The organism is Pseudomonas sp. GW821-FHT02C04, assembly GCF_059421845.1.
In genome coordinates this window covers 197,082-310,739 of record NZ_JBWKVT010000008.1, presented here as the reverse complement: position 1 = coordinate 310,739, position 113,658 = coordinate 197,082, and the positions used below count along the sequence as shown (strand labels likewise).

General features: G+C 59.8%; 105 protein-coding genes, 8 tRNA genes and 3 pseudogenes (1 of these 116 cut by a window edge). 32 read left to right on the top strand and 84 right to left on the bottom strand.

Annotated elements, in window-relative coordinates:
- Positions 1–5,816 carry the 5' portion of a manganese-oxidizing multicopper oxidase MnxG gene (mnxG, locus tag AC07VV_RS25685; RefSeq protein WP_495037839.1) on the bottom strand. It extends 4 nt beyond the left edge of the window, so 5,816 of the gene's 5,820 nt are visible here — the first part of the coding sequence; it begins with the start codon at positions 5,814–5,816; the stop codon falls past the left edge of the window.
- Between the two features lie 202 nt (positions 5,817–6,018).
- The gene (locus tag AC07VV_RS25680) at positions 6,019–6,630 is read right to left on the bottom strand and encodes a lytic transglycosylase domain-containing protein (RefSeq protein WP_495037838.1); all 612 of its coding nucleotides are present in this window, start codon (positions 6,628–6,630) and stop codon (positions 6,019–6,021) included.
- Positions 6,631–6,832: 202 nt separating this feature from the next.
- Between AC07VV_RS25680 and gspG the strand changes: the two genes are divergently transcribed.
- The 3 genes from gspG to AC07VV_RS25665 all read left to right on the top strand — a co-directional run bounded on the left by gspG (position 6,833) and on the right by AC07VV_RS25665 (position 9,169).
- Complete coding sequence (gspG, locus tag AC07VV_RS25675) at positions 6,833–7,261, top strand: type II secretion system major pseudopilin GspG (RefSeq protein ID WP_207868228.1); 429 nt, start codon at positions 6,833–6,835, stop codon at positions 7,259–7,261.
- A 14-nt stretch (positions 7,262–7,275) separates the two neighbouring features.
- Positions 7,276–8,463 carry a type II secretion system F family protein gene (locus AC07VV_RS25670; protein WP_495037837.1) on the top strand — a complete coding sequence of 396 codons (1,188 nt, stop codon included), beginning with the start codon at positions 7,276–7,278 and terminating at the stop codon, positions 8,461–8,463.
- Positions 8,464–8,539: 76 nt separating this feature from the next.
- Positions 8,540–9,169 carry a hypothetical protein gene (locus AC07VV_RS25665; RefSeq protein ID WP_495037836.1) on the top strand — a complete coding sequence of 210 codons (630 nt, stop codon included), beginning with the start codon at positions 8,540–8,542 and terminating at the stop codon, positions 9,167–9,169.
- A 31-nt stretch (positions 9,170–9,200) separates the two neighbouring features.
- Here AC07VV_RS25665 and AC07VV_RS25660 read toward each other — a convergent pair whose 3' ends face one another.
- Positions 9,201–10,100 carry a LysR family transcriptional regulator gene (locus AC07VV_RS25660; protein ID WP_102621583.1) on the bottom strand — a complete coding sequence of 300 codons (900 nt, stop codon included), beginning with the start codon at positions 10,098–10,100 and terminating at the stop codon, positions 9,201–9,203.
- 162 nt (positions 10,101–10,262) lie between these two features.
- Here AC07VV_RS25660 and AC07VV_RS25655 point away from each other — a divergent pair, with 162 nt between their 5' ends.
- Together AC07VV_RS25655 and AC07VV_RS25650 are read left to right on the top strand one after the other, a co-directional pair.
- Positions 10,263–11,279 carry an alpha/beta hydrolase gene (locus AC07VV_RS25655; protein ID WP_495037835.1) on the top strand — a complete coding sequence of 339 codons (1,017 nt, stop codon included), beginning with the start codon at positions 10,263–10,265 and terminating at the stop codon, positions 11,277–11,279.
- A 63-nt stretch (positions 11,280–11,342) separates the two neighbouring features.
- Complete coding sequence (locus tag AC07VV_RS25650) at positions 11,343–12,770, top strand: mechanosensitive ion channel domain-containing protein (protein ID WP_495037834.1); 1,428 nt, start codon at positions 11,343–11,345, stop codon at positions 12,768–12,770.
- 57 nt (positions 12,771–12,827) lie between these two features.
- On the opposite strand, the gene ycaC is transcribed toward AC07VV_RS25650, so the two are convergent.
- From ycaC to AC07VV_RS25620, 6 genes are all read right to left on the bottom strand, one after another.
- Positions 12,828–13,454 carry an isochorismate family cysteine hydrolase YcaC gene (gene ycaC, locus AC07VV_RS25645; RefSeq protein ID WP_096821302.1) on the bottom strand — a complete coding sequence of 209 codons (627 nt, stop codon included), beginning with the start codon at positions 13,452–13,454 and terminating at the stop codon, positions 12,828–12,830.
- 66 nt (positions 13,455–13,520) lie between these two features.
- Entirely contained in the window at positions 13,521–15,365 is a 1,845-nt protein-coding gene (locus tag AC07VV_RS25640; protein WP_495037833.1) for an amidohydrolase, read from the bottom strand.
- A gap of 45 nt (positions 15,366–15,410) precedes the next feature.
- Positions 15,411–16,037, bottom strand: coding sequence for an antibiotic biosynthesis monooxygenase (locus AC07VV_RS25635; protein ID WP_495037832.1), 627 nt, complete (start codon positions 16,035–16,037; stop codon positions 15,411–15,413).
- A complete protein-coding gene (locus AC07VV_RS25630) occupies positions 16,030–16,446 on the bottom strand; it encodes a DoxX family protein (protein WP_085698570.1) in 417 nt (138 codons plus the stop codon). The genes AC07VV_RS25635 and AC07VV_RS25630 overlap by 8 nt, the downstream gene beginning before the upstream one ends.
- A 185-nt stretch (positions 16,447–16,631) precedes the next feature.
- Positions 16,632–18,380 carry a hypothetical protein gene (locus AC07VV_RS25625; RefSeq protein ID WP_495037831.1) on the bottom strand — a complete coding sequence of 583 codons (1,749 nt, stop codon included), beginning with the start codon at positions 18,378–18,380 and terminating at the stop codon, positions 16,632–16,634.
- Positions 18,381–18,505: 125 nt separating this feature from the next.
- Positions 18,506–19,429 carry a LysR family transcriptional regulator gene (locus AC07VV_RS25620; RefSeq protein WP_102621576.1) on the bottom strand — a complete coding sequence of 308 codons (924 nt, stop codon included), beginning with the start codon at positions 19,427–19,429 and terminating at the stop codon, positions 18,506–18,508.
- Positions 19,430–19,638: 209 nt separating this feature from the next.
- On the opposite strand from AC07VV_RS25620, the gene AC07VV_RS25615 reads away from it, so the two are divergent.
- Positions 19,639–20,040 (top strand): helix-turn-helix domain-containing protein, encoded by a 402-nt coding sequence (locus AC07VV_RS25615; RefSeq protein WP_457379325.1) that lies wholly within the window; start codon positions 19,639–19,641, stop codon positions 20,038–20,040.
- A gap of 7 nt (positions 20,041–20,047) precedes the next feature.
- Here AC07VV_RS25615 and AC07VV_RS25610 read toward each other — a convergent pair whose 3' ends face one another.
- The gene (locus AC07VV_RS25610) at positions 20,048–20,617 is read right to left on the bottom strand and encodes a flavodoxin family protein (RefSeq protein WP_495037830.1); all 570 of its coding nucleotides are present in this window, start codon (positions 20,615–20,617) and stop codon (positions 20,048–20,050) included.
- 333 nt (positions 20,618–20,950) lie between these two features.
- Between AC07VV_RS25610 and AC07VV_RS25605 the strand changes: the two genes are divergently transcribed.
- On the top strand, positions 20,951–23,737 hold the full coding sequence (locus AC07VV_RS25605; protein WP_495037829.1) for an ATP-binding protein: 2,787 nt from the start codon (positions 20,951–20,953) through the stop codon (positions 23,735–23,737).
- Here AC07VV_RS25605 and AC07VV_RS25600 read toward each other — a convergent pair.
- Positions 23,699–25,171: an ATP-binding protein gene (locus AC07VV_RS25600; RefSeq protein ID WP_495037828.1), complete on the bottom strand. Its 1,473-nt coding sequence runs from the start codon at positions 25,169–25,171 to the stop codon at positions 23,699–23,701. The genes AC07VV_RS25605 and AC07VV_RS25600 overlap by 39 nt on opposite strands.
- A 90-nt stretch (positions 25,172–25,261) precedes the next feature.
- A complete protein-coding gene (locus tag AC07VV_RS25595) occupies positions 25,262–26,212 on the bottom strand; it encodes a GlxA family transcriptional regulator (RefSeq protein WP_495037827.1) in 951 nt (316 codons plus the stop codon).
- A gap of 213 nt (positions 26,213–26,425) precedes the next feature.
- Here AC07VV_RS25595 and AC07VV_RS25590 point away from each other — a divergent pair, with 213 nt between their 5' ends.
- Positions 26,426–27,148, top strand: a complete 723-nt coding sequence (locus AC07VV_RS25590) for a pirin family protein (RefSeq protein WP_192560325.1) — start codon at positions 26,426–26,428, stop codon at positions 27,146–27,148.
- Between the two features lie 49 nt (positions 27,149–27,197).
- Here the strand turns inward: AC07VV_RS25590 and AC07VV_RS25585 are convergent, their stop codons facing one another.
- Both AC07VV_RS25585 and AC07VV_RS25580 read right to left on the bottom strand, forming a co-directional pair.
- A complete protein-coding gene (locus tag AC07VV_RS25585; RefSeq protein WP_495037826.1) occupies positions 27,198–28,091 on the bottom strand; it encodes a hypothetical protein in 894 nt (297 codons plus the stop codon).
- 328 nt (positions 28,092–28,419) lie between these two features.
- Positions 28,420–29,295: a LysR family transcriptional regulator gene (locus AC07VV_RS25580; protein ID WP_495037825.1), complete on the bottom strand. Its 876-nt coding sequence runs from the start codon at positions 29,293–29,295 to the stop codon at positions 28,420–28,422.
- Between the two features lie 111 nt (positions 29,296–29,406).
- On the opposite strand from AC07VV_RS25580, the gene AC07VV_RS25575 reads away from it, so the two are divergent.
- The 4 genes from AC07VV_RS25575 (at position 29,407) to AC07VV_RS25560 (ending at position 33,312) form a co-directional block, all read left to right on the top strand.
- Positions 29,407–30,627, top strand: a complete 1,221-nt coding sequence (locus tag AC07VV_RS25575; protein WP_495037824.1) for a YbfB/YjiJ family MFS transporter — start codon at positions 29,407–29,409, stop codon at positions 30,625–30,627.
- 64 nt (positions 30,628–30,691) lie between these two features.
- Positions 30,692–31,690 (top strand): NAD(P)H-quinone oxidoreductase, encoded by a 999-nt coding sequence (locus tag AC07VV_RS25570; RefSeq protein WP_495037823.1) that lies wholly within the window; start codon positions 30,692–30,694, stop codon positions 31,688–31,690.
- A 112-nt stretch (positions 31,691–31,802) separates the two neighbouring features.
- Complete coding sequence (locus AC07VV_RS25565; protein ID WP_495037822.1) at positions 31,803–32,747, top strand: alpha/beta hydrolase; 945 nt, start codon at positions 31,803–31,805, stop codon at positions 32,745–32,747.
- Between the two features lie 151 nt (positions 32,748–32,898).
- A complete protein-coding gene (locus tag AC07VV_RS25560; RefSeq protein WP_495037821.1) occupies positions 32,899–33,312 on the top strand; it encodes a VOC family protein in 414 nt (137 codons plus the stop codon).
- A gap of 56 nt (positions 33,313–33,368) precedes the next feature.
- Here the strand turns inward: AC07VV_RS25560 and AC07VV_RS25555 are convergent, their stop codons facing one another.
- The 5 genes from AC07VV_RS25555 to AC07VV_RS25535 form a co-directional block, all read right to left on the bottom strand.
- Complete coding sequence (locus AC07VV_RS25555) at positions 33,369–33,698, bottom strand: hypothetical protein (RefSeq protein ID WP_096821286.1); 330 nt, start codon at positions 33,696–33,698, stop codon at positions 33,369–33,371.
- 74 nt (positions 33,699–33,772) lie between these two features.
- A complete protein-coding gene (rtcA, locus tag AC07VV_RS25550) occupies positions 33,773–34,804 on the bottom strand; it encodes an RNA 3'-terminal phosphate cyclase (protein WP_495037820.1) in 1,032 nt (343 codons plus the stop codon).
- Between the two features lie 8 nt (positions 34,805–34,812).
- A complete protein-coding gene (locus AC07VV_RS25545) occupies positions 34,813–35,601 on the bottom strand; it encodes a nucleotidyltransferase domain-containing protein (protein ID WP_495037819.1) in 789 nt (262 codons plus the stop codon).
- 37 nt (positions 35,602–35,638) lie between these two features.
- Positions 35,639–36,865 (bottom strand): RtcB family protein, encoded by a 1,227-nt coding sequence (locus AC07VV_RS25540; protein ID WP_495037818.1) that lies wholly within the window; start codon positions 36,863–36,865, stop codon positions 35,639–35,641.
- A 358-nt stretch (positions 36,866–37,223) separates the two neighbouring features.
- Positions 37,224–38,771 (bottom strand): vWA domain-containing protein, encoded by a 1,548-nt coding sequence (locus tag AC07VV_RS25535; RefSeq protein ID WP_495037817.1) that lies wholly within the window; start codon positions 38,769–38,771, stop codon positions 37,224–37,226.
- A 205-nt stretch (positions 38,772–38,976) separates the two neighbouring features.
- Here AC07VV_RS25535 and rtcR point away from each other — a divergent pair, with 205 nt between their 5' ends.
- Positions 38,977–40,596 carry an RNA repair transcriptional activator RtcR gene (rtcR, locus tag AC07VV_RS25530; RefSeq protein WP_495037816.1) on the top strand — a complete coding sequence of 540 codons (1,620 nt, stop codon included), beginning with the start codon at positions 38,977–38,979 and terminating at the stop codon, positions 40,594–40,596.
- Positions 40,571–40,780 (top strand): hypothetical protein, encoded by a 210-nt coding sequence (locus AC07VV_RS25525; RefSeq protein WP_096821281.1) that lies wholly within the window; start codon positions 40,571–40,573, stop codon positions 40,778–40,780. The genes rtcR and AC07VV_RS25525 overlap by 26 nt, the downstream gene beginning before the upstream one ends.
- Before the next feature lie 52 nt (positions 40,781–40,832).
- On the opposite strand, the gene AC07VV_RS25520 is transcribed toward AC07VV_RS25525, so the two are convergent.
- Positions 40,833–41,222: a hypothetical protein gene (locus AC07VV_RS25520; protein WP_495037815.1), complete on the bottom strand. Its 390-nt coding sequence runs from the start codon at positions 41,220–41,222 to the stop codon at positions 40,833–40,835.
- A gap of 337 nt (positions 41,223–41,559) precedes the next feature.
- Between AC07VV_RS25520 and AC07VV_RS25515 the strand changes: the two genes are divergently transcribed.
- Positions 41,560–41,889 (top strand): hypothetical protein, encoded by a 330-nt coding sequence (locus AC07VV_RS25515; RefSeq protein ID WP_495037814.1) that lies wholly within the window; start codon positions 41,560–41,562, stop codon positions 41,887–41,889.
- Between the two features lie 87 nt (positions 41,890–41,976).
- Here AC07VV_RS25515 and AC07VV_RS25510 read toward each other — a convergent pair.
- Positions 41,977–42,274, bottom strand: a pseudogene (locus tag AC07VV_RS25510) (phage tail protein); the annotation flags it as partial.
- Here AC07VV_RS25510 and AC07VV_RS25505 point away from each other — a divergent pair.
- Entirely contained in the window at positions 42,212–42,700 is a 489-nt protein-coding gene (locus AC07VV_RS25505; protein WP_495037813.1) for a hypothetical protein, read from the top strand. The pseudogene AC07VV_RS25510 and the gene AC07VV_RS25505 overlap by 63 nt on opposite strands.
- Positions 42,697–43,314, top strand: coding sequence for a siphovirus Gp157 family protein (locus AC07VV_RS25500; protein WP_495037812.1), 618 nt, complete (start codon positions 42,697–42,699; stop codon positions 43,312–43,314). The genes AC07VV_RS25505 and AC07VV_RS25500 overlap by 4 nt, the downstream gene beginning before the upstream one ends.
- A gap of 46 nt (positions 43,315–43,360) precedes the next feature.
- Here the strand turns inward: AC07VV_RS25500 and AC07VV_RS25495 are convergent, their stop codons facing one another.
- Positions 43,361–44,224, bottom strand: coding sequence for a hypothetical protein (locus AC07VV_RS25495; protein ID WP_495037811.1), 864 nt, complete (start codon positions 44,222–44,224; stop codon positions 43,361–43,363).
- Between the two features lie 146 nt (positions 44,225–44,370).
- On the opposite strand from AC07VV_RS25495, the pseudogene AC07VV_RS25490 reads away from it, so the two are divergent.
- Positions 44,371–44,675, top strand: a pseudogene (locus AC07VV_RS25490) (hypothetical protein).
- Here the strand turns inward: AC07VV_RS25490 and AC07VV_RS25485 are convergent.
- Both AC07VV_RS25485 and AC07VV_RS25480 read right to left on the bottom strand, forming a co-directional pair.
- The gene (locus tag AC07VV_RS25485) at positions 44,672–44,932 is read right to left on the bottom strand and encodes a hypothetical protein (RefSeq protein ID WP_495037810.1); all 261 of its coding nucleotides are present in this window, start codon (positions 44,930–44,932) and stop codon (positions 44,672–44,674) included. The pseudogene AC07VV_RS25490 and the gene AC07VV_RS25485 overlap by 4 nt on opposite strands.
- Positions 44,933–45,123: 191 nt before the next feature.
- Positions 45,124–45,576, bottom strand: a complete 453-nt coding sequence (locus AC07VV_RS25480; RefSeq protein ID WP_495037809.1) for a hypothetical protein — start codon at positions 45,574–45,576, stop codon at positions 45,124–45,126.
- A gap of 61 nt (positions 45,577–45,637) precedes the next feature.
- Between AC07VV_RS25480 and AC07VV_RS25475 the strand changes: the two are divergent.
- Positions 45,638–47,678 (top strand): annotated as a pseudogene (locus AC07VV_RS25475) (DNA cytosine methyltransferase).
- A gap of 51 nt (positions 47,679–47,729) precedes the next feature.
- Here the strand turns inward: AC07VV_RS25475 and AC07VV_RS25470 are convergent.
- The 3 genes from AC07VV_RS25470 to AC07VV_RS25460 all read right to left on the bottom strand — a co-directional run bounded on the left by AC07VV_RS25470 (position 47,730) and on the right by AC07VV_RS25460 (position 49,045).
- Positions 47,730–47,969: a hypothetical protein gene (locus AC07VV_RS25470; protein ID WP_495037808.1), complete on the bottom strand. Its 240-nt coding sequence runs from the start codon at positions 47,967–47,969 to the stop codon at positions 47,730–47,732.
- A gap of 126 nt (positions 47,970–48,095) precedes the next feature.
- The gene (locus tag AC07VV_RS25465; protein ID WP_495037807.1) at positions 48,096–48,365 is read right to left on the bottom strand and encodes a hypothetical protein; all 270 of its coding nucleotides are present in this window, start codon (positions 48,363–48,365) and stop codon (positions 48,096–48,098) included.
- 539 nt (positions 48,366–48,904) lie between these two features.
- Complete coding sequence (locus tag AC07VV_RS25460; protein WP_495037806.1) at positions 48,905–49,045, bottom strand: hypothetical protein; 141 nt, start codon at positions 49,043–49,045, stop codon at positions 48,905–48,907.
- 110 nt (positions 49,046–49,155) lie between these two features.
- Between AC07VV_RS25460 and AC07VV_RS25455 the strand changes: the two genes are divergently transcribed.
- Positions 49,156–49,368 (top strand): hypothetical protein, encoded by a 213-nt coding sequence (locus AC07VV_RS25455; RefSeq protein ID WP_495037805.1) that lies wholly within the window; start codon positions 49,156–49,158, stop codon positions 49,366–49,368.
- Here AC07VV_RS25455 and AC07VV_RS25450 read toward each other — a convergent pair.
- From AC07VV_RS25450 to thrS, 9 genes are all read right to left on the bottom strand, one after another.
- Positions 49,332–49,408, bottom strand: a tRNA-Pro gene (locus AC07VV_RS25450). The genes AC07VV_RS25455 and AC07VV_RS25450 overlap by 37 nt on opposite strands.
- A gap of 89 nt (positions 49,409–49,497) precedes the next feature.
- Positions 49,498–49,854, bottom strand: a complete 357-nt coding sequence (locus AC07VV_RS25445; protein ID WP_003179985.1) for a MerR family transcriptional regulator — start codon at positions 49,852–49,854, stop codon at positions 49,498–49,500.
- Positions 49,835–50,137, bottom strand: a complete 303-nt coding sequence (gene ihfA / locus AC07VV_RS25440) for an integration host factor subunit alpha (protein ID WP_002553164.1) — start codon at positions 50,135–50,137, stop codon at positions 49,835–49,837. The genes AC07VV_RS25445 and ihfA overlap by 20 nt, the downstream gene beginning before the upstream one ends.
- 3 nt (positions 50,138–50,140) lie before the next feature.
- Positions 50,141–52,519 (bottom strand): phenylalanine--tRNA ligase subunit beta, encoded by a 2,379-nt coding sequence (gene pheT, locus AC07VV_RS25435; RefSeq protein ID WP_495037804.1) that lies wholly within the window; start codon positions 52,517–52,519, stop codon positions 50,141–50,143.
- A 26-nt stretch (positions 52,520–52,545) separates the two neighbouring features.
- Entirely contained in the window at positions 52,546–53,562 is a 1,017-nt protein-coding gene (gene pheS, locus AC07VV_RS25430; RefSeq protein WP_085732504.1) for a phenylalanine--tRNA ligase subunit alpha, read from the bottom strand.
- A gap of 109 nt (positions 53,563–53,671) precedes the next feature.
- Entirely contained in the window at positions 53,672–54,028 is a 357-nt protein-coding gene (gene rplT, locus AC07VV_RS25425; protein ID WP_007913489.1) for a 50S ribosomal protein L20, read from the bottom strand.
- Positions 54,029–54,056: 28 nt separating this feature from the next.
- Positions 54,057–54,251, bottom strand: a complete 195-nt coding sequence (gene rpmI / locus AC07VV_RS25420; protein ID WP_002553160.1) for a 50S ribosomal protein L35 — start codon at positions 54,249–54,251, stop codon at positions 54,057–54,059.
- A gap of 60 nt (positions 54,252–54,311) precedes the next feature.
- The gene (gene infC, locus AC07VV_RS25415) at positions 54,312–54,863 is read right to left on the bottom strand and encodes a translation initiation factor IF-3 (protein WP_170929410.1); all 552 of its coding nucleotides are present in this window, start codon (positions 54,861–54,863) and stop codon (positions 54,312–54,314) included.
- Positions 54,863–56,785 carry a threonine--tRNA ligase gene (thrS, locus tag AC07VV_RS25410; protein WP_096821278.1) on the bottom strand — a complete coding sequence of 641 codons (1,923 nt, stop codon included), beginning with the start codon at positions 56,783–56,785 and terminating at the stop codon, positions 54,863–54,865. The genes infC and thrS overlap by 1 nt, the downstream gene beginning before the upstream one ends.
- A gap of 382 nt (positions 56,786–57,167) precedes the next feature.
- On the opposite strand from thrS, the gene AC07VV_RS25405 reads away from it, so the two are divergent.
- Together AC07VV_RS25405 and AC07VV_RS25400 are read left to right on the top strand one after the other, a co-directional pair.
- Entirely contained in the window at positions 57,168–57,467 is a 300-nt protein-coding gene (locus tag AC07VV_RS25405; protein WP_096821277.1) for a hypothetical protein, read from the top strand.
- 292 nt (positions 57,468–57,759) lie between these two features.
- The gene (locus AC07VV_RS25400; RefSeq protein WP_003179963.1) at positions 57,760–57,972 is read left to right on the top strand and encodes a cold-shock protein; all 213 of its coding nucleotides are present in this window, start codon (positions 57,760–57,762) and stop codon (positions 57,970–57,972) included.
- Positions 57,973–58,044: 72 nt separating this feature from the next.
- Here AC07VV_RS25400 and AC07VV_RS25395 read toward each other — a convergent pair whose 3' ends face one another.
- The gene (locus AC07VV_RS25395) at positions 58,045–58,362 is read right to left on the bottom strand and encodes an I78 family peptidase inhibitor (RefSeq protein WP_096821276.1); all 318 of its coding nucleotides are present in this window, start codon (positions 58,360–58,362) and stop codon (positions 58,045–58,047) included.
- 166 nt (positions 58,363–58,528) lie between these two features.
- Positions 58,529–58,834 (bottom strand): hypothetical protein, encoded by a 306-nt coding sequence (locus AC07VV_RS25390; protein ID WP_192560243.1) that lies wholly within the window; start codon positions 58,832–58,834, stop codon positions 58,529–58,531.
- Between the two features lie 131 nt (positions 58,835–58,965).
- Here AC07VV_RS25390 and AC07VV_RS25385 point away from each other — a divergent pair, with 131 nt between their 5' ends.
- Positions 58,966–59,178, top strand: coding sequence for a hypothetical protein (locus AC07VV_RS25385; RefSeq protein WP_495037803.1), 213 nt, complete (start codon positions 58,966–58,968; stop codon positions 59,176–59,178).
- Positions 59,179–59,211: 33 nt separating this feature from the next.
- On the opposite strand, the gene AC07VV_RS25380 is transcribed toward AC07VV_RS25385, so the two are convergent.
- The 8 genes from AC07VV_RS25380 to AC07VV_RS25345 all read right to left on the bottom strand — a co-directional run bounded on the left by AC07VV_RS25380 (position 59,212) and on the right by AC07VV_RS25345 (position 66,844).
- On the bottom strand, positions 59,212–60,240 hold the full coding sequence (locus AC07VV_RS25380; protein WP_096821274.1) for a nucleoside hydrolase: 1,029 nt from the start codon (positions 60,238–60,240) through the stop codon (positions 59,212–59,214).
- Between the two features lie 43 nt (positions 60,241–60,283).
- Entirely contained in the window at positions 60,284–60,688 is a 405-nt protein-coding gene (rbsD, locus tag AC07VV_RS25375; RefSeq protein WP_495037802.1) for a D-ribose pyranase, read from the bottom strand.
- Complete coding sequence (rbsK, locus tag AC07VV_RS25370; protein WP_495037801.1) at positions 60,685–61,602, bottom strand: ribokinase; 918 nt, start codon at positions 61,600–61,602, stop codon at positions 60,685–60,687. The genes rbsD and rbsK overlap by 4 nt, the downstream gene beginning before the upstream one ends.
- Positions 61,603–61,626: 24 nt before the next feature.
- Positions 61,627–62,646 carry a LacI family DNA-binding transcriptional regulator gene (locus AC07VV_RS25365; RefSeq protein WP_495037800.1) on the bottom strand — a complete coding sequence of 340 codons (1,020 nt, stop codon included), beginning with the start codon at positions 62,644–62,646 and terminating at the stop codon, positions 61,627–61,629.
- Positions 62,647–62,649: 3 nt separating this feature from the next.
- Complete coding sequence (locus AC07VV_RS25360; protein WP_025111208.1) at positions 62,650–63,627, bottom strand: ABC transporter permease; 978 nt, start codon at positions 63,625–63,627, stop codon at positions 62,650–62,652.
- Entirely contained in the window at positions 63,624–65,177 is a 1,554-nt protein-coding gene (locus AC07VV_RS25355) for a sugar ABC transporter ATP-binding protein (protein ID WP_495037799.1), read from the bottom strand. Before AC07VV_RS25355 ends, AC07VV_RS25360 begins: the two co-directional genes overlap by 4 nt.
- A 55-nt stretch (positions 65,178–65,232) precedes the next feature.
- On the bottom strand, positions 65,233–66,192 hold the full coding sequence (locus AC07VV_RS25350) for a sugar ABC transporter substrate-binding protein (RefSeq protein WP_495037798.1): 960 nt from the start codon (positions 66,190–66,192) through the stop codon (positions 65,233–65,235).
- A 202-nt stretch (positions 66,193–66,394) separates the two neighbouring features.
- The gene (locus AC07VV_RS25345; protein ID WP_495037797.1) at positions 66,395–66,844 is read right to left on the bottom strand and encodes a hypothetical protein; all 450 of its coding nucleotides are present in this window, start codon (positions 66,842–66,844) and stop codon (positions 66,395–66,397) included.
- A gap of 348 nt (positions 66,845–67,192) precedes the next feature.
- Here AC07VV_RS25345 and AC07VV_RS25340 point away from each other — a divergent pair, with 348 nt between their 5' ends.
- From AC07VV_RS25340 to AC07VV_RS25330, 3 genes are all read left to right on the top strand, one after another.
- Entirely contained in the window at positions 67,193–68,281 is a 1,089-nt protein-coding gene (locus tag AC07VV_RS25340) for an asparaginase (RefSeq protein ID WP_096821269.1), read from the top strand.
- 200 nt (positions 68,282–68,481) lie between these two features.
- Positions 68,482–68,751, top strand: coding sequence for a DUF1654 domain-containing protein (locus tag AC07VV_RS25335; protein ID WP_166219800.1), 270 nt, complete (start codon positions 68,482–68,484; stop codon positions 68,749–68,751).
- Positions 68,752–68,755: 4 nt separating this feature from the next.
- Entirely contained in the window at positions 68,756–69,445 is a 690-nt protein-coding gene (locus tag AC07VV_RS25330; protein ID WP_495037796.1) for an endonuclease, read from the top strand.
- Positions 69,446–69,499: 54 nt separating this feature from the next.
- Here AC07VV_RS25330 and AC07VV_RS25325 read toward each other — a convergent pair whose 3' ends face one another.
- Both AC07VV_RS25325 and AC07VV_RS25320 read right to left on the bottom strand, forming a co-directional pair.
- Positions 69,500–70,411 (bottom strand): siderophore-interacting protein, encoded by a 912-nt coding sequence (locus AC07VV_RS25325; protein ID WP_495037795.1) that lies wholly within the window; start codon positions 70,409–70,411, stop codon positions 69,500–69,502.
- A gap of 87 nt (positions 70,412–70,498) precedes the next feature.
- Positions 70,499–70,867, bottom strand: coding sequence for an SPOR domain-containing protein (locus AC07VV_RS25320; RefSeq protein ID WP_495037794.1), 369 nt, complete (start codon positions 70,865–70,867; stop codon positions 70,499–70,501).
- Positions 70,868–71,117: 250 nt separating this feature from the next.
- Here AC07VV_RS25320 and csrA point away from each other — a divergent pair, with 250 nt between their 5' ends.
- Positions 71,118–71,312 carry a carbon storage regulator CsrA gene (gene csrA / locus AC07VV_RS25315; protein ID WP_003179932.1) on the top strand — a complete coding sequence of 65 codons (195 nt, stop codon included), beginning with the start codon at positions 71,118–71,120 and terminating at the stop codon, positions 71,310–71,312.
- A gap of 216 nt (positions 71,313–71,528) precedes the next feature.
- Here csrA and AC07VV_RS25310 read toward each other — a convergent pair whose 3' ends face one another.
- Entirely contained in the window at positions 71,529–71,984 is a 456-nt protein-coding gene (locus AC07VV_RS25310; RefSeq protein WP_495037793.1) for a DUF2214 family protein, read from the bottom strand.
- Entirely contained in the window at positions 71,915–72,352 is a 438-nt protein-coding gene (locus AC07VV_RS25305) for a hypothetical protein (RefSeq protein WP_495037792.1), read from the bottom strand. The genes AC07VV_RS25310 and AC07VV_RS25305 overlap by 70 nt, the downstream gene beginning before the upstream one ends.
- Before the next feature lie 90 nt (positions 72,353–72,442).
- Here AC07VV_RS25305 and AC07VV_RS25300 point away from each other — a divergent pair, with 90 nt between their 5' ends.
- The gene (locus AC07VV_RS25300) at positions 72,443–72,700 is read left to right on the top strand and encodes a hypothetical protein (protein ID WP_096821263.1); all 258 of its coding nucleotides are present in this window, start codon (positions 72,443–72,445) and stop codon (positions 72,698–72,700) included.
- Between the two features lie 799 nt (positions 72,701–73,499).
- Here AC07VV_RS25300 and AC07VV_RS25295 read toward each other — a convergent pair.
- Positions 73,500–73,576, bottom strand: a tRNA-Val gene (locus AC07VV_RS25295).
- 184 nt (positions 73,577–73,760) lie between these two features.
- Between AC07VV_RS25295 and AC07VV_RS25290 the strand changes: the two genes are divergently transcribed.
- Positions 73,761–75,044: an NAD(P)/FAD-dependent oxidoreductase gene (locus AC07VV_RS25290; RefSeq protein ID WP_273539243.1), complete on the top strand. Its 1,284-nt coding sequence runs from the start codon at positions 73,761–73,763 to the stop codon at positions 75,042–75,044.
- A gap of 51 nt (positions 75,045–75,095) precedes the next feature.
- Here AC07VV_RS25290 and AC07VV_RS25285 read toward each other — a convergent pair whose 3' ends face one another.
- The 23 genes from AC07VV_RS25285 to leuC all read right to left on the bottom strand — a co-directional run bounded on the left by AC07VV_RS25285 (position 75,096) and on the right by leuC (position 99,758).
- The gene (locus AC07VV_RS25285; protein WP_495037791.1) at positions 75,096–76,067 is read right to left on the bottom strand and encodes an XdhC family protein; all 972 of its coding nucleotides are present in this window, start codon (positions 76,065–76,067) and stop codon (positions 75,096–75,098) included.
- Positions 76,068–76,069: 2 nt separating this feature from the next.
- Positions 76,070–77,305 carry a c-type cytochrome gene (locus AC07VV_RS25280; protein WP_495037790.1) on the bottom strand — a complete coding sequence of 412 codons (1,236 nt, stop codon included), beginning with the start codon at positions 77,303–77,305 and terminating at the stop codon, positions 76,070–76,072.
- A 2-nt stretch (positions 77,306–77,307) separates the two neighbouring features.
- Positions 77,308–77,847, bottom strand: coding sequence for a (2Fe-2S)-binding protein (locus tag AC07VV_RS25275; RefSeq protein ID WP_007956473.1), 540 nt, complete (start codon positions 77,845–77,847; stop codon positions 77,308–77,310).
- Positions 77,840–80,671, bottom strand: coding sequence for a xanthine dehydrogenase family protein molybdopterin-binding subunit (locus AC07VV_RS25270; RefSeq protein ID WP_495037789.1), 2,832 nt, complete (start codon positions 80,669–80,671; stop codon positions 77,840–77,842). Before AC07VV_RS25270 ends, AC07VV_RS25275 begins: the two co-directional genes overlap by 8 nt.
- A gap of 422 nt (positions 80,672–81,093) precedes the next feature.
- A tRNA-Asp gene (locus tag AC07VV_RS25265) sits at positions 81,094–81,170 on the bottom strand.
- A gap of 93 nt (positions 81,171–81,263) precedes the next feature.
- A tRNA-Asp gene (locus tag AC07VV_RS25260) sits at positions 81,264–81,340 on the bottom strand.
- 55 nt (positions 81,341–81,395) lie between these two features.
- Positions 81,396–81,471 (bottom strand) — tRNA-Val (locus tag AC07VV_RS25255).
- A gap of 90 nt (positions 81,472–81,561) precedes the next feature.
- On the bottom strand, positions 81,562–82,338 hold the full coding sequence (locus tag AC07VV_RS25250) for an SDR family oxidoreductase (RefSeq protein WP_096821206.1): 777 nt from the start codon (positions 82,336–82,338) through the stop codon (positions 81,562–81,564).
- Positions 82,335–83,546, bottom strand: coding sequence for an O-succinylhomoserine sulfhydrylase (locus AC07VV_RS25245; protein WP_102621535.1), 1,212 nt, complete (start codon positions 83,544–83,546; stop codon positions 82,335–82,337). The genes AC07VV_RS25250 and AC07VV_RS25245 overlap by 4 nt, the downstream gene beginning before the upstream one ends.
- 80 nt (positions 83,547–83,626) lie before the next feature.
- Positions 83,627–85,132 (bottom strand): amidophosphoribosyltransferase, encoded by a 1,506-nt coding sequence (purF, locus tag AC07VV_RS25240; RefSeq protein ID WP_007956466.1) that lies wholly within the window; start codon positions 85,130–85,132, stop codon positions 83,627–83,629.
- A 41-nt stretch (positions 85,133–85,173) separates the two neighbouring features.
- Positions 85,174–85,734: a CvpA family protein gene (locus AC07VV_RS25235; RefSeq protein ID WP_007956464.1), complete on the bottom strand. Its 561-nt coding sequence runs from the start codon at positions 85,732–85,734 to the stop codon at positions 85,174–85,176.
- 98 nt (positions 85,735–85,832) lie between these two features.
- The gene (locus AC07VV_RS25230; protein ID WP_495037788.1) at positions 85,833–86,501 is read right to left on the bottom strand and encodes an SPOR domain-containing protein; all 669 of its coding nucleotides are present in this window, start codon (positions 86,499–86,501) and stop codon (positions 85,833–85,835) included.
- Positions 86,485–87,792, bottom strand: coding sequence for a bifunctional tetrahydrofolate synthase/dihydrofolate synthase (gene folC, locus AC07VV_RS25225; protein WP_495037787.1), 1,308 nt, complete (start codon positions 87,790–87,792; stop codon positions 86,485–86,487). Before folC ends, AC07VV_RS25230 begins: the two co-directional genes overlap by 17 nt.
- Positions 87,789–88,709, bottom strand: coding sequence for an acetyl-CoA carboxylase, carboxyltransferase subunit beta (accD, locus tag AC07VV_RS25220; protein ID WP_495037786.1), 921 nt, complete (start codon positions 88,707–88,709; stop codon positions 87,789–87,791). The genes folC and accD overlap by 4 nt, the downstream gene beginning before the upstream one ends.
- A gap of 192 nt (positions 88,710–88,901) precedes the next feature.
- Complete coding sequence (locus AC07VV_RS25215) at positions 88,902–89,516, bottom strand: phosphoribosylanthranilate isomerase (RefSeq protein ID WP_495037785.1); 615 nt, start codon at positions 89,514–89,516, stop codon at positions 88,902–88,904.
- 64 nt (positions 89,517–89,580) lie between these two features.
- A complete protein-coding gene (gene truA, locus AC07VV_RS25210) occupies positions 89,581–90,405 on the bottom strand; it encodes a tRNA pseudouridine(38-40) synthase TruA (protein ID WP_173861340.1) in 825 nt (274 codons plus the stop codon).
- Between the two features lie 151 nt (positions 90,406–90,556).
- A complete protein-coding gene (locus tag AC07VV_RS25205; protein WP_495037784.1) occupies positions 90,557–93,217 on the bottom strand; it encodes a motility hub landmark protein FimV in 2,661 nt (886 codons plus the stop codon).
- A gap of 209 nt (positions 93,218–93,426) precedes the next feature.
- Positions 93,427–94,437 carry an aspartate-semialdehyde dehydrogenase gene (locus AC07VV_RS25200; protein WP_495037783.1) on the bottom strand — a complete coding sequence of 337 codons (1,011 nt, stop codon included), beginning with the start codon at positions 94,435–94,437 and terminating at the stop codon, positions 93,427–93,429.
- 112 nt (positions 94,438–94,549) lie between these two features.
- Complete coding sequence (asd, locus tag AC07VV_RS25195; RefSeq protein WP_064363920.1) at positions 94,550–95,662, bottom strand: aspartate-semialdehyde dehydrogenase; 1,113 nt, start codon at positions 95,660–95,662, stop codon at positions 94,550–94,552.
- A 66-nt stretch (positions 95,663–95,728) separates the two neighbouring features.
- Positions 95,729–96,811 (bottom strand): 3-isopropylmalate dehydrogenase, encoded by a 1,083-nt coding sequence (gene leuB / locus AC07VV_RS25190; protein ID WP_096821197.1) that lies wholly within the window; start codon positions 96,809–96,811, stop codon positions 95,729–95,731.
- Between the two features lie 69 nt (positions 96,812–96,880).
- The gene (locus AC07VV_RS25185) at positions 96,881–97,648 is read right to left on the bottom strand and encodes a class I SAM-dependent methyltransferase (protein WP_495037782.1); all 768 of its coding nucleotides are present in this window, start codon (positions 97,646–97,648) and stop codon (positions 96,881–96,883) included.
- Between the two features lie 36 nt (positions 97,649–97,684).
- Positions 97,685–98,329: a 3-isopropylmalate dehydratase small subunit gene (gene leuD / locus AC07VV_RS25180; RefSeq protein WP_495037781.1), complete on the bottom strand. Its 645-nt coding sequence runs from the start codon at positions 98,327–98,329 to the stop codon at positions 97,685–97,687.
- A gap of 10 nt (positions 98,330–98,339) precedes the next feature.
- Positions 98,340–99,758, bottom strand: coding sequence for a 3-isopropylmalate dehydratase large subunit (leuC, locus tag AC07VV_RS25175; protein ID WP_096821194.1), 1,419 nt, complete (start codon positions 99,756–99,758; stop codon positions 98,340–98,342).
- Positions 99,759–99,898: 140 nt separating this feature from the next.
- Here leuC and AC07VV_RS25170 point away from each other — a divergent pair, with 140 nt between their 5' ends.
- The 3 genes from AC07VV_RS25170 to AC07VV_RS25160 all read left to right on the top strand — a co-directional run bounded on the left by AC07VV_RS25170 (position 99,899) and on the right by AC07VV_RS25160 (position 105,937).
- On the top strand, positions 99,899–100,789 hold the full coding sequence (locus AC07VV_RS25170; RefSeq protein WP_493066262.1) for a LysR family transcriptional regulator: 891 nt from the start codon (positions 99,899–99,901) through the stop codon (positions 100,787–100,789).
- A gap of 68 nt (positions 100,790–100,857) precedes the next feature.
- On the top strand, positions 100,858–104,136 hold the full coding sequence (locus AC07VV_RS25165) for a PAS domain S-box protein (protein ID WP_495037780.1): 3,279 nt from the start codon (positions 100,858–100,860) through the stop codon (positions 104,134–104,136).
- A 109-nt stretch (positions 104,137–104,245) separates the two neighbouring features.
- Positions 104,246–105,937, top strand: coding sequence for a molecular chaperone HscC (locus tag AC07VV_RS25160; RefSeq protein WP_495037779.1), 1,692 nt, complete (start codon positions 104,246–104,248; stop codon positions 105,935–105,937).
- Here the strand turns inward: AC07VV_RS25160 and AC07VV_RS25155 are convergent.
- From AC07VV_RS25155 to AC07VV_RS25110, 10 genes are all read right to left on the bottom strand, one after another.
- On the bottom strand, positions 105,934–108,612 hold the full coding sequence (locus AC07VV_RS25155; RefSeq protein ID WP_495037778.1) for a DUF805 domain-containing protein: 2,679 nt from the start codon (positions 108,610–108,612) through the stop codon (positions 105,934–105,936). The two genes, AC07VV_RS25160 and AC07VV_RS25155, sit on opposite strands and share 4 nt — an antisense overlap.
- Positions 108,609–109,307 carry a DUF1266 domain-containing protein gene (locus AC07VV_RS25150; protein ID WP_495037777.1) on the bottom strand — a complete coding sequence of 233 codons (699 nt, stop codon included), beginning with the start codon at positions 109,305–109,307 and terminating at the stop codon, positions 108,609–108,611. Before AC07VV_RS25150 ends, AC07VV_RS25155 begins: the two co-directional genes overlap by 4 nt.
- Positions 109,308–109,492: 185 nt before the next feature.
- The gene (locus tag AC07VV_RS25145; protein WP_102621524.1) at positions 109,493–109,939 is read right to left on the bottom strand and encodes an Hsp20 family protein; all 447 of its coding nucleotides are present in this window, start codon (positions 109,937–109,939) and stop codon (positions 109,493–109,495) included.
- Between the two features lie 120 nt (positions 109,940–110,059).
- Positions 110,060–111,019 carry a tRNA dihydrouridine synthase gene (locus AC07VV_RS25140; RefSeq protein ID WP_495037776.1) on the bottom strand — a complete coding sequence of 320 codons (960 nt, stop codon included), beginning with the start codon at positions 111,017–111,019 and terminating at the stop codon, positions 110,060–110,062.
- A gap of 35 nt (positions 111,020–111,054) precedes the next feature.
- Positions 111,055–111,516, bottom strand: coding sequence for an acyl-CoA thioesterase (locus AC07VV_RS25135; RefSeq protein ID WP_495037775.1), 462 nt, complete (start codon positions 111,514–111,516; stop codon positions 111,055–111,057).
- A 47-nt stretch (positions 111,517–111,563) separates the two neighbouring features.
- Entirely contained in the window at positions 111,564–112,397 is an 834-nt protein-coding gene (locus tag AC07VV_RS25130; RefSeq protein WP_495037774.1) for an alpha/beta fold hydrolase, read from the bottom strand.
- A gap of 30 nt (positions 112,398–112,427) precedes the next feature.
- Positions 112,428–112,967, bottom strand: a complete 540-nt coding sequence (locus AC07VV_RS25125; RefSeq protein ID WP_096821186.1) for a TetR/AcrR family transcriptional regulator — start codon at positions 112,965–112,967, stop codon at positions 112,428–112,430.
- Positions 112,968–113,148: 181 nt separating this feature from the next.
- Positions 113,149–113,224 (bottom strand) — tRNA-Glu (locus AC07VV_RS25120).
- Positions 113,225–113,302: 78 nt separating this feature from the next.
- Positions 113,303–113,378: transfer RNA gene (locus AC07VV_RS25115), tRNA-Ala, on the bottom strand.
- Positions 113,379–113,431: 53 nt separating this feature from the next.
- Positions 113,432–113,507, bottom strand: a tRNA-Glu gene (locus tag AC07VV_RS25110).
- Between the last annotated feature and the right edge of the window lie 151 nt (positions 113,508–113,658).

The window sequence follows — 113,658 nt, the reverse complement described above, 5'->3', positions numbered from 1 at the left end:
TGGCCCTGAGGTGCCGGCTCGGGCTCATTGGTCACCCTCAGCAAACCCCACAACCCCGCCGTGTTGCCGAACGAGGCGTTGTCGCGGAACAGGTAATCCCCCGCTATCGCGTTGGCGCCGCCGGCGCTCGGCAACATGAAGCTGAAGTGCGCCGCCGGCAGCACGCTTTCGCGGGCGCCGATGTACATCGACATCGGGTTGTAGCCGAACTTCACCGAGCCCACGCCGGGGGTGTTCATCGGGTAGCCGCCGACATCGCTCTTCTCCGACTGGAACGGGTTGACCGACCACAGATGCCCGTCGAGCTGGAAGGTCGAGCCACGGCTGCCACCGGTCGGCATCAGAATGTGGGTGCGGAACGGCTGACCCGGTCTGGCGTAGAACACCGGGGTCTGCGGATCACCGCCGACCAGCGCGTTGCTGTAGGCCATGTGCGCGTTGGGCACGTCGCCGTAACCGTGGCCGTCGGCGCGGCCGAACGGTGCATCCGGCGCCAGGCCGAAGCGGTACCACATTGGTTCGGCCTTGTAGTTGATGGCCATGCCGGCGTTGTCCTTCGGATCGTTCGGCACGCCCATGCCTTCGGAGGCGATGCCTTCCACTGGCCGGCCATTGGCCCAGCGCAGGTTCAACGCACGTTGCCAGACCATCGCAAAGTCGCGATAGGCCGTCTGCCCCGCCGCCGTCACTGTGGCGCTGACTTTACGTGCATCGTCGACCCAGGTGGCGCCCGCCGGCAGGATGCTCATTGCCCCGCCCAGGCCTTTTTGCGGTTGCTTGATCACGTCCGCCGGGGTGAAGTTGAGGCCGCCGAACTCCACGGCTGTGGCGTTGATGTTGTCGACGCTGCGCCCCAGTTGGGTGATCGGTTTGCCTTCGCGCTCCAGGTGCCCGGCGTAGTACTGATAGGTACGGGTCGGGTACGCCCCGGTGCTGCCGACACGCGGCGGCACGGTCTGGATCGGGTTGGCGCCGACGTTCACACCGTCGGATTTGGTGATGTCGTAGGCCAGCAACTGCGCGTGCAGTCCAACGTGGCTGGACGGCCGCAGCAGGTTGTTGTTGAAGGTGGTCGAACCGTCGCCACCGTTGCGGTCGCGTTTGACCAGGCCTTGCAGGATCGCGGTCTGCGCCAGGTCCGGCATCACGCTTGGCAGGCGGTTTTCCAGGGTGATGTTGATGCAGTCGCCGGCAGCGGCGCGCAGCACCAGCGGCTCCACCGGGATGCCGGGTTTGAGCTTGCCAGTGGCCGGATCGAGATCCGCCTTGCGCACATAAAGGATCGCCGTCGGGTCATGGATCGGCCCGCTCTGGCCGCCAATGGTGAGGGTCTCGCCATCCTCAGGGTCGGTCACCGTCACCTGCGGAATGCTCACTGGCCGCGAGTTGAACACTAGCGTGCCGCCCGCCGGATTCAACGGCCCGCCAACATGCTGGCCGAGCCCGGCCGAGTCGCCGATGGTCAGCCCCAGCGGGTTGCGCAGGATGTCGTTGGCCAGCGCCGCGACCACTTCATAATTGCGCTGCACCGTCGGCCGGGTGCCGATGCCGTTGGGGTTGGCGCTGATCCGTGGGCAGGTGCCTTCGAATGCCACGGTGTTGCGCATGCCGGTGGGTTTCGGGTTGTTCGGCAGCGCGAACAGGTCGTTGCGTTGCGCGGTGTAGTTGCGCATCACGCCCCAGATGCCGTTCCAGTAGCCTTCGATCGAGGCGTCCATCGAGTACAGATAATCCCCGGTGGTCGCCGCCGAACTCGACAGCATCGACACCGGCGCGATGAAGCCCATCTGCTCGGAGATCCCGACCATCTGCGAGGCGCGCCACCCGGAGTTCGAGCTGTTGCCGAACCCGGAACCGCTTTGCAGCCACTTCACGCCGTGCAGGGTGACGTTGTGCTCTTCCTCGTGGCCGCCGGCATGCACCCGCAGCCGCACGTTGTCGCCGGTGTAAGTGCGCAGCATCGGCGTGAACGGATCACCCGGTTCGGCGCCGCCCTTGTTGATGTGCGGCGGAAACTGCGTGGTGCCGCCGGTAGGCCCGGTGGCCGAGCTGATCTGGTTCGGCGCCAGGTTCAGCGCCGGGATCGCCCGATCGATGCGGCTCTGCATGGCGTACGCCAGGTCACCGCCGAGGCCATCGGCCTGCATGCCGCGCTTGCCGTCCGGGCCGACCTTGTTCGGGTCGAACACCCGCAGGCCCAGCGGTTCGTTACGGTAGTTGACGACGAACATGCCGGGGTCATCCACGGAAATCGCCTGTGGGCATGGCCGGCTCGGGCAGCCCGGTTTGATCCCGCCACGCGCCTCGACCACCGCTTCGAGCAGGTTGCCGGCGTTGTTGCGCACCGGCGGGTTGATCGCAAAGCGGAAGCTGTCGGCCGTGGCCGGGAACGCTTGCGCATTCGGGATGCCATTCGGGCCGGCGCCCACATACACCCCGGCTTCATAGGCGTGCTGGAAGTCGCTGTACTCCAGGAAGAACTCGCGGAAGCTGTCGTTCAAGCCGTCGCCGTCGAGGTCACCGGTATTGATCACCGCTTGCCACGACGTCGGCCCGCCGTCCTGCCGCGCGCCGCTATACAGAGGCTCGCCGGTTTCGGCGTGGAACCAGGTGGAGCCGGCCGGTTCAGCCAGCACGGTGGCGTAGAGGCCGATCTGTTGGTGCGTCGATGGGCCGAGGTGGTCGTGGGTGAAGATCGTGCCAAGGCCGCGATCCACGCCTTTGCTGTTGATCACCGGATCGACGAACCAGCGCTGCATCGCCGTGCGCGCGCCCAGCCAGTCGCTGCGTCCGTACTGGCCGAAGAATGGATGCGCCTTGGCTTTCGGGCAGGCCGGGGTGCCGTCGCGTGGATCGGTGCCGGCGCACTGGTTGAATTCGCGGATCGCGTGCACACGCTCTTGCACAGCGCCGGGGGAAAGCACGCCGTCCTCGTAGTTCCAGCCGTTGGAGGAACCGTCCGCAGCGGTCAGATCCCACTTCGGCAGGTGAATGTGCTGGCCGATCACGTCGGTCGGGGTGCGTACCTGATAGTCGTCCATCTCGTAGACGGCCGGCACCAGGTTGGTTTGCTGGTATTGCACGCAGTCGAAGGTGTTCATGCGCATCACCAGCGGCTCTGGCGGACGCTGCTTGGTGATCACCGGCCAGGCGTCTTCCCACAACGCGAGGATGCGCGCTTGCGGGAAGTGATAACCGACCTTGTTGTACACCGCGTCGAACTGGATGTTGGCGGCCTTGTAGACCCGTGGCCGGTCGGCGGTGAACGCCGAGGCGCCGACGAAGGACATGCCATCGAGACGCTCGCCGCTGTTGAATTCACCTGTACCGGCGCTGCTGGTCAGACGTTTCTGACGGTCGTCCATGCACGGTTCGTAGTACGGCGCGCCGGCAATCGGCAGAGCGCCGTTGGTGCGAAAAGCCTTGGCCACGATCTGATTGCCGGGCAGCAAGGCAAAGCTTGGGTGATCCTTTTTCGCGTGGAAAGCCATGGCGGCCTGTTCGACTTCGGTGCCTTCTTCCGGCAGGTAAATCGGCTTGGCGCGGGTGACTTCCTTGGAGAAATCCAGCGACGTGGTCACGGTGAGCGCTTCGCCGCCAGCAGACTTTCCGTCCAGTGCATGACGCGGCAAACCACCGTCCCAACCGCCGGATTGCAACGGATCAAGGTTGGCCCACAGCGCCTTGCCGCTGGCTTTGAGCGATTGCGCGGTGGCGGCGTCGAGCATGTCCAGCGGCGGCGTCGGTGGACGTTGCCCGACCGAACTTTCCATGCCGCCGATCCAGAACGGATAGCCGGGATTTTTCAGGCTGCCGTCAGCGTTGCGGTTGGCTTCGCTGCGATCCACCAGGGCCAGCGAACCCACGGCTTGACCGCCAGCGTTGCCGCCATGGTGATCATCGTCGCCCTCTTCTTCCTCATCGTCGTCATCGTTGCCGGCGACCAGGGTTTCACCGATTTTCGGCACGACAACAACCTTGCCCGGCATCGGCGCCATGGCTTTGCCCGGCAGCGGCACGATGGCGGGGATTGGCGTGCCGGCAATGATTTCGCCATCGGGCAAGGCGCGAGCACCCGCGGCCGGTTTACCGCTGCGCAGTGCATACGGTTCGCTGTGGTAACCATCGGCACCCTGCTGGGAAACCTCCAGTTGGGTGCCCTCTTCAAACACATCGTGCACCCGCCACATGGCCCACATGCCCTGGGCAAAGTGCGGATAGAAGTGGCAATGGTAAATCGCATCGCCCGCCACGCGGTTGCGGTTGCCCGAGCCGCCATTGGCGATTTCATAGGTGTAGCCGGCGCCCGGGCCGATGCCCTGAGCGTCGACATAATCGGAGTTGTCGTCGTTGGGGTTGAACAGCCACTGGTGGCCGTGCAAATGGAAGATGTGGTGCTCGTAACCGTTATGGGTGTTGCGGAATTTGACGAAGTCACCGATGTAGCTGTGGGCGACGTTCGATGGCTCAGACGGATACAGGGCCATGGTGGCTTTCACGCCGACCTGATCGGCACGTGGCGTCTGGCCGGGGGCGATGTTCTCAAGCCCGGTGTTGGCCGGCACGTCCACCAGCATCGCCACGTCGCCGACGGTGTGCGAGCTGAGGAAGAATTCTTCGTAGGCGCAGGACAGGCAATCGTGCATCGGCCCCACGCCTAAACGGTTGGCGATCACTTCGGCGCCCATGCCGCCGGCACCGTAGTTGATCATGAACGAGTCGCGGGTCGGCTCCAGCACATGGCCCATCACCGGGTCGGCAAAGTACGCCGGGAACGCCTGGGTGACGGCGGTTTCGTCCTGGAACTGCGCGGCGAAATCGCGGAACGGCTCCAGTCGGTTGGGCAGCGCAGGGTTGCGTTTGCCTACCGATTCCAGCGGATAAGTGATCGGCGGAAAGCTGCCGTCGGGGTTGCTGCCCATGACGATGGCATCGCTTTCGCTGGAGATGATTTCGCTGCCGTCGACCATGCTGATGATTGGCATGCCGGCCTTGCCTTCGCGCAGCCACGGCTCGCGCTGCGGGTAACGAGCCTGATAATCGACGATCGGATGTCCGGCGGGAGTACGGCCAGTGCTGGCCAGGCGCATTTCTTCTTCGGTGAGGGTGTTGCGGTAAGTGCGGCCGCCCTTGGGCACGACCACCACTTGGGCAAACAGACCATTGGCATTGTTGCCGGCCGCGCCCTCCCCGCCGAACGTCGCGCCACGACTGCTGACATCGAACGCCCCTTCGCGCTCGGCGTACAACAGATAGGAACGGCTGGCACCGGGGGCGACCAGACTGTTGGCATTGCGTCCGGTGAACGAGGCGATGTCATCGATGCTGTCCACCGCTTGCAGGCCATTGACCTGGAAGCCGACGTGCCGATCGGCGACTTGCTCGTCGGCCTTGAAGGCTTCGCCGACGTTGGCGTTTTCCTCTTCGCCCTCAGGCTCGGAGTGATGATTGGGGTTGGCCTGATACGCCAGCAGGTTCTGCAGGTTGATGGTCAGGCAATCCCCCGCCGCCACGCGCAGCACCAGCGGCCGTGGACGCTTGTCCGGGCGCAGCGACACTTTGCCCGGCACCGCCGAACCGCCCTGTGCCAGTGACCGGTCGTGGTCATCGACCACGTCGCGGCGCAAGGCGAACATCATGCCGTTGACGTTCTGCGCACCGAGGCGGTTGAACATCAGCGGCTGATCGAAGGCCACGACGTTGGCCACCAGATTGCGTTCGCAGCGCACAGCGGCGCTGGCCAGTTCGACGCTGAGCATCGAGGCCAGCAACAGCAGCCAGTTCAACAGGGACGGTGCGTGGTGAATGCCAACCATGATCGGAAACCTCGTAGTGGGTGCTCACAGGGAATGATTCTCGACAAACCCGCTGGAGCAATCCGCATGCCACAAAAAATCGTGTTGCTGTTCAGTCAGTTACAGAAGCCACTTGAGAATCCGGGGGATATTCCCCACCCGTTTCCCCGTTTTTCCGACCCGGCGGATTTGCCCCGAAAGTGGGGAAAACCGGGTTGAAGCTTTACAACGGCGCATCCGCCGCCAGCCCTTGCAAACGCCGGTACTGGCGCAGGACGCTGGGCACATAACGCTGGGTTTCGGCGAACGGCGGGATCACCCGGCCACGGCTCAACACCGCGTCGGGGCCAGCGTTGTAGGCCGCCACGGCCAGGGCGATATCGTTGTCGAAGAGGGTCATAAGGCGCTTGAGATAACGGGCCCCGCCCTGGATGTTGGCCTTGGGGTCATAGACGTCGGTCACCCCCAGTTCCCGGGCGGTGTCGGGCATCAGTTGCATCAGCCCGCCGGCGCCTTTGGCCGAGGTGGCGCCGGGGTTGTAGTTCGACTCGGCGTTGATCACCGCGTGCAGCAGTGCCTCCGGCAAGTGATTGGCCGTGGCCGCCGCCGACACCAGTTCCGCGTAGGGCTGGTTGGCGATCAGTTGCGGTTGCCGGTCAAGGCTGACCACGGGCATTTGCGCCTCGTGGATCACCCGTTCGTAGGTGCGTCCGGGGCGGTGGACGTTGGACAGCACGTAGCTGCCCTTGGCGTCCACGGAGACAAACACATCGGCCTCGGCGATGCCGGTCAACAGCATGCAGCCAAGCAGTCCTGCGCAGATTGGATTGAGCATTGGGCCTCCCCTGACAGGCCCCGAAAAATTGGGGGAAATGCCCCACTGACCTGTCGTGAATCAGCCGTACGCAAGCACTGTGCCGACTCTCGAGAAGCCCGTATTTCAAGGGCTTCAGCCCGCACGCAGGATTTATCGGGGGCTGAGCATGGCAATTGCATAAGCCCTCAGGCGACTCGGCTGCCACTCACCGGAGGTCATCATGAAGCTGCATGTTCGTCCGCGCGCCCAACGGGGTTTCACCCTGCTCGAATTGCTCGTGGTGCTGGTGGTGCTCGGCCTGTTGGCCGGGATCGTCGCGCCCAAATATTTCGCCCAGCTGGGGCGCTCCGAAGTGAAAGTCGCCAAGGCGCAGATCGAAGGCCTGGGCAAGGCACTGGACTTGTATCGGCTGGAGGTCGGCCACTACCCGTCCACCGAACAGGGCTTGCAGGCACTGGTGACGGCACCGAGCGACGAGGCGAAATGGACCGGCCCGTACTTGCAGAAAAAACTCCCGCAGGACCCATGGGGCCGTAACTACACCTACCGCTACCCCGGTGAAAACGCCGAATACGACCTGCTGTCGATGGGCAAGGACGGCCAGCCCGGCGGCGAAGGCGAAAACGCCGAAGTCACCAACTGGCAATGAGCGGAGCACACGGCATGCGTTTTCATCTGAAGGCAGTGGGCAAGACCGGCGTGGTGACGCTGAACATCGAGGCGCCCGGTCACAGCGAAGCACGGCGCATCGCCGAGGATCAGGGCTTGCGCGTGGTCAGCCTGCACGCCGAGCGTCACTGGCGTTCGTTGCGCCTGAGCCAACGTGAGACCTTCAACCTGGTGTTGTTCAGCCAGGAGCTGACCACGTTGCTCAATGCCGGCCTGCCGTTGATCGATGCACTGGAAAGCCTGGCGGAAAAAGAAACCGCGCCTGCCGCCCGTAAAACCTTGAGCGAGCTGGTGCGACTGCTGTACGAGGGGAAATCGTTTTCCCAGGCGTTGGCCCAGTTGTCGGCGGTTTTCCCGCCGCTGTACGTGGCGCTGGTACAGTCCAGCGAGAAGACCGGCGCGGTCGGCGATGCGCTGGGTCGTTATGTCTGCTATCGCCAGCGCATGGACGAGGTGCGGCAGAAGATCGTCAGCGCCTCGATCTACCCCTTGCTGTTGCTGGTGGTCGGCGGTGGCGTGGTGCTGTTTTTGATGGGCTACGTGGTGCCGCGCTTCAGCCTGGTGTTCGAAGGACTGGGCTCGAACCTGCCGTGGCTGTCGCAGATTCTGATGAGCAGCGGCATGTTCCTGCACGCGCATCAGGGTGAGTTTTTCGGGATTCTGGCGGCGATCATCACCGCCCTCGCCGTGTTGCAGAAACAACCGGCGTTTCGCCGTGGGCTGGATCGGCTGGTGGAAAAACTCCCCGCCGTGCACCAGCGGATATTCATGTATGAGCTGGCGCGGTTTTACCGATCACTGGGGATTCTGCTGCAAGGCGGGATTCCGCTGGTGACCGCCATGGGCATGGTGCGCGGCCTGCTCACCGTAGCCTCGCGGGCGCGACTCGACCAGGCCTGCGAGCGGGTGCGCGAGGGGCAATCGCTGTCCACCGCGCTGGAACTCAATCGGCTGGTGACGCCCGTGTCCCTGCGCCTGCTGCGCGCTGGCGAGCAGTCCGGCAACCTCGGGCAAATGATGGAACGCAGCGCCGATTTCTACGACGAGGAAATCAGCCGCTGGATCGAGTGGTTCGTGCGGTTGTTCGAACCGCTGCTCATGACCTTCATCGGCCTGTTGATCGGGGTGATCGTGATCCTGATGTACATCCCGATCTTCGAACTCGCTTCAAGCATTCACTGACCCCGGGAACGGGTCGACTCAAGCGCAACACTGCACATCCAGGTTCCCAATCAAGACAACAAAGACGGAGAACGATATGCACATTCAAAAGCTCATGCTCGCAATGGCCATCGGCGCAGTCCTGTCGGCGTCTACCGTATTGATCCCGGACAACCTGTCCGGGGTGTCCAGCGTTCAGGCCAAGGAAGGTGGAAGTGGGGGTGGCGGAGGTAGTGGCGGTGGTGGAGGCGGCAATGGCGGGGGTGGCGGCGGAAATGGCGGGGGTGGCGGCGGAAATGGGGGCGGCGGTGGAGGCAACGGAGGGGGTGGTAACGGCGGAGGGGGCGGCGGCAACGGTGGCAGTGGCGGTGGCGGCAATGGCGGTAGCCACGGCGGCAGCGGCAGTGGTGGCAACAGTGGCAGTGACGGCGGTGGAAACAGTGGCCACAGCGGCAGCGACCATGGTTCGGGCCATACCGGTGACAGCGCCTCTTCAGGACGCAACGGCACCCACGCCGAAGCGGGCGACGATCATGGCGTTCATCGGGCCGGAGAAATCGGCGATGACCATGGGGTTCATCGTGCAGGCGAAATCGGTGATGACCACGGCGTACACCGCGCGGGCGAAATCGGTGACGACCATGGCGTACATGCCGCAGGCGAACCCGGCGATGATCGCGGGGTTCACGTTGGCGGCGAGCCAGGCGATGACAAGCGCGCCAACTGAGCAACGCTGAAGATTGTGCGAGCGGCTGGGGCTACAACACCCCCTGACGCTGATCCAGCCGCTCGCGCAAAAACTCGATCAACGCCTGCACTGGCCGCGATGCCTGACGATGCTGCGGATACACCGCCGACAGGATCAACGGCTCCGGACGCAAATCATCCAGCACCGGCACCAGTCGTCCATCCTTCAGCGCGGCCCCGACAATGAACGTCGGCAGGTAGGTAATCCCCATCCCCGCCACCGCTGCATCCCGCAGCAACTCGCCGTTGTTGACCCGCATCCGCCCGGTGACATTCACCAACTGCGGCTTGCCCTGCCCCGCGTTGAACCGCCACTGCACCGAACGCCCGTGGCCGTAAGGCAGGCAGTCATGGCTGAGCAGATCCTCCGGTTTGACCGGCGTGCCGCGCTCGGCCAGATACGCGGGACTGGCGCAGTACACCCGCTCGATGGCAGCGATGCGTCGGGCGATCAGGGTCGAGTCTTCCAGCACGCCGATGCGCAACGCCAGGTCGTAGCCCTCGCCGAGCAAGTCCACCGGCCGGTCACTCAGATCGACCTCCACCGTCACCTCGCGATAACGCTGCAAGAACAGCGGCAGCAGACACCCCAGATGCGCCACCGCAAACGACAGCGGCGCGCTGACACGAATCGTCCCGCGCGGTTCGGCGGTCTGCCCGGCGATGCCCTGCTCCACCTGTTCGACTTCGCTTAACAGCCGCAGCGCCGATTCGTAATAGCTCTGGCCCAGCGGCGTCACGTCCAGGCGCCGGGTCGAGCGGTTGAGCAGACGCACGCCGAGGCGTTCCTCCAGTTGCATCAACCGACGGCTGACGAACTGCTTGGACAGGCCCAACTGATCGGCCGCCGCTGTGAAGCTGCCGGAGTCCATCACCTGGCAAAAAATACGCATGTCTTCGAACGGGTTCATTGTCACTCTCTGGTTGACAGTTAAACGCTTTATAGCCGCTTTTTCACTTTCCGGCACCTCATTAATCTGTGCTCACGGTGTTGCTGAGGCCTGAAGCCCAGCGCCACAGCAGCCCGATCCCAAGGCATACAAAAACTCGAACGACTTAAAAAGGAATTGCACATGAACATCAAGAAAACCCTCGCCGCTTCCCTCCTCGCCCTGTCCATCGGCAACGCGTTCGCTGCCGAAAGCACTGGCGTCGAACACACCACCCAGGCCTTCCTTGACGCCCTCGCCGCTGGCGGTGGCAAACCGCTTGAGCAACTGAGCCCGAAAGACGCCCGTGCGGTGCTGACCGGTGCCCAGGCTTCGGTGAAGGTTGACCTGTCCGGTGTTGACGTCAGCGACAAGGCAATCAAGGTCGATGGCCAGACGATCAACCTGAAAGTGGTGCGCCCGGCCAAGGTCAAGGGCGAACTGCCGGTGTTCATGTTCTTCCACGGTGGCGGCTGGGTGCTGGGCGACTTCCCGACGCACCAACGCTTGATTCGTGATCTGGTGGTGGGTTCTGGCGCGGTCGCGGTGTATGTCGATTACACGCCGTCGCCGGAAGCGCAGTACCCGACCGCGATCAATCAGGCCTACGCCGCAACGAAATGGGTGGCCGAGCACGGCAAGGACATCGGTGTCGACGGCAAGCGTCTGGCGGTGGCCGGCAACAGCGTCGGCGGCAACATGGCGGCGGTCGTGGCGCTGATGGCCAAGGAGCAGAAAACCCCGGCCCTGCGCTTCCAGTTGCTGATGTGGCCGGTGACCAACGCCGGGTTCGATAACGGCTCGTACCAGCAATTCGCTGAGGGCCACTTCCTCACCAAGGGCATGATGCAGTGGTTCTGGGACAACTACACCACCAACCCGGCCGAGCGTGCGCAGATCCATGCCTCGCCGCTCAATGCCAGCAGCGAACAGCTCAAGGGCCTGCCCGCCGCGCTGGTGCAAACCGCCGAGTTCGACGTGCTGCGTGACGAAGGCGAAGGCTACGCCCGCCACCTCGATGCGGCCGGCGTGCCGGTGACCTCGGTGCGCTACAACGGGATGATTCATGACTTCGGCCTGCTCAATCCACTGAACGGGATACCTGAAGTGAAGGCCGCCGTGCGCCAGGCAGCGGCAGAACTCAAGACTCACCTGAACTGAGTGCAACCCCTCGCCACACCTTCGGGTGTGGCGTTTTCTTTTGTGCCCGCCGGAGTTCACCTCATGAGCCTTTTTTCTGCCCACCTGCTGTCCTGGAGTGCCCTGCTGCTGGTGCTCGACACCCTGCTCTGGCATCTCGCGCCGTTCAAACATCGTGCGCAACGGGTCGCTGTGCGACTGGTGCTGTTTCTGGGCTTCAACGCACTGGTCATCAACGCCGGTGTCAGCCCGTTGCAGGCGCCGTTGTTTGCCGATGACCCGGTGGCGCAACTCGGGGCGACGGCACTGGGGATTCTCTGGTGGCTGTACGCCGCGCGGGTGCTGACCGAAGTCATCGGCCTGATCCTGATGCGCCGCATCGGCCACAGCGGCCGGCTGTTGCAGGACGTGATCGGGGCGCTGGTGTTTCTCGCGGCCATCGTCGCGGCGGCCGGTTATGTGCTGGATCTGCCGGTCAAAGGCCTGCTGGCGACCTCCGGCGTGGTGGCGATCGTCATCGGTCTGGCGCTGCAAAGCACCTTGGCCGACGTGTTTTCCGGCATCGTGCTCAACACCACCAAGCCGTATCAGGTGGATGATCTGGTGGTCATCGACGGCGTCGAAGGCAAGGTGCTCGACATCAACTGGCGCGCCACGCACCTGCTGACCAGCACCGGCACCCTGGCCGTGGTACCGAACTCGGTGGCGGCCAAGGCCAAAATCGTCAACCTCAGCCGGCCGAACAACCTGCACGGCGTGTCGATCAGCATCAAGGTGCCGAACCACATCCGCCCGCGCCGGGTACTCGACGCCCTTGACCGCACGCTGCAAGGCAGCAGCAGTCTGTTGCTGTCGCCTGCACCGAAAGCCGTGTTGAAAGAGGCCGGCGAAGAGATGTCGGAATACGTGGCCAGCGGTTTCATCGCCGAACTGGGCAAAAAAGCTGAAGTGCGCAATCAACTGTTCGACCTCGCCCATCGCCATCTCGAAGCCGCCGGTATTTCGCGGCATCCAGACGGCGTGATCGAACCGTCGACCCGCGCCCGCGCCCTGCTCGATGAAGTGAAAATCTTCCGCTCGCTGAGCCATGAAGAACGCGATCGTCTCGCCGAATCGATGGTCGCCCAGCAGTACAGCGCCGGGCAGGTGGTACTCAATCTGGAGGAAGTGCCGGACAGCCTGTTCGTGATCGCTACCGGCGTGGTCAGCGCCAGTGTGCCGGACGGCAATGGTTTCACCGAAGCCGGGCGCATGGGCCCAAGCGAAGTCATGGGCGAGCAGAGCATTCTGGCCGATACACCTTCGCAGGCGACGTTTACCGCGCTGACGTCTTCGATCATTTATCGCCTCGACAAGAACCTCACTCGCCAGTGCATGGAACAGCGCGGCGAAGTCGGCCAGGCGTTGAACAAGTTGCAGGCAGTGCGGCAGCAGAACAGTCGGCTGGCGTTGATGACCAATCCTGTGCCGGTGCGCAAGGGTGGTTTTTTGGGGTGGTTGCAGAAGCGTTGAGCCCTTTCCAACAGACAAAAAAATGCCCGCTCTTCAGCGGGCATTTTTTTCAGCCAATTACTTGGCAGTGAACTTGGTGTAGCTGTTGATCAGGTTGCGATAGTTCGGCAGGCGATTCGACAGCAGATTCGCCAAACCTTCCATGTCGTTGCGCCAGTCGCCCTGCAGCTCGCAAGCCACGGAGAACCAGTTCAACAGCTGAGCACCGGCCGCCGACATGCGCGCCCACGCCGCTTGCTGCACGGTTTCGTTGAAGGTGCCGGACGAGTCGGTCACCACAAACACTTCAAAACCTTCAGCCAGTGCCGACAGGGTCGGGAACGCCACGCAAACGTCAGTCACCACACCGGCGATGATCAGTTGCTTGCGGCCGGTGGCCTTGATGGCCTTGACGAAGTCTTCGTTGTCCCAGGCGTTGATCTGGCCTGGACGCTGAATGAACGGCGCGTCCGGGAATTGTTCGCGCAGTTCAGGCACGATCGGGCCGTTAGGGCCGGCGTCGAAACTGGTGGTGAGGATGGTTGGCAGTTTGAAGAACTTGGCGATGTCGCCCAGGGCCAGCACGTTGTTCTTGAATTCGTTCGGCGAGAAATCCTGCACCAGCGAGATCAGGCCGGTCTGGTGGTCGACCAGCAGGACCACGGCGTCGTCTTTGTTCAGGCGCTTGTAAGGAACGTTGCTCATGTGAAACTCCTCGGGGATGGGTGATGCGGCAAGCGCCGGCCATGCAGACCGGCGCCGTTTACGGGATCAGAAAGCGAAGCAGGAGCAGCCGAACGCGCCCCAGAAACCGGCGAAATCGCTGACCGGCGCATTCGACATACGGGCTTTTTCATGGCTGTGGGTATGCACCGCACACGGGCCGCTGCACTGATGCACCTGGGCCTGCAATGGCGAATTCGGGCGCCAGTGGCCCGGGACTTTCACCACTGGCGACCAGTCCGGCAGCACCGGCAATGCACGTGGGCCGAGGTCTTCGAAGTCGCCGGCGGAATAAACGATCTTGCCGCCGACCACCGTCAGCACCGACTCGATCCACTTGATCGCTTCTTCCTCGACGTGGAAGAAGTCCGCGCTCAGCGCCGCCAGATCCGCCAGTTGACCGACCTTGATCTGGCCCTTGTTGCCCTGCTCGGACGAGAACCAGGCGCTGCCGTGGGTAAACAGTTCCAGCGCGGTGGCGCGCGGCAAACCCTCTTCATACAGCGCCAGACCGCCAACGGTGCGACCGCTGACCATCCAGTACAGCGAAGTCCACGGGTTGTAACTGGACACCCGCGTGGCGTCGGTACCCGCGCCGACCGGTACGCCTTCGGCGAGCATGCGTTTGATCGGTGGCGTGGCTTCGGCGGCCTGCTTGCCGTAACGGTCGACGAAGTACTCACCCTGGAACGCCATGCGATCCTGGATCGCAATACCGCCGCCCAGCGCCTTCACCCGCTCGATGTTTTGCGGAGTGATGGTTTCGGCGTGGTCGAAGAACCACGGCAAACCGTTGAACGGAATGTCACGGTTGACCTTCTCGAACACATCCAGCATGCGGCTGATGGATTCGTTATAGGTGGCATGCAGACGGAACGGCCAGCGCTGCTCGACCAGGTGGCGCACCACCGGCTCCAGTTCCTGTTCCATGGTCTGCGGCAGGTCCGGGCGCGGTTCGAGGAAGTCTTCGAAGTCAGCCGCCGAGAACACCAGCATTTCCCCGGCGCCGTTGTGACGCAGGAAGTCATCGCCCTGATGCAACTTGACGCTGCCGGTCCAGTTCTGGAAATCGGTCAGCTCTTCTTTCGGCTTCTGGGTGAACAGGTTGTAAGCGATGCGCACGGTCAACTGGTCGTCTTTGGCCAGTTGTTCGATCACCTGGTAATCGTCCGGGTAGTTCTGGAAACCACCGCCGGCATCGATGGCGCTGGTCAGGCCGAGGCGATTGAGTTCGCGCATGAACTGGCGGGTCGAGTTGACCTGATATTCCAGCGGCAGCTTCGGCCCCTTGGCCAGCGTCGAGTACAGAATCATCGCGTTCGGCCGCGCCACCAGCATGCCGGTCGGGTTGCCGTTGGCATCACGCACGATCTCGCCGCCCGGCGGGTTTGGCGTGTCGCGGGTGTAACCGGCCACGCGCAACGCGGCGCGGTTGAGCAACGCACGGTCGTACAGGTGCAGGATGAACACCGGGGTGTCCGGCGCTGCCTGGTTGATTTCTTCGAGGGTCGGCATGCGCTTTTCAGCGAACTGGAATTCGTTCCAGCCACCGACCACGCGCACCCATTGCGGGGTCGGCGTGCGGTCGGCCTGATCCTTGAGCATGCGCAGCGCATCGGCCAGCGACGGTACACCTTCCCAGCGCAGTTCGAGGTTGTAGTTCAAGCCGCCACGGATCAGGTGCAAGTGCGAGTCGTTGAGGCCGGGAATCACGCAGCGGCCCTTGAGGTCGACCACTTGGGTGCCGGCGCCGCGCAGGGCCATGGCTTGCGCATCATTGCCGACGACGGCGAAGCGGCCGTCCTTGATCGCCACGGCACTGGCGAGGGGTTTTGTGCGGTCTACGGTATGAAATTGGCCATTGAACAGAATCAGATCAGCGTTGGCGTTCATCGCAGTTCCTTCGATATTAGTGAAACGAAGCCCAGACCTGCCGGCTCAGCGCGGCGGGTTGGTGTTGGAATCCAGGTGTTGATGGGGCTGACTGGCTGTCAGCCACGGTGCGAACAGGCGGGTCGCGGCCGGCATGCAGACGTACACCACCGACAGCACGATGGTCAGGGTGATCAGGAACGTGGCGACCACGTAGTTGGACAGGAAGGCATTGAGTTGCAGCAGCGGCCCCCAGATCAGCGGCACCAGCAAGGTATGCGGCAGAATCACGAACAGCGTCACCACAGCCTGCTTCCAGCGCGGTGGCGGCGAGGCGGCATCGGCCAGTGGCGTGAACCAGAACTCGTTGGCCGCATTGACCTCGGTCTGGTCACCGTCGGCGAGCATCGGCGCCGCTTCATCGATCAGTTTTTGACGCTGCGGCGAATCGAGCCAGCGCTGCATCGCCTCGGTCGAGCAATAACGCAGCACGCAAGTGAACAGAGCGAGGCCGCCCTGCTTGCTGCGCATCACGTCCACGCCCAGGTGCCCTTCTTCGCGCCCCGCCACGCTGACGATATTGCGCAGCCAGGCTTCGTACGGTTGTTCGAAACCGGCCTTGACCCGATGCTTGACGATCAACGTCACAGTTTCTTCGGGTCCCGGGGTTTTCAGGGTCTGGGAATCAGGCATAACGGAGCACTCCGGGCAAACGAACATTGAGCGCCAGCCGTCCCGGCCCGGCGATCAGAACAGTGGTGAAGAGGATCAACAGCAACCAGCCGAACTGCCCTTCGGCCACACTCCATTGCGGATGCACGAGCAGCAGCGCCACCAGCAGCACAAAGAGAATAGGCAAGCACGCCAGACGCGCCAGCACCCCGGCGACGATCAGCAGCGGGCAGAGGACTTCGGCGAAGATCGCCAGTATCAAAGTGAGGTGGGCACCGAGGTGAAACGGGTCTTCGATCAATTGCAGCTGCGCGGTGAAGTCCAGCAGCTTGGGCAAGCCGTGGACGAACAGCAGAAACAACCCGCCGGTGACCCGCAGGAACAGCAGGCCGAGGTTTTGCGCCTGGTCATTGCGTTGTACAGCGTTCATGGGCCCACCCTTGATCAATCATTGCAGGCAATGGTGCAACGATTGATCGGGGGGAAATTGGATGGGTGTGCTCTCTTGGTCTAGAAACTCATTCCGTGATCGTTCCCACGCTCTGCGTGGGAATGCAGCCCGTGACGCTCCGCGTCCCAACCGTCCAAAGCCGAAAACCTTATTCCCTCCTCCGGTCACCGCGTATCCACGATGGTGTACCGACGCGGTTCGAAAACCGTGGCTGCCGTCGAGTCCGGCACTTGGTCCGTTCTCACTGAGAACATGATGCTCAATACAGTCCCTACTTCCAGCGATAGCAAATAGTCGGACGGGAGTCTCACGGTGTAGCCTCGATTCGTGACCCAGGCCTGATGAACCGCATTGCGATCGCTTGTCCAGATACTTCGATTGTTCACGGCGCCATTGGCCGCGAAGCCCATCAGGGTGAGTTCCAGCCGTTGGCTTCTCGCCATGTGTATCCAGCCGCCGAACGTCAGGTTCGCTACGAACACGATGTCTTTTTTATCCAGTTCGAGAGAGCCTTTCGCCTCGTCGATCACGGGGGATATGAGCAAGTTGCTCGGGATCGGCAGCACGGATAGCGCCAAGGGTTGCAATTGCACCGCGGGAGCACCGCCGCGTACGTAGGAGGCGGTGGCTTCAACGGATTTACCGATGCTGAAGGCCACCAGTGAGACAGGCGCCGATAGTTCTCTGGGCGTGATACCGACATCGACAGGAAGCGATTTGTAAGAACCCGCCAGCGGTGTGCCTGGCTCGGCGTTCCATTCCACAGTGACCTTGTCACTAGGCTGGCTCAGATAATCGAGCACAAACGTCAGCGTATTAATGGCTGCAGAAGGATTCAAATGAGTGTTGCCGGTTGATTCCTTGATCCGCACTTCGCGGTTTTCCAGAACGTTGATCGTCCAGGATCTGGATACCCCTCCAGCGGCGTACCGACCTGTGAAGACGTGAAGGCCCGTGGTCAATCCGCGGGCCGAATATTCCCACGCCCCCGCAATCACCGGAGCCGTGCCAAGCCGTGTTTCCCCATCAAAAACAATCACTGGCTCTGTGGCTGCGCCGGACAAGGTGACGCGGGTGAACAACGTTTCACCGTGATCGTCTACTTGCCGGCCGTCCGGATCAACGATCCGTTCGATCCTTGGCGCGCTCGTGGGATCCGTCAGGACGATGTAGTTTCGGTGGGCAAAGGGTTGGGCAAGAGCGGGATCCTGACTGCCTTGCAAACCGACCATCAATATCAGGCTCAATACGCTGCCGTGCTTGAGGCTCCGCAGATCCGTGGTGGGATGAATCGTCTCGTAGTAGCCGAAACGATTGAACTCATCCGCGATCACATTGCCTGGCGGACGCCAGTAGGGTCGGTCAAAAATGCTGTTGTCGGCATTGACGCCAAGTAGACGCAACCAGAGAAATTGCCCCCTGGTACTTAGCGTCCACGCGTTGATTCGCAGTGTGAAGCTGCCCAAACCATCAAGATTCAGAAACCGACCCTCGCCAAGCTGATCGGCCTCGGTGATCAAAGCCCTGGGCAGATCGCGTTGCGCCAGCGTCAAGACATACAGCACCAGCGGATCGGAAGTCACCGGGGCAGCGTTGCCGCGGGTGATCGTGTAAGTCACGGTCACCGTCTGGCCCAGATTGAAGGTTGTCAGCGTGAACGGCAGTCGAATCAGCATTGGCCGAACGGTGCCGACGCCGACGGCAGAGGTGGTATGCGAGCCATTGCTTCCGGTGGCCGGGTCGCCGGTAAACGTCACACTCACGCTGTCGCCGGATTGCAGCGTTGGGTCCGTCACCTCGACCGTCAGTGTGTTGCGCACGTTCTGCGGGTCCAGCAGGAATGTACTCGGGTTTTCCTGAAGGGTCGGAGGCGGTGGAGCGGCGACGTTTGCGTTGGGGCTGTTGGCAGTCATCGTTCTGTCCCGGTGCGCGTGTGATATGGCCCTCGAAAGGCATTGGATCAATCACACACCCACACACGGGCCAGCGCTACTGTCAGAACTTACAGGTGGAGCGATATTCCGGACAAACGGCGCGATTACACCGCCGGAATATCCAGCGTCACCGACATGAACTGACTGATCCGCGACCGCAGCCATTTCTCCGCCGGGTCGTTGTCATGCACCCCGCTCCACGCCATCGACAGTTGCGCCGCATCGATGGGAAACGGCGGATCTTCAGCTCGCAACGCACAGCCTTCGACCAACGCGCACGCGGCATAATCCGGCACGGTCGCGATCATCTCGGTGCCCGCCAGCAGCGCGCGCAAGCCACTGAACTGTGGCACCCCGAGCACCACCCGGCGACTGCGGCCGACCTTGGCCAGGTCCACGTCGATGTTGCCGCTCAAATCCCCCGAGAACGACACCATCGCATGAGGCCGCTCGCAGTATTCGTCGAGGGTCAGCGGACCCGGGCGGTTATCGCCGCGCAATACCTTGCAGGGAATGTCGCGCAGCTTCTTGCGCTTGGCGTTGGCCGGCAGATCGGTGGTGTAGCTCACGCCAACTGAGATTTCCCCGGACGCCAGCAACGTCGGCATCAACAGGTAGTTGGCGCGGCGCACCACGACCACGATCCCCGGTGCCTCTTCCTGCAACTGGCGTAGCAATGGCGGGAACAGCCCGAACTCGGCGTCATCCGACAGGCCGATGCGGAACACGTCGCAACTGGTCGCCGGATCGAATTCCTTGGCCCGGCTGACCGCGCCGGAAATCACGTCCATTGCCGGTTGCAGCTCCTGAAGAATCGCCAGTGCCCGCGCTGTCGGTTCCATGCCGCGACCGTTGCGCAGCAGCAGCGGATCGTCGAACAGATCACGCAACCGGCCCAGCGCCGCACTCACCGCTGGTTGGCCCATGAACAGTTTTTCGGCGACGCGGGTCAGGTTCTTTTCGAACATCAATGCTTCGAAAATCACCAGCAGGTTCATGTCGACGCGGCGCAGATCGTTTCGGTTCATGGGCGTGTTTTCCTTTTTGGCCAGGCGCAAGTGCTACGCACTTTACTTGATCGGCGGCCATTCGAAATCAGCTTTGGTGGCGGAATTAACAACGTTTAACTCGTCAGCTTTCGCCCCTCGCCAAACAATGAATCCCTCTGCGCAGCGTTGTTTTATTGACCTGAGGGAAAGTGCTGACCGTGCTTCCCCTCCCGACACGGACCTTGGCCATGGCTCATTCACAGCAAACCGTCGCCCTCGCCCCTGCCAGCGAACCCCGCAAGATCAACACCGGTGGCCTCAGCCCGCAGCGCGAACGCTTGGTGAAACAACTGATCCTCGAACGCCTCGGCGACAGCCTTGAAGTCACCGAACTGGCCAACGCCTGCGCACTGTCGCGCAGTCACTTTTCCCGGGCGTTCAAGTGCAGCACCGGGTATTCGCCGCAAGACTGGATCCGCACCCAGCGCATTGCCCGGGCCAAACTGTTGATCCAGCACACCAACCACAGCCTCACGCAAATCAGCCTGGAATGTGGCTTCTGCGATCAGGCGCACTTCTGCCACATCTTCACTCGCAGCGAAGGGATCAATCCGTTTGCCTGGCGTTGTCAGGTCATGAAAAACCGCTGAGGCGGTGTTATTCCCGAGCCATCCGCTGAGCCAGCCGCGCCACCCGTTCGCCCAGGTGCGCGGCGGTTTGTTGGTCTTCCAGCGGCGGTGCCTGTTCGGGCGGCTGCTCGACGCAGGATTGAGACATGGCGCCGAGGGAACTGCCGAGACGATTCAATTGACCGTCGAAAACGCCTGCGCATGCACGCGCCGGCAGCAGATCGAGCCCGACCCAGATCATCGAATGCTGGGCCGCGAACACCGCCAGTTGCAGCAGGGTATTGAGTTTGTCGCCACACAGGCTGCCGGAGTTGGTGAAGCCCGCTGCGAGTTTGTTGCGCCACGGCCGGGCGAGGTAGAACGAGGCCGTAGCCTCCATGAATTGCTTGAACGCCGCCGAGGCGCTGCCCATGTAGGTCGGCGCGCCGAAGATGATGGCGTCGGCGCGGTGCAAGTCATCCCAGTGGTTTTCCACGTCTTCCACCGCCAGCAACAGGCAGGTGCTGCCCACGTGGCGCTCCACACCCTGGGCCACAGCCTGGGCCATGACGCGGGTGTGCCCGTAGCCACTGTGATAGACCACCACTACCTTGCTCATCGCAGCGTCCTCCGGACGTATGCACTCCATTGCCTTGGAGTTTTGGCTCTAGCGCGGGCGCGGACGAGTTAATCGTTGTTAATTTTTCCCGGCCGTCGGGCGAACCGGCACAGGTTCCAGCCTTTAAATACAGTGGTAATGGCACTGGATGCCGACCGTTGTACAACCGGCAGGACTTCACGCCCGTTGCGCTGGCATCAAATCCTGAGGAATATGCTCGGATACCGCGGATTAGACAGCTTGTGTGACCCTCAAGTCCCCATCCGCCCTGCCCGTCACAGGTTCTTCACCACGACAACGCAGGATTACAAAAAACATCGCAGGAGTGAGCGGTTGAGTCTTTCCCCGAATCAGGCCATCGGATTTGGCCCCTATCGGATTCACCCCGGCCAGCGGCTGGTGCTTGAAGGCGACCAGCCTTTGCGCCTGGGCCGCCGTGCCATGGACATTCTGCTGATCCTGCTGGCCAACGCCGGCGAGGTGGTGAGCAAGCAGCAGTTGATCGCCGAAATCTGGCCGGACAGCGTGGTGGAAGACATCAATCTGCGGGTGCACATGGCGGCATTGCGCAAGGCACTCGGCGACGGTCAGGCCGGGCAGCGCTACATCGTCACGGTGGCGCAGCGCGGTTACAGTTTCGTCGCGCCGATCCTGCTGCAATCCATCGAACAACGCCCCGCAACCGACCCCATAGGCCGGCACAACCTGCCATTGCGTCGCACGCGGATGATCGGTCGCCAGCCGGTGGTCGACAGCCTGATGACGCAACTGCCGCGCCAGCGCTGCATCACCCTCGTCGGCCCCGGTGGCATTGGCAAGACCACGGTGGCCTTGCGCGTCGCCGAGCAGTTGATCGGCCGCTATCGCGACGGTATTCGTCTGCTGGATCTGGCACCGCTCAACGATCCCGGCTCGATCTGCTCGCACCTCGCCGCCCTGCTGGACCTTTCGCTGCATGACAGTGAACCGATGGCGTGCCTGATCAACAGCCTGCGCGAGCGCCAGATGCTGCTGGTGATCGATAACTGCGAGCACTTGATCGACGCCGTGGCGCTGCTCAGCGAAAGCATTCTGCGCGGCGCGCCGCAGGTGCACATTCTGGCCACCAGCCGCGAAAGCCTGCGCGCCGAGGGCGAGTACGTGCAGCGCCTGGAATCCCTCGACTGCCCGCCGCCGATTGCGGTGCTGGACCGCGATCAGGCGATGGGGTTTTCTGCGCTGCAACTGTTCGTCGAACGGGCAATGGCCGCCCACGAACATTTCGAGCCAGGCAATGCCGACCTGCCCTCGATCGTCGAAATCTGTCGGCGGCTGGATGGCATCCCGCTGGCACTGGAACTGGCGGCCGCGCAGGTGGCGAGCCTTGGGCTGGACGGCGTGCTGAGTCAGCTTCAGGGAAGCTTGCCGGCGGGCAACCAGACTCACCTCGGCCGACATGAAACCCTACGCGCCACGTTGGACTGGAGCTTCAACCTGCTCAACAACTGCGAACAGACCGGCCTGCGGCGACTGGGCGTGTTTCGAGGTGCATTTACTCTGGAGTCTGCGGCGGCGGTCATCGTTGGCCAGCACATCGAGCCGAACGAAGTCTTCGCCTCGATCACGCAACTGGTCGCCAAGTCATTGCTCAACGTCGAGGTCGGCGACGAAGAGGTGTTCTATCGCCTGCTCGACACCACCCGCCGCTATGCGCTGGAAAAACTCGACCAGGCCGCCGAGCTCGGCGAAACCCGTGAACGTCATGCCGAACGCTGCCTGGCGCTGATGCATCAGGCCCAGGCCGATTGGGAGAACACGCCGACCGGGTTATGGATCGAGCGCTATGCCCGAGGCCTCGAAGACCTGCGGGCCGCACTGGACTGGACGCTGAACGATGAAGGCTCGCGCCCGCTCGGCGTGCGCCTGACGGCGACTTCGGCGCCGTTGTGGCAAGAGTTGTCCCTGCTCAAAGAGTACGGCGTTCATGTGCGCCGGGCACTCGCGTTGCTGGCGTCATCCTACGAGCCCTGCCCGCGACTGGAAATCGCCTTGAAACTGGCCCTCGGCAGTGCCTGCTACCACACCTGGGGCGGCACACCGGAAACCATCGAAGCCTTCGTCAGCGCCCGCCTGCTGGCGCAACAGCACGACGACAAGGCCGGGCAATTGCGTGCGGTGTCCGGGCACATGGCGGTCAATCTCAGTTGCGGGCATTACCGGATGGCGCTGGATCAGAGCGAGCAATTCGAAAGCCTCGGCCTGCACGGCGATGCGCAGTTGTCCCTGAGCACCCACCGTTTACGAGTGCTCGCGCTGCATTACGCCGGCGATCAGCACCAGGCGCGGATCCATGCCGAGCAAGTCATTCAGCGCATGGCCCACAGCGGCCACCTCAACCGCTTCACCCACGGTTTCGGCGTGCAATACGATCAGAGCGTTGCTTCGCTGACCGTTCTCGCCCGGGTATTGTGGCTGCAAGGATTTCCCGAGCAGGCCTGGCGCACGGCACGGCAGGCGCTGGACATCGCGGTACAAATCAACCACGGCACCTCGATCTGCTACACCCTGGCACTCGCTTCGTGCCTGATCGCCCATTACAACGGCGACGGGCAAAACGCCCGCGCCTTGCTGCAACTGCTGCTCGAACAGGCGCAGAAGCATTCGGTGCTGCTGTTCTACACGTGGGCGCGGCACTATGCGCAGGTGATCGACGCCGACAAGGCGCCTGCAATACCACCCGCCGATAGCGGCCTGGTCAGAGAAATCATGGTCACACTGGACACCGGTTTTGTTGATGACGCCTTGCTTGAACGAGCACAAAGCGGCGCGGCTGGCTGGAGCACCGCAGAAATCCTGCGAGCTCGGGCCGAGCGATTGCTGGCCGCTGAATCGCCCTGCCATCACACCGTCGAAAGCGCCTTGCAGCAATCGCTTGTGATTGCGAAGACGCAAGGCGCCCTGGCGTGGGAACTGCGCAGTGCGACATCGCTGGCTCAGTTGTGGCAGCGCCAGTCGCGCTACCGCGAAGCATTGGAGTTACTGACACCGGTCTACCAGCGCTTCACCGAAGGTTACGCCACCCCGGACTTGCGCAAGGTGCGCTTATTGCTCGACGAATTGCGCAGTCAGTTGCAGGCGTGAGTTCGATCGCGTGCGTCCCAGGTAACGCGCATGCCGACGCTCGACATCACCCAGTTCGCCGCCCTGCTCCAGTTGATCACGGGCGTAGCGGCGAGTGGTATTGAGCATTCGATAACGCAGCGTCCCGCTGGATCGATCCACCGTCAGCAACGACTTGGCCGCCAACTGTTCAACGACAGCCACCATCGTCGAGGGTGGCAGTTGCACGCAACTGATCACGCCGATGGCGGCATCCAGGGTGAACGCCATTTTGAACACCGACAAGCGTTGCAGCGCGCGTTGTTCGTGCTCGCTCAGGCGCTGATAACTCCAGTCCAGCGCGGCCATCATCGACTGATGACGTGGCACGGCGGTCCGGCGACCGTGACTCAAGACTTGCAGGCCGTGGTCCAGTTGCGCTTGCAACCCGACCAGCGCCAGCGCGTCGATCTGCGCCGCCGCGAGTTCGATCGCCAGCGGCAGACCGTCGAGTCGCCGACAGATATCGCGCACGGTTTCCAGATCCTGCTCACGCAGACAGAAACCGTGTTGACGGGCACGGGCACGACTGACAAACAACTGCACTGCCGAATAGCCCATGACCTCATCGACGCTGTTGAGCGCCGAAGTTTTAGGCGTGGTAAGAGGCGGCAATGGCTGGAGGACCTCCAGGGCGAGACGCAACGGCTCGCGGCTGGTGGCCAGGATCGACAGACGGGGCGCTGCGTCGAGCAAGGTCTGCAGCAAGCCCCGGCAGGCTTCGTGCAGAAGGTCGCAGTTATCCAGCACCAGCAACGCATGGCGCGTTGCCAGGGTGGGGAAATCGATATCGAGGGTATGCAAAAGATGATCGACGAGTGAGGTTTGCTCGTCGACCTGGGATAAATCCACCTGCCATACGCCATCGCGAAAATGCTGCAGCAACAACTCCGCAGCTCTCAGCGCCACCGTGCTTTTGCCGACACCGGCAGGTCCCGTCACCGTTATCAGTCGGGACAGCGGCAATTGCCGCACCAGACCACCGACCAATGAATCGCGGCCGGTGACAGGCGTCAGCCGTGCGGGCAGATTGTGCTGCGGAGCTTGCAGGCTTTCGAACACCACCTGGGCGACGCTGTCGCCGTGCACCGGGGCAACGAAGCTGTACCCGCATTGCGGCACGTTGACGATGTAGCGCTGTCCGTTCTCGCCATCACCGAGGGCTCGACGCAATGCCGCGATGTGCACCCGCAGGTTGATCTCCTCGACAACCGACGTAGGCCATACCAGCGAGATCAATTGCTCCTTGCTGACCACCCGGCCGGCGCGCTCGACCAGCACTTGCAGAATGTCCAGCGCACGACCGCCCATGCGCAGTTGCCGATCCCCTTCGAGGATCAGCCGTTGGCGCAAATGGAACGCGTACGGCCCGAAATGCAGGACCGACGCCGAGTTCAATTCGTTGAGGCTGTTCATGTCCGTTATCTTGGCAGGCCACGATGACGGTACAACCGTCACACGGGGCGCAGCACGGACATCCGGGTGCGTGTAACGGACAGAATCGCTCTAGCTGAACTGTTCGCGATACTGGGCCGGGGTCAGCCCGAGCTTTTCGCCGAACAGAAAGCGCATGTGGCGCACACTGCCGAAACCACTTTTGTAGGCCACCGTCTTCAACGGCAAATCGCTGGTCTCCAGCAGATTACGTGCGCAATCGATGCGTGCACTTTGCAGGAACTCCATGGGCGTCATGTTGACCTCGCGAGCGAACACCCGGGCGAAATGACGAGCGCTCATGTTCGCAAGGCTTGCCATGCGTTCGATGGTGAAGCTTTCTTCAAGGTGTTCCAGAACGTGATTCTGTACCCGGGTGATGGGCGTTTCCTGGGGCGAAACCGCCGCCATCAATGGACTGAATTGCGCCTGTCCGCCCTGGCGCTTCATGACCACCAACAGCACTTTGGCCACGTCCTGGGCGAGTTTCTTGCCGTGATCGCGGGCCACCACTGCCAGTGCCAGATCGATGCCGGCCGTGACGCCGCCGGACGTGATCAGGTTTCGGTCCTCGACAAAGATCTGGTCGGTGGCGACATCCGCGTTCGGAAAACCCTTGATCAAGCGTTCGGTGTAATTCCAGTGGGTGGTCACGCGATAACCGTCGAGCAATCCGGCGTAACCCAACACAAAAGCCCCCGTGCAGATCGAACCGTAGCGTTCAGCACGTCCCACTGCGCCTTGCAGCCAGGCCAGCAACGGTGGGCATTTTTCGTTGTAGGCCCCGGGACCGCCCGGCACCAACAGCAGGTCATACCGATCTCCGGCTTCATCGATGTGCCGGTCTGTGTGCACCAGCACGCCGTTGGAGGCACGCAGCGGCCCGCGCTCAGTGCCCAGGAGCGTGAGTTGATAATGCGCGTCCGGCTTCAAGTATCGGTTGGCAACCGAAAACACTTCCAGCGGCCCGGCCATATCGAGCAGAAGAAACTCGGGAAACAACACCATTGCCACGGTTTTCATGAGCAGACATCACTGAAATCAATGAACGATTATAAGTTTCCGCATTATGACCAAGTACAGCGCAAACGTTGGAGAAGAATGCGTGAGCTGACGCACATAACTGTCAACCCTGAGGGGACAGTATTTCAATTTTCATCTACTTATTGCACCCAAGAGTAACCAGTAACCTTCTCCTCACTCGGACGAATCAACGTCCTGAAAGGAGATTTCATCATGCTGACCCTTCGCAAAGCTTCCGACCGTGGTCTGGCCAATCATGGCTGGTTGAAGTCATTCCACACCTTTTCTTTCGCCAGTTATCGCGACCCGCGTGAACAGGGTTTCTCCGACCTGCTGGTGATCAACGATGACCGCGTCGCCGCCGGCAAAGGTTTCGGCCAGCACCCGCACCGCGACATGGAGATTTTCTCCTATGTGCTCGAAGGTGCACTGGAACACAAGGACACCCTGGGCACCGGCTCAGTCATCCGCCCGGGCGATGTGCAACTGATGAGCGCCGGCAGTGGCGTGGCTCACAGCGAGTTCAACCACTCGGCGAGCAAGCCTGTGCACTTCCTGCAGATCTGGATCGTGCCGGACGTCAGTGGTGCCAAACCGCGCTATCAACAGGAGCACTTCAGCGAGCAGAAAAAACGCGGTCGCCTGCAACTGATCATCTCGCCCGAAGGCACCCACGGCTCGCTCAAAGTGCGCCAGGATGCACGCGTGTATGCCGGGCTGTTCGATGGCCAGGAAAGCGCCACACTCGAGCTGCCTGCAAACCGCTACGCCTATGTGCATGTTGCTCGCGGCAGCGTTGAACTGAACGGCGTGCAGTTGAAGGAAGGCGACGGTGTGCGGGTTCGTGAAGAACAGGCGCTGACCCTGAGCAATGGCCAGGATGCCGAAGTACTGGTGTTTGATCTGCGGCCGCAGGAGCTGCCGGAAATGCCATGAATCAGTGGTTTCATCGTTCAAAAAAACGGCCTTCCTTGAAGGCCGTTTTTCATTCTGAAGGTAAGGTCATCAGCACTGCCGGTGCCGAACCTCCAGCCTCTTTCACAGACTGAATCATTGCCAGAGTGGTCTGCATCGTTACAAGCACATTTGCCTGATTCGCGTAGTAAGAACCCGCGAGTATGGCAACCATCCCGAGAAAATGTACGGCAGTTGCCGCCCAGTAATTCGCCTTGATCGTCGAGACCTGCCTGATTGCTTCGTCAATTCGCTCCAGAGACCTGTCCATGCGAGCCGAGACGATCGCGTAACGCTGGTCACGTTCAAGGTGAGCCTTTTCTTGCTCCAGTCTGACTTTTTCGTAGGCTTTCTCTCGCTCGACCCGAGCGGTTTCCCGCTCCTGTCGCGCCGTCTCCAAGACCTTTTCATACCCCAGCCGAGCCTTCAAGCGCTCCTGCCGCAGGTTTTCCAGATTCTTCTCATGCGCCAACTGAATTTTTTCCAGAGCCAGCTCCCGCTCCTGATGCACCTTCTCCTGAGCCTGCTCGCGTTCAAGGCGCACGTTCTTCTGAGCCTCCTCCCGCTCAAGGCGCGACTTTTCCTGAGACTTCTCCCACGCCTGCCGTGCAGTTTCCTGCTCTCGTTTCTGCTCCAGCCGCGCTACCGCCTGAGCCTTCTCCCATCCCTGCCGTGCAGCCTCCTGCTCTCGCTTCTGCTCCAGCCGCGCCACCTCTTGAGACCGCTCCCGCTCCAGCCGCGCCGCCTCCCGAGCCTGCTCTCGCTCCACCCGCGCCGCCTCCTGAGATCGCTCCCACTCGAATCGGGCTTCCTCCATAGAGCGTTTTTGCTCCAGCCGGGCCTGCTCCTGACTTTTTTCGACTTCCAGCCTTGCCTGGTCCCGCTCGGCCTGTTGTGTCAGAAAGCCGTCGATCTTGGCGGACATGGACTCGATCCGTGCATCGATTCTTGTCTCGATGACTTCGATCCTGGCGCTGAATTCGTCTCGCGTTATGTAGGTCATAGACTCAGTTCTATCCGTTTGCCCGGCCATGTCGCTTGCTTGAAATTGGCTGACTTCCCTTGCAATCAATTCCGCACCCCTGACGTTTATCAATACTTCCCTGGATTGATCACCTCGGAGCGTTTCACCTGTTCACTCCGGGTGTGAGAAACGATAGGACCCGGCCAAAAAACTCACAAGCCAGCGAATTCTGGCGCTGTTGTAGGCAAGATCGTCAGCTGATGTAGCCGTCCTACACAACATCAATGAACTACTCATTCTCCAGCACGAATGCTTCGACAATGTGTTCGATCACCGCCCTGACCCGCGCGGTATGGCGCAAATCCGCGTGGGTCACCAGCCACACTTCATAAGGCAACGGACGCGTGCGCTCCGGCCACAGCCTGACCAGACCGTCGCGTTCGCCCATGTAGACCGGGATTTCTCCTACACCCAGTCCGGCGGCAATCGAGCGTCGTACCAGCAGACTGGAGCTCAGACCGGCGACGATACGCCCGCGAGTCACGGGTTCGGTCACCAGGGTCAAGTCTTTGTTGCCTTGCAGATACGGCTGGTACACCACCAGATCATGGCCCTCGAACGCACTGCCTGGCGCCGGCACGCCATGGCTGTCGACATAGCTCTGCGAGGCAAACAGCCCCACCGGCCAGCGCGCGATGCGCCGGGCGATCAGGTCCGGATTGTCCGGGCGGGTATTGCGCACCGCGATGTCCGCTTCACGTTTGGCCAGGCTGAGGATCTGCGTGGAGGCGTCCAGGTGCACGCGCACGTCCGGATGCTGTTCGTGCAACTGCGCAATGGCCGGAATCAGGAAATCGATGGCCAGCGAATCGGTGGTGCTGATTCGCACACTGCCGGTCAGGCGATCGTCCAGGCCCTGGATACGCCGCTCCAGCTCCAGCGCCGAATGCTCCATTTTTTCCACCGACTTGAGCGCGGCTTCACCGACGGCCGTCAGTGCATAGCCCTCGGAAGTGCGCAGGAACAAGGTCGCGCCCAGCGACTTTTCCAGTGCTGTGATGCGTCGCCCGACCGTCGCCTGATCCACGCCCAGTACACGCGCGGCGCCACGCAATGTCGACTCGCGGCAGACCGCAAGAAACACCCGAGCATCATCCCAGTTCATACCGTTCTCCATTGATGCATAAACGCATCACAATCACGCAAACTCGCTGCATTAACGCAGCAAAGATAGCCGATATGCTGGACGCCATAAACCTTTCACAGGATTGCCGTCATGCACACTTCAACTGCTTTGCCCGAGCGTCCGGACACGAGTGTCTGGCTGGCGATCTTCGCCGGACTCTGCGCCAGCCTGGTCAGCATCGGTCTGGCGCGTTTCGCCTACACGCCGCTGATCCCTTCGCTGATTCAAGCGCAGTGGTTTTCCGCCCATGATGTGGTCTATCTCGGCGCGGCCAACCTGGTCGGTTACCTGATCGGCGCCCTCCTCGGCCGCCCGCTGGCACGCAGGTTTACCCAGAGAAACGCTCTGCGTCTGATGATGCTGGCGGTGACCGTGGCGTTTTTCGCCTGTGCGTACCCCGTGTCGGTGAGCTGGTATTTCGGCTGGCGCCTGCTGTCCGGAATCGCGGGCGGCGCGATCATGGTGCTGGTTGCCTCGACCGTATTGCCCCATGTACCGGCCGCACGCAAGGGCCTGGCCAGTGGGGCGATTTTCCTCGGCATCGGTCTGGGCATCGCCGGCTCGGGTACGATCGTTCCGCTGCTGTTGAGTCTGGGCCTGCAAGCGACCTGGCTTGGATTGGGCGCGCTGTCGCTGGCGCTGACGGCATTAAGCTGGTTCGGCTGGCCCTCGGAGCTGCCCCATGTAACCACCGCAACGACTCAGGTGAAACCGGTCGAGCCGACACCGCCTGCTGTTTATCTGCTGTTTGCCCAGTACGCATTCATGGCCGCCGGGCTGGTGCCGGCCATGGTCTTTCTGGTGGATTACGTCGCCCGTGGACTGGGCGCCGGGGCGCACGTCGGCGCGCTGATCTGGGTCATGTACGGTCTGGGCGCCATCGTCGGCCCGGTGAGTTATGGCTTTCTCGCCGATCATCTCGGCGCACGAACCGGCATTCGTCTGGTGCTGGTGGTGCAGGCGATCACCCTTGGTTTGCTGGCAATTTCGCATTCGTTCCTGGCGTTGGCGCTGCTGGCGGTAGTGCTCGGTTCGTTTCCACCGGGCATCGTTCCGCTGGCGTTGGCCCGGGTGCATGAGCTGGTGCCGGATCATCATCGCCAACAGGTGGCGTGGAGCCGCGCCACGGTGTCGTTCGCCACGTTTCAGGCGCTGGCCGGATTCGTCTATTCGGCGCTGTTCAACGCCATGGGCGGACAGCACGTGCTGCTCTTCGTGATTGCCGGCGGTGCCATTGTGATCGCTCTGATACTTGAGCACGCCATGAAACTGCTGCCCTCCTCCGTCGAGCAACGCTGCTGCGCCCAATGACGGGAATCATTGCGCCCTGAGTGCGCTCCCATCTACTGATCACTTGTATCAAGAGGAATCGAAAATGACGTTGCCCACTGAAATGACCCGCATCGAAATCACTGAACCGGGCGGGCCCGAGGTTCTGCAATCCAGACGAGTCCCGCTGCCGGTCGTCGCGCAGGGCGAACTGCTGATCCGCGTGCACGCCGCCGGCATCAATCGGCCGGACGCCTTGCAACGTGCCGGCAAGTACCCGATGAGACCCGGGATGAACCCGATCCCCGGTCTGGAAGTGGCCGGTGAAGTCGTGGCGCTGGGTGCAGGTGTCAGCACTTTTGCCGTGGGCGACAGGGTTTGCGCGCTGACCAATGGCGGCGGTTATGCCGAATACTGCACGGTTCCCGCGGGCCAGGCCCTGCCTATCCCCGACGGGATGGACTGGATTCAGGCCGCGGCAATCCCCGAAACCTTTTTCACGGTATGGGCCAATCTGTTCGGTCTCGGTGGTGCGATTCGAGGACAGCGTGCGTTGATTCACGGTGGCACCAGTGGCATCGGCACTACCGCGTTGATGCTGTGCCGCGAGTTCGGCATCGAAGCCTTCGCCACCGCCGGCAGCGCCGATAAGTGTGAGGCCATCCATGGATTGGGCGGTGAGCCGATCAACTATCGCGAGCAGGATTTCGCTGCCGTGATCGCCGAGAAAACCAACGGCCAGGGCGTCAATGTGATTCTCGACATCATGGGCGGCTCGTATCTGAACGCCAACCTCGGTGCACTGGCCATGGATGGACACGTGGTGATGCTCGGTTTTCTCGGCGGCGCCCGTGCCAACGATGTCGATCTGTTGACCATTCTCGGCAAACGAGCCGTGGTCACCGGCTCCTTGTTGCGCGCACGCACTTCTGCGGAAAAGGCTGCCATCGCCGATCACTTGCGCGAGCACGTCTGGCCGGTACTGGCCGCCGGGCGCTGCCTGCCGATCATCGACAAGGTCTACCCGCTCACCGACGCAGCCCAGGCCCATGCGCACATGGAAGCCGGTGATCACATCGGCAAGATCGTGTTGAAAGTGGCGTGAGCCACAGCATCGTTTTGTAATGATTGCAGGCGGACGACGGTCGAAAATGTCACGCGCGGACCAAGGCATCTGGTAAAAAGCCTTCTTTGTCCGCGCACTGGTGAAACGTTCAATGTTCCTTGCCTTCATGACCCGACTTCGCCGCCGTCGCCTGGCGTTTGCGTGCATGGCCGCCCTGATCATCGGTCTGCCGGCGAGTTGCGCCGTACTGGAACACACCGAACGCAAGCTGCTGTTTCGCATCGAACCGGGCACGGCCGGCTGGTACCACGGCTTGCCCGGCAGCGTTCAGGAACTCGACCTGCAACCCAGAAGCTTCAAGGCCGGGCAGAACATTCATGCGTGGTGGTGGCCGGCGGAACGGGCCAATGCCCCGGCCATCCTTTATCTGCATGGCGTGCGCTGGAACCTGACCGGGCAGTTGTTTCGCATTGAACAGCTGCGCGCGGCGGGGTATTCGGTATTGGCCATCGATTACCGAGGCTTTGGCCAGAGTCATGGTGACTTGCCGTCAGAAAGCACCGTTTATGAGGATGCACGGGTGGCCTGGGAACGCTTCCAGCAACTTCAACCGGACCCGAGCAAACGCCTGATCTACGGACATTCCCTCGGTGGTGCGGTCGCCATCGACCTGGCTGCCGAACTGGGCCGGGACGCCGCCAGAAACCATACACCGCTGCCGGTCCGGGGTCTGGTGATTGAGTCCACCTTCACGTCACTGGCCGACGTCGCCGCTGCGGTGGCCAACACATCCCTGCCCGTTCGCTGGTTGTTGTCGCAGAAGTTCGACTCCATCGACAAAATTGCCGACATCCATATGCCGTTGTTGGTGGTGCACGGTCTGGCCGATGCGTTTGTGCCGTCACGCTTCAGCGAGCAACTGTTCGCGGCCGCCAGCCAACCCAAACGATTGCTGTTGGTGCCCGGCGGGACGCACAACAACAGCATGGCATTGGGCGGACAAAGCTATCGCAAGGCGATAGATGCATTGATGCAAACCAAGCCCGCCGCACGCGTCGCAGGCGCAACGTTGTTGCAAGGCGCGCGCGATTCCTGAAAACAGAGACCATCGGTCATCCCGGCGTAAATAATTGCAGCATTGACTGGCAATCCGTCGATCTGACGCTTTGCTGGATGGAGTCAATCCATGACGCAGCTTCGGCACACCCGGCCGCGCTGCGTTTCACTGCCTGTTCGGGAGTACCACCATGAAAATCAACCCGTACCTGATCTTCAACGGCGATTGCCGTGCGGCCTTCACGTTTTACGAGCAATGCCTGCAAGGCAAGCTTGAGGCGATGATGACTTTCGGCGAAACACCCGCCGCAGAGCATGTTCCGAAAGAGCATCACAACCTGATCATTCATACCTGTCTGAAGGTCGGCGACCAGATGCTGATGGCATCGGACACCACGCCCGACCGCCCGACCCAGGGCATGAGCGGCTGTTCGGTGTCCTTGAACGTCGATACCGTCGCCGAGGCTGAAAGAGTCTTCAACGCCTTGGCCAGGGATGGTCGAGTAGACATGCCACTGGAGGCGACCTTCTGGGCCGCGCGTTTCGGCATGCTGGTGGATCGTTTTGGCGTGTCGTGGATGGTCAATTGCGAAAGCGAGAAGTGATATTGCGATTGCACCGGACATGAAAAAGCCCGACCTCTTCAGGTCGGGCTTTGTGTTTATCGCTGAGCCAGTTCATGTCTCACGCATTGTTCGTAATAGGTCTGCTTGACGGCTGCAGGCTTGAGGCGCGAGGTACTGTTGTAGGTCTGCTCTGTGATGCCCATCGCAGTCATGCGCATCCACGGTTGCTGAAACCTGCGCACCTGCAAGCGCTTGCGGGCGCCATAAAGGGAAATCCCCGACAGCTTCGATTGCTGCGCGCCGGCTGCGATGTCCGAACCCCAGGTACAAGCAAAACGATGGCTCTTGCTCAGTTCCCTCGCCTGGGCGCCCAGCGCGAAGAGAGCCAGGGAAAGCGTTGCAACGGTGATGACAGTCGTCCGCATAGGGCCAGCCTAACCTTTTGAAAAAAGGCGAGTTTGCCGATACCGGAAACATTCGGGGGCCAGCAGTTTGCCGCCTATTGGTCTCGGGTGCTGACTTCGATCCTCAACCGATTGTCGCCTTCTTCGCGACATTCGATGGAGACTGGCAGAAAGCGCTCGATCACTGCGATGTTACTGTGCAAATGTTCGGTCATCCCGGGCGTCGTAAACGAGCCAGATCCGGCCAGCGCCATCGGCAACAACAATTGATCGGCCAGATGTTCAGCCACCGCCGCACCACTGCGCAACCAAACGTCTGCCTGATTGACCGCAACGTCCGCAACGGTCTCTGCGCGCAGTGAAGCCTGGCCAAACGCGCTGAATACTTCCGTGACGTGTTCAAACGCATATTCCAGCAACAACACGTTACCCGGCCCGCGCTCCGGGTCAAGGCTGATGGCATTCATCGCTGCTGGCGGCATATTCAAACGTCGGGCTACACGGTCAAGCTCACGTCCGGCGATGTCCGAAGCGAGACCTGCCGTCAGCGCAAACGCCTTTTGTGAAAGCGGCGAGCCGCGATCGCACACATGCAACGCTGACAGTTTCGACGGCTGCACCGTGGCCTCGATTTCGCCGCCCCCCGCAGGAACGAATCCATGACGCAGCAGCTTCAGATCAACCTCGGCACCCATGCGTCGCAACAACGGCAACCAGCTGCGGGTGAGGAAATCGGTCGGTGGCGCCAACGGGTTATGGGTACCACCACTGATCCATATCCGACTGGCTTGCGGCGCCCGCAACAACGCGGGCAGCAACGTCTGCAACACCAGTGTGCAACTGCCGGCGGTACCAATGGCAAAGCGGTATTCGCCGCCGCGAATCGGCCCGGGCTCGAAGCTCAACGCCTGCGAACCCAACTCTGTGCCTTGAGTCCTTGCACCGCAGATCTGTGCCGCCGCCATCACGGCGGTCAGGTGCTGGCGTAACAAACCCGGCCGGCTACGTTTGGCACGAATCCGTTCGATGCGAAATGCCCGTCCCGTCACCATCGACAGGCTCAAGGCACTGCGCAACACCTGGCCACCGCCGATAGCGCCGTCCAGTTCAATCACATCCTGTTTCATTTTCTTCCTTATGCGTACAACCCGACGGTTTCTCTGAGGTATCGATCGAGCTGACCGGAGTCTTCCCGGGTTCTGGCCAATGTCGGTACTTCGCGCTCAAGTTCAGCGGCGATGAATCGATGCAGCGCCGGACGACGAGGACCGTAGGCGCTCTCATCGGCATTGCGCTTGAGCGCGAGCAGTTCATCGACTTCGTCGAGCAACGCCTGGTCATCGACGGTGCTCAGCAGGTCTGCGAACGTCATCGGTGGCCGGCCACGGCTCTGGTCGATCCAGCGCACGGCCAGCAGCGGCCGCAATACGTAGAAGTACTTTTTGAACCTCACGCTGTCGCCCTGCAAATAACCACGGAAGTTCTTTTTCGCCATCGACAGGTAGTGATTGCGCGCGGCCGGCGGGCTGTAAAACGCCTCGGCAAGCGCCCGCAGTTGAGATACCGCCGCGGTTTCGCTGCGGTACACCAAAGGTGAGTCGAGCCACTCCAGCAAGGTCGGATTGGACTTTCGCAACAGCCCGAGGGTTTTGCGCAGCTCCCAGCCACTCACGTCGAGCTCATCATCCAGCGGTCGTTCGATCACGTCCCGAGGCGCGTCGACCTGGACGAACCACTCGGGTTTCTCCACATAAACAAAGCGCACATCGTAATCGCTGTCGGTCGAGGCGAATCCCCAGGCCCGACTGCCCGATTCACAGGCATACAACACCGTGACATTACGCTCGCGCTCTATGCGCGCCAGCTCCTCCAGCACCCGGGCGCGCATGGCGCTGCACAGCGGGTGACGCTCTTCAAATTTCATGTCCTTCAATCCTTGTTCCAGCGTGCCGTGGCACGCGCTATCCCTTGACGCACACCACCTGACGCAAGGTGTGCAGCACTTCCACCAGCTCGCGCTGGGCGTGCATGACTTTGTCGATGTCCTTGTAGGCCATCGGAATTTCATCGATCACCGCCGCATCCTTGCGGCATTCAACGTGCGCGGTGGCACGAATCTGATCCTCGACCGTGAAGGTGTTTTTCGCTCGAGTACGGCTCATGGTCCGGCCGGCACCGTGGCTGCAGGAGCAAAACGATTCTTCGTTGCCCAGACCGCGCACAATGAAGCTCTTGGCACCCATCGAACCGGGAATGATCCCCAACTCGCCCTTCTTCGCCGATACCGCGCCTTTGCGGGTGACCAGAATGTCTTCGCCGAAATGCCGTTCTTTCTGCACGTAGTTGTGATGGCAATTCACCGCCTCCAGCGCCACTTCGAACGGCTTGCGGATAATCTGTCGCGTCGCCTGAATCACGGCCTGCATCATCAACGCGCGGTTCTGCTTGGCGAAGTCCTGGGCCCAGCCCACCGCCTCCACATAATCATCAAAGTGCTGGCTGCCTTCTTCGAAGTAGGCCAGGTCACGGTCCGGCAGGTTGGCGATGTGTTGACGCATATCCGCCTGGGCCATCTGGATAAACAGGTTGCCGATGGCGTTGCCGACACCGCGCGAGCCACTGTGCAACATGAACCAGACCCGGTTGGCCTCATCCAGGCATACTTCGATGAAGTGATTGCCGCTGCCCAGCGTTCCGAGATGCCCGCGGTTGTTGGTGTTGGCCAGTTTCGGGTACTTGTCGGTGATCGCCTTGAACCGTGGATGCAGCGCCGCCCACGCCTGATCGGCCTGCACCGGAATCTCGTCCCAGGCGCCCTTGTCCCGTCGCGACCGGGTCGAACTGCGGCCATGGGGCACCGCCTGTTCGATGGCACTGCGCAGACCGTGCAGGTTGTCCGGCAGATCGGCCGCCGTCAGCGAGGTCCGTGCGGCAATCATGCCGCAACCGATGTCGACCCCGACCGCCGCCGGGATAATCGCACCCACGGTAGGAATCACGCTGCCGATGGTCGAGCCCTTGCCCAGGTGGACATCCGGCATCACGGCGAGATGCTTGAAGATGAAGGGCATCTTCGCCGTGTTCATCAGTTGCTCGCGGGCTTCGTTTTCCACCGGGACGCCTTCGGTCCAGAGTTTGATCGGCTTGCCGTTGGCAACTTCCAGCAGTTGGTAAGTGTGTTGTTTCATCATCTCGATTCTTTATTGTCTGGCCGATGATTCGGCGCTGGTACACAGCCTTCGGCGACAAGGTTGGGTGAAACATGCAGCGCGCTCTGCCGCTGAGCTACGACCTTTCGGCCGACGGGATTCGAACCCGTGCCCACACTGTCCTGTAGTTCCACCGGCATTCGCCGGGCAAATTCGAAAAAAGGTGGCACGACAAAGGTAGATGACTGTTGCGCGTCGCCGCGCACCGGGGTTAGCCGGCCTCAGATGTACAGCCATCGGCATTCGTGCCGTCACGCGCACTGACAAGGGTTTGATGAGACGTCTTGGATGTAGTCCCACCGGCATTCAGTGCCCGTGACAAATCAATTGTTCAGCTTCATTCCATACGTTCGATCGCTTCGACCCAGTGCTGCGGGCCGTACCGGCCGGCGGTGAACTGCTCGATCACATCAAACACCGCGTCACTGAAACCGCCGACATTCAGGATGTCGTCGCGATCCGCCGCCGGTGTCGCCCAACCCGGCTGCAGGTCGATGCAGATCAGGCGTGCTTGCGGGTTGAGCCGCTTTATCCGCTCCCATTGCAGCATCGTTTCACTCGCCCCTCGACGTCGCGCATCGATCCAGGATTCGTTGTCCGACACCATGATCAGCGTATCGACTTTGGCCTTGCTGTCCGCCAGCTTCTTCAGCGGCGCCGAACAGCAGGTTCCACCACCGAAAATGCCCGCAAGCTTTTCGGCATTGCTGATGACACTGTCCCGCGGGTTGAGCGTGATATCCACCACGTCGACCTCGAACGGCATCACTCGTGCAGCCGGTTGCTTGCGCAACACCGCTGCCGCGATCAACGCCGCCACATCGATGCAGCGCACCGCCGTGGTCGCGCCCTGCCGGTATCCGGTCAACGGGCTGCCCATCGAGCCGGAGACGTCCGGGCAGACCACCACCGCGCCTTCAAGCTTCGGCACATTGGTCAACGACAGCTCAAGTGCATCTTGCAGCGCCTCGCGTATCGGCGCCGGGACGTCATCACCGATCATTCGATACGCCGTCAGCAACTGGTACGGATACACCCGCGCCTTGGCGACTGCTTCGGGATCCGCCAACCGTGCGGCCACGTATTCGGTGCAACCCGGCACTTCAAAGGCACCTTGGCGCGCCAGGGTGTTGAGGTTGATGCGAAGCCCCTGCCAGCCCATGTTTCGCGCTTGAGCAGCCCACTGTTCTCTGCTCAGGGTTTCGTTGCCGAGCAATTGAAAAGGCACCTCAGGCACCTGATCACTTGCACCACTGCGGAACGCCAGCAGATCGCGGGTCAGTTCCGGCAATGCCTGCACATCCACAGGTTTGCCGATCAGCCAGGCGAAGAATGCTTCGCGCCAGACTTCGGAAGGCTTGGGATGAACCATTTTCACCACATCCGCCAACGAGGGCTGATTACCGATCGACGCTTGCAGCAGTTGCCGCTCGGTCGCGCTGTTCAGCCAGTTCTGCACCAGCCGCTTGGGCTGCGAGCCGAGGGATTTGCGCCCCGTGGCACCACTGCGCAGGATCTGTACGAAGTTGCGCAGCATCTTGCCACTGTCGACGATCCCTCCGAACACCTCCGGTACCAGCACCGAGCGCTGGGCGGTCAGCGCCGCCAACAACAAGGCCGGCATGTCTTTCATATGGCCCTTTTGGCGGGCGTATATTGCGGCGTTGGCCACAAAACGGCTGTCCAGTTCAGCCACCAGCTTCAACACCTGATCCAGCTGGTTTTCAGCCGTTGCGTAAAAGGTCTGGTTCAGACAACCGGTCACTGCCAACTGGGCCAATTGATGCTTGGGCGTATAGGCATAGGCGGCCGCTCCGGAAGCATTCAAGGTGTCGCACGCCGGCAGGTTGTTCGATTGTGTGTTGAAGAGGTTGAAATTGGCCATCGTGGCGTCTCGCTGTGTTGTCCTGTTCGTTGCAAGAGGTATTGCAGCCGCCGTGCCAGCTTTGAAAAAATCATCAGAAAATAATTTAACTATTTGATTTATATAGATATTTATTTTTATCGCGATGATCTCCTAACGTTAAGCACGACAAACCGATTCGCCGAACACTATCATTGAATATCGTCTTTTATCTTTTGAGATAGCCATGCAAAGCAAGCGCACTGTTGCCATCGGTTTTATCGGAGCAACCCTCGATCGCGTGGGCAAAGGTGCCAATCGCTGGAACCACTGGCGCCCGAGCGTGGGCCTGTGCCAGCAGCCGGATGTGTTGATTCATCGACTGGAACTGATTCACGGCACAGACGCCCGAGACGCCAGCCTTGCCGAGCGAGTTCGCGAAGACATTCGCCAGGTATCGCCCGAAACCGAGGTCCGCTTGCACCCGATGGCGCTGCGTAACCCGTGGGATTTCGAAGAGGTTTATGGCGCGCTGCATGACTTCACCACCGAATACACCTTCGATACCGAGCGTGAGAACTATCTGGTCCACATCACCACCGGCACCCATGTGGCGCAAATCTGCTGGTTCCTGCTGACCGAGGCGCGCTACCTGCCGGCACGACTGATCCAGACCTCCCCCGCCCGCCGCAAGAGCGAAGATGAGCCGGCCACCGGCACTCACGCGCTGATCGATCTCGACCTGTCGCGCTACGATCGCATTGCCACTCGCTTTACCAACAAACGCCTCGAAGGCCTGGAGTTTCTTAAATCCGGCATCGCCACACGCAACGCCGCGTTCAACCGAACTATCGAACAGATTGAACGCGTCGCCGTGCGCTCGAAAGCGCCGATGTTGCTGATCGGCCCGACCGGGGCCGGTAAATCCTTCCTGGCCCGACGGATCTACGAACTCAAGCGCGGCCGCCATCAAATGCAAGGACGCTTCGTTGAAGTGAACTGCGCCACTCTACGCGGCGACGGCGCGATGTCAGCCCTGTTCGGCCACGTCAAAGGCGCCTTCACCGGCGCGCAAAATGCCCGCGACGGCCTGTTGCGCGCCGCCGACGGCGGTATGTTGTTTCTTGACGAAATCGGCGAACTGGGCGCAGACGAACAAGCCATGCTGCTCAAGGCCATCGAAGAGAAGCGCTTCTTCCCGCTCGGCTCGGACAAGGAAGTCGACAGTGACTTCCTGATCATTGCCGGCACTCACCGCGACCTGCGCAGTCGCGTTGCCGAGGGCCTGTTCCGGGAAGACCTGTACGCACGAATCAATCTTTGGACATTTGATCTGCCCGGCCTGGCCGGCCGTCGAGAAGACATCGAACCCAACATCGATTTCGAACTCGAGCGCCACGCACGCGAGCACGGTCAGTTAGTACGTTTCAACCTTGAAGCTCGCAGGCGCTATCTGACCTTCGCCAGTTCACGCGAAGCGGCGTGGCTGGGCAACTTTCGCGAACTTTCAGCCTCGATCACACGCATGGCAACACTGGCCGACAGCGGCCGAATTGATGAAGCGCAAGTGCAGGAAGAAATTGATCGACTTCGCTACGCCTGGGGGCTGAAGCAACCGGCAGGTGTGACGGACGATTTGCCGGGAGACGCCGAAGGCATGGACCTGTTTGACCGATTGCAATTGAAGGCCGTACTGGCAGTGTGTAGAGAGTCAGACAGCTTGTCGGATGCCGGCAGACGCTTGTTCGGCGTGTCCCGCCAGGCGAAGGCGCAGCCCAATGATGCGGACCGATTGAGAAAGTATCTGGGACGGTTTGGGATTGAATGGAGCCAGGTGACCGATGCCAAAGAATCAGCCGCAAAGTAAAACAGCAGCGACCGCTGCCGAAATAGAACGCTCTATCCAGACCCTGAACAAAATGGCGGAACGCCTTTGGGGTGACGGACGCGAGGCCGAAGCCAAGGCACTCCTTGACGCGCTGGATGCGTTGAATCGGGCACTCGACAGAATCAGGATTGGAGAAAGTCGCAGGGCTGCGACGCTCCATTAAGATGAACGCCAAGACAGACAACCGGACCTGGGACAATCTACAACAACATGAATCACTTGCGCTCGGAAGATCGGCCGATTTCCTCGCGAGTCGGCATGGTCCAGTCCGAAGCGCGCCGCTCATAAATAGAGTCTTCGCGTTTATGGCCGTCGTAACCGAACATCAGCAAGTACAATCCAAACGCTGTTGCCGCCAAGATCGCTCTGCCAATCGGACTGGCATCTTTAGCTAAACCACCCGGCCCAATGGCTACCCAACCGCCTCGCAGGTAAGCGAAGACGGCCTGCATAAACCAAGCTTGCATTGCCAGAGACAGCCAGAACAGACCCCATTCTCCCGTGTAGCGCACAAAGGCATTTACCAGAGCTCCTGCAACCATCAAGGTTAGTATCAAGTAGCGGAAACGCTTTAGGAAAATCAGGGTGTTGCTCGTGTGCTCCATCCCTTTCATCGCCTCCAGATTAACTATAACGAACTGCCGGCATCATCCGAGTTCCTGATATCGACCGATTCGAGCCGCCCCTGTATCACCAGCCAACAGCACAAGCTGTTGCAGTGACCCAAAGAAAACGTAAAGCCCAGCGGCGTCGTTGAGTACCGTTCGTCCTGACCGAGGAACCGGATCCTATTCCTCGTCTACACCTGTCAGATATGCCTTCAACGCTAATTCAAATATGGGAAATTCGAGCGGCGTCAGGCACTCCATTCGGTGGCATACGAAGCGCCATACGGAACAGCAGTACCTCAAGCTTCGAGTTTCATTTCTCAAGGAATAGAAAATGACGATTAAAAGCAAAGACTGGTACGCATGGCTGAACACAATGCCACCAAAACCTGATGACTTCCATGTAGTTGGCGATGTTGAAGTTGCCAATCCTGGAGTCAAGGCCATCCTTGTCAGACGATCCCCTCAAGGTATTGTCGCGGAAGCACTGATATTGGATTTGCATTTGGCCCAACGACCAGGAAACTGGATTCAACAAATAAGCTGGACACAAGCCAGGTTTGATCAAGTCATAACCCCGAGCTCGCCAAACTACAAAACGGTTGAAATTTTCTACGGAGGGGAACGCATTGCGTTTATTGAGCATATTGGACACGTCTCCTGACTGATTCGCATAGAACCAGTTGAGTCGTAATGCTTAGCCGCGATCGGCTGACCGTCAGGATCAGTCGGTCGCTCTGATTGGCCACTAGCCTCGGCGCTGGGCCTCGGACGCACGGGTGCAGCCAATCGCGCTCAGCTCGGTCGCCTGTCGCCATAGCGGCGCTGCTGATCCAGGTCGGCGAACGGAATGACGTCAGTGTCGTAGTTGTTGGCAGGGTTGTCGTAGCTGACCAGGGCCCGGGTGTACCGGTTTTCGCCGAGGCGCTGCCGTAGGAGAACTTGCCGTCGATGACGCTGGCCCTCGTGAAGACATAATCGAAGTCTTGCGCGCGCGGCATGTCAGCCTGCACCACCAACTGGCCCTGCGCCCAGTACGTCACACACCTTTCATTACTCAGAACAAATTCGGAAGCATCAGCACTGACTTCGATGCCCCGAAAAAATCCCTTATTGATGCGATCGGCAAGTGCCTGAGCCAGTTGGGCTTATCCGCCGATGTTCGCCTGGGTTTTTACGACGACTTTCATTTCGTCAACGAGCGCTTGGGTGAAGCCGAAATCGAGCGCGCCGAGGACAAGATCGAAGCGAAAAAGCGTCTGGCTGTTGAGTACCGTGAGTGGCTGGCCGACACGCTCCGCCTGATCGGCACCGCACAGTCACTCAACGAGTTGGAACAGCTCTACAAATCGGCGATGCACAAGCTGGACTTGCGCAAAACCGATCCAGAGCTCGCAGCCCACAAACTCAAATTCACCCCCGCCAAGGAAGCCTGCAAAGCAGACCTTGAAGACGCTATGGAAGGTGCAGCATGACTGACCTCTACAAACGGAATGAGCAGATAGCTGCACTCGCGGCCTTGGCTATCCAAGACACCATGGATGGCATCAAGGGTGAGTTCGAAGTGAAGGCCGACAACGTCGTCATGCTGCGCCGCAACATCGAAGGTGACATCGACGCCACCGACAAGGAGGTCGACCGCCTGAACGAGCTCAAACGCATCAAGAAAAAAACCGTGGGCCAGCTCAGTGATTACCTTCGCCGAAACATGGAGGCCGCAGACATCAAGTCGATCAAGCGGCCACTGTTCACCATCACTCTCGCCCTTTCGCCTGAGAAGGTCATTGTCGACAACGAACAAGCCGTGCCCGATGAGTTTGTCTCGTTGAAGAGCGTGATTACACCTGACAAAAAAATCATCGCCGTCCGGCTCAAGGAAATCCGCGATCACAACGATGAGATCGCCGCCGCGATAGCCGAATTCTGGAAGCGCCCCGGCAGCGCCTTCAAGGAATTGCCGACGGCTCGGATGAAGCCCAAGCCTTCGCGGCGGGATTGGGCAACCCCTGAAACTGTCCTCAAGCGGCCCTCGAAGCCAATATCTGCGGTTGAACGAAAGGCACTACGCAAGATGGCGGACTCGCTATGAAGTCGAATCAGGGAGTAAGCGAGGCGGTTGATTAAAGTGAAACTTGTTAGTTCCAAGCTCTACGTACAGATCCTCCTTGAAAAAACTCACTTACAACACTGCAAACATAGAATTTTTTATTAAGAAAATCCACATCCCACTTTCTCATCAATGCCCTGGCCACTTTACCCTCAAAGAAAAGAAATGTGGACAGCGCAATCCGCTCATCTGGAAGCATAGTATCCCTAAGGATCCCCATATAGCTCCGACGAATGGAAACACTTAACTTCGCCCTATCAACCAGCTTCATTACTCTGACAGCACGAAGCATAAACCCAATATATGTATCATTATCCAACAAAGCGGTACTGTGTTTTTTTGCGAGTCTGTACTGAGTGAATGGATGAAGCCCATCAAATTCTGCTACTTTTTCCAGCAAATCGTCAGCGCATTTAGTAACAACGGTTATACCCGCCACCTCTCCATCCACCCTTAAATGGGTTTCACAGTACTTCTCGAGCCTATCAACCAGCTGAAAGAACGTATTCTCAAATTTCTCCATCTCAAGTATCTTCTGCTGAGCCCCCATAAATTTAGTAGTTTTCTTAGCCTCGATTGTTTGTATTAAAGTCGTTCGCAAAAGAACTAAAAGCGCCAAAAAGCTCAAGGCCGGATTGAGAAGTCCGCCAATAAAGTCGCCAATCTGACCTATATTATTATTCAAATGCAGTTCAATATTATACAGTAATGCAAATACCGAAACGACTACAACCCCCACTGTCAGCGCCAGCCATATCACAAATATATTATTCAGAGGCTGCACGTCATCACTACTTCCCACCTCCTTCTTAAAGCACACCACCCGATACAAAGAAATCGCACTAAATCCAATAAAAAAAACAATAAGTATCACCAGTGTAAATTGCTTCATCTCATCTCCATAAATAAAAACTCTCGCGTCAATGACGACGCAATATTCTCATTCAAGTGAAATCAATTTGCCACTATTTCGTATCCACAGATCGAGAGCGGCGCATAATCGCCATAGGTCAGTGCTTACGACATACCCGGCAGGACTTGCCGGCCAGCGGAGTTGAAGAGGTAGGCCATGGCCAAGAGCAACGCGGAACGCTCAGAGAAAGCCGCGGCGAAGAAGAAATCAGGCTCCACTGCTTGCCTGGTACGCACCAAGCCCTAGCGGAATCGAGGAACAGGGCGAGGCGATCACGCTGATGATTCACCTTCTGCACGGCCTTGGCCCCAGCGGCGCCCTCCCCCTGCTCACCCCGCCGCGACACGAATACGTGATAAACGAAAACGTGTTGCGGAAATTGAAACAGGCTTTCGACCGAGAAGAGCTTCGCATCGGTCGCGACGACTAAGCCAACAGTTGCTGTTTGAGGTTTTGGGCGTTCACGTCATGGTTCTGAACGTAGACCTCTGAAACCCACCCTTTCGTGATGTTGCGGTATTGGCAACCGCCCATCATGTAGCCGTCCGACCACGTCATTTGATCGCCAAGCTCAATTTCGTGCGATGAAAGCATTTCGATGATCGTATATCCGTTCTGCTCTTCCACCCATACGCCGACCATTCCCCGGCGTGGGTTAATGGCACGAACAACGCCGTGTATTTGCATCGCCAGCTCTCCTTGATCCGACCCCATGCCGGGCCGAATACGAATACCCCACTTCTACAAATCACGCCAGCCGGCGAGGCAGGCGTGCACATGGAACTCAATATGACCATCACCGCACCGGTCAGCCGTTACCCCGGTGCCAAATTCCGGCTTGCGCCGTGGGTGCTGCAGCACTTCCCGCCACACACCTGTTATCGAAATCGCATGCTTTTCTTAATACGAGTGTAGGCATCCGAGTAAATGCCAAGCCAACCCTCATAGCCAGACACGTCATAAGCTATTCGGAAATCCGCACTCGCATCAGATTCGACGGGATCCCAAGTTTTCAAGAAGTCATCACCAGAAGCAATCAAAACATCTGGTTGCTGGTACCCCTCAAATTGGCTTCCAGTTATGTCGATCCACAGCTCACCAAGCGCAAGCCACGCATGACTACCTAGCTCACCGCGATCCCCACCTGCATCTCCTTCAATCATTCGTGAGCCTGGAAAACCATTGTCAGCGAGGTGGGCCGCGAGAAGTCTCGATACGTCTTTGCAAGCGCCTTTTGGAAATCTCGGTGTGAGTTCCAAGCCCTCGGGGAACCCTACAAGACACTCTCTTGCAACGGCAACTCTGAAAGCGGTTACCAATTCGAAAAGCATCACTCGCTCCATTTTCACACTCTCTCAACTCAATAAATAACTATAGCGACGAGGATCCCCTATGTCCGCACAACAGAAGAAACACCCCTTCGATTTCAAAACTCAATACGGACTCGGCTTCAGCACTCAGGACGATGAGATCGTTGTCGACTTCTTCTGCGGTGGCGGTGGCGGTGGCGCCGGGACTGGACTGGACTGGACTGGACTGGAGATGGGCTTGGGCCACGCGGTGAATGTCGCGAAGAACCACAGCGCCGCGGCGATCAGCATGCACACCGTGAACCACCCTCGCGCCGTGCACTACACCACCGATGTATTCGACGGTGATCCGGACACCGAGTGCGGTGGGAAGGCCGTGGGCAGGTTCCACATTTCGCCGGACTGCACGCACCACAGTCAAGCCGCCGCCGGTCAGCCGCGCAAGCGTGAGATCTGGAACCTGTCATGGATCGGTCTGAAGTGGGCCAGCAAGAAAAAGCCTCGGGTCATCCGCTTGGAGAACGTGAAACAGATCCTCCAGTCGGGGCCTCTGATCGCCAAGCGCTGCAAGACCACCGGCCGGGTGGTGAAACTGGGCGGCGGAGTTGCTGAGCCTGGCGAAGTTGTACCGGTCAGCCAGCAGTTTCTGGTTCCAGATCCAGCACGCCGCGGTCAGACCTGGACCGTGTTCGTCGCCCAGCTGCAGCGTCTGGGTTAAGCCGTTGAATGGCGAGTAATCAAGGCCTGCGACTTAGGAGCGCCAACCAGCAGGGAGCGCATATTCATGATCGCCCGCTGCGATGGTCAGCCGATTGTGTGGCCTGAGCCAACGCATGCGAGGAATCCAGCGAAGGGCCAGAAGAAGTGGCGCACCGCCGCCGAGTGCAACGACTGGAGCATCCCGAGCAAAAGCATTTTCGATCGGGCAAAGTCGCTGGCACCCACAACCCTGCGCCGGATCGCCAAGGGAATGAAGAAGTTCGTCATCGATGCCGCCGACCCGTTCATAGTGCCGATCGCGAACTGGTCCGGCGAAAGCGTGCAGTCTGCAAACGAGTCGCTGCGCGCCGTGACGTCCTGGCCGCGCGGCGGATCGTTCGCCATGGCCAGCCCAATCATCGCGCCAGCAACCCATCAGGGGAGCGACAGAATCAACGACCCTCACGCCTCGGTGCCGACGATCACTTGCGCGAATCGCGGCGAGCTGACGCTCATAAGCCCGGTGATGGTTGGTGCTGGTGGACCTGCATACAGCGGCAAACCGGCGTCAGCCGATCAGCCAGTCGGCACGCTGATGACCCAGAACCACCAAGCACTCGCAGCGGCGCACTTGGTGAAGTTCCGGTTCTCGGATGAAGGCAAGGCACTCGACGAGCCGCTGCCGACCATCACCAGCGGCGGCAATTACCAGCGCCCGGCCGGCGCCGCCCACGCCATGGGCATCTCCACGGTGTTCATGGCCCAGATGAATGGTGGCTTCAACACCACGGCCGCCAAGAGCATCGAGGACCCGATGACAACGGTGACCAACACGGCAGCCAGCAGCAACTGGTGACCGCGAACTCGGTGTACCTGCGCGCGCAGCCGATCCGCTGCAGAACATCATCGCCAGCGGCACTCACCACGGCCTAGTCACCGCATTCATGGAGCGTCAGTTCGGCGCCAGCGTGGGCCAAGGCGTGGACGAACCAGCGCCAACCATCACCGCCGGCGGTGGCGGCAAGAGCTCGCTGGTCGAGCTGCAGCTCTCGCCAGAAGTTGTATCCGGTGCACTGCGGGGCGCGGCATTCCTGATCAGCTACTACGGCACCGAGAACATGAGCGCCGCCGACGCGCCAGCGCCAACCATCACCACCAAGGATCGGCTGGGCCTGGTAACCGTCAAGGGCACGCCGTACGTGATCGTCGACATCTGCCTGTGGATGCTGCAACCGGCTGAGCAGCAAAAGGCCCAAGGCTTCCCCGCCGACTACATCATCAACCGCGACGCCGACGGCAAGCCATTCACGAAGACCCAGCAGGCGCACATGTGCGGCAACAGCGTCAGCCCGCCACCGATGGCAGCTCTGGCAAGGGCGAACAACACATGGCGCACTGCCGAATGCCAAACGAAAGCTGCGTAGTACCGCTATCAATCGCTCGCGCAATGAATCGCAATCTGGCAACTTTAAGAATTACTTCTGCCCCAACACTGCAATAGTGTCCGTCCAAAGCCCTGCACCATCTTCTGCATGTGACGTTTCATGACCGACATGTAGTAAAACCCACGCATGCTTCAAAAGGTAATGGTTTACCACCGCAGCAAAATCCTCGCTGGCATCTAGCTGCTCAGAGCAGACAGAGCAGTTTTGAACTAGTCCAGTGCTGACTTTTACCACTTTTGATATTTCTGGATATTCCAACGAATGAATCATTTTCTCCACTCCGTTGATCAAAAACCTAACTCTAGCTGATCCCTAACTTCCATCCACCACCCGGGCATGTCCCGGCATAGGACGCCCCATGCCCAAAGAAAACAAAAATGTCGAATTAATAAGCCGCTATTTTGTGGGCAAGCCGCTTTCAAAAAAAACGTTCACTATTCGTCCATCATCATCCACCAAAAATGAAACTCGCCCCGGCTCATATCCCTGTGGTTGCTTGTCACCTTTATGGACAATCCTAACTTTCCGGCCTAACAAATCCTTGATCGCAGCAGGCGCTCCAGGTTTCGATGCTGGCCAAGGTGTGTAGTCGTCTCCGTCATTTTGTAAGGTTGTCGGCCAAGGCCACGGAACATCACCACCGCCGGTTCCACCCTTCTTGCTCATACATACCTCCTGCCCAAGCTAATACCAGACTTTAACGAATAGCCCAATTCAAGCAATCGCGCCAATAAGACTGCCCAACCCCAACAACCTCCCCTACCATCAAAGTCAGCTGCTATAGCGGCAAGGACGAAGTCATGCCTGAAGAAAAATTGATTGGCCCGTAGAAGTCGGGCGAGACGCGGACGGGTATTGGTTTCACCCCAACATCCCGGATTTTGATGAAGACACTGAAGCCTGGAAGACATGGCTCGAAGCCCAAGGTCTGTGGGTGGTCCGCTGGCACATGGACGCAGACCTTGAATCACACCCCTACTGGGATGAAGAAGCCTGCAACTGCCTCGGATGGGGACCAGAAGCGCCGCTGGTGTACGACTGGCTCCTGCTCTGAATTTTCGATACTGAAGACGGCCCCTATGTGCAGTGGGCGGCTCGCGAGGTGACGCCATGATCTTCCTGATTCCTACACTGCTTCCCGTTCTCGCTGGAGGTGCCCCGCTCTACATGGCCTAGCTCATCTACAAGGGGCCATGGCGATGAAATCAGGAGCATTTTACCTTCGCGAAGCCGGCGACCATCAGTACCAGACCTGGAATCCATAGGCCCGGCGCAGTAATCGCAAGGCCGCAGATTGTCAGCGGCAACCCGGTTAAGAACATCGGATTTTGAAATGCCTTTTTCATCGTCCCCTCTCCTTAAGAATTCATCTCATTTAACCACAAAGCCCACAGGTTTAAGCGGGCGGCATACCCCATCACCACCTTCTGCCGCCACCGGCGGCGTGGAGCATCCCATGAAAAAAGAGCAGATCAAGATCAGTGAGTTCCAGCGCCGTCGCTGGGGCGAGAACGGCACGCTCAGAGGCAATTCCAGACCTCAATATCAGAGAAATCACCGGGAAGTTTTGCGCAGGCACAAAAAAGCCGATCTAACTGATCGGCTTAATTGTCTGATTTTACTCAGGAATTATGGTCGGGACGGAGTGATTCGAACACTCGACCCCTAGCACCCCATGCTAGTGCGCTACCGGACTGCGCTACGCCCCGACTAGGCGTGAAACTCGCTCTCCATCTCGAAGAACGCTCAAGAATATATCGCAAGCTTTTGAAAACTGGAAGTATTTAAAAGCAGGAAATTATTTCTTGAGAACCACCAGAACATCTTCGAGCTCGGCGATCATCTGACGGATCATTTGCTTGTATTGGGTTGTGTCGTCTTTGGCCTCATCACCGGACAGCCGCAGGCGCGCGCCGCCGATGGTGAACCCTTGATCGTAAAGGAGCGCGCGGATCTGCCGGATCATCAGCACGTCCTGGCGCTGATAATACCGGCGGTTTCCGCGGCGTTTGACGGGGTTGAGCTGAGGAAACTCCTGCTCCCAGTAGCGCAGCACATGTGGTTTTACCGCACACAGCTCGCTGACTTCACCGATGGTGAAGTAGCGTTTGCCCGGGATGACGGGTAGTTCGTCGTTATGACTTGGTTCCAGCATAAGCCTCAACTCGGGCTTTCAACTTCTGCCCTGGACGAAAGGTGACCACACGGCGAGCCGTGATCGGGATTTCTTCCCCCGTTTTCGGGTTGCGGCCAGGCCGCTGGCGTTTGTCCCGAAGGTCGAAATTGCCGAAACCCGACAATTTGACCTGCTCGTTGTCTTCAAGAGCGTGCCTGATTTCCTCGAAAAACAGTTCTACCAATTCCTTGGCTTCCCGCTTGTTCAGGCCCAGCTCTTCATACAGACGTTCCGCCATCTCAGCTTTCGTCAAAGCCCCCATACGTCACTTCCTTAACGTGGCGTTCAACCTTTGTTCGAGCGAGGTGAGGATATTTTGCGTCGTCGAATTCACCTCATCGTCATTAAGAGTGCGCGATGGATGCTGCCAGGTCAAGCCGACTGCGAGGCTTTTTCTATCAGGATCAATACCTTTACCCTGATACACGTCAAATAGCCTGAGGTCTGTCAGCCATTCGCCTGCATTTTCACGGATTACGTCCAGTACAGCCGAGGCCGCAACGTCTTTGTGCGCAATCAGTGCAAGGTCACGACGTACTTCAGGAAAGCGCGACAACTCGTGGAATTTAGGCATTTTGCCCAACGCCACTTTAGCCAGAACCAGCTCGAAAACGAAGACCGGACGGTCGAGACCGAGGGATTTCGAAAGCTCAGGGTGAATCGCACCGATAAAGCCAACTTCACGCCCTTCACGCTCGATGCGCGCGGTTTGACCCGGGTGCAGCGCCGGGTGCTTGCCCGGAGTGAAGGTGAACGAATCCAGCGCACCGGCAAAACCCAGCACCGCTTCCACGTCGGCCTTGACGTCGAAGAAGTCCACGGTATCGCGACCTTGCGCCCAGCCTTCCGGCAAACGGCTACCGCAGACAACACCAGCCAGCATCGGCTCTTGCTTCAGGCCTTCCATCTGACCGACGAAGCGCAGACCGCTCTCGAACAGACGGACGCGATCCTGCTGACGATTGAGGTTGTGCTGCAGCGCCTTGACCAGACCCGGCCACAGCGACGAACGCATCGCAGCCATGTCGTTGGAGATCGGGTTCGCCAACAGCAGTGGTTCAACACCCGGATTGAACAGCTCAAACTGTTTTGGATCGATGAAGCTGTAAGTGATCGCTTCCTGATAACCACGAGCAACCAGCAGACGACGCAGCTCAGGCAGATCGCTACGCGCTTCAGCCTTGGCTTGCGGCGCCAGACGAGCTTGCGGATAACGAACTGGCAAACGGTTGTAACCGTACAGACGCGCCAGCTCTTCGATCAGATCGACTTCCAGGCTGATATCGAAGCGATGGCTCGGCACTTCTACGCGCCACTGCCCTGCCCCTTCGGCGGAAACTTTCAGACCCAAAGCGTTGAGCAGACGCTCGACTTCGGCCGAATCCATTTCCATGCCCAGCATCTGGGTGATCCGCTGAGCGCGCAGAGTGATCGGCGCGATCGATGGCAAGTGCTGCTCGCTGACGGTCTCGATGATCGGACCCGCTTCACCACCGGTGATTTCCAGCAGCAGACCTGTGGCGCGCTCCATGGCTTCACGGGCCAGTTGCCAGTCCACGCCACGCTCGTAGCGGTGCGAAGCATCAGTGTGCAGGCCGTAGGAGCGAGCCTTGCCCGCCACAGCGATCTGATCGAAGAATGCACTTTCGAGGAACACGTCACGAGTGGTCGCGGACACGCCGCTGTGCTCGCCACCCATCACACCGGCAATCGCCAGAGCGCGAGTGTGGTCGGCGATTACCAGCGTATCGCTACGCAGGCTGACTTCCTGACCGTCGAGCAATACCAGCTTCTCGCCTTCTTCAGCCATGCGCACACGAATGCCGCCGTTGATTTCAGCGAGGTCGAATGCGTGCAGCGGTTGACCCAGCTCAAGCATCACGTAGTTGGTGATGTCGACCGCAGCGTCAATGCTACGCACTTCGGCGCGACGCAGACGCTCAACCATCCACAGCGGCGTCGGCTTGGACAGGTCAACGTTGCGGATGACACGACCCAGGTAACGCGGGCACGCGGCAGGCGCCAGCACTTCGACCGAGCGCACTTCGTCGTGCACGGCAGGAACCGTGAGAACCACGGGACGAGTGACCGGAGCGTCGTACAACGCACCGACTTCACGAGCCAGACCGGCCAGGGACAGGCAGTCGCCGCGGTTCGGGGTCAGGTCGACCTCGATGCTGGCGTCTTCCAGCTCCAGATAAACGCGGAAATCTTCGCCCACCGGTGCATCGGCCGGCAGCTCCATCAGACCGTCGTTGCCTTCACCGACCTGCAGCTCGGTTTGCGAGCACAGCATGCCGTTGGACTCGACGCCGCGCAGCTTGGCTTTCTTGATTTTGAAGTCGCCCGGCAGCTCGGCACCGATCATCGCGAACGGAATCTTCAGGCCCGGACGCACGTTTGGCGCACCGCACACGACCTGGAAAGTTTCCGTGCCATTGCTGACCTGGCACACACGCAGCTTGTCGGCGTCAGGATGCTGCTCGGTACTCAGTACCTCGCCCACCACCACGCCACTGAAAGCACCGGCGGCCGGCGTAACGCTATCGACCTCAAGACCGGCCATCGACAGACGAGCAACCAGCTCGTCGCGATTTACCTGCGGGCTAACCCAGCCACGCAGCCATTGTTCACTGAATTTCATCCTGCTCTCCTAAGAATTCGTTACGACTAGCGAAATTGCGCAAGGAACCGCAAGTCGTTGTCGAAGAACAGACGCAAGTCGTTCACGCCGTAACGCAGCATGGCCAGACGCTCGACGCCCATGCCGAAGGCAAAGCCCGAGAACTCTTCCGGATCGATCCCGGACATGCGCAGCACGTTCGGATGAACCATGCCGCAGCCCATCACTTCCAGCCAGCCGGTCTGCTTGCAGACGCGGCAGCCTTTACCGCTGCACATCACGCATTCCATGTCGACTTCAGCGGATGGCTCGGTGAACGGGAAGTAGGAAGGACGGAAACGCACCGCCAGTTCCTTTTCGAAGAACACCCGAAGGAACTCTTCGATAGTCCCTTTCAGGTCGGCGAAATTGATGTCGCGATCGACCAACAGGCCTTCGACCTGGTGGAACATCGGCGAGTGGGTGATATCGGAGTCGCTGCGATACACACGGCCTGGGCAGACGATGCGGATCGGCGGCTGTTGCGATTCCATGGTGCGGACCTGTACCGGCGAGGTATGGGTGCGCAACAGCATGTTCGCATTGAAATAGAAGGTGTCGTGCATCGACCGGGCCGGGTGATGGCCTGGGATGTTGAGCGCCTCGAAGTTGTGATAATCGTCTTCGACCTCAGGGCCTTCGGCAATGCCGTAGCCGATGTGGGTGAAGAACTGTTCGATACGTTCCAGAGTCCGGGTTACCGGATGCAGACCACCGGAGGTCTGACCACGGCCCGGCAGGGTTACGTCAATGGACTCGGCGGACAGTTTGGCAGCCAGTTCGGCTTCCTCAAACAGAGCCATGCGCGCATTGAGAACGCCTGTGACACGCTCCTTGGCAACGTTGATCAGGGCGCCGACTTGCGGACGCTCCTCTGCCGGCAAATTCCCCAGGGTCTTCATCACCTGAGTCAATTCACCCTTTTTGCCAAGGTATTGAACCCGGATTTGCTCCAGGGCATTGATATCTTCAGCGCTTTGCACAGCCTCTAGTGCTTGAGAGACCAGCGCATCCAGGTTTTCCATGTACAGACTCCAGATACAAAATAGGGGAAGAGCTTGAAGGCTCTTCCCCTATTTATGACGTTTACCACCTGACCCCACAGAGGTGGGGCCGGGTGACTGTCGGGGGTACTTAAGCCAAGGTGGCTTTAGCTTTCTCGACAATCGCGGCAAACACCGCTTTTTCGTTCACTGCCAGATCAGCCAGAACCTTACGGTCGATCTCGATGGACGCTTTTTTCAGGCCAGCGATGAAACGGCTGTAGGACAGACCGTTAACACGAGCACCAGCGTTGATACGAGCGATCCACAGAGCGCGGAACTGACGTTTTTTCTGACGACGGTCACGGTAGGCGTATTGGCCTGCCTTGATTACCGCTTGCTTGGCAACACGGAATACGCGCGAACGTGCACCGTAGTAGCCTTTAGCAAGTTTCAGAATTTTTTTGTGACGCTTACGGGCAATGACGCCACGCTTTACACGAGCCATGAGTTACTTCCTCTATTCTTGACTAAAATTAACGAAGGCGCAGCATGCGCTCGACTTTTGCCACGTCAGACGGATGCAGCAAGCTGCTACCGCGCAGTTGACGCTTACGCTTGGTCGACATTTTAGTCAGGATGTGGCTCTTGAAAGCGTGCTTGTGCTTGATACCGTTAGCAGTTTTCAGAAACCGCTTAGCAGCACCACTTTTCGTTTTCATCTTTGGCATGTTCGGATACTCCGCATTCAGTTGATAAACATAATCAGAAGGCCTGCCGTGCCCTGTTGATTACTTCTTCTTTTTCGGGGCGATGACCATGATCAGCTGGCGTCCTTCCATCTTAGGATGCTGTTCGACCGAACCGTACTCGAGCAGGTCAGCTTCAACCCGCTTGAGGAGTTCCATCCCCAGCTCCTGGTGGGCCATCTCACGGCCGCGGAATCGCAAGGATACCTTGGCCCTGTCCCCGTCACTCAGGAAACGTACCAGGTTGCGCAGTTTTACCTGGTAATCCCCTTCCTCCGTCCCTGGACGAAACTTGATTTCTTTTACCTGAATCTGCTTCTGGTTCTTCTTCGCCGCAGCAATCTGCTTCTTCTTTTCGAAGATCGATTTGCCGTAGTCCATCACACGGCAAACCGGTGGGACTGCGTCTGCAGAGATTTCTACCAGATCAAGCTTTGCTTCTTCAGCAATACGAAGCGCTTCATCAATCGAGACGATGCCAATCTGCTCGCCATCAGCGCCAATTAACCGAACCTCGCGTGCCGAGATATTCTCGTTGATCGGGGCTTTCGGTGCAGCTCGTTTATCTTGTCTCATTTCACGCTTAATAATAATTACTCCGAATCTGGGCGACCACGCCGGGAAACCGCTTGCGCGAGAAACTCAGCGAACTGGGCGACGGGCATCGAGCCCAGGTCAGCACCTTCACGAGTACGCACAGCGACAGTCTGCATCTCGACTTCCTTATCCCCAATAACCAAGAGATATGGAACCTTGAGCAAAGTATGCTCGCGGATTTTAAAGCCGATCTTTTCATTTCTCAAGTCAGACTTGGCACGAAACCCGCTTTCGTTGAGAGTTTTTTCGACCTGAGCAACAAAATCTGCCTGTTTATCAGTGATATTCATGATCACTGCCTGGGTTGGCGCCAGCCACGCAGGGAATGCACCTTCGTAGTGCTCGATCAGAATCCCGACGAAACGCTCGAACGAACCGAGGATCGCACGGTGCAACATGACCGGATGCTTGCGGCTGTTGTCTTCGGAGACGTATTCGGCACCAAGACGCACTGGCAGGTTGAAATCGAGCTGCAAAGTACCACATTGCCACACGCGACCGAGGCAATCTTTCAGCGAGAATTCGATCTTCGGACCATAGAAAGCGCCCTCGCCCGGCTGCAGATCGTACGGAAGGCCCGCACTATCAAGGGCCGCGGCCAAAGCAGCTTCGGCGCGATCCCACAGCTCGTCGGAGCCAACACGTTTTTCCGGACGAGTGGACAGTTTCATCTCGACGTCGGTGAAGCCGAAGTCGCGGTAAACATCCATGGTCAGCTTGATGAACGCGGCGGATTCGGCCTGCATCTGCTCTTCGGTGCAGAAAATGTGGGCGTCGTCCTGGGTAAATGCACGTACGCGCATGATGCCGTGCAGCGCACCCGACGGCTCGTTACGGTGGCAGGCACCGAACTCGGCCAGACGCATCGGCAGTTCGCGGTAGCTCTTCAGCCCCTGGTTGAACACCTGCACGTGGCAAGGGCAGTTCATTGGCTTGATCGCGTAGTCGCGGCTTTCCGACTCAGTGGTGAACATGTTGTCGGCGTAGTTGGCCCAGTGCCCGGACTTTTCCCACAGGCTACGGTCAACGACTTGCGGCGTCTTGATCTCGAGATAGCCGTTGTCGCGTTGCACCTTGCGCATGTACTGCTCGAGCACCTGGTACAGAGTCCAGCCATTCGGGTGCCAGAACACCATGCCCGGCGCTTCTTCTTGGGTGTGGAACAGGCCCAGACGCTTGCCGATCTTGCGGTGATCGCGCTTTTCAGCTTCTTCGATTCGCTGGATGTAGGCAGCCAGCTGCTTCTTGTCAGCCCAAGCGGTGCCGTAAACGCGCTGCAATTGCTCGTTCTTGGCATCACCGCGCCAGTAGGCGCCGGACAGCTTGGTCAACTTGAAGGATTTCAGGAAGCGGGTGTTCGGCACGTGCGGACCGCGGCACATGTCGACGTATTCTTCGTGATAGTACAGGCCCATGGCCTGCTCGTTCGGCATGTCCTCGACCAGGCGCAGCTTGTAGTCTTCGCCGCGAGCCTTGAACACTTCGATCACTTCGGCACGCGGAGTGACTTTCTTGATGACGTCGTAATCGGTATCGATCAGCTGCTGCATGCGCTGTTCGATGGCCGCCATGTCGTCCGGCGTAAAAGGACGCTCGAAGGCGATGTCGTAATAGAAGCCTTCGTCAATGACCGGACCGATGACCATTTTGGCCGTCGGGTACAACTGCTTGACCGCATGGCCAACCAGGTGGGCGCAAGAGTGGCGAATGATCTCCAGCCCCTCTTCATCCTTTGGCGTGATGATTTGCAGCGTTGCGTCGCTGTCGATGATGTCGCAGGCGTCGACCAGCTTGCCGTTGACCTTGCCGGCCAGGGTGGCCTTGGCCAGGCCTGCACCGATAGAGGCGGCGACCTCGGCTACGGAAACCGGGTGATCGAATGAACGTTGACTGCCGTCGGGAAGAGTAATAGTTGGCATGGCGCCTCCTCTCCTAGTGGTGACCCCTACCAAAGGTCACGTGGGTTGGGATGAGCCAGTACAAGATCCGATCCAGGCCATTCAATGACGAACGCCTGCCTTACAGCGGCAGGAGCCTTGCGGCCAACCGGAAAACCGAACCAGAGTGACTGGGATTCAAATCAGAGTATTCGTACGTCGCCGCTTCCGGGACTGAAGGTCATCCGGAGCCTGCGAACGCCCGAGTCGGGCATCCTAGCACAGATGAACGGTCACAGAGGCGAACGAATTGAGCCAGCCCCCGATTGCTCATTTTAACGGTGCGCGGTGAACTTGAGATGTACGGCTAACCTCAAATGGGCTGAGAATTACCCCGAATTACTCAAACCAAGGAGTTTCAGACATGCGCCTTATCCGACTTTTCGCCTTCGCGGCTCCCCTGGCAATGCTGCTGCCACTGAGCGCTCAGGCTGCCTGGCCTGCGGGCGTGAAAGAGCAATACATGAATGACTGCACCAAAGCCGCCAGCCAAAGCGTCAACCCGACCGTGGCCAAGCAGCACTGCACCTGCGGTGCCGACGTCCTGGAGAAGAAATTCACCTCTCAGGAAATCGCTCAACTGATGGACAAGAACACCCCGCCAAGCGGCGAGCTGGGCCAGCGCGCACTGAAAGAAATCTCGGTTTGCCGAGTGCAGAAATAATCTGTGGCGAAGGGATTTGCGGGCGTTCTGCAGGCCGGAATCGGTCAAAACGACCCTGAATCCGATATTTTACGCAGGTTTTATAGCTTTTTTTACACCCCTTCGTTTCGGCTGAAAGCCGCTGAAACCGGGGGTTGTAGCCATTCAGAATGTCGAAACATCCGCAATATGAAAGCAAACAGCACGTCCGGGGGGCTACCAAAGCGAACATTTCGACTATGATACTCCGGTGTGCCCAGTTGGCCTGAGCAGCACAGTACTACTGAAAATATATGTTTCTTGGAGATACACCATGTCTAATCGCCAAACCGGCACCGTTAAATGGTTCAACGATGAAAAAGGCTTCGGCTTCATCACTCCTCAAGGTGGCGGTGACGACCTGTTCGTACACTTCAAAGCTATCGAATCCGACGGTTTCAAAAGCCTGAAAGAAGGCCAGACCGTTTCCTTCGTGGCTGAGAAAGGCCAAAAGGGTATGCAAGCTGCACAAGTTCGCCCAGAGTAATTTCTCGGCGCACTAAAAAAACCCCGTCCATGTGACGGGGTTTTTTATGGGCGTTACTAAAGCCTGTGCGACTCAGCCGCAGCTGGCCCGGGTGACCACCAGATTGCTGTCGGTATTGAGGTTCAGCCGATCAGAACGGTATTCCAGGGTGATCATGTCGTCAGGCTTGAGGAACCGGGCATTCTGCGCGCCGGCCTTTTTGCGCGCCTGCTCCAGCAATTCCGGCGAAGCCTTTTTGCCGACGGTGAACTCTGCAGCTGTTGCCTCGCAACGACTGTGACCGGTTTCGGCCGCCACGGGATCTTTCTGCGACTCACTGGAGGTTGTGTTGCAGCCAGCCAGCATGGCAACCGCCATCAGAGTACCCAGTGACGCGAGCTTCCAAGGCATGAAGCCTCCTTTTTTCAATAGTTGAGCGAACATCGTGCGACCGCCGATACAGCGTTTGGTTTCATGACTTGCGCCACTCCCCTGCCCCACGATCAGAAAAACGGCGAGTTTGCCTGAGCTACGCCTGATACTTCATCACACAATCGTCACTGAATATGAACGGCGCTCAGTAAACATCAATGTAGTCATAGGGTGGGTTCGGCCAGTTGTCCTTGAGCGCGTTGAATATCTGCATCACCCAGACCTCGTCGCTCGCCGCAACGTTGCCCACATAGCCCGAACCCTTGGCCCAGGTTTCCAGACGAAACGACAAGCCATCGATATCCTGACCACCCGTGACGCCCGAAGAGATATACGCAATGCCGCCCTTGGTCACACGCAATTGGGTGTGCTCATCATCACTGGCAGAGGCCAGCATCAGACGCACAGCGTCCAGCGTCAGGCCGCCGGGGGAATTCAAATCGATCTGCACAGCTCAGTCCTTGGTTTTTCGGAGACGACCAAGTGTCGCATAGCCCTGCGTTCATGCCTAAGTCGCAGTGCCAAAGGCCGGACAAAGTGGTTAACTCAAGACTCCAATCCCGTGACCTTTCGAGCCCCATCATGACGACCGTAAGCATCTCAGCCGACATCAAGGCCCACTGGCCACAAGGCCATAGCTCTTACAGTCCGGGCAGCCCGGAGGAATTGGCATTGATCAGCATCGACCTGCTGGTCAAGACACTGGGAACGCAAGCCGCGCAATCATTTATCGCACAGCTGTTCGAGAAGTATCCGAATGACTTCAAAGGCACATCGGACATCGAGAAAGAATAAAGGCCCGCAGGCTGGCACCTGCGGGCCTGTCGCTTACTTCAGACGTTTCAGGCGTTCGGTCAACAGATCGAAGAAGCCCTGAGCATCACCATTTTCCACCCAGAAGGCATTTTTTGGCGCTTTCAGGCCGTCATACCAGTCGACGATGGTCTGACCGAAGGTCGGACCTTCACGGCTGTCGACCACCACGTTCACCGAACGGCCGGTGAACAGTTCCGGTTTGAGCAGGTAAGCCACGACCGTAGCGTCATGCACCGGGCCACCCGGGATACCGTAGTGCTCCATATCACCCTTGATGTACTCGTTGAGGATATCGCCGACAATCTTGCTCGCATTGTTGTTCAGCGCCGCGATCTGTTTCAGGCGCGCATCGCTGGTGAGGATCTTGTGGGTCACATCCAGCGGCAGGTAAGTCAGTTTCACGCCGCTTTTGAGCACAACTTCAGCCGCCTGCGGATCGGCATACAGGTTGAACTCGGCCACTGGCGTGATGTTGCCGCCGTTGAAATGGGCGCCGCCCATGATGACCACTTCCTTGATGCCCTGAACGATCTCCGGCTCCTGGATCAGCGCCAGCGCCAGGTTGGTTTGTGGCCCAAGCATGGCAATGGTGATGCTGTGCGGCTTGGCTTTTTTCAGGGTGTCGATCAGGTAGTTGACCGCATTGCCTTCAGCCAGGCCTTTTTTCGGTTCGTGCACTGTGACACCCGACAGGCCTTCCTTGCCATGGATGTTCTCGGCGTAGATCGGCGTACGCATCAACGGTTTCGGTGCGCCGGCGTAGACCGGCACCTCTTCGCGCCCTGCCCACTCACGGGCCAGTCGCGCATTGCGAGAGGTCTTGTCGAGACGCACGTTGCCAGCCACGGTGGTCAGCGCGCGAATATTCAGCTCCTCCGGCGATGCCAGAGCAAACAACAGGGCCACCACATCATCGGCACCCGGATCGGTGTCGATGATCAGATCGATCTTTTCCGCCGCCTGGGCGCCGGTCGCGGTTATCACGGACAAAAGCAGAAGACTCCGGATCAGTTGGTGCATTTTTTGAGCATAGCGGTGCATGGCGCATTCCTTGTGCATTTGAAATTGAAAGGGACTGAACCCGTTAAAACGTAACCCCGGCCACCAGCACGATGTTGCAGTACGGCTGACATTCGCCTGTACGAACAATCGCTCGCGCCTGTCGGCTGAGAACCTTGAATTGCTCATGACTGAGCAGATCGCGTCGCCCGATTGCACCTTCTTCATTCAATGCGTCCAGCGAAGCCAGCGCAGTGGGTTGTTTGTCGAAGATTTCCTGGGCGAGCACATGACTCTCCACCTGCATTTCGCTGAGCACGACCTTCAAGGTGCTGACGAAATCCGGAACACCGTGGGTCAGCGCGAGGTCGATCAACTCGACGCCCGGCGGCACAGGCAAGCCGGCGTCGCCGATCACGACCATGTCGCCATGACCAAGGGAGGCGATAAGTCGAGACAGCGCGATATTGAGCAAAGGAGTCTTTTTCATGCGGGTTTGAACGCCTGTACGTCGGATGAAGTAGGAATGGACGGCTGGGCACCCGCTCGAGTAACCGACAGCGCCGCAGCTATCTGACCAAAACGAATGGCCTCGGCTTCGGTTTTGCCAGCGGCCAGCGCTGCCGCGAAACCGCCGACGAAGGTATCCCCGGCAGCCGTGGTATCGACCGCCTTCACTTTGGGTGCAGGAAAATGCTGGTTACCCGAGCCGTTGGCGAACAATGCCCCCTGAGCACCCAGCGTGACGATCACGTTGCCTGCCCCCATGGAAATCAGCTGGGCAGCCGCTTTTTCAGCGCTTTCCAGGGAGTCCACCGGCAAACCGCTGAGAGCGGCAGCCTCGCTTTCATTGGGAATCAGGTAGTCGATGGAGGCAAACCAGTCTGCAGGTAACGGGCGGCTGGCCGGGGCCGGGTTCAGGATGACTGTCTTGCCCAGTTCACGGCCGCGCTTGAGCGTATGACCGACGGTAGCATCGGGAATTTCCAGCTGACAAATGATCACATCCGCCGCCTGCAGCACCGCGTCGAACTGGTCGATCACCGCTGGCGTCATCGAGCCGTTGGCCCCGGCGACGATGACGATCGCATTCTGACTGTTGTCATCGACCACAATCAGCGCTACGCCACTGGAGTCCTCGACCACGCTGACCGCCTGACAATCGATCTGCTCGACCAGCAATGCCTCGCGCAATTGCACGCCATAGTCATCATTGCCGACACAACCGATCATCGACACCTGCGCGCCCAACCGGGCAGCGGCCACCGCCTGGTTGGCACCCTTGCCACCCGACACCGTGGCGAACGAATGACCAATCAGTGTCTCACCACCCCGGGGCAAACGAGGCGCCCGGGTGACCAGGTCCATGTTCAGGCTGCCTATTACCACTACATTTGCGGGCATACATCACTACTCATCAATTCGGTTTCAGCGATATTCGGTAAACACGCCTGCCAGCGGCGCAGTCGACTCTCGCAAGACAATACTCGGGGTCACGATCCGCTGATCAGTGGCCAGATCCGGGGTGGCAATTCTTCGCAACAACACTTCCGCCGCCATTTCACCCAGTTGCAGGATCGACTGCCCCACAGTGGTCAGCGCCGGATACACGTAACGGCTCATCTGGATATCGTCGAAGCCGATCACCGACAACTCCGCAGGAACGCGCACATTGCGCTCGGCAGCCGCCCGCAGCACGCCAATGCCGATCATGTCGTTGCCGGCAAAGATTGCACTGGGAGGATTATGCTCAAGCAGAGCCGCAGCTGCGTTATAGCCGCCCGTGCTGGTGAAATCGCTTTCCAGCATCCGCGATGGCGGCACGTCAATACCCGCCTCTTTCAAGGCGCGGCAAAATCCGGCCTGACGCATTTGCGCAACACTGGTGCTCGCCGGACCGCCAATGGTGGCGATATCACGATGCCCAAGCTCGATCAGGTGCCTTGTTGCCAGATAGGCGCCATATTCATGGTCGATGCGCACGAGATCGGCGTCCACCCCTTCCAGGCCCCGGTCAACGATCACCATCGGCGTCTTGACCCCGGCCAGCCCCTGCACCAGGCCACTGTCACCGCCAGCTGAGGCGACGATCAAGCCATCGATACGCTTCTCCAGCAACACCCGCAGATAGCTGCGCTGTTTTTCCGGATTGTCGTCGGAGTTGCAGAGAATCACGCAGTAGCCATTACGCTCACAGTAATCCTCGATCCCGCGTGCCAGTTCGGCAAAGTACGGGTTGAGGCTGTTGGGCACGAGCAAGCCAATGGTGGCAGTCGTCTTGGCCTTCAGCGATCGGGCGACGGCGCTCGGTACATAGTCGAGGCTCTTGATCGCCGCCTCGACTTTCAGCCGCACCTCCTGACTCACCGGCCGGGTGTTGTTCACAACATGGGAGACGGTCGTGTAGGAAATCCCTGCAAGCGCCGCCACATCCTTGATCGTTGCCATGTCTCAGCCCCGCCGGCTTGCGCGTTGGCTACGATACGTATCGAGCACTACCGCGATGACGATCACTGCGCCGGTGATGATGCGCTTGGTCGGCTCGGTTGCGCCGATCTGCGCCAGACCGGCCGCCAGCACGGAGATGATCAAGACGCCGAAGAACGTACTGATGACCGAACCACGGCCGCCCATCAGGCTGGTACCGCCGATCACCACAGCAGCGATGACTTGCAGCTCAAGGCCGGAACCGGCGTTCGGGTCGGCAGCTTCCAGTCGGGAAATCTGGAACAGCGCCGCGATGCCGGCCAGCAGGCCCATCAGACTGAACACCAGAATCTTGTAGGGCTTGGGGTTGATGCCCGCCAACCGCACCGCTTCCTCATTGGTACCGATACCGATCAGGTAGCGACCGAACACGGTTCGGGTCAACACCGCCTGAGCAATGAAGATCACCAGCAAGGCGATGATGAACGACGGCGAAATACCAAAGGCGATCGGGTTCGACAGCCAGGCGAATGAATCACCGATGTAAGCGGTACGCGAACCGGTCATCTGATACGCCAGACCCCGGGCCATCTCCAGCACACCGAGCGAAACGATAAACGATGGAATTCGCCAGGCAACCGTGATCGAGCCAGTCACCGTGCCGGCCAGTGCCGCTACTGCCATGCCAAGCAGCGCAGCCGGCAGGACGCTCCAGCCCCAGCCCAGGATCGCCACGCTGACGGTCGATGCCGCAAGCGCCAGCACTGAACCCACCGACAGGTCAATCCCGCCGATAATCAGCACGAAGGTCATGCCCACCGCCAACACCATCAGGTCGGGGATCTGGTTGGCCAGGGTGCTGAAGGTGTTGTACGACAGGAAGTGGCTGCTCATGACCGAGAACAGCGCAACCATCGCCAGCAAGGCACCGGCCAGGCCCAGGTAAGTACCCAGGCCGTAGAAGTTGCCACTACGTTTACCGGCAGAAGATGCAGTTTTCATGGGAGATCCCTAGGCGCGGCTTCGTTGAGCAACGCATCACGTTTTTGGTAGCCGGCGAACGCGGCGGCAAGCAAGTCATCCTGGGTCCAGCTGTCACGCTCGAACGTGTCGATCAGACGCCCCGCCGACAGCACCCCGATGCGGTCGCAAATCAGCATCAACTCGCGCAGGTCGCTGGAGACCACCACCAACGCCTTGCCCTGCCGGGTCAGCTTGCCGAGCAGGTTATAAATGTCGAACTTTGCGCCAACGTCGATGCCGCGGGTTGGCTCATCGAACAGCAACACCGAGCAGTCGCGCTCCAGCCAGCGTCCGATCACCACTTTCTGCTGGTTGCCGCCGGACAATTCGGATACGAGTTGAGTCGGGCTCGAACTGCGGATGCGCATGGCGTCGATCTGCCGTTTGGCCAGAGAGATTTCGTCATCATTGTTGACGAAACCACCGCTGGAAATTTCCGGCATATTGCCCAGAGCAATGTTGGCGCTGATCGACTGGCTCAGCAGCAGGCCTTCACCCTTTCGGTCTTCAGTGATCAGGGCAATGCCGTTACGCACCGCGTCGACCGGCGAGCGGATACTCACCACCTGCGCCGGCGAACCGAGAGCAACGCTGCCGCTGTCGGCAAGATCGGCGCCGAAGATCAGGCGCAACAGCTCCGTGCGCCCTGCCCCGATCAATCCGGAAATGCCAAAAATCTCACCGGCACGCACTTCGAAGGACACATCGCGCACCTTGTCGGAGCGAGTGAGGCCTTTGACCGTCAATGCAGGGGCACCGATATTGCGCGGCCCCATGTCCATGTGTTCGCCCAACTCGCGACCGACCATCAGGGTGACCAGTTGTTCGCTGTTGTAATTAGCCATCGGCTCGACGCAAACAAGATTGCCGTCACGCAACACGGCAATGCGCTGTGCGACTCGGGCCAGCTCTTCAAGACGGTGGGAGATATAGATGATCGCAACGCCGCGTGCCTGCAGCCGGGTGATCTGCTCGAAGAGCATTTCGACTTCGCGAGCGGTGAGCATCGCGGTCGGCTCGTCGAGGATCAGCACATGGCAATCACCGATGAGGTTGCGCGCAATCTCGACCATTTGCTGGTGACCGATGCCCAGCTCACCGACCAGCGTGTCCGGGTCGATGGCATCCAGGCCGACCTGCGCCATTGCTTCGATTGCAGCTTTGCGCAGTTGCTTGCGGCTGATCCAGCCACCGTTGCTCGGCAGGTTGTCGAGAAACAGGTTTTCCGCTACCGATAGGGTTGGCAGCAGATTGAGCTCTTGCATGACCATGCGCACACCAAGCTCTTCAGCCTGTGTACGACTGCCGGGGCGATACTCCTTGCCCTGGAACTGCATCTGCCCGGTGGTCGGGGTTACCAGGCCACCAATGATCTTCGACAGGGTACTTTTACCGGCACCGTTCTCGCCGGTCAGCGCCAGCACTTCACCGCGCATCAGCGTCAAGTCGATGCCGGTGAGCACCGGCTGCGCATAGGTCTTACCGATACCGCTGACCGAGAGGACAGCGTTCGGGGCGGAAACTGACATAAAAACTCTCCATGCGCTCGCCCGGACGGACGAGCGCCATTGTGTCGCCGAAGGACTACTTCTTGGTGACCAGCTCGACCGGGGTTTCGATGACGCCGTTGGCGCCACTGTCGACTTTCTCGCCCTTGATGATTTTCAGCGCGGTCTCGATGCCGAACACGGCCTGTTTGGCGGCGAACTGGTCAGCGGTTGCGAGTACGCGGCCATCCTGCAGCATCGGCTTGATGGCGTTGATGTTGTCGTAACCTACGACCTGCACCTGCCCGGCCTTGCCGGCAGCACGCACAGCGGACACAGCGCCGACGGCCATGCTGTCGTTACCGGCCAACAGTGCCTTGACGTCCGGGTACTCGCTGAGAATCGACGCGGCCACCTTGTTGCCCTTGTCGATTTCCCAATCGCCGGACTGCAGGGAAACAACCTTGATCTGCGCGGCTTCCATCGCATCCTTGAAGCCAGCGGTACGCTGCTGGGCGTTGGTCGTTGTGGAAACGCCTTCGATGATGCCGACTTCGTCACCGGCCTTCAGCTGTTTGGCCAGGTACTCGCCCACCAGGCGTGCGCCCTTGCGGTTATCCGGGCCTACGAACGGTACGGAGATATTTTTGCTTTTGACGACAGCCGGATCGAGCTGGTTGTCGATGTTGATCACGGTGATACCGGCATCGACGGCTTTCTTGATCACCGGCACCATAGCCTTGGAGTCAGAAGGTGCGATGACCAGTGCATTGACCTTCGCCAGAATCATCTGCTCGACGATGCGGGTCTGGCCTGCCGTGTCAGTTTCGTCCTTGATGCCGTTGGAGATCAGGTCGAAATCGGCGGAGTGTTCTTTCTGGTAAGCCTTGGCGCCGTCTTCCATGGTAAGGAAGAATTCGTTGGCCAGGGACTTCATGACCAGTGCGACCTTGGGTTTTTCCGGGGACTCGGCGAAAGCCGAAGAGACAGGTAGTGCGGCGGATGCGGCAGCCAACATGGCGACAGCGAGAAGACGTCCAGCGAATGGCAGCTTCATGGGTTCACTCCGATCTTATGATTATTGTGAGCAACGCTTGCGCTGGCGTAAGCTTCGCTGCATTCCACGTCGAGTTCGACTCATCGCGAAGGCCGCGCAAACGTTTGCGTAGACCGAACTATGCGAACCCTGCCGACATTTGTCAACAATCAGAAATCGGTTTTGATTGTAGGGCGAATCTGCATATTCGCCCCTTGAATGCTCAAGCCGTGGTGTTGACCAGATTGCCGCCAGACGAACCCTTGGACATTTCCTTGACCAGAGCAGCGGAGACTTCCAACAGCGCACCGCTTGTTTGAGCGATCTGCCCCTGAACGGCCATGACCGCCTGCGACTTCGCTTCCGGAGTCGGATAGCTCGCAGCTTGTGCCGCGGCCAGTCGCTGTTGCTGCTCTTGCAATTGCTTCTGTAATTCCTGCATACGCTTCAGCAGCATCTTGACGGTGAGGCTCAGGTTATCGCCATCCCCTTCAGCCTTGCTGTCTTCTTGTGCGGGACCGCCAGTCTTGACCTGATTGTTCTCTGGTTTTTCTGCGCCCAGCGCCTCGGTTGAAGCATCCGCTTGCGCTTCACTCATCGTATTGATCGTTGCTGCGGTTTTGCCGCCGATGGTGACGGCACCGGGGTTTGAAAAACCGATCGTCAGTGACATGTGAACTCCCTCAATTCCAGTTTCCTTTAACACCCATCGGCCTGCAGGAAGCTTTCTTTAGCAGAGAATCCCAATCCGGCAACCGCACTTGTTCTGCAAAAGACGTAGTCCTTTTCGGAGAGCCGAACACGAAAGCCTTCAATGTTCGGAATACCGGATAATCGATTCAGCCAGGAACTCCTCAATTCATAAATTATTGATATAAATCATCAAGTTAAACATTTCTCTAAAGCAAAGTACGGCTGGTACAGATCCTGCTCCCTCCCTGCACCCCTGGCATTCAGATCGGCCCGGGGCGCATCTAGATGAACCTGCACCAGCACCGTCTCACTACTAGAGAGAAAAATAATGAAATCTGCTTTCAACACATTGGTTCCGGGCGCTTTGGCCCTGTTGCTGCTCCTGCCCTCCGCCCTTCAGGCAAAAGAAGTCGAAACCCAGACCAAACTGGCCAACGTGGTGGTCCTTGCCACAGGCGGCACCATTGCCGGCGCTGGCGCCAGTGCGGCCAACAGCGCTACCTATCAGGCCGCCAAGGTCGGTATCGAACAATTGATCGCCGGCATCCCTGAGCTGAGCAAACTGGCGAATGTGCGTGGCGAGCAAGTCATGCAGATCGCGTCGGAAAGCATCACCAACGAAAACCTGCTGCAACTGGGTCGCCGCGTATCCGAACTGGCCGACAGCAAAGACGTCGATGGCATTGTCATCACCCACGGCACCGACACCCTGGAAGAAACCGCCTACTTCCTGAACCTGGTGGAGAAAACCGACAAGCCGATCATCGTTGTCGGCTCCATGCGCCCAGGCACCGCCATGTCGGCGGACGGGATGCTCAACCTGTACAACGCAGTCGCCGTCGCCAGCAGCAAAGAAGCCCACGGCAAGGGCGTACTGGTGACCATGAATGATGAAATCCAGTCCGGCCGCGATGTCAGCAAAATGATCAACATCAAGACCGAAGCGTTCAAGAGCGCATGGGGCCCGCTGGGCATGGTGGTCGAAGGCAAGTCCTACTGGTTCCGCTTGCCAGCCAAGCGCCACACCATGGATTCGGAATTTGATATCAAGAACATCAAGAGCCTTCCTGACGTAGAAATCGCCTATTCCTACGGCAATGTCGGCGACACCGCTTATAAAGCCCTGGCTCAATCCGGCGCCAAAGCCATCATCCACGCTGGTACGGGCAACGGCTCGGTGTCTTCTCGCGTCGTCCCGGCCCTGCAGGCTCTGCGCAAGGATGGCGTTCAGATCATTCGCTCTTCCCACGTCAATGCCGGCGGCTTCGTTCTGCGTAACGCCGAACAGCCGGACGACAAGTACGACTGGGTCGTGGCTCATGACCTGAACCCACAGAAGGCCCGCATCCTGGCGATGGTCGCCCTGACCAAAACCAACGACAGCAAAGAGCTGCAACGGATGTTCTGGGAGTACTGATTCGCCCTCGCCCGGTCTCATCCTGACCGGGCACTTCTCTCACCACTCGCCGCTCTGGTGGGTGGTGCAATTACCTACACCGCCCTCACACCTTTCCTGCACAAATATTTCGGATGAGCCACATCAAAACCGGAAAACCGCTGTCAGAGGATTTTCTTGATTTTTAAGCAGTTGCGAAAATGACTACAGTTAAATACTGTATGCACGTACAGCTTAATAAGGATAACCTCGTGGCCACTTCCCCTGATGCTCCCGATGCTTACGAACGCATGGGCATGCGTGTTCAAAAGATCATCAACTCCCCCACCGCACAAAAAGCCAAAGCCGCTCTGATCTTCCGTCTACCGGATGAACCGATGGATGAGTGGGAGCGCCTGCTGGAAGAGATCGACGAGAACGACAACGTCACCCTCGCCTATCGAGACGATGGCGGCGTGCAGATTTTCTGGGTTGTACCGAAGGAAGATTGACTCAATGATTGTCCGTTTTTTTGCTTTGCTTTTACTGTTCATTTCTCTAGGCGCCCACGCTGGCGCGCCCCGCACCTTCACCGAGGCCAAGAAGGTCGCGTGGAAGCTGTACGCCCCACAATCCACCGAGTTTTATTGCGGGTGCAAATACACGGGCAACAAGGTCGACCTGGCGGCTTGCGGTTATGTACCGCGTAAAAATGCCAAGCGCGCCTCCCGCATTGAGTGGGAACACATTGTCCCGGCCTGGGAGTTCGGCCATCAGCGCCAGTGCTGGCAGGAAGGCGGACGCAAGAATTGCACGCGCTATGACCCGAGCTACCAGAAAGCCGAAGCCGACCTGCACAACCTGGTTCCCAGCATTGGCGAGGTCAATGGTGATCGCAGCAACTTCAGTTACGGTTGGCTACCGGTCGAAAAGGGTCAGTATGGCTCCTGCCTGACCCAGGTCGACTTCAAGGCGAAGAAGGTCATGCCCCGCCCTTCGATTCGCGGCATGATCGCCCGCACCTATTTCTACATGAGCAAGCAATACGGCTTGCGCCTGTCGAAGCAGGATCGCCAATTGTATGAAGCGTGGGACAAGACGTACCCGGTGCAAGACTGGGAGCGCCAGCGCAATCAGAGCGTGGCGTGCGTGATGGGTCGGGGCAACGAGTTTGTCGGGCCGGTGAACATGAAAGCCTGCGGCTGATCGTTCGCGCAAAAGAAAAGGCCTCGCGCTTCAAGCTCGAGGCCTTTTTTGTGGTTAGCTGCCGGGCTTGTTGTAACGCCAGTAGCCCATCAGATTGAGTGATTCGCGAGGAATGCCGCGCTCCTTGATCAGGTATCTGCGCAAATTCATGACCGCAGCGGACTCACCGGCGACCCAGCCATAGAAACCGTCAGAGGCTGTTTCAGCGATTTCCCAGAGAATCTCCTGATCGATATCGACGTCAGCCAGCTCTATAGCCTGATTGACCATCGATGCGTCGACAGGTAGCGCCGCCTTTCGCACCGCCTCCACCATCAGTGTCCCGGCAATCGTCGCTCCCGCCTGCTCTCGGATCAACCACTGCACCGAAAGGCCAGGCCAGTCCGGGACTGCAAGCATATCCTGGGCACTGTCGACCTCGAAGAACACTTGAGTCTGGGGTGGTTGTGCAAGCTCTGCCAGCTCCTCGAGAATCCCCATCGCGGCGGGCAATGCCGTTGAGTCGGCGACCAGCAATAGCTGCTGAAGGGTTTGCGGAGGCTTCCATTCAAAGCCACCCGCTTCCTCGGCCGAGAACCGGCTATCGGGCGCCAGAATTTGCATCGATTCGCCCGGCTGCGCCCGAAGAGCCCAGCGAGAAGCCGGCCCGGTTTCGCCATGCAGTACAAAGTCGATGTCGACTTCGCCCTGATCGGCACGCAAATGACGAATGGTATAGGTGCGCATCGCCGGGCGCCGATCCGCGTGCATTGAGCGGAAACGAGCGTACCAACCCTCACCCTGAGAGAGCCGGGCTGGCGAACCGTCCGCAGCCGGGAAAAACAGTTTGACGCGCTGATCAGGCGCCCAGGTTGCCATCTCGGCAACAGCCGGGCTGGCGAGCGTAATCCGCATGAGATGCGGGCTCAGCTGACGCTTGTGACGTAAAACGACGTCGAACAACTTGTAGGGGTTGGCGGAGGCCATGCGGAGCTCCTTCTGAGAATCTTCGGTGACTCCTGTAAAAACGAATCACACCGGACACCCTTTAGTCAGCTCCGCTGAAAGGAATGCTTACTGCGCTGCGGTACGTTCGATCACCAGCGTCTCGATGTTCTGCTTTTTCGCCTTGATCAGCGCCGCATTCACATCAGCCTGTTTCGCTTCGGCTTCAGCTTTGGAATTGAATGGCCCCAGCAGGATCCGGGTTTTTCCGCTGGCATCCTTGATGACATTGGCGATAAACGCATGCTCGATCAACCACCCGCTAAGATCACTGACAGCCTGAGGCGTTTCACCGCGCACCTCCAGATCCCACTGCGGCCCGGACACGGCTGCCGGCGCTGCCACCGCTACCGATTTTGGCTTTTGCGCATCCACGCTCTTGCCTTCACCACATCCCGCCAATGCCAGTGCCGCGACTACCCAGACCAATTTGCGCACAACGCTTCCCTCTGAATTCTCGAAAGGGGGATCTTAACATTCGTGAATACTTTCAGAGCCCCGCAAAATGGGCACAAAACAACGAGATTGATGAATGCAGCACCTGTATAGTTACGCGCTGGGAATTAATGCCGCATCTGCGCGTCAGAAAGAGGCACCCAAACCGTGAGACTTCGCACTAATCTATACGTACCACCGACCTCTGCACTGTCTGAATCAGGTGCCCTACAAAGCAATCAAGGAGAAGACCATGCTGATACTCACCCGCAAAGTCGGTGAAAGCATAAACATTGGTGATGACATTACGATCACCATCCTCGGCGTAAGCGGCCAACAGGTTCGCATCGGCATCAACGCGCCAAAGAACGTTGCCGTACACCGCGAAGAGATCTACCAGCGCATTCAGGCTGGCCTGACCGCACCGGACAAGCCACAAACCCCCTGAGCCCTGCCGCAGTCAGTAGCCAGTCCGTTCACCTTCGCGTAATGACTGGCTAAAGATCCGAGCGCCGTATTGCCATCCCCCACCTCATTGGTGACGGCGCAGGCTATTTCCCCTCCTGCTGCAACTCCCTCCCCCCTTCTTCGCAACCGATACTAACCATCATTTCAATGGCTGGCTGTCGGACGTTTCCGAATAAAAGCAGGGAATCGCGCCCGCCTAGCCGAACGTCACCCCACGCGCCATCCCGGTGGCCGCTATCACCATCAGAACCAGCAACAGCGCTTCGGCATGACTGATTCGTGCAAACACCTTGGCCCGCCCAGTGTCGAGGGGCGTTCCGCGCGCCTGACCGACGCGCCATTTGATCAACGTAATCATCGGTGCAAGCTCCAGAAGCAGAATCAGCACAAACAACGTCATCTTCAAATGGAACAGCGGCTGATGCAGATAGTAATCGGCGCCCTTTTCATAACCGCCAAAAGCTCGCATGCCACCCGTGATCAGCAGCACCAGCGCAGATATCCCCCATAGATTGTCAGCGAGCAGAACCCGCCGAACTTCACCAGCCCCGGCAGCCAGTCGGCTGAATGCCGTTCCGCGTGTCAGCACGGCCCAGAACCCCAGGGCAAATGCCAGCAGATGAACCGCAGCAAGAAACCAATGAACCAGCATCGATGAACCCCCGTCAGACTGAGATGAAAAATCGGCCAGACAGTAGTAGTCGAAAAAGTGTGGACTTGCCCGATGCCGCGCCAGAAAGGCACTCCGGTTGAGGGAGTCGGCAGGACGAAAGCCTGGGGAGGGGTAAATCGCAGGCAAAAAAAATCCCAAGCAGCTGATGGAAGCTTGGGATTTAAAAATGCATAAACCGTGGTGGTGAACGCGGGGCGGATATTACTGATATTTTCATTATGTAACAACGTATTTTTGATAACCGGTTGGTTCAATAGAATCGTAAGCCATTCAATATCCACATTATTTTTATGGTCTGCCAGGATCTGGCTCACCGTATGGCTTTGTGGAAAAACCATCGCCAGCAAGCAAACCCTTTTAGCCGCCCGTCACCCAAGCCGCACGCTCATCTCGTCCACCCCTCCAACAAGCAGATACCCTGAACTGAGGATTGGTCGATGAACAGAAAAATCGCAGCACTAGCCTTTGCTGGTCTTTTGTCGGCGAGCCCTATCGTCTCCATTGCCGGATCTGCCGTACCACCTGCCGCCATTCCCGGAGTGAACCAAGGTGGATCCGATTCCAAAGAAGACAAGGCTGACAAAAAAGGTGAAGAAGCATCCGGGTCAAACTCCGGAGCCGAGTCGCATGAAACCGACAAGGATTCAGCCAGCTCAAGCGGCTCGAAAGAAACCACCAAAGAGCCAAAGCAGTGAAGATGGCGCTGCCTGCATGGAAGACGTAGGGTATTGAAGCAATGGGGTTAGCTGGCTTTATACCCCATACTCAGGATTTGACCGCTACTGAAATACTTCGAGTTGTCCATGCAATTGATCCAATCGTCGAAGGTGATCTCGAAACCACGACACACAAGACAGTCGAGCGCAGGGAAGCATTTCCACTTACCCTCGACCAAGCCAGCGGCATATGCCATATGACGAGGCGTCAACCATCTATAGAAAGTTTTGCGGTGTCACGAAATGAAGCCACATCGTATTTCCTGCATGATCCTTTGCTGCGTAGGCTCATTTGCAAACGCAACGGATATACCCATCACAAAGGGAATGTCTTTTTTAAGCGCTCGAAAAGAGCTGATCAATCATGGCTGGAAACCATATATCACAAACGAGACAGAGCTAATTGGCACTGAGATCCTGCTCAAAAGAAGAGGCGTTGTAGAGGTAGAGCGATGCACACAAGGGGTGCAGTACTGCGAATTCAATTACAAAAAAAACAATAGGTGCCTGGTCATCTCGACGACCGGCGAAGAAATAAAGGACCTGGTCATAAATGGCTGGGGCTTCACATGCCCAGAAAAATACTAGCCATGCGCCAATCGTCGGCCTCGCCTACCGCGGCCGACAACCAAAATGATGAAAACGAATAAGGCAGTGGAGCACATAAAGATGTGCTCCGAGCTGACGCTCGAGGCGGCGCTTTGCAAATCGCAGACAACAAAAAAGGGCCCACCTTTCGGTGAGCCCTTCTAGACCGCCCAGCAGAGCGGATTTTGTTTGGTAGGCGCGATTGGACTCGAACCAACGACCCCCACCATGTCAAGGTGGTGCTCTAACCAACTGAGCTACGTGCCTGCTGTGAGGCGGCATTCTACGGAATTCCGGAGGGGTGTCAACACCTTTTTTTCACCTAACCCTATGAATATGCAAAATATTTAATTTCGACCCACCGCAAGAAGATTTCCCGGTAGCTGGCGGAGGTTTTTCAACTCGGGTAGGATCGTCGCACTCGTAAAATATATTAAACAGAGGCTGCAGGATGGCGAACACCCCTTACCCAGAGTCTTATTACGCGGCGTCAGCCAACGCCGTACCACCACGCCCTGCCCTGCAGGATGACGTGGAGACGGATGTCTGTGTGATTGGCGCTGGTTATACGGGACTTTCCTCGGCCCTGTTCCTGCTGGAAAACGGTTTTCGCGTAACCGTGCTGGAAGCCGCCAAGGTCGGCTTTGGTGCCTCGGGGCGCAATGGCGGGCAAATCGTCAACAGCTACAGTCGTGACATTGACGTAATTGAGCGCAGCGTTGGCCCAAAGCAGGCTCAATTGCTCGGGCAAATGGCATTCGAGGGCGGCCGGATCATTCGTGATCGCGTCAGCAAGTACAATATCCAGTGCGATCTGAAGGACGGCGGTGTATTCGCAGCCATTACTGCCAAACAGATGGGTCACCTGGAAGCGCAGAAACGCTTGTGGGAACGCTTCGGGCACACCCAGCTTGAACTGCTCGATCAGCGCCGCATCCGCGAAGTGGTGGCCTGCGATCAATACGTCGGCGGCATGCTCGACATGAGCGGCGGCCATATCCACCCGCTCAACCTGGCGCTGGGCGAAGCCGCTGCCGTGGAGTCCCTGGGCGGCACTATCTATGAACAGTCACCCGCGGTGCGCATCGAACGCGGCGCCAACCCGGTCGTGCATACGCCGCAGGGCAAGGTCAGGGCCAAATTCATTATCGTTGCCGGTAACGCTTACCTCGGCAACCTGGTGCCGGAACTGGCAGCCAAATCGATGCCCTGCGGCACGCAGGTCATCACCACCGAACCACTCGGTGATGAACTGGCCAAAACCCTGCTGCCGCAGGATTACTGCGTCGAAGACTGCAATTACTTGCTCGATTACTACCGCCTTACTGGCGACAAGCGCCTGATCTTCGGCGGCGGTGTGGTCTACGGCGCGCGGGATCCGGCGAATATCGAGGCGATCATCCGCCCGAAAATGCTCAAGGCGTTCCCGCAACTCAAGGACGTGAAAATCGACTACGCCTGGACCGGCAATTTCCTGCTGACCCTGTCGCGCCTGCCTCAGGTCGGACGCTTGGGCGACAACATCTATTACTCCCAGGGCTGCAGCGGCCATGGCGTGACCTACACGCACCTGGCCGGCAAGGTACTGGCCGAGGCGCTGCGAGGCCAGGCCGAGCGCTTCGATGCGTTTGCCGACCTGCCGCACTATCCGTTCCCCGGCGGGCAATTGCTGCGCACGCCGTTTGCCGCACTGGGCGCGTGGTACTACGGACTGCGCGACAAGCTCGGTTTTTGACGCGCAAAAAAAGGGCCGCTGAAAAGCGGCCCTTTTTACATCCAGCATGAATCACAACTGATCCCGCGCAATCCCGCTGCGAATCCGCAGGATATCCGCGAGCACCGCCAAAGCGATTTCCGACGGCGTCTTGCTGCCCAGGTTAAGGCCGATCGGCGCATGAATCCGCGCCAGTTCGCCCTCTCCCAACCCACCAATCCGACGCAATCGCTCGAAGCGCTTCTGCGACGTCTGCTGCGAGCCCATTACGCCGATGTAGAACGCTTCTGTGCGCACCGCTTCCATCATCGCCAGATCGTCGATACGCGGATCATGGGTCAACGCCACCACCGCCGTATCACGGTGGCAACCACCATCGGCGATGAACACCGACGGCAATTGCCGGCGAATCTCCACGCCATTGAGCACCACGCCTTCCAGCACTTCATCACGCGGGTCGCAGAGAATCACTTCGAAGCCGAGACCCACTGCGAATTCCGCACACGCCTGCGCCACGCTGGAATAGCCGGCCAGCAACAAACGCTGAGCAGCACCGATGCGGATCCGTACCCGGTCGATTTCACGCTCGATCCGTGCACCCTGCTCGCGATCCGCAAAAAGGCTACGCGCGCCCGTGGCCAGATCGACCTCGCGAATCAACCGGCGCTGACCCAGCAACGCCGATTCAAGCTCACGCAGATGCGCCCGCACTTCGCAGTCAGCGTCAAATTTCTCTACCAGCACATCGAGAATGCCACCACACGGCAGGCTGACCCGCGAACGCGGATCGTCCCCTTCGCCATAGCGCACCACGTTGATCGCATCGAGAAATGCACCTTCGGCGACACGCTCGAGAAAATCCTCCTCGACGCAGCCACCGGACAGCGACCCGATCCACTGTCCGTCGTCGTTCACCGCCAGCAGCGAACCCGGCGCGCGCGGCGCCGAGCCGTAAGTGGTCAGCACGGTGCAGAGCCAGATGCGCTGTCCCGCCGTCGACCATTCCAGCGCCCGACGCACAACCTGCAGATCGAGATGCTGCATGATCAGTGCGCCTTGTGCTCGATGGACGGGGCGTCAGCCTGGAGCTTCTGCACGTCGCCCACCGCCAGCTCAGCCGATTGACCACCCCAACCCTGACGCAGGTAGTTCAGCAGATCGGTGAGCTGTTCGGCACTGAGCTTGTCGGCAAAACCGGGCATCGGCTGCATGTGTTCGAACCCGGCGAATTTCTGTTCGCCGATACCATCCTCGATCACTCGCAACAAGTTGCGTGGGTCTTCCAGACGCAGCGTGGTGTTGCCGCGCATGGCCACCGCGATGTGCGGCTTGCCTTCGCCACCGGCCGCGTGACAACCGGCGCAGACGTTCAAATATTCCTGACGGCCGCGTTGAGCGCTGGCACTGAGTTTTTCCACCGGCACTTCGGTCAATTCTTTCGCCGCTGGCGGCTTGTCGCCCAGCAGGAAAGTCGCCATCGCCGCCAGATCCGGATCATTCAGGCCCTGGGTGCTGTTGTGGAACACCGGGAACATCTCGTTAAACATCGTGCCCTGGGCGCTCATGCCGTGCTTGAGGAACGTGCTCAGGTCTTGATGATTCCAGCCGCGCGCCGCCAGATCCGTCGCCAACAGGCTCGGCGCCAGGTAGCCGTTGAGGATGCCGCCGGTCAGGCGCTTATCCAACTGCATCGCGCCCGGCAAGCCGCGCGGCGTATGGCATTCACCGCAATGGCCGAGCACTTCGACCATGTACTGGCCGCGCTTCCAGGCGTCGCTTTTGCCTTCGGCAGACTCCAGTTTCAAGGCCTTGCCGAACATCATGTTCCAGCCCATCAGGCCCGGACGCACGTTGAACGGGAAGCTCAGGCTCGTCACCGGAGCGGCGCGCTCGATCGGCTCGATGGTTTTCAGATACGCATGAATCGCATCCGAATCCGCACGCGGCATCAAGTGATACGACGTGTACGGCATCGCCGGGTACAGGTTGGCGCCATCACGACGCTTGCCTTCAGTCAGCGCAGCGAAAAACTCGTCATCGTTGTACAAACCGATGCCGTGCTCTTTGCTCGGCGTGATGTTGGTGCCGTAGATCGTGCCGAAAGGCGACACGATCGGCAGGCCGCCGGCAAACGGTGCACCGCCGGGCGCCGTGTGGCAGGCCATGCAGTCGGCCGCGCGGGCGAGGTATTCGCCGCGCTTGGCCTGATCATCCGCATGCGCCGCCAACACAGGCGCAGCCAGCCCGACCGCCAGGGTCAGGCGGGTCAGTAATTGCTTCATGCTTAACCCTCCTTGACCAGGCCGAGATCGGTCAGCACGTTGCGAGTGGCGTTGTAGTAACGCACGTACCCGGTGCAACGGCAGACGTGATGACCGAGGCTGTCCTCGATGACTTGTTCCAGTTTGCTTTTGACGATTGGCTGGCGCTGCAGCTTTTCCACCAGCACGGTCGCGGCGTTGACGAAGCCCGGCGCGCAGTAGCTGCACTGGAAGGCAAATTCATCGACGAAGCGCTGCTGGATCGGGTTCAGCTCGGTCACCTGGCCTTGCTCGTCACGCTTGGCGTGGCCTTCGATGGTGCGGACTTTCTTGCCTTCGAAGTAATGCGCGCCGGTGATACAGGTGCGCACTTCTTCGCTGGTGCCGTCCGGGTTGTCGACGATCACCACGCAGGCGTGGCAAATGCCCTGGCCACAGCCCAGGCGCGAACCGGTGAGATTCTTGTATTCGTGCAGGTAGTCGATCATCGGCAGGTCATCAGGGATGTCCACCGGGCCGACGGATTGACCGTTGAGGGTCAGTTGAAGCGGACGGTTAGCCATTGAGGGCCTCCTTGATGCGCGCAGCAGTGATTGGAAGATCGCGGACACGTTTGCCGATGGCGTGGGCCACGGCGTTACCGATGGCGCCGACCACCGGGATCATCACCACTTCGGCGATGCCTTTGGACGGGTCGCTTGGCGACAGCGGCGGCAGAATCTCCGACGTCTGCTTCCACACCGCCACGTGGCGTGCCATCGGCAGGCGATAACGGTTGAAGTTCCAGTCACCCTCCCCTGGCCCGCCTTCGTACAGCGGCATCTCTTCCATCAAGGCGTGACCAATGCCCATGGCGATCCCGCCTTCGAGCTGGCCACGAACCAGTTCTTCGACCAGCACCCGACCGCATTCCAGCCACGAGTGATGGTTGAGCACTTCGACTTCTGCCGAACCTTTGTTGACCTTCAACTCGACCAGCGTCGCCACCGGGCTGTAGTAAGTCACGGCGGCGTTGTTCAGCTGAACCACCGGATAGGCGATGTTCTGCCGATCCAGCAGATGGAAACCGTCGCTGGTCATCTGCGCTTTCTTGGCTTTCGGAGCCCCGTCGCCGTACTTCACGGCCAGACCGTCCAGCGGCAGACGCTCGCGCACGCCGTCGATGCTGTATTCCGCTTCTGCCCAGCTCCAGCGGTTGAAACCGTGGACCGTGGCGGCGGTAACCAGACCACGCTCGTGAGCGCGCTTGGCCAGTTCCTCGAAGCTCAGCGGCTGCATGCCGTTGGCCGTCAGTTTGCCGTCGACCCAATGCGCATCTTCGCGACGCACCACGTAAGGGTTGGCCTGGCCGCCGTACGGGCCCTGACGCCAGATTTCCAGTGCCGCCGGCCAAAGACCGTGATTGAACAGCACACGCGCCGCTTCACGGGTGGCGTGGCTGAAGTAGTAGGCTGAGTTGGTCGCGGACGAGGCCGACGCCAGTTTGCCGACCCAACGGGGGTTGCGCAGGAAGTTGTCCTGCTCGGCCTGACTCATGATGTAAGGGTTGCCGGCGGTGACCAGCTGCATTTCCTTCCATTCGGTCTCGCCGGTCTTCACGTCGTGCGCCGGGCTGCCGAGGAAATCAGCGACCACCAGGGCTTGCGAAGTGGACATGCCGGTACCGATCTCGATACCGATGTGACGCAGAGAGATGCGCCCTTCAGCGGTGAATTCGATGCTGGCCATCGGCGCTTCGGAACCGGTGCCGAAGTCTTTCTGGCAAATGGCGAAACCCACGCCATACCAGTTGTCCGGATCCGCCGCTTCACGCTGTTTCTTGATCGCGTCGCGGTTCTTCCAGACTTCGTGCAACGAAGCCTTGTCGAGAATCTCGTGCAGGCGCAACGCACCGGCCGGGATCGCGCCCTGGGTGTTTTTCATCCCCGAACGCAGCGCATTCTTGCGACGCAGATCGATGGCGTCGACACCGAGGCGATCGGCGATTTCGTCGACCATCATTTCGGTGGAAGCCATGCTCTGCAGCGTGCCGTAGCCGCGCATCGAACCCGCCTCAACCCCGCGGGAGTGATAGGCGGTGACCTGCAGGTCGTTCTGCGGCATGTAGTAGATCGACTGCGCTGCAGTGGCACCAACCGCCGCCACCGACGGGCTGTAGTTGATCCGACCGCCACCATCGACGCTCATCTCGGCACGGAAAATCTTGAAGCTGTGGTCGGTCTTGTCCACTGCCAACTGGTAGCGAATGTCGAACGGGTGACGCTTGATGCCGCTCTGGAACTGCTCGTAGCGGTCGTTGGCCAGGCGAATCGGCACACCTGCGCCGTACAACGCCGCCAGGGCTGCGTAGTAGACGAAAATGTTGTGGTCCTTGGAGCCGTAACCGACGGTGTAGCCCGGGTGCATATTCAGGCTGGCCAGGCCGAAGCGCGACGGCGAGATCATTTTCGCGGTCTCGGTTGCCGCTTCCAGCGGGCACTGGGTGGCGACGACGAAATGCAGCGTCTTGGTCGCCGGATCGTACCAGCCGTTGCCGTTGTCCGGCTCCATCGCAGCCGGTTCGATCGACGGGGTCTTGTAACGCTCGTCGAACACCAACCAGTTGTCCGGCGGCGTGTCGATCTCTTTCTTCATGCGGTCGGCGTAGAACAGGCCGCGCTCGGTCAGGTTGCCGTGCAGGTTCGGCTGGGAATTCCACACCGGGCGACGGTTTTTCAGCATCGGGAACAGGATCGAATCCTTGAGGCTGGCGAACTCGTCTTCATCTGCCGAGGTCGGGCCGCCGACGCGCACGTAGCGGAAACTGCCATAGGGATCACCTTCGTAGAACGGTACTTGCGCACCGTAACGAATCGCCTTGTCATTGAATTTGAGTTTGTTCTTGGCCTGACGGAAACGCTCGAAATCGTTCCAGATCAGGATCGCCACCGGGTGACCGATGAACATCGGCACCTTGCCCTCAGGCAGCAAGGGATCCGGGGCGTGCTCTTCCGGGAATACGATGCCGTCCTTGTCCAGGTCGGCAGCGGTGACGATGCGGTCAGGCTGCAGATCGGCGCCGAGCCACGACAGGTCATAGCCGTCGTAGATGCGGTCGGCCTTGATGGTTTTCAGCAACATGGCGTGGCCTTGCTGCTGGGGCCAGCCCGGCATGTCCTTGGAACGGATGTCGCGGGCAAAAACCTTGCTGCCGCAGACCTTGGACAAGGCATCGTTACGCTGGCGCGCCTTGCCGTTATTGCCGAGCCACTGCTCGGACGGCACGGTCACGCTGTTTTCCATCAAGGCAGCCAGCGCCTGACTGCTGAGCGGCGTGAGCGTAACGCTCACACCCGCCACCAGCCCGCCCTGAAGGAACGAGCGCCGGGATATTTCACGGTTGGACATGGATCATCCTCTGGGCGGTTATGGATCCGCCCTTCTGGTTATCTACTGGGAATCTCGAGTCTTGCAGAAGCCCTTTTTGGCGAAACAAAGGGCGTGATGACAGTGCAAAGCTGACCGAAAGGTTAACTTTAAAGGTTTCTGCGCTCGCAGCAAACAACCAGTTACAAAAATCTGACTAAAGAATCAAAAATCAATGCGGCATTGCATCGCAGTGACCCATAGACGCAGGGGAGATTTTCCGGCGGCATCGAACGAGCCACAGCTGGCGTTCGTCGCTGGACAAAAGGGCAGGAATTTGGGAAAGGTCAAATTTCAGACACAAAAAACCCCGGCCTTTCGACCAGGGTCTTTGCTATCGATTCCGAATCAACCAACGGTTGCTTTCGGTGTTTCAAGGCGTTCAGTGGTCCTTGAAACAGATATGGCGCAGCGGACGGGACTCGAACCCGCGACCCCCGGCGTGACAGGCCGGTATTCTAACCGACTGAACTACCGCTGCGTATCGCTTTGAGCTGACGCTCAAGTAACTCGTTTGACTGAAAGCTTCGGTGCTTTTCAATCGCGAACCAGACAGTGTCTGACTCGTTAAATATGGCGCAGCGGACGGGACTCGAACCCGCGACCCCCGGCGTGACAGGCCGGTATTCTAACCGACTGAACTACCGCTGCGCGTCGGTGGAGGCACTTTCAGCCTACCTCTTGCTTTCGCAAGTTTCTCGGGAAGTGGTGGGTGATGACGGGATCGAACCGCCGACATTCTGCTTGTAAGGCAGACGCTCTCCCAGCTGAGCTAATCACCCGTTTGCATCTCCGAGGCCGCGAAATTTACGCAGGTAGCGAACCTAAGTCAATAGCAGGATTGAAGTTTTTCTCAAAAAGACAAAAACATGTCATTCCGAGTAGATCATCTTCTTGGTCATGCCGCCGTCGACCACGAATTCCTGACCTGTCACGAACCCGGCATTCTTCGACAGCAGCCAGGCCACCATCGCCGCCACGTCCTCGACCGTCCCTACCCTGCCCGCCGGATGCTGGGCATGGTCGATATCGGTTAGAGGCTCGGCGCGGCGCGCAGAGGGATCCCGCGCATCGATCCAGCCCGGACTGACCGCATTGACGCGAATCTCCGGACCGAGGCTGATTGCCAATGCGTGAGTCAACGCCAGCAAGCCGCCCTTGCTCGCCGCATAGGCTTCGGTATCAGGCTCTGATTGCGCCGCACGGGTCGAGGCCAGATTGACGATCGCCCCGTTGTGCGCCCGCAGATACGGCGCACAGTGCTTGGCCAGCAACATCGGCCCGCTGAGATTCACCGCCAGCACCCGATTCCAATAGGCCAGATCCAGGCTTTCCAGGGTGATGTTATGCGGATCGGCCACCGCCGCGTTGCACACCAACGCATCCAGACGACCGAACTGCCCCAGCACTTCCGCGACGCCGAGTGCCACCTGGCTCTCATCCGCCACGTCCATGGCGATGAACCAGGCATTCTCACCCAGCACTTTCGCCACTTTGGAACCACGCACCCGGTCCAGATCCGACAGCACCACCTGCCAGCCTTCGCTGATCAGCCACGCCGCGATCCCCAGCCCGATACCGCGAGCGGCACCCGTGACCAGCGCAACGCGGCCATGGGTGCCCGTCTTCGGAGTGGACAACTCGATCACAACGCCGCCAGACCGCGCGCCAGATCGGCTTGCAGGTCAGCGACGTCTTCCAGACCGACCGCGATGCGGATCAGGCTGTCACGAATCCCCGCCGCTTCACGCTCCTGCGGCGCCAGACGGCCGTGGGACGTGGTGCTCGGGTGGGTAATGGTGGTTTTGCTGTCACCCAGGTTGGCGGTGATCGAGATCAAACGGGTCGCATCGATGAAACGCCACGCCCCCTCTTTGCCGCCCTTGACCTCAAAGCTCACCACCGCACCAAAGCCCTTCTGTTGACGCTGGGCCAGTTCGTGCTGCGGATGACTCTTGAGACCGGCGTAATGCACCTTCTCGATGCCATCCTGCTGCTCCAGCCATTCGGCAAGTTGCTGGGCGTTGGCACAGTGCGCCTTCATCCGCAGATTCAGGGTTTCCAGACCCTTGAGGAAGATCCAGGCGTTGAACGGGCTCAGGGTTGGCCCGGCGGTACGCAGGAAGCCGACGATTTCTTTCATCTGCTCGCTGCGACCGGCAACCACGCCGCCCATGCAACGGCCCTGGCCATCGATGAACTTGGTGGCCGAATGCACAACGATGTCTGCGCCCAACTTCAGCGGCTGCTGCAACGCTGGCGTGCAGAAGCAGTTGTCGACCACCAGCATCGCGCCTTTGGCGTGTGCGATTTCCGACAGCGCGGTGATATCCACCAACTCAGCCAACGGGTTAGACGGCGATTCGACAAAGAGCAATTTGGTGTTGGACTTGATCGCCGCATCCCAGGCCGACAGATCGGCCAGCGGAACGTAATCGACTTCCACGCCGAAGCGCTTGAAGTACTTCTCGAACAGGCTGATGGTCGAACCGAACACGCTGCGCGACACCAGCACATGATCGCCGGCACTGCACAGGCTCATCACCACCGCCATGATCGCGGCCATGCCAGTCGCCGTCGCTACGGCTTGCTCAGCGCCTTCCAGCGCAGCAATGCGCTCTTCGAACGAGCGAACGGTCGGATTGGTATAACGCGAGTAAACGTTGCCCGGCACTTCCCCGGCAAACCGCGCAGCGGCGTCGGCGGCGGTACGGAACACGTAGCTGGAAGTGAAGAACATCGGATCACCGTGCTCGCCTTCCGGCGTACGGTGCTGACCGGCACGTACGGCCAGGGTATCGAACGCTACGCCTTCAAGGTCGCTGTCCAGCCGACCGGCATCCCATTCCTGACTCATGCTGTCACTCCTTGCCCTGTTCTCGATAAATAAAAGTCTTTTGCCAGATACAAAACCGGCCCCTAAGGGCCGGTTGAAACTCAGTTGTTGTACAGATCGATGATCGCACTGACCGCCTGGGTCTTGACCTTCGAGGCATCGTTGCGTGCCTGTTCGATCTTGTTCAGGTAAGCCTCATCGACGTCGCCGGTGACGTACTTGCCGTCGAACACCGCGCAATCGAAGTTTTCGATCTTGATCTTGCCGCCGCCGACCGCTTCGATCAAGTCAGGCAGGTCCTGATAGATCAGCCAGTCAGCGCCGATCAGGTCAGCGACATCCTGAGTCGAACGATTGTGCGCGATCAGCTCGTGAGCGCTCGGCATGTCGATGCCGTACACGTTCGGGAAGCGCACAGCCGGAGCGGCCGAGCAGAAGTAGACATTTTTCGCACCGGCTTCGCGGGCCATCTGGATGATCTGCTTGCAGGTGGTGCCGCGAACAATCGAGTCGTCCACCAGCATCACGTTCTTGCCGCGGAATTCCAGCTCGATGGCGTTGAGCTTCTGGCGTACCGATTTCTTGCGCGCAGCCTGGCCGGGCATGATGAAGGTACGACCGATGTAACGGTTCTTGACGAAGCCTTCGCGGAATTTCACGCCCAGATGGTTCGCCAACTCCAGCGCTGCGGTGCGGCTGGTGTCCGGGATCGGGATGACCACGTCGATGTCGTGCTCAGGGCGCTCGCGCAGGATCTTCTCGGCCAGCTTCTCACCCATGCGCAGGCGGGCCTTGTAAACCGACACGCCATCGATGATCGAATCCGGACGCGCCAGGTAGACGTGTTCGAAGATGCACGGGGTCAGGGACGGGTTGGTCGCGCACTGACGGGTGTGCAGCTTGCCGTCTTCAGTGATGTAGACCGCTTCGCCCGGTGCCAGGTCGCGAATCAGGGTGAAGCCGAGCACGTCCAGCGAAACGCTTTCGGAGGCGATCATGTACTCGACGCCTTCGTCGGTGTGACGCTGGCCGAACACGATCGGACGGATGCCGTGCGGATCACGGAAGCCGACGATGCCGTAACCGGTCACCATCGCCACGACGGCGTAACCACCGACACAACGGTTGTGCACGTCGGTCACCGCAGCAAACACGTCTTCTTCAGTCGGCTGCAACTTGCCGCGCTGGGCCAGCTCGTGGGCGAACACGTTGAGCAGCACTTCCGAGTCGGAACTGGTGTTGACGTGACGCAGGTCGGATTCGTAGATCTCTTTGGCCAACTGCTCAACGTTGGTCAGATTACCGTTGTGCGCCAGGGTGATGCCGTACGGCGAGTTGACGTAGAACGGCTGAGCCTCGGCCGACGTCGAGCTGCCGGCGGTCGGGTAACGGACGTGACCGATACCCATGTGGCCGACCAGGCGCTGCATGTGACGCTGTTGAAACACGTCACGCACCAGGCCATTGTCCTTGCGCAAGAACAACCGGCCATCATGGCTGGTCACGATACCGGCAGCGTCCTGGCCGCGGTGCTGGAGCACGGTTAGCGCGTCATACAGCGCCTGATTGACGTTCGACTTACCGACGATACCGACGATGCCACACATGCGACGCAACCCCTACTTAATGGATCTGAACTGAACAACACTCACTGAGGCGTTTTGGCCGACGGCAAGAGTTGCTCCTTGAACGGAATATCAGCGGGTACGCTGATTCCGCTGGCAAGCCACTGACTGCTCCACCCGAGAATCAGGTTCTTGGACCAGTCTGCGACCAATAGAAACTTTGGCACGAGCTGTGATTCTTTCCACCACCCGTCCTGCTGTACCGGCCCCAGGCTCAACAGCCCGACCGCCACGACCACCAGCAACACGCCACGCGCAGCGCCGAAGGCCATGCCGAGGAATCGATCGGTCCCGGACAACCCGGTGACGCGAACCAACTCGCCGATAAGATAATTGATCATTGCGCCCACGATCAGTGTGGCGACAAACATGATGGCACAGCCCGTGATCACACGAGCCGATGGAGTTTGAATGTATCCGGCGAGGTACTCGGACAATGAGCCACCGAACATCCAGGCAACAGCTCCTGCGATGATCCAGGTCACCAGCGACAATGCTTCTTTGACGAAGCCGCGGCTCAAACTGATCAATGCGGAGATGGCGATGATTGCAACGATCGCCCAGTCAACCCAGGTAAATGGCACAGTGCAGCCTACAGACGGATAAGGCGGCGCATTTTAGCAGAGCGCAGGGCTGTCGGTAAGCTGCGAATGTCAGTGCATTTCAATCGAGGTGATAGTTTTCAGCCACGCTCGGGCTGGAAGCGCACCACAAACCCCTTGAGGTTCTGCTGGCGACTCAACAAATCACGCAAACGATCGGCTTCGGCGCGCTCGATCAGCGGACCGACGAACACCCGGTTCTTGCCATCGGCGGAACGGATGTAAGCGTTGTAGCCCTGACTGCGCAGGGTCTTCTGCAAGCTTTCGGCGCTGGCGCGGCTCGACAGACTGGCCAGTTGCACCGACCAGCTCACTGACAGGCCATTGGCGTCGACGCGACTCTGGGTGGTATCCGGTTTGGCGGACAGCGCAGCGATCGGCTGGGCCGGGGCTGCGGCAGGTTTGGCCACGGGCGCAGGTGCAGGCGCAACTGCGACTGGCTTGGCTACCGGCGTTGGAGCCGGTGTCGGCGCAACAGGCGCAATCGGTGCCGCTGGCGCCGTCTGCTCGGCAACTTCATCATCGCTCGGCACAGGCTCTTGCGGCAGAACCTGCGGCTCAGGCACTGCCACTGTCTCCATCTGGATCTGCGCCACGGCGGGTGCCTGCGGTGCAGCCGGCGCCTCGACGGTCACCTGACGTTGTTCGTCCTGACGGGAAAACAGCATCGGCAGGAAAATCACCGCCAGCGCCACCAGCACCAGGGCACCGACCATGCGTTGCTTGTACGCCTTATCCAGCAAAGCCATTTGCTGCTTCCTCCGTGGAGCGCCGAGACAGCCATTCAAGGGCCTCGGCGACACAATAAAATGATCCGAACAGCAAGATCTCGTCGTCGCTGGTGGCCACTGCGCACTGCCCTTCCAGAGCGGCCGCCACGCTGCCATAAGACGTGACCGAGGCGCCAAGGTTCTGCAATGCCTGATTCAATTCAGCCACCGGACGCGCACGCGGCGAATCCAGCGGCGCCACCGCCCAATGCTGGACGCTGGCATTCAATTCACCGACCACACCGTCCAGATCCTTGTCCGCCAACAGGCCGAACACGGCCAGGCGCTTGCCGACCGGTGGACGAGCAGCCAGACGCCGGGCCAGATACTCCGCCGCATGCGGGTTATGACCGACATCCAGCAACAGGTTCAGGCGCTTGCCATTCCACTCGAAAGAGCGGCGATCAAGACGACCGACCACACGAGTCGCCTGCAAGGCCGCAACAATCTGCCCGGCCTCCCACGGCAACCCGAGCAGCAGATAAGCCTGCAAGGCCAGCGCGGCGTTTTCCATCGGCAGGTCGAGCAGCGGCAAATCACGCAGCTCTACGACCTGACCATCAGCATCGGTGCCACGCCACTGCCAGAATTGATCAGTGATGCCGAGATCGAAATCGCGCCCACGCAGGAAGAACGGACAAGCAAGCTCGCGCGCCTTGTCCAGCAAGGGTTGTGGAGGATTCAGATCGCCGCACAGCGCAGGCTTGCCCTGACGGAAAATCCCGGCCTTCTCGAAGGCCACGGATTCGCGGGTATTGCCCAGGTAATCGGCATGATCGACACCGATGCTGGTGACCAGTGCGATGTCGGCATCGACCACGTTGACCGTGTCCAGGCGCCCGCCCAGACCGACTTCAAGCACCACCGCATCGAGCCCGGCCTGTTGAAACAGCCAGAACGCCGCCAGGGTGCCCATTTCGAAGTAAGTCAGGGAAGTCTCGCCCCGCCCGGCCTCGACCGCCGCGAAGGCTTCGCACAGCTGTGCATCAGTGGCTTCGACGCCATTGAGCTGCACCCGCTCGTTGTAACGCAGCAGATGCGGAGAATTGTAGACACCAACGCTCAGGCCCTGCGCACGCAGCAATGAAGCCACGAAAGCGCAGGTCGAACCCTTGCCGTTGGTGCCGGTGACCGTAATCACCCGAGGCGCCGGCTGGCCCAGCCCCATGCGGGACGCTACCTGTTGCGAACGCTCCAGCCCCATGTCGATGGCCGATGGATGCAACTGCTCAAGGTAGGCGAGCCACTCGCCAAGGGTGCGCTCGGTCATACGTTGGCAGGCACCGGTGGAACGATGATCGGCTCGATCGGCGCAGCAACGAAGGTCGGGGTCGGCTTGCCGGTCAGTTGCGCCAGCAGGTTGCCCAGACGCGGACGCAGTTCGCGACGGTCGATGATCAGGTCGATTGCACCGTGCTCCAGCAGGAACTCGCTGCGCTGGAAGCCTTCCGGCAGTTTTTCGCGAACGGTCTGCTCGATCACGCGCGGACCGGCGAAACCGATCAGGGCTTTCGGCTCGCCGACGATCACGTCGCCCAGCATTGCCAGACTGGCGGAAACGCCGCCGTAGACCGGATCGGTCAGTACGGAGATGAACGGAATGCCTTCTTCACGCAGACGCGCCAGTACAGCCGACGTCTTGGCCATCTGCATCAGCGAGATCAGGGCTTCCTGCATCCGCGCGCCACCGGAGGCGGAAAAGCAGATCATCGGGCAACGGTTTTCCAGGGCGTAGTTGGCGGCGCGCACGAAGCGCTCACCGACGATGGCGCCCATGGAGCCGCCCATGAAGCTGAATTCGAACGCCGAAACCACCACCGGCATGCCCAGCAGGGTGCCGCTCATGGAAATCAGTGCGTCTTTCTCGCCAGTCTGCTTCTGGGCAGCGACCAGGCGATCCTTGTACTTCTTGCCGTCACGGAACTTCAGACGGTCAACCGGCTCCAGGTCAGCGCCCAGCTCGGCACGGCCTTCGGCATCCAGGAAAATGTCGATGCGCGCACGTGCGCCGATGCGCATGTGGTGGTTGCATTTAGGGCAAACGTCCAGGGTCTTTTCCAGCTCCGGACGATACAGCACAGCCTCGCAGGACGGGCATTTGTGCCACAGACCTTCAGGCACCGAGCTCTTCTTGACCTCCGAACGCATGATCGAAGGGATCAGCTTGTCTACCAACCAGTTGCTCATGCTTTCTTTCTCCAGTACCGGCGGCCCGAACGCTCTGGTTCGCGGCCCCGCGTATGCCCTTCAGCTAAATTCATGTGTGGCGATGATCGTCCGGACTGCCGGGTCAGCGGAACTGACCTGCGTACACCCCGAAAAGACCCTCAGCCTCTTTTCTACAGAGCTGTGGACGGCGGCAGTCTGCCAGCCGTCACATCAACGTATGGCGTTGATGAACGCCCGAATCTTTGCGTGATCCTTGATGCCCTTGCTCGCCTCTACCCCACCGCTGACATCCACCGCGTATGGCCGCACCCGGGCAACGGCATCGGCGACGTTCTCCGGTGTCAGGCCGCCGGCCAGAATCAGCGGTTTACTCAAACCCTTGGGAATCAATGACCAGTCGAACGCCTCGCCGGTTCCACCGGGCACGCCCTCAACATAAGTATCGAGCAGCACGCCGCTGGCACTCGGGTAGGCATCGCAGGCGGCGGCGATGTCATCGCCCGCCTTGACCCGCAGGGCCTTGATGTACGGCCGATGCCAGCCTTCGCAGTCGGCGGCGGTTTCATCGCCGTGAAACTGCAGCAGATCCAGTGGCACGGCATCGAGGATTTCCCCGAGTTCGCAGCGACTGGCGTTGACGAACAGCCCGACCGTGGTCACGAACGGCGGCAATGCAGCGATGATCGCGCGCGCCTGCTGAACGGTTACCGCCCGTGGACTCTTAGCGTAGAACACAAAACCGATGGCATCGGCCCCGGCCTCGACGGCTGCCAACGCATCTTCTATGCGGGTAATCCCGCAAATCTTGCTGCGAACGGCCGACATGTCGATAAAAACCTCAAGGCAAATCCGGGAAAGTCCCGGATGGTAACAAATGCATTCGAGGGCGTCAGCCGTCAAGTTCCGAGAAACCCGTAAGGAAATGTGGCCCGATGAAACGCTCGGGTAACGGGAACTCGTCGTGGTACTCGACCTGCACCAGATAAAGCCCGAACGGATGCGCCGTGACCCCGCCGGAGCGCCGCTCGCGGCTCTCCAGCACTTCCTTCATCCACTCCGGCGAGCGTTCGCCGGCACCGATCGTCATCAACACCCCGGCGATGTTGCGCACCATGTGATGCAGGAAAGCGTTGGCGCGAATGTCCAGCACGATCATTTTGCCGTGACGGGTCACGCGCAAGTGATGCATCTTCTTGATCGGAGACTTGGCCTGGCACTGCCCGGCACGGAACGCGCTGAAATCATGAGTACCGATCAGGTACTGCGCAGCTTCGGCCATGCGCTCCACATCCAGCGGACGGTGGTTCCAAGTGATTTCTTCATTGAGATGCGCCGGGCGGATCTGATCGTTGTAGATCACGTAGCGGTAACGCCGGGCAATAGCCTTGAATCGCGCATGAAAGTGCGCGGGCATGACCTTCGCCCAACTGACGCTGATGTCATGGGGCAAATTGATATTGGCGCCCATGACCCAGGCTTTCAGCGAACGATCAACCTGGGTGTCGAAATGCACGACTTGCCCGCACGCATGCACACCGGCGTCCGTGCGCCCGGCGCACTGCAGAGAGATCGGCGAATTGGCGACCTTCGACAAGGCTTTTTCCAGGGTTTCCTGCACGGTGAGCACGCCCGTGGACTGGCGCTGCCAGCCGCTGTAGCGCGAACCCTTGTATTCAACGCCCAGTGCGACGCGAAAAAAGCCTTCGGGGGCCATTTCGGCGGCCGGGTTATCTATGTTTGCCACGTCGGGACAGCCTGCTGATCTACAAAGGCGGGCATTATAAGGCGGCGAACCGGGGATACCAGACCCAAACAAAAACGGCAGCCTCGAAGGGCTGCCGTTTTATTTACCGCTGAACGCTGACTCAGGCCAGATGCGAAAGCATTTCCTTCGCTTCGTTCTTCTGCTTGTCGTCACCTTCGCTGAGCACTTCCTTGAGGATGTCACGCGCACCGTCGTTGTCGCCCATGTCGATGTAGGCCTGCGCCAGATCGAGTTTGGTGGCAGCTTCGTCGGTGCCAGCGAGGAAGTCGAAGTCATCCTCACCCAGATCGCCACCCAACGCAGCATCGGCCTCAGTGAAGCTTGGCTCGTTGATGCTGCCCGACAGGCGATCCAGTTCAGCGTTGACGTCATCCAGCTCCGCAGCGAATGCATCCGGCTCGGCCGGGCTGGCATCCATTTCATCCGCCAGGGACAGGTCGAAATCGGCTGGCAGCTCCAGATCATCCAGTGGAGGCTCGACCACAACCGGCGGCTCGACCGGCGCAAGATCCTTAACGCCTTCATCCAGATCCAGCAGGAAGTCGTCGTCAGCCAATTCAACCGGCACAGGCGCAGGATCGGCACCGAGATCCAGATCCAGGTCGAAGTCAGACAGATCATCGAGGTTTTCCTTGATCTCGGTCTGCTGTTGCAGAACCGACTCGAAGCTCAGATCGTCATCCGCCGGGAACTCGTCCAACTCGACCGGCGCTTCAGGCTCGACAGCAGCCACAGGCGCAACAGGTTCCACCGGTGTGATGTTGTCGAGATCATCCAGGCTCAGGTCGAAAGCGCTGTCCAGATCGTCTTCCGCAGCAACTGGCGCTTCAGGTACTTCAGGCTCGTCGAGCAGCAGGTCCTTGACGTATTCCGCATCCAGTTCAGCAGCAATGGCAGCAGCGGCCAGACCACTCGCCACGACGACCGCCATGGCAGGGAAGCGGCTTTTCAGCTCTTCGACCTTGGCGAAGTTATCGCCGTTGGCGACCAGTTGACGCTCCTGACCGACGAAGGCATCACGATCACCCTGGCGACCGTAGACTTCCATCAGTTTCAGACGCAGGTCACTGCGCTGCGGCTCCAGGCTGACGCCCTCCTCCAGCAACGCGGCGGCCTGATTCAGGCGACCACCGTCGATGTGCGACTGGGCCTTGTCCAGCACGTCGTCGGAACGCTCGGCTGCCGGGGCCACCAGCGGCGCGGCGATCGGTTCGGCCATCACGACCGGAGCCACCACCGCAGCGGCAACAGGCGCCGCAGCTGGCGCTGGCGTGAGCTTGACGCTCGCTGCCGGCACTTCCAGACCTTCGAAGCTGCTTTCCGGCAGATCGAGCTCAGGCGCGAACGACTGCTCTTCCAGTGCCCGCGCCATGCGCAGGTGCTTTTCAGCTTCCTGTTGAGCCTTGCGGCGGCGAGCCAGCAGCAACAGCAGCAACAGCAGAACCACCGCACCACCACCGACCAGACCCAAGAGGATCGGGTTGGTCAGCAGTTCGTTGAAGGTTTTCTCATCATCGGCGGCAGGCTTCGGCTCGACCACCGGCTCAACCGGTGCTGGCGCAACGGCTTCCGGCGCAGGTGCGACAGGTGCGACAGGTGCAGCTTCTGCCGGGGTGGCCGGTGGCGTAGCGGCCAGTTCGGCTGTGATCGCCGGAACCGGTGCAACCGCGGGTGCGGCGGCAACTGGAGCTGGCGCAGTGGCGGAGCCTTCGGCCTGCAACTTCGCCAGTTGATTGTTCTTCAGTTCGATCAGGCGTTGCAGCTTGTCCAGCTGACTTTGCAGATCGGTCATGCGGCTTTTCAGTTCCGCATTGTCACGACGGGTCGTGTCGAGGCTTTCCTGGGTCACCGCCAGTTTGTTGCTCAAGGCCTTGGCGTCGCCGGCCGGGCCCTTTCCGCGACCCTTGGCACCTTCAGCCGAGACCAGGCTCAGGTTGTCCTTGGCATTCTTGGCAGGACCGGTGTTGGCACGACCACGATTGGTGGCATCGAGCTGTTGCTGACCGGTGCCTGGCTTGGCCACATAACGACGACCCTGACGCCAGGCCTCGTTCTGCGCGGCCACTTCGGCAATGGCTTTGGACTGCGGCAGCGCGGTGCTTTGCACCTCATCCGGCAGACGCAGCACCTGACCGGTTTTCAAGCGGTTGATGTTGCCGCCGATGAACGCGTCCGGGTTCAGGGCCTGGATCGCCAGCATGGTCTGCTGCACCGAACCACCGGTACGCGCCTTCGCTGCGATTTCCCACAGGGTGTCGCGTGGCGTGGTGGTGTGTGTCGAATGCGTTGCACCCGTGGTCGGCGCGGTGATGGTTTGCGTCGGCGCCGGTTGAGCGGCGGCATCAGCGGTCTGCGGCGAAAACTTCGACGGATCCAGCAGCACGCTGTAATCGCGCAGCAGACGGCCGTTCGGCCACATCACCTGCACGAGGAATTTCACCATCGGTTCCGACAGTGGCTTGCTCGAAGTAATACGCAGCACGCTTTTGCCGCTGGCGTTGAGCACCGGGGTGAAAGTCAGGTCATTGAGGAAGGCTTGGCGATCGACACCGGCCTTGGCGAAATCTTCCGGCGAGGCCAGGCTCGGCACCACTTCGGCAGCGGTAAGATCCTTGACATCGAGCAGCTCGATTTCCGCCACCAGCGGCTGGTTCAGGGTCGACTTCAGGGTCAGCTCCCCGAGCCCGAGGGCATGCGCCATACCGGAGGACAGCGCCGAGGCGGCCGCTATTGCTAACACCAGTTTGCGAACTTGAACCATAGCCTCTTCCTTTGTTTGAACGTTCCTCGGCCAGCGAGAAGATGTTGATTGTCGCTGCCGTAAGGCATTGCGCGCGACGACGACAGCATGCCGCGCGCGATCATTTCTTTGATGCCCCGGAAAGTCCCGGAGGGTGTTACGTCATCAAGCGATCTGGCCAAGCATAGCGCCCGGCTAGAATCAGTCGACAAATTGTTGCCAAGTATCTTTTACAGCAGGCCTTTTATCAACAACTCGGCCACTTGCACCGCGTTGAGGGCCGCACCTTTGCGTACGTTATCTGACGTCAGCCACAGATTTAGTTCCGACGGCTCGTCGACACCGCTACGCACCCGTCCGACATAGACCACGTCCTGGCCCACCGCGTCACCGACGGCGGTCGGATAATCGCCGGCTTCAACCAGTTCGATGCCATCAGCGGCTTCAAGGGCGGCATTGACCTTTTCCAGGTCGACCGCGCTCGCTGACTGCAAGGTCACGCTAAAGCTATCGCCAAAAAACACCGGGGCTTGAACGCAAGTTGCGGAAATCTTTAATAAAGGCTTGGCCAGCACCTGACGCAACTCGCGCACCAGACGTTTTTCCAGCAGCGTGTGGCCTTGAGCGTCCGGCGTACCGACCTGAGCCAGCAGGTTGAAAGCCATCTGCCGGTCGAAGAATGTCGGCTCCAGCGGGCGCATGTTCAGCAGCTCGGCAGTCTGGCGCGCCAGTTCGGTCACCGCTTCGCGGCCCTGGGCGGAAACCGCCAGATTGGCGGTGACATGCACGTATTGCAGCTCGATCAGATCAAGCAGCGGCGCCAGCACCACGGCCAAAGTGGTCGCCGACGGGCTCGGGCTGCTGACCTGGAACGGCACTTTCAAACCGGCCAGCACCTCGGCATTGGCTTCCGGCACCACTTGCGGCGCCTGATCCGCCGGCAACGCACCGGACAGATCGACCAGCGAGCAACCCGCCGCGTGAGCGCGGGCGGCGTAACTCAGGGTGATGGCCGGGCCGGCGGCGAAGAACGCCAGCTTGACCTTGCTGAAATCGAACTCGTCGACTTCGCGCACTCGCACGTTCTTGTTGCGATAAAGCACCGAGCTGCCGGCGGATTCGCTGCTGGCCAACAGGTGCAAGGTGCCGACCGGGAAGTCGCGTTCTTCGAGAATCTGCACAAGGGTTTCGCCGACAGTACCGGTGGCGCCGATCACGGCAATATCAAGGGTCTGGGTCATGGTGCTGCCTCTGGCGAAACGGGGGGAGCGGCACTTTACCGGGTGGCCGCCATGCAGGCAAAAAAAACCCGCGCCTCTCGCAAGGCGCGGGTTCTTTCATGGCATCAAGCGATCAACGCTCAAGCAGGATCCGCAGCATGCGACGCAGCGGTTCGGCCGCGCCCCACAGCAGTTGGTCGCCGACGGTGAAGGCACCAACGAACTGCGAACCCATGTTCAGCTTGCGCAGACGACCGACCGGTACGTTCAGGGTGCCGGTGACTTTCGTCGGGCTCAGCTCCTGCATGCTGATTTCGCGCTGGTTTGGCACCAGTTTGACCCAAGGGTTGTGCTGGCTGATCAGCCCTTCGATGTCGGCGATCGGCACGTCTTTGTTCAGCTTGATGGTCAGCGCCTGGCTGTGGCAGCGCATGGCGCCGATGCGCACGCAGATACCGTCGACCGGGATCGGGCTCTTGAAGCGACCGAGGATCTTGTTGGTCTCTGCCTGGGCCTTCCACTCTTCGCGGCTCTGGCCGTTCGGCAGTTCCTTGTCGATCCACGGGATCAGACTGCCGGCCAGCGGTACGCCGAAGTTTTCGGTCGGGTACGCGTCGCTGCGCATGGCCTCGGCCACACGACGGTCGATGTCGAGGATCGCGCTGGCCGGATCAGCCAGTTGATCGGCGACAGCAGCGTGGGTCGCGCCCATCTGCTTGATCAGTTCACGCATGTTCTGCGCGCCGGCACCGGACGCCGCCTGATAGGTCATGGCGCTCATCCACTCGACCAGACCGGCCTCGAACAGACCGCCCAGGCCCATCAGCATCAGGCTGACGGTGCAGTTGCCGCCGATGTAGTTCTTGGTGCCCGCGTCGAGCTGCTGGTCGATGACCTTGCGGTTGACCGGGTCGAGGATGATGACGGCGTCGTCGTTCATCCGCAGGCTCGAGGCCGCGTCGATCCAGTAACCCTGCCAGCCGGCTTCGCGCAGCTTCGGGAACACTTCGCTGGTGTAGTCGCCGCCCTGGCAGGTCAGGATCACGTCGAGGGTCTTCAGCTCATCAATGCTGTAAGCGTCCTTGAGCGGAGCAATGTCCTTGCCCACGGACGGGCCTTGGCCACCGACGTTGGAAGTGGTGAAAAACACCGGCTCGATAAGATCGAAATCCTGCTCTTCCAGCATCCGCTGCATGAGCACGGAACCGACCATGCCGCGCCAACCGATCAGACCTACACGTTTCATCGCAACTACACCTTCTTGAAAAGTGGGCCGCTGCTTTGTCTTGAATTTCGCAGCGGGCCCGAGAGATTACAGATTCCGCAGCGCGGCGACTACTGCGTCACCCATTTCCTGCGTACCGACTTTAGTGCAACCGGTCGAAAAGATGTCGCCGGTGCGCAGCCCTTGATCCAGCACCACGCTGACCGCTTTCTCGATGGCATCGGCCGCTTCGTGCAGATTGAAGCTGTAACGCAGCATCATCGACACCGACAGAATGGTCGCCAGCGGGTTGGCGATGCCTTTACCGGCGATGTCCGGCGCCGAACCGTGGCAAGGCTCGTACATGCCCTTGTTGTGGGCGTCCAGCGAAGCCGACGGCAGCATGCCGATGGAACCGGTGAGCATCGACGCTTCGTCGGACAGGATGTCGCCGAACATGTTGTCGGTGACGATCACGTCGAACTGCTTCGGTGCACGCACCAGTTGCATGGCGGCGTTGTCGACGTACATGTGGCTCAGTTCGACTTCAGGGTAATCCTTGGCCACCTGCTCGACCACTTCACGCCACAGTTGGCTGGACGCCAGCACGTTGGCCTTGTCCACCGAGCACAGCTTCTTGCCACGAACCATGGCCATGTCGAAACCGACGCGGGCGATGCGGCGGATTTCGCTTTCGCTGTACGGCAGCGTGTCGTAGGACTGACGCTCGCCGTTTTCCAGGGTACGGGTGCCACGCGGCGCGCCGAAGTAGATGCCGCCGGTCAACTCACGGACGATCAGGATGTCCAGGCCAGCAACGATTTCCGGCTTCAGGCTCGATGCGTCAGCCAGTTGCGGGTACAGGATCGCCGGGCGCAGGTTGCCGAACAGGCCCAGTTGCGCACGGATTTTCAGCAGGCCGCGCTCAGGGCGAATGTCACGCTCGATGGTGTCCCATTTCGGGCCGCCCACGGCGCCCAGCAGCACGGCGTCGGCAGCGCGAGCGCGATCGAGGGTTTCGTCGGCCAGCGGTACGCCGTGCTTGTCGATGGCCGCGCCACCGATCACGTCATGGCTCAGCTCGAAGCCCAGGCTGTACTTGTCGTTGGCCAGCTCCAGCACCTTGACCGCTTCGGCCATGATTTCCGGACCAATACCGTCGCCTGGGAGAATCAGAATCTGCTTGCTCATGCTTTCCTCGTGTCTTCAGTCGGTGCGCCATCGACAGGCGCGCCCGGAAAAATACTTATCGTTCCAAGATTACTTTTCAGCCCAGAGCACCAGTACATCTGTACTGAACGAACCATCGGCCTCAATCTCAAAATATTCGCGCACTTCGTTGCCCATCGACTGCTGCAACTGGCGGATCGCGGCGCGCATCACTTCGGGTGTGCGCATGCGTTCGACCCAGCTGTTGTACTCCAGACGCAGGCGCTGACGCGTGGTGCTACGGGTGTGCAGACCGGCCTCGCTGACCTGGCGCAGCCACTCACCGGCAGAATAATCGCGCACATGGCTGGTGTCGCGCAGCACTTCGACGCTCTGCAGGTAGGTGTCGAACAACGGGCTGCCCGGTGACAGCACGTCGATGAACGCCGCCACGCCACCAGGTTTCAGCACCCGACGCACTTCGCGCAGGGCCAGGCCGAGATCACTCCAGTGGTGCGCCGAATAACGGCTGAACACGAAATCGAACTCGCCATCGGCGAACGGCAGGTGCTCGGCGGCACCGTTGACCGTGGACACATTGCTCAAACCGCGATCAACGGCAGCCGCAGCCACCACGTCGAGCATCTGCTGCGACAGGTCGTAGGCCACCACTTCTTTCACCAGCGAAGCGACGTGAAAACTCACGTGCCCGGCGCCACAACCCAAGTCCAGCACCCGAGCCTCGCCCTGCCCCGCCAGCTCAGCCTGTAGCAGTGCAAATTCAGTGCCTTGAGCGTGAACGGCGCTGCTCAGGTAGGCGGCGGCCTGTTCACCGAATTGCTTTTGTACAACCTGACTGTGCTGGGCGGTGCTGGTCATGAGTACTTCCTTCGTTGGGGTTTCAACCTTTCAAATTCACGCGTCGCGGAACAACCACGGCTGACTAGCGCGATGCTTGCTTTCAAACGCCGCGATCGCATCGCCGTCCTGCAAGGTCAGGCCGATGTCGTCCAGACCGTTGAGCAGGCAGTGCTTGCGGAACGCGTCGATCTCGAAGCAGTACACCTTGCCGTTCGGGCTGGTCACGGTCTGTTCGTGCAGATCGATCTGCAACTGATAGCCCGGCGCGGCCTCGACCTGTTTGAACAGTTCGTCGACTTCGGCATCGCTCAAGATGATCGGCAACAAGCCGTTCTTGAAGCTGTTGTTGAAGAAGATGTCGGCGTAGCTCGGCGCGATGATGCTGCGGAAACCGTATTCTTCCAGCGCCCACGGCGCGTGTTCACGGCTGGAGCCGCAACCGAAGTTCTCGCGGGCCAGCAACACGCTGGCGCCTTGATAACGCTCGGCGTTGAGCACGAATTCCTTGTTCAGCGGACGCTTGGAGTTGTCCTGATACGGCTGACCCACATCAAGGTAACGCCACTCGTCGAACAGGTTCGGACCGAAACCGGTGCGTTTGATCGACTTCAGAAACTGCTTCGGGATGATCTGGTCAGTGTCGACGTTGGCACGATCCAGAGGTGCGACAAGGCCGGTGTGCTGGGTAAAAGCTTTCATGCTGCGCTCCTCAGATCAATTCACGAACGTCGATGAAACGACCGTTCACCGCCGCCGCAGCGGCCATGGCCGGGCTGACGAGGTGGGTACGGCCACCGGCGCCCTGACGGCCTTCAAAGTTACGGTTGGACGTCGAGGCGCAATGCTCGCCGGACTCCAAACGGTCCGGGTTCATCGCCAGGCACATCGAGCAACCCGGCTCGCGCCATTCGAAACCGGCTTCGAGGAAGATCTTGTCCAGACCTTCGGCCTCAGCCTGCGCCTTCACCAGACCCGAACCCGGCACCACGATGGCCTGCTTGATGGTCGATGCAACCTTGCGGCCCTTGGCAATCACGGCTGCAGCGCGCAAGTCTTCGATCCGCGAGTTGGTGCAGGAACCGATGAATACGCGGTCGAGCTGAATGTCGGTGATCGCCTGATTGGCGGTCAAACCCATGTATTTCAAGGCGCGGACGATCGAGTCGCGCTTGACCAGGTCCATCTCTTTGGCCGGATCCGGCACGTTCTGATCAACGGCCAACACCATTTCCGGCGAAGTGCCCCAGCTGACTTGCGGCTTGATCTGCGCAGCGTCGAGTTCGACCACGGTGTCGAAATGCGCGTCGGCGTCGGACACCAGGTCTTTCCAGGATTCGACAGCCAGATCCCACTCGGCGCCTTTCGGTGCGAACGGACGGCCCTTGACGTAATCCACAGTTTTTTGGTCCGCCGCCACCAGCCCCACACGGGCGCCAGCTTCGATGGACATGTTGCAGATGGTCATGCGGCCTTCGACGGACAAGTCGCGGATGGCGCTGCCGGCGAATTCGATGGCGTGGCCATTACCGCCGGCAGTACCGATCTTGCCGATCACGGCGAGGACGATGTCCTTGGCGGTCACACCGAACGGCAATTGGCCTTCGACGCGCACCAGCATGTTCTTCATTTTCTTGGCGACCAGGCACTGAGTGGCGAGCACGTGCTCGACCTCGGAAGTGCCGATCCCGTGAGCCAAGGCGCCGAACGCGCCGTGGGTCGAGGTGTGCGAGTCGCCGCAGACCACGGTCATGCCCGGCAAGGTCGCGCCCTGCTCCGGGCTGATCACGTGGACGATGCCCTGGCGGACGTCGTTCATCTTGAATTCGACGATGCCGTATTCATCGCAGTTGTCGTCGAGGGTCTGAACCTGCAAACGCGAGACCTGGTCGGCAATCGCAGCGATGCCGCCCTTGCGCTCCGGGGTGGTCGGTACGTTGTGGTCCGGGGTCGCGATGTTGGCATCGATACGCCACGGCTTGCGCCCGGCCAGACGCAGGCCTTCGAAGGCTTGCGGCGAGGTCACTTCGTGGATGATGTGACGATCGATGTAGATCAGCGCCGAACCATCGTCGCGCTGCTTGACCAAATGCGAATCCCAGAGCTTGTCGTAGAGCGTTTTGCCGGCCATCAGACGTTTCCTCATCAGCTTGTTTCTATGCCCTGGGCTTATCAATAACCCTTTGGCTTGTGAGGCCGATCCTATGGGGTTAGATTGAATAACTCAAATTCATATTTTTTATGCTTTGGATAACCAACTGGAATACGAACATGGATCTGGCCAACCTCAACGCTTTTATCGCCATCGCCGAGTCCGGGAGCTTCTCCGGCGCCGGTGAACGCCTGCACCTGACGCAACCGGCGATCAGTAAACGCATCGCCGGGCTGGAGCAGCAATTGAATGTGCGGCTGTTCGACCGACTGGGCCGCGAAGTGGGCCTGACCGAGGCCGGCCGGGCCCTGCTGCCACGGGCTTATCAGATTCTCAATGTGCTCGATGACACGCGCCGCGCCCTGACCAACCTGACCGGCGAAGTGACCGGTCGTCTGACACTGGCCACCAGTCACCACATCGGCCTGCACCGTTTGCCGCCCTTATTAAGGGAGTACACCCGCCGCTACCCACAGGTGGCGCTGGATATTCAGTTCCTCGACTCGGAAGTGGCCTACGAAGAAATTCTCCATGGCCGCGCAGAACTGGCGGTCATTACCCTGGCACCGGAGCCGCACACACTGGTCAAGGCCACGCCGGTCTGGGATGACCCGCTGGATTTCGTGGTCGCCCCGGAACACACCTTGATCAGCAACGGCGCTGTCACATTGGCGGACATTGCCGGCCATCCGGCGGTTTTCCCCGGCGGCAACACCTTTACCCACCATATTGTCCAACGTCTGTTCGAGGCACAGGGGCTGACGCCGAACATCGCCATGAGCACTAACTACCTGGAAACCATCAAGATGATGGTGTCGATTGGCCTGGCGTGGAGCGTTTTGCCGCGCACCATGCTCGATGAACAGGTGGCGCGCATACCTTTGCCGGGCATACAGCTCACTCGCCAGCTAGGCTATATCCTGCACACCGAACGGACGCTGTCGAATGCTGCACGGGCGTTTATGGCCCTGCTGGACGCTCAAATCGATCTGCCAGGGAATCACGGCTGACTTGTGCTACTCCTATAGAGCTGCCGTCCCTGTGCCTAATGCCCAAATCAGCTCAAGGCCCCTTAACAATGCCGAAATCTGTTGACCGTATTCCGCCGATGCCGCGTATTCAGGCCATTGATCCACGGCGTTCCGAGCAGAGCTGGGAGAGCGCGCCGCAATTGCTCGCGGCGCTCAATGGCGCCCGGCTCGGCGCCTGGTATTGGGACATCGAACGCGGGCAGATCAGTTGGTCGCGGGGCACTCAGGCCTTGTTCGGCTTCGATCCACGGCAGCCGTTGCCCGAAGACCTGGAATACCTCGACCTGCTGCCGCCGGAAGACCGGGCGAAAACCGTTCGCGCCTTCCACGCGGTCATCGCCGGCGCGCCGCTGGAACAGGCGATGCACCACCGCATCCGCTGGCCCGATGGCAGCCTGCACTGGCTGGAGATCAATGGCAGCCTGCTGCCGGACAAGCATGGCCGGCCCCGAATGATCGGGGTGATCCGTGAGATCACCCACCAGCGGCAACGGGAACAGGCCCTCACCAGTTCGGAAAAACGTTTCGCCACACTGTTTCATCTGTGCCCGAACATGGTGCTGCTGACCCGCCAGGAAGACGGCCTGATCAGCGAGGCCAACCAGTATTTCGAAAGCCTGTTCGGCTGGCCAGTGCAGAGCGCCATCGGTCGAACCACCCTGGAGCTGGGCCTGTGGGTGCATCCCGAGCAACGGGCGGAGCTGGTCAAGAAGACCAAGGCCAAGGGCGAGCTGATCAGCATGGAAGTGCAGTTCCGCGCCAGCAACGGTCAAGTCCATGACGGCATTCTCAGCGCACAGAAGGTCGAACTCGAAGGCCAGCCGTACCTGTTGAGCACGTTTCTCGACACCACCGAACGCAAAGCCGCCGAGCACGCGCTCAAGGACAGCCAGGAACGCCTCGACCTGGCGCTGGACTCGGCCCAGCTCGGCACCTGGGACTGGCACATTCCCAGCGGCATGCTCTACGGCTCGGCCCGGGCCGCGCAATTGCACGGGCTGGAGCCTATTCCGTTTCACGAATCCTTTGACGAGTTCTTTGAGGGCGTGCCCGGCGAGGAACGCGACAGCATGCGCGACGCCTACCGCAGTCTGCGCGAGGGCCCAGCGGGCAATTATCAGCTGACTTATCGCGTGCAACTGCCGGACGGCAGCTCGCGCTACCTGGAAAGCCGCGCCCGCCTCTATCGCGATGAAAACGGCGCGCCGCTGCGCATGGCGGGCACCCTGCTGGACATCACCGATCAGGTCGAACGCGAACAACGGCTGGTGGCTTCGGAAGAGAAGTTCGCCACGCTGTTCCAGGTCAGCCCCGACCCGATCTGCGTGACCCGCCAGGAAACCGGGGAATTCATTGAGATCAACTCCAGTTTCACCCAGACCTTCGGCTGGAGCGCCACCGATGTCATCGGCCATACCGCCGAAGAAATCGGCCTGTGGGATGCCTCGGCGAAAAGCCTGCAACGCATCGAACGGGTGATCCGCGAACAGGGCCTGAGCAATGTCGCGATCATCGTCCAGCACAAGGATGGCCAGTCGCTGACCTGTGTGATTTCCAGCCGTCAGATCAGCGTCGGCAATCAGCCGTGCATCGTCACCACGCTGCGCGACATTACCCAGCAACAACGCTCGGAAGCGGCCCTCAAGGCCAGTGAAGAGAAGTTCGCCAAGGCGTTTCACTCCAGCCCCGACGCCATCACCATTACCGAACGCGACACCGGGCGTTATCTGGAGGTCAACGATGGTTTCTGTCGCCTCACCGGTTATCGCGCCGACGAAGTGGTGGGCAAAACCGTGTATCAGGTCGGCATCTGGGCCGAGGAAAAACAGCGCTCGGGGCTGCTCGCAGAGCTACAGATCAAGGGCCGCGTGCACCATCAGGAAATGCTCGGGCGCAACAAGCGCGGGGAATTGCTGACGGTCGAGGTTTCGGTCGAGCCGATCACCCTCAACGAAACCGCGTGCCTGCTGATGACCGCCCGGGACGTCAGCCTGCTGAAGAACGCCGAAGCGCAGATCCGTCATCTGGCCTATCACGACCCGCTGACCAACCTGCCCAACCGTGCGTTGCTGATGGATCGTCTGAGTCAGCAGATCGCCCTGCTCAAACGCCACAATTTGCGCGGCGCACTGCTGTTTCTCGACCTTGACCACTTCAAACACATCAACGATTCGCTCGGCCATCCGGTCGGCGACACAGTGTTGAAGATCATCACCGCGCGCCTCGAAGCCAGTGTGCGCATGGAAGACACCGTGGCGCGGCTCGGCGGCGATGAATTCGTGGTGCTGCTCAGCGGCCTGGAAGGCACCCGCAACGAAGTCAGCGGCCAGGTGCGCGAGCTGGCCGACACCATTCGCGAATTGCTCTCGGAGCCGATGTTCCTCGACGGTCAGCGCCTGCAAGTGACGCCGAGCATCGGTGTGGCGTTGATACCCGATCACGGCTCGACCCCGACCGACCTGCTCAAACGCGCCGACATCGCGCTGTACCGGGCCAAGGATTCCGGGCGCAACACCACGCAGATGTACCACAACACCATGCAGAAAGCGGCCAGTGAACGGCTGCGCATGGAGACCGACTTGCGTCTGGCGTTGTCCCGTGGCGAATTCAACGTGCATTTCCAGCCGCAAGTGGACGCCCGGGACAACCGCATCATCGGCGCCGAAGCGCTGGTGCGCTGGAATCACCCGGAGCTCGGCGCGCAATCGCCGACCGAGTTCATCAAGGTGCTGGAAGACAGCGGGCTGATACTTGAGGTCGGCACCTGGATCCTCGATGAGGCCTGCGATGCCTTCAAACAACTGATCGCCGAAGGCCTGATCGATCCTCTGGCGTTCAGCCTGTGCGTGAACATCAGCCCCCGGCAGTTCCGCCAGAACGACTTCGTCGAACGCATCGAACACAGCATGACCAGCCACGGCCTGCCCTGCTCGCTGCTGAAACTGGAGATCACCGAAGGCATCGTGATCCAGAACCTGGAAGACACCATCAGCAAGATGCGCCGCCTGAAAAAACTCGGCGTGAGCTTCGCCATGGACGACTTCGGCACTGGCTATTCATCACTGACCTATCTGAAACGCCTGCCGGTGGACACGTTGAAGATCGATCAGTCGTTCATCCGCGACGCCACCAGCGACCCCAACGACGCCGAGATCATTCGCGCTATCGTCGCCATGGCCCGCAGCCTGGAACTGGAAGTGATCGCCGAAGGCGTGGAAACCCCGGAGCAGCTGGAGTTCCTGCAAGGGCTGGGTTGCCATTTGTATCAGGGCTATCTGCACAGTCGGCCGGTGGCGCTGGAGGTATTGAAAGGCTTGCTGGTTTGACCGGAACGCCTGCGGTTGCTGACCGCAGGCATCGACGTCAGGCCAGTAATTGCCAGGGTTGGCGGCAACCTGTAGGGTCGCGTTTTTTCGCGCCGTTTCGAGATCGATCATGCAGGATGCAACCCTCCCCCGCCCGGCCCTGCTGGGCATTGACCTTGGTACCACCAACAGTTTGATCGCCGTCTGGCAGGACGGTCAGGCCCGGTTGATCCCCAACGCCCTCGGCGAGGTACTCACGCCTTCCGTCGTCAGCCTCGATGAAGACGACAGCATTCTGGTCGGCAAAGCCGCCCGCGCCCGACTGACCACTCACCCGGAACGCACAGCGGCGGCGTTCAAGCGATTCATGGGCAGTGAAAAACGTCTGGAACTGGGTGGGCGCTCATTCAGCCCGGAAGAGCTCTCGGCGCTGGTGATCGGTTCGCTCAAACAGGATGCCGAGGCTTTTCTCGGCCATCCGGTGACTGAAGCGGTGATTTCCGTGCCGGCGTATTTCAGCGACGAGCAACGCAAACGCACGCTGTTCGCTGCCGAACTGGCAGGGCTGAAAGTCTCCCGACTGATCAACGAACCGACTGCCGCCGCCATGGCCTACGGGCTGCATGAACAGAAATTCGAACGCACGCTGATCTTCGATCTGGGCGGCGGGACTTTCGATGTCACGGTGCTGGAATATGCGTTGCCGCTGATCGAGGTGCATGCCTCTACCGGTGACAACTTCCTGGGTGGCGAAGACTTTACCGCCGCCTTGCTGCAGGCGTGCCTCAGCGAATGGCAACTGACGCCCGCCATGATCGACGCGCAGGGCATGGCCAGCTTGAGCGATGCGCTGGAACAGCTCAAATGCAAACTCGGTGAAGGCACCCGGCACCTGAACTGGCGATATGCCGACAGGACGTTCGAATGGTCGCTGGACGAAACCCGCGCGATAAAAATCTGGGAACCTCTTCTGGCCCGCTTGCGCGCACCGATCGAGCAAGCCCTGCGCGATGCCCGCCTAAAACCCCGAGACCTCGACAGCCTGGTGCTGGTGGGCGGCGCCACACGGATGCCGGCGGTGCAGCAAATGGTGGCCACGCTCTTCGGACGCCTGCCTTACCGCCACCTCGACCCGGACACGATTGTCGCACTGGGTGCGGCGACGCAAGCGGCGTGCAAGGCGCGGGACGGTGCGGTTGAAGAGTTGATTCTGACCGATGTCTGCCCTTACACCCTGGGGATTTCGACCAACCGTGGTGAAGGTATCAGTGGTGCTTTTTCGCCGATTATCGAGCGCAACACCGTTATTCCGACCTCACGGGTACAGCGCTACTCCACAACGTTTGCACAACAGACCGAGATCCGCATTGCGGTTTATCAGGGTGAGCGCCCGTGGGTGCGCGACAACATCTTCATTGATTCCTTTGATGTGCAGTTCAAGCCCAGCGAACACATTCAGAGCCTGGATGTACGCTTCAGCTATGACATCAATGGCCTGCTGGAAGTGGACGTCACCCTGCTCGACAGTGGCGAACGTCACAGCCACAGTATCGACCGCAGTCCGACCGGGCTCGACGAGCAGGCTCGGCAAGACAGCCGTGAACGGCTTTCTACCCTGAAAGTCCACCCTCGCGATTCGCTACCCAACCGCACATTGCTGGCACGCCTTGAACGCGCCTGGATGCAGAGCCTCGGCAATGAACGCGAACGCATTGCCGACTGGATGGACACCTTCAACGCCGTGCTCGGCGGCCAGCAACCCAGGGAGATTGCCAGCCATCGATCACAGCTCGAGAAGGCGCTCGATGAACTGCATCTCTAACCGTTGAGCCGACGCAGCGTAGCCTGCAAGCCGCCGGGCAGCATGTCTTCACCGGCGCTGTCCGGCGGCACACCATAACGGTTGGGCAGCTTGTCACCGGGAAACGCAAACAGCATCAACGGCAGAAACGGCAACACCGGCGACAGGCAGAGCAGGATCAACAACGTCGGGATGCCCCGCCCCATGTCATGCAAACGTCGCAGTATGGCCCCAAGCAAGAACACACCGCCCAGCAGCAATACGGCAATTCCGGAAAACGGTGTGCCGCTGAGCAAAGCCGCCAGCGGCGTCACCAACAACGAGCCGAGCACCTGCCAGAAGAACGGCCCGCGCGCGAGGCGAGTATTCAGGCGCCAGAAGGCCACAGGCGATGCCGGACGACTGTCGGCCCGGGCCAGCAGCAAGCGTTCCGACCACGACAACAATGCACTGAACGCCAGACGCAGACCGAACCCATGGTCCGGGTTGTCCTTGGCGCGCTGCATGCGCAGCAAAATCTTCTGTCGCGGCACCCCGGCGCTGCCGTAGCGCACCAACCCTTTGAGCGCATCGAGGGCCAGGTAAAAGGTCTCGCTGTGGATACCTTCATACTCCGTCAACGCCTGTGATGGCGGGTGCGTCGGCTCGCCCTTGATCAGACTGTGACGGAAACCGTCGAACCAGTCCTGTGAGTTGATGATCTCGGTTGTCCTTTCGAGCAAATAGCGGCGCTGCTGCGCATCCATCAATGGATCGTGATACAGCACACCCGTCAGCAGCATGCGTCCGAGCACGTCATCACTGAACGCACCCAGGTCGCTGTGCACACAATCATACAAGCGGTCATTGCTCAGTAATCGCACGCTGTCGAGTGCTTGCTGGACGCCCATCAATTGCCGGGCAAGTACGGCATGCACCGGGTCTTCGACCTGCAACCAGCCAAGCAAACCGTTGAGATCTCCCTGCTCGCGATAAAGACGCCGCAACAGCGGTTGCAACCGACTGGCTGGCTGGGCCGAATCGAACGGCAGGTGTTCCAGCGTCAGATCACCCGTCAAGCTCAGCCAGCGTTCCGGCTCGCTGAGCAATGCCAACAGATATAGGGTGCTGGCGTGCCATTGCCACACCGCCTCTCCCGAGCCGACAGGTGGCAATGCCACGCCTCGATCACTCAATTGGGTCAGCACACTCAGCACCGCCAGCTCGCCGGCCGTGTACGTGTCGCCCAAGGAGAACGCCTGCTCGATTCGCTCCAGCGCTACCGGGCTGTATGCTCGCAACCTGCGCAGCCATGCAAGGCAGACTTTGTGGCCGCTGCCTTTCTCCAGCGCTTCGGGCAGGTGCGTTTGCTGTGAACCCTCATCGATAAACGCGCCCATCGTCAGCGGGATCGGCCCATGACTCAACCAGCGCAAATGCTGTCGGGCTTGAGACCTGAACCCGCTCAGAACCAGTTCTTCAAGTGCATCGATGGCCGGAGGCTGATCGACCAACTGTTGTAACAGTTGCACATCGCCTCGATGCAGGGCCCAGGCGTGTCGATAAAGCTGCTGCAGTCGAACATCGTCGTGCGCGCCCAACAGCAACGCGAGCAAAGGCAATTCGTCGTCGGCCATCCGCCAGTTCAAAAACGCCTTGGCCAGGCCCTGAGTCTGGTCCGGGCCAATGCCCATCCAGCGAGCCAGGGTTTCGGGCCGGAGCGATGGACTGCCGTAGGCTTGAGTGGCATCCCCCAGATCAAAGGCCCAATCGCGAAAATCACCGAGACGGTCGAAGGCCTGAATCAACAAAGGAAAAAAATCCGGCTGACGCCTGGCGCACAAGGCCAACAACTCGCTCTCGGCCTTCGGGTGCCGGTGTTCCTGCCAGAGTTGCACCCAGCACGCAAATGCCTCGTCCTCCAGCCCCAGCAGGCTGTTCTGACAGGCCAGCAGGTACAGCGAATCCACGTCATTCGGCGTTTCACGCTGTAGCTCGACGCAGAACTGCCGCAGCCCCTCACCCCCAATGCCAGCCTGAGTGAACTGCACGACCAGACGCTTGATCGACGCCGTGTGATCCGGCAATGGCAGGCAGGTGTGCCGACTGACAAAGCGGTCGAACTCCTGCAGCGAGCGCTGATTGAAGATCATATCCAGGGTGTGCAAATACCAAAGGCTTTCGGTCTGTGCAGCGGCGGACCAATCCCCCATCAACGCCATATCGAACGGGTCGGGCTTATTGATCTGATCGAGAAAGTCTTCCGCCTGCCGAGCCTGCTCGAAGCCCAGGGTCATCAACTGATGTTCCCAGCCCATATAGCCGACGAGTACGCTGGCGCAACGGTGCGACAACAGATCGGCGTTGAACATCTGGCCAAACAGCGCCCAGCGCAGGTCGTCGAGCACGCCAAGCGGCAGTTGATCCAGGGTTTTGACAAAGCTCTGCCAGGCCTGCGGATCAAAACGCTGCGCCGGGTCGTTCAACAGATTGTCAAAGTCGGCAAGGGCCTGAGGCACTTCCGAAACCACGGTTTCAGACACTTCAAGTGCTTCTTCGCGAGCAAAGCGAATCGCACTTTCGTATGCCTGACGCAGTGCCTGGAATCCTTCAGGGTCGGATTCCGGATGATGCTCCGGCAGCCGTGCGCGGTAGGCATCTCGAATCAACGATTCATCGTCGGTGGGTTCGATACCCAAACGTATCCAGCAACTCATGACCAGTCGAACTCCTCAAGAGATACCGGACGCTGGGGCAAGTCGAGCTCCAGATGCCAAGGCAGGTTGTCCAGAAAAACCGGCATGTTCTGCGCAAGCCCACGGGCCACTTGCACGCTGTTCGATTGCTCGCCCTGCCGATCCAGCTCGAAAGCAAAGGTGTCATCACCTTTGCTTTCACACCCCCAGAACCCGCGACCGAAAAGGAATCCGTTGAAATACGATTTCCAGCTGCTGTAGTGATACTGGGCCCTGACCGCCAACCGCCCGTGCAACCACGCGCTTTCAGTCGGATCAATCCACTGGTTGCGCACCGCGCAGCGCAACAGAAACCCCATGCGACCATAGTCCCAGGCCAGAATGCCGCCGGGTCCGCAGTCACCAAAGGTGCGACTGGCGTAATCGTGCAGAACGCGCTCACGCGGCTCGAGGGTTTCCATCAATGCGTGCCATTCGCCGGGCAGACAACGCTGCCAGGCCTGATAGGCACCATTGAGATGTCTGGCATGACCGTTGTCGGTCATGCGTTTGAACATGCTCAATAATTGCGGGCGGTCATTGATTCCCCAACTGCATTGCAAGTCGATGAATTGTGGATCGGCGTAAAACGCTGGCTCGTCGTATTCGGCGCGAGGATTGAGCGCCACCATCGGCGCAGAGAGGGCGCACAGCCAGCGCTGTTGAATATCGTCCATGAAAAAGGCTCCGGGCCGACCGGTAAGGATGGGGGTCGGCAAAACTGCGGCGGATTGTAGAGAAACCATCGCTGGCGGCAAAGCCGAACTGCAGTTTTCCTGCGCCCACAAAAAAGGCCCCGACGTATCGGGGCCTTCATTCAGCGACTCATCGCCTGTTCAGACGATTTGTTTCTGCAAGTGAATCAGTGTTGCAGCGCCGGTTTCTGCGTCCCGTTGATCGGGATGCGTTTGGCTTTCGCCTCTTCCGGGATCACGCGCAACAGATCGATGCTCAGCAGGCCGTTGCTCAGGCCGGCGGCCTTGATCTCGATGTGATCGGCCAGGCGGAAGGACAACTTGAATGCACGCTGGGCAATGCCCTGGTGCAGGAAAGTGACGCCTTCGTTCGCGTCACGCTTGCCGCCACTGATGGTCAGCACGCCTTTCTCGACTTGCAGTTCCAGGTCTTCTTCCTGGAAACCGGCCGCCGCCACGACGATGCGGTATTGATCGTCACCGTGTTTTTCGACGTTGTAAGGCGGATAGCTGCTGCCTGGTTCGTTGCGCAGGGCGGTTTCGAACAGGTCGTTGAAACGGTCGAAGCCTACCGAGGAACGGAACAGTGGCGCGAGGGAAAATGCAGTACTCATGGTTCAAATCTCCTGAAAACAATCAGCAAGGTTTTTTGTCTCCGCGACCCGAATTCGGCATCGCGTAACCCTTAGATAGGGACCTGCGTTTTGTTTTCAAGAGATTATTCGGAGATTTTTTCAGGCGGCTTCGGCGACCGGCAACCCCAGCAAACGCGAGACGTGGTCCGGCTCGGTTTCGCGGCGCAGCACGGTAAACAGCTCGGTGGCCTCGGGATAATTGCGGGTCAGCATCGCCAGCCATTGCTTCAGGCGGCCCGGGGATTGGCGCGCTGTCATCTGTGCCTTGGCTTGCAGCCAGAAGTCCTGGATCAGCGGCAGCAGCTCGGCCCAGGTCATCTCGACGACTTCCTGGCCGGCACGGGCGGCAGCGATCTGACGGGCCAGATCCGGACGCGACACCAGGCCGCGACCGAGCATGATGTCCTCGACGCCGCTGATCTCCCGGCAGCGGCGCCAGTCTTCGACGCTCCAGATGTCACCGTTGGCGAATACCGGCACCTTGACCACGTCCTGCACGCGCGGGATCCACTCCCAATGGGCCGGCGGCTTGTAGCCGTCCATCTTGGTCCGGGCGTGAACCACGATGTGCTCGGCGCCGCCTTCCGCCAGCGCCGTGGCGCAGACCAGCGAGCCGTCGGGGCTGTCGAAACCGAGGCGCATCTTGGCGGTGACCGGAATGTGCGCCGGTACGGCACGCCGCACGTGTTCGACGATCTGGTTGAGCAGCTCCGGCTCCTTGAGCAACACCGCGCCACCACGGGACTTGTTGACAGTCTTGGCCGGGCAGCCGAAGTTCAGGTCGATCACTTCAGAACCCAGTTCACAGGCCAGCGCAGCGTTTTCCGCCAGGCACACCGGATCGGAGCCCAGCAACTGCACACGCAATGGCACGCCGGAAGCTGTACGGGCACCGTTGAGCAATTCAGGGCCGAACTTGTGGAAATAGGCCGGAGTCAGCAACTGGTCGTTGACCCGGATGAACTCGGTCACGCACCAATCGATACCGCCGACACGGGTCAGGACATCGCGCAGGATGTCATCGACCAACCCTTCCATCGGCGCCAGAGCAATTTGCATGGGAAACACACACTCAAGGAAAAACGTGCGGCAGTTTACTGGGTTTCGCGGGTTAAACCCATGTCCGCTGTCTGGATTGCCGGGCCGTAGCCGTCGATGAACTCGACGGGCATGCGCTTGGGCCTGCCGGTGGACAGCTCGATGCAGACGAAGGTGGTCTGGGCGCGCAGCAGCGTGGTGTTGTCGCTGGGGCGAATCAGCTGGAAGTGACGGGTCATTTTCAGGCGCTGATCCCAATCGACGATCCAGGTCGCCAATTGCAGTTCATCACCTTCGTAGGCGGCGGCCAGATAATCGATTTCGTGCCGCACTACCGCCATCGCCCGATCCAGACGACGGTACTCGACCAGATCCAGACCCAGCCGCTGCGAGTGACGCCAGGCGCAACGTTCGAGCCAGGAGACGTACACCGCGTTGTTCGCGTGCCCCAACCCGTCGATGTCCTCGGCGCCCACTTGCAGATCAATGGTAAACGGCGTTGCCCGATCCCAGCCCATGCCCTACTCCCGGTCAAATGATTCAACCGGGGCAGTGTAACGGATGACTACGCCGATTGCCGCGCCTGAAGGCTGCGACCGGCCAGCAGTGATAACACGCCATCAATCACCCGAGGGTCGGCCAGCACACGCTGATGACCGCCGGCTTCCAGGCGCAGCAATCGGCTGTCGAACCAGGATTCGTGGATCAGTTGGGATTCTTTGACCGAGACGAAGGTGTCGTCTTCGGCATGCACGATCAGGCCCGGCATATCCAGCTGATAGTGAGCGACATCGAGGGTTGCGGCACGCATTCCGACGTCTTGCTCGACCTGGCGAATGAAGGCAGAACGAGCTTTCGGCGGCATTCCGACGTAGCGGGCAAATCCGCGCAACACGCCCAGGATGCGAGCCGGTGCGGCAATGCTGACCAGGGTTTCGGTGCGCAACCCCAATTGCACCGCGAGCATGGCGCTGGCGCCGCCCATGGAATGGCCGATGACGGCTTGCAGCGGAGGCAGTTCAGCAGCGGCTTCGAGCATGGCCCGGGCAAACAGTACGACGTTGGCTTCGCGCCCTGGCGAACGACCATGGGCCGGACCGTCGAGAGCAACAACGGTGTAACCGGACTCCACCAGCGCTGTGATCAGCGCAGCAAACTGGGTCGGCCGCCCTTCCCAACCATGCATCAGCAGAACCGTCGGGCCTTGCCCCCAGCGCAGCGCGGAGAGGCCGAAACGCAAAGTGATCCGCTCGGATTTCGCCAGCAGCGGCAACTCCCAATCCCGTGGCGCATTGGCGCGAGGGGTCATGAATGCCAGCCGCATTTTGCTTGCCACCAGTTTCGGTGCAAACCAGCCCAAGGTGCCATTAACGCCGCGAACCCACTTCAACGTGCTCATCGCTCTCTCCTCAGGCTCGTTGCCTTCAGGTCAACGCACCGCCGATTTGGCAGCGCGCAGCAATCGATCGGATAAATCACCAGGCCCCAACGCCCTTGAGAGCGCCAGACCACCTACCATCAAGGCCACGTCAGCCAACGTTTTATCGATGTCTTCAGGGCTTGAAGCCAACTGCGCGATCATCAACTCCAGGTGCTCGTTCAGCGCGGTGCGGAACTCTTCCGGCAGCCGTCCCAGCTCACCGATGGACGCCGGGATCGGGCAGGCCGAATCGCTGGAATCACGGTGTTTGCGCGACAGGTAGAACGCAGCCACCAGGGCGCGACGCTCTTCGCCGGTCAATTCAGAGTCCATGTCGGCGATCAGGTCTCGGCGACGCCCCAGCAACTGCTTGAACGCCTCAAGCATCATGGCGTCCTTGCTTTCGAAGTGCGCATAGAAGCCACCGACAGTCAGGCCGGCGGCGCCCATCACTTCACCCACGCTCGGCTCGGCCGGGCCACGCTGGATCAGTGCGGCGCTGGCAGCCTTGAGGATGCGTTCGCGGGTTTGAGCTTTTTTGTCGTTCATCGTTGCCTCCGAATATTACGATTAGAATATTATTCTCATAATAATATTCTGCAAGTCGAAAATATGACCGCTGGTCTGAAGCACAGTTTAAGGAAAAAGGAGATTTGGCCAAACGCCAGACAAACAAAAGGGCCATTCAATAATTGAATGACCCTTATAAATCCCGCAGAGCGGGTAATCGTGGCGTCCCCTAGGGGACTCGAACCCCTGTTACCGCCGTGAAAGGGCGGTGTCCTAGGCCACTAGACGAAGGGGACACAAACCTTCTATACAACTGATCAGTGCTGAGATCTGATCGATTCAAGGCCGGTGTGGCCAGACCTTGAACTGTAAATTGGTGGAGCTAGACGGGATCGAACCGTCGACCTCTTGCATGCCATGCAAGCGCTCTCCCAGCTGAGCTATAGCCCCGGATTTTTCGCCTCGCGGCGGAGCGACATCTTGCAACATCGCTTCTGTAAAACTGGCGTCCCCTAGGGGACTCGAACCCCTGTTACCGCCGTGAAAGGGCGGTGTCCTAGGCCACTAGACGAAGGGGACGCAAACCCTTCTATACAACTGATCAACGCTGAGTGTTGATCGCTTCGAAGCCGGTGTGGCCAGGCTTCGAAGTGTAAATTGGTGGAGCTAGACGGGATCGAACCGTCGACCTCTTGCATGCCATGCAAGCGCTCTCCCAGCTGAGCTATAG

Excerpts from the sequence above, each read along its gene's own strand:
- AC07VV_RS25680 (WP_495037838.1), bottom strand. The coding sequence starts at position 6,630 with ATGCTCAATCCAATCTGCGCAGGACTGCTTGGCTGCATGCTGTTGACC.
- gspG (WP_207868228.1), top strand. The coding sequence starts at position 6,833 with ATGAAGCTGCATGTTCGTCCGCGCGCCCAACGGGGTTTCACCCTGCTC.
- AC07VV_RS25670 (WP_495037837.1), top strand. The coding sequence starts at position 7,276 with ATGCGTTTTCATCTGAAGGCAGTGGGCAAGACCGGCGTGGTGACGCTG.
- AC07VV_RS25665 (WP_495037836.1), top strand. The coding sequence starts at position 8,540 with ATGCACATTCAAAAGCTCATGCTCGCAATGGCCATCGGCGCAGTCCTG.
- AC07VV_RS25660 (WP_102621583.1), bottom strand. The coding sequence starts at position 10,100 with ATGAACCCGTTCGAAGACATGCGTATTTTTTGCCAGGTGATGGACTCC.
- AC07VV_RS25655 (WP_495037835.1), top strand. The coding sequence starts at position 10,263 with ATGAACATCAAGAAAACCCTCGCCGCTTCCCTCCTCGCCCTGTCCATC.
- AC07VV_RS25650 (WP_495037834.1), top strand. The coding sequence starts at position 11,343 with ATGAGCCTTTTTTCTGCCCACCTGCTGTCCTGGAGTGCCCTGCTGCTG.
- ycaC (WP_096821302.1), bottom strand. The coding sequence starts at position 13,454 with ATGAGCAACGTTCCTTACAAGCGCCTGAACAAAGACGACGCCGTGGTC.
- AC07VV_RS25640 (WP_495037833.1), bottom strand. The coding sequence starts at position 15,365 with ATGAACGCCAACGCTGATCTGATTCTGTTCAATGGCCAATTTCATACC.
- AC07VV_RS25635 (WP_495037832.1), bottom strand. The coding sequence starts at position 16,037 with ATGCCTGATTCCCAGACCCTGAAAACCCCGGGACCCGAAGAAACTGTG.
- AC07VV_RS25630 (WP_085698570.1), bottom strand. The coding sequence starts at position 16,446 with ATGAACGCTGTACAACGCAATGACCAGGCGCAAAACCTCGGCCTGCTG.
- AC07VV_RS25625 (WP_495037831.1), bottom strand. The coding sequence starts at position 18,380 with ATGACTGCCAACAGCCCCAACGCAAACGTCGCCGCTCCACCGCCTCCG.
- AC07VV_RS25620 (WP_102621576.1), bottom strand. The coding sequence starts at position 19,429 with ATGAACCGAAACGATCTGCGCCGCGTCGACATGAACCTGCTGGTGATT.
- AC07VV_RS25615 (WP_457379325.1), top strand. The coding sequence starts at position 19,639 with ATGGCTCATTCACAGCAAACCGTCGCCCTCGCCCCTGCCAGCGAACCC.
- AC07VV_RS25610 (WP_495037830.1), bottom strand. The coding sequence starts at position 20,617 with ATGAGCAAGGTAGTGGTGGTCTATCACAGTGGCTACGGGCACACCCGC.
- AC07VV_RS25600 (WP_495037828.1), bottom strand. The coding sequence starts at position 25,171 with ATGAACAGCCTCAACGAATTGAACTCGGCGTCGGTCCTGCATTTCGGG.
- AC07VV_RS25595 (WP_495037827.1), bottom strand. The coding sequence starts at position 26,212 with ATGAAAACCGTGGCAATGGTGTTGTTTCCCGAGTTTCTTCTGCTCGAT.
- AC07VV_RS25590 (WP_192560325.1), top strand. The coding sequence starts at position 26,426 with ATGCTGACCCTTCGCAAAGCTTCCGACCGTGGTCTGGCCAATCATGGC.
- AC07VV_RS25585 (WP_495037826.1), bottom strand. The coding sequence starts at position 28,091 with ATGTCCGCCAAGATCGACGGCTTTCTGACACAACAGGCCGAGCGGGAC.
- AC07VV_RS25580 (WP_495037825.1), bottom strand. The coding sequence starts at position 29,295 with ATGAACTGGGATGATGCTCGGGTGTTTCTTGCGGTCTGCCGCGAGTCG.
- AC07VV_RS25575 (WP_495037824.1), top strand. The coding sequence starts at position 29,407 with ATGCACACTTCAACTGCTTTGCCCGAGCGTCCGGACACGAGTGTCTGG.
- AC07VV_RS25570 (WP_495037823.1), top strand. The coding sequence starts at position 30,692 with ATGACGTTGCCCACTGAAATGACCCGCATCGAAATCACTGAACCGGGC.
- AC07VV_RS25565 (WP_495037822.1), top strand. The coding sequence starts at position 31,803 with ATGTTCCTTGCCTTCATGACCCGACTTCGCCGCCGTCGCCTGGCGTTT.
- AC07VV_RS25560 (WP_495037821.1), top strand. The coding sequence starts at position 32,899 with ATGAAAATCAACCCGTACCTGATCTTCAACGGCGATTGCCGTGCGGCC.
- AC07VV_RS25555 (WP_096821286.1), bottom strand. The coding sequence starts at position 33,698 with ATGCGGACGACTGTCATCACCGTTGCAACGCTTTCCCTGGCTCTCTTC.
- rtcA (WP_495037820.1), bottom strand. The coding sequence starts at position 34,804 with ATGAAACAGGATGTGATTGAACTGGACGGCGCTATCGGCGGTGGCCAG.
- AC07VV_RS25545 (WP_495037819.1), bottom strand. The coding sequence starts at position 35,601 with ATGAAATTTGAAGAGCGTCACCCGCTGTGCAGCGCCATGCGCGCCCGG.
- AC07VV_RS25540 (WP_495037818.1), bottom strand. The coding sequence starts at position 36,865 with ATGAAACAACACACTTACCAACTGCTGGAAGTTGCCAACGGCAAGCCG.
- AC07VV_RS25535 (WP_495037817.1), bottom strand. The coding sequence starts at position 38,771 with ATGGCCAATTTCAACCTCTTCAACACACAATCGAACAACCTGCCGGCG.
- rtcR (WP_495037816.1), top strand. The coding sequence starts at position 38,977 with ATGCAAAGCAAGCGCACTGTTGCCATCGGTTTTATCGGAGCAACCCTC.
- AC07VV_RS25525 (WP_096821281.1), top strand. The coding sequence starts at position 40,571 with ATGCCAAAGAATCAGCCGCAAAGTAAAACAGCAGCGACCGCTGCCGAA.
- AC07VV_RS25520 (WP_495037815.1), bottom strand. The coding sequence starts at position 41,222 with ATGGAGCACACGAGCAACACCCTGATTTTCCTAAAGCGTTTCCGCTAC.
- AC07VV_RS25515 (WP_495037814.1), top strand. The coding sequence starts at position 41,560 with ATGACGATTAAAAGCAAAGACTGGTACGCATGGCTGAACACAATGCCA.
- AC07VV_RS25500 (WP_495037812.1), top strand. The coding sequence starts at position 42,697 with ATGACTGACCTCTACAAACGGAATGAGCAGATAGCTGCACTCGCGGCC.
- AC07VV_RS25495 (WP_495037811.1), bottom strand. The coding sequence starts at position 44,224 with ATGAAGCAATTTACACTGGTGATACTTATTGTTTTTTTTATTGGATTT.
- AC07VV_RS25485 (WP_495037810.1), bottom strand. The coding sequence starts at position 44,932 with ATGCAAATACACGGCGTTGTTCGTGCCATTAACCCACGCCGGGGAATG.
- AC07VV_RS25480 (WP_495037809.1), bottom strand. The coding sequence starts at position 45,576 with ATGCTTTTCGAATTGGTAACCGCTTTCAGAGTTGCCGTTGCAAGAGAG.
- AC07VV_RS25470 (WP_495037808.1), bottom strand. The coding sequence starts at position 47,969 with ATGATTCATTCGTTGGAATATCCAGAAATATCAAAAGTGGTAAAAGTC.
- AC07VV_RS25465 (WP_495037807.1), bottom strand. The coding sequence starts at position 48,365 with ATGAGCAAGAAGGGTGGAACCGGCGGTGGTGATGTTCCGTGGCCTTGG.
- AC07VV_RS25460 (WP_495037806.1), bottom strand. The coding sequence starts at position 49,045 with ATGAAAAAGGCATTTCAAAATCCGATGTTCTTAACCGGGTTGCCGCTG.
- AC07VV_RS25455 (WP_495037805.1), top strand. The coding sequence starts at position 49,156 with ATGAAAAAAGAGCAGATCAAGATCAGTGAGTTCCAGCGCCGTCGCTGG.
- AC07VV_RS25445 (WP_003179985.1), bottom strand. The coding sequence starts at position 49,854 with ATGCTGGAACCAAGTCATAACGACGAACTACCCGTCATCCCGGGCAAA.
- ihfA (WP_002553164.1), bottom strand. The coding sequence starts at position 50,137 with ATGGGGGCTTTGACGAAAGCTGAGATGGCGGAACGTCTGTATGAAGAG.
- pheT (WP_495037804.1), bottom strand. The coding sequence starts at position 52,519 with ATGAAATTCAGTGAACAATGGCTGCGTGGCTGGGTTAGCCCGCAGGTA.
- pheS (WP_085732504.1), bottom strand. The coding sequence starts at position 53,562 with ATGGAAAACCTGGATGCGCTGGTCTCTCAAGCACTAGAGGCTGTGCAA.
- rplT (WP_007913489.1), bottom strand. The coding sequence starts at position 54,028 with ATGGCTCGTGTAAAGCGTGGCGTCATTGCCCGTAAGCGTCACAAAAAA.
- rpmI (WP_002553160.1), bottom strand. The coding sequence starts at position 54,251 with ATGCCAAAGATGAAAACGAAAAGTGGTGCTGCTAAGCGGTTTCTGAAA.
- thrS (WP_096821278.1), bottom strand. The coding sequence starts at position 56,785 with ATGCCAACTATTACTCTTCCCGACGGCAGTCAACGTTCATTCGATCAC.
- AC07VV_RS25405 (WP_096821277.1), top strand. The coding sequence starts at position 57,168 with ATGCGCCTTATCCGACTTTTCGCCTTCGCGGCTCCCCTGGCAATGCTG.
- AC07VV_RS25400 (WP_003179963.1), top strand. The coding sequence starts at position 57,760 with ATGTCTAATCGCCAAACCGGCACCGTTAAATGGTTCAACGATGAAAAA.
- AC07VV_RS25395 (WP_096821276.1), bottom strand. The coding sequence starts at position 58,362 with ATGCCTTGGAAGCTCGCGTCACTGGGTACTCTGATGGCGGTTGCCATG.
- AC07VV_RS25385 (WP_495037803.1), top strand. The coding sequence starts at position 58,966 with ATGACGACCGTAAGCATCTCAGCCGACATCAAGGCCCACTGGCCACAA.
- AC07VV_RS25380 (WP_096821274.1), bottom strand. The coding sequence starts at position 60,240 with ATGCACCGCTATGCTCAAAAAATGCACCAACTGATCCGGAGTCTTCTG.
- rbsD (WP_495037802.1), bottom strand. The coding sequence starts at position 60,688 with ATGAAAAAGACTCCTTTGCTCAATATCGCGCTGTCTCGACTTATCGCC.
- rbsK (WP_495037801.1), bottom strand. The coding sequence starts at position 61,602 with ATGCCCGCAAATGTAGTGGTAATAGGCAGCCTGAACATGGACCTGGTC.
- AC07VV_RS25365 (WP_495037800.1), bottom strand. The coding sequence starts at position 62,646 with ATGGCAACGATCAAGGATGTGGCGGCGCTTGCAGGGATTTCCTACACG.
- AC07VV_RS25360 (WP_025111208.1), bottom strand. The coding sequence starts at position 63,627 with ATGAAAACTGCATCTTCTGCCGGTAAACGTAGTGGCAACTTCTACGGC.
- AC07VV_RS25355 (WP_495037799.1), bottom strand. The coding sequence starts at position 65,177 with ATGTCAGTTTCCGCCCCGAACGCTGTCCTCTCGGTCAGCGGTATCGGT.
- AC07VV_RS25350 (WP_495037798.1), bottom strand. The coding sequence starts at position 66,192 with ATGAAGCTGCCATTCGCTGGACGTCTTCTCGCTGTCGCCATGTTGGCT.
- AC07VV_RS25345 (WP_495037797.1), bottom strand. The coding sequence starts at position 66,844 with ATGTCACTGACGATCGGTTTTTCAAACCCCGGTGCCGTCACCATCGGC.
- AC07VV_RS25340 (WP_096821269.1), top strand. The coding sequence starts at position 67,193 with ATGAAATCTGCTTTCAACACATTGGTTCCGGGCGCTTTGGCCCTGTTG.
- AC07VV_RS25335 (WP_166219800.1), top strand. The coding sequence starts at position 68,482 with ATGCACGTACAGCTTAATAAGGATAACCTCGTGGCCACTTCCCCTGAT.
- AC07VV_RS25330 (WP_495037796.1), top strand. The coding sequence starts at position 68,756 with ATGATTGTCCGTTTTTTTGCTTTGCTTTTACTGTTCATTTCTCTAGGC.
- AC07VV_RS25325 (WP_495037795.1), bottom strand. The coding sequence starts at position 70,411 with ATGGCCTCCGCCAACCCCTACAAGTTGTTCGACGTCGTTTTACGTCAC.
- csrA (WP_003179932.1), top strand. The coding sequence starts at position 71,118 with ATGCTGATACTCACCCGCAAAGTCGGTGAAAGCATAAACATTGGTGAT.
- AC07VV_RS25310 (WP_495037793.1), bottom strand. The coding sequence starts at position 71,984 with ATGCTGGTTCATTGGTTTCTTGCTGCGGTTCATCTGCTGGCATTTGCC.
- AC07VV_RS25300 (WP_096821263.1), top strand. The coding sequence starts at position 72,443 with ATGAACAGAAAAATCGCAGCACTAGCCTTTGCTGGTCTTTTGTCGGCG.
- AC07VV_RS25290 (WP_273539243.1), top strand. The coding sequence starts at position 73,761 with ATGGCGAACACCCCTTACCCAGAGTCTTATTACGCGGCGTCAGCCAAC.
- AC07VV_RS25285 (WP_495037791.1), bottom strand. The coding sequence starts at position 76,067 with ATGCAGCATCTCGATCTGCAGGTTGTGCGTCGGGCGCTGGAATGGTCG.
- AC07VV_RS25280 (WP_495037790.1), bottom strand. The coding sequence starts at position 77,305 with ATGAAGCAATTACTGACCCGCCTGACCCTGGCGGTCGGGCTGGCTGCG.
- AC07VV_RS25275 (WP_007956473.1), bottom strand. The coding sequence starts at position 77,847 with ATGGCTAACCGTCCGCTTCAACTGACCCTCAACGGTCAATCCGTCGGC.
- AC07VV_RS25270 (WP_495037789.1), bottom strand. The coding sequence starts at position 80,671 with ATGTCCAACCGTGAAATATCCCGGCGCTCGTTCCTTCAGGGCGGGCTG.
- AC07VV_RS25245 (WP_102621535.1), bottom strand. The coding sequence starts at position 83,546 with ATGAGTCAGGAATGGGATGCCGGTCGGCTGGACAGCGACCTTGAAGGC.
- purF (WP_007956466.1), bottom strand. The coding sequence starts at position 85,132 with ATGTGTGGCATCGTCGGTATCGTCGGTAAGTCGAACGTCAATCAGGCG.
- AC07VV_RS25230 (WP_495037788.1), bottom strand. The coding sequence starts at position 86,501 with ATGGCTTTGCTGGATAAGGCGTACAAGCAACGCATGGTCGGTGCCCTG.
- folC (WP_495037787.1), bottom strand. The coding sequence starts at position 87,792 with ATGACCGAGCGCACCCTTGGCGAGTGGCTCGCCTACCTTGAGCAGTTG.
- accD (WP_495037786.1), bottom strand. The coding sequence starts at position 88,709 with ATGAGCAACTGGTTGGTAGACAAGCTGATCCCTTCGATCATGCGTTCG.
- AC07VV_RS25215 (WP_495037785.1), bottom strand. The coding sequence starts at position 89,516 with ATGTCGGCCGTTCGCAGCAAGATTTGCGGGATTACCCGCATAGAAGAT.
- truA (WP_173861340.1), bottom strand. The coding sequence starts at position 90,405 with ATGGCCCCCGAAGGCTTTTTTCGCGTCGCACTGGGCGTTGAATACAAG.
- AC07VV_RS25205 (WP_495037784.1), bottom strand. The coding sequence starts at position 93,217 with ATGGTTCAAGTTCGCAAACTGGTGTTAGCAATAGCGGCCGCCTCGGCG.
- AC07VV_RS25200 (WP_495037783.1), bottom strand. The coding sequence starts at position 94,437 with ATGACCCAGACCCTTGATATTGCCGTGATCGGCGCCACCGGTACTGTC.
- asd (WP_064363920.1), bottom strand. The coding sequence starts at position 95,662 with ATGAAACGTGTAGGTCTGATCGGTTGGCGCGGCATGGTCGGTTCCGTG.
- leuB (WP_096821197.1), bottom strand. The coding sequence starts at position 96,811 with ATGAGCAAGCAGATTCTGATTCTCCCAGGCGACGGTATTGGTCCGGAA.
- AC07VV_RS25185 (WP_495037782.1), bottom strand. The coding sequence starts at position 97,648 with ATGACCAGCACCGCCCAGCACAGTCAGGTTGTACAAAAGCAATTCGGT.
- leuD (WP_495037781.1), bottom strand. The coding sequence starts at position 98,329 with ATGAAAGCTTTTACCCAGCACACCGGCCTTGTCGCACCTCTGGATCGT.
- leuC (WP_096821194.1), bottom strand. The coding sequence starts at position 99,758 with ATGGCCGGCAAAACGCTCTACGACAAGCTCTGGGATTCGCATTTGGTC.
- AC07VV_RS25170 (WP_493066262.1), top strand. The coding sequence starts at position 99,899 with ATGGATCTGGCCAACCTCAACGCTTTTATCGCCATCGCCGAGTCCGGG.
- AC07VV_RS25165 (WP_495037780.1), top strand. The coding sequence starts at position 100,858 with ATGCCGAAATCTGTTGACCGTATTCCGCCGATGCCGCGTATTCAGGCC.
- AC07VV_RS25160 (WP_495037779.1), top strand. The coding sequence starts at position 104,246 with ATGCAGGATGCAACCCTCCCCCGCCCGGCCCTGCTGGGCATTGACCTT.
- AC07VV_RS25155 (WP_495037778.1), bottom strand. The coding sequence starts at position 108,612 with ATGAGTTGCTGGATACGTTTGGGTATCGAACCCACCGACGATGAATCG.
- AC07VV_RS25150 (WP_495037777.1), bottom strand. The coding sequence starts at position 109,307 with ATGGACGATATTCAACAGCGCTGGCTGTGCGCCCTCTCTGCGCCGATG.
- AC07VV_RS25145 (WP_102621524.1), bottom strand. The coding sequence starts at position 109,939 with ATGAGTACTGCATTTTCCCTCGCGCCACTGTTCCGTTCCTCGGTAGGC.
- AC07VV_RS25140 (WP_495037776.1), bottom strand. The coding sequence starts at position 111,019 with ATGCAAATTGCTCTGGCGCCGATGGAAGGGTTGGTCGATGACATCCTG.
- AC07VV_RS25135 (WP_495037775.1), bottom strand. The coding sequence starts at position 111,516 with ATGGGCTGGGATCGGGCAACGCCGTTTACCATTGATCTGCAAGTGGGC.
- AC07VV_RS25130 (WP_495037774.1), bottom strand. The coding sequence starts at position 112,397 with ATGAGCACGTTGAAGTGGGTTCGCGGCGTTAATGGCACCTTGGGCTGG.
- AC07VV_RS25125 (WP_096821186.1), bottom strand. The coding sequence starts at position 112,967 with ATGAACGACAAAAAAGCTCAAACCCGCGAACGCATCCTCAAGGCTGCC.